The 115,343-nt window shown below is 31.1% G+C and carries 102 protein-coding genes and 2 tRNA genes (2 of these 104 cut by a window edge); 63 read left to right on the top strand and 41 right to left on the bottom strand.

Going from position 1 to position 115,343, the window contains the following annotated elements; genetic code table 11:
• The 5 genes from HN587_02375 to HN587_02355 all read left to right on the top strand — a co-directional run.
• Positions 1-753, top strand: the 3' portion of a protein-coding gene (locus HN587_02375; protein ID MBT7902679.1) for a hypothetical protein. It extends 36 nt beyond the left edge of the window; only the last 753 of its 789 coding nucleotides appear in the window; its start codon lies beyond the left edge, outside the window; the stop codon is at positions 751-753.
• A 163-nt stretch (positions 754-916) separates the two neighbouring features.
• Positions 917-5,965, top strand: coding sequence for a hypothetical protein (locus HN587_02370; protein ID MBT7902678.1), 5,049 nt, complete (start codon positions 917-919; stop codon positions 5,963-5,965).
• 94 nt (positions 5,966-6,059) lie between these two features.
• On the top strand, positions 6,060-6,281 hold the full coding sequence (locus HN587_02365) for a hypothetical protein (GenBank protein MBT7902677.1): 222 nt from the start codon (positions 6,060-6,062) through the stop codon (positions 6,279-6,281).
• 20 nt (positions 6,282-6,301) lie between these two features.
• Positions 6,302-6,592 (top strand): DUF357 domain-containing protein, encoded by a 291-nt coding sequence (locus HN587_02360; protein ID MBT7902676.1) that lies wholly within the window; start codon positions 6,302-6,304, stop codon positions 6,590-6,592.
• 146 nt (positions 6,593-6,738) lie between these two features.
• Complete coding sequence (locus HN587_02355; protein MBT7902675.1) at positions 6,739-7,773, top strand: hypothetical protein; 1,035 nt, start codon at positions 6,739-6,741, stop codon at positions 7,771-7,773.
• A gap of 8 nt (positions 7,774-7,781) precedes the next feature.
• Here HN587_02355 and HN587_02350 read toward each other — a convergent pair whose 3' ends face one another.
• Positions 7,782-8,744, bottom strand: a complete 963-nt coding sequence (locus tag HN587_02350) for an Lrp/AsnC family transcriptional regulator (GenBank protein MBT7902674.1) — start codon at positions 8,742-8,744, stop codon at positions 7,782-7,784.
• Positions 8,745-8,861: 117 nt separating this feature from the next.
• On the opposite strand from HN587_02350, the gene HN587_02345 reads away from it, so the two are divergent.
• On the top strand, positions 8,862-9,224 hold the full coding sequence (locus HN587_02345; protein MBT7902673.1) for a hypothetical protein: 363 nt from the start codon (positions 8,862-8,864) through the stop codon (positions 9,222-9,224).
• Positions 9,225-9,269: 45 nt separating this feature from the next.
• On the opposite strand, the gene HN587_02340 is transcribed toward HN587_02345, so the two are convergent.
• Positions 9,270-10,601, bottom strand: a complete 1,332-nt coding sequence (locus tag HN587_02340) for a hypothetical protein (protein ID MBT7902672.1) — start codon at positions 10,599-10,601, stop codon at positions 9,270-9,272.
• Positions 10,602-10,899: 298 nt separating this feature from the next.
• Here HN587_02340 and HN587_02335 point away from each other — a divergent pair, with 298 nt between their 5' ends.
• Positions 10,900-11,295 (top strand): membrane protein insertion efficiency factor YidD, encoded by a 396-nt coding sequence (locus HN587_02335; protein ID MBT7902671.1) that lies wholly within the window; start codon positions 10,900-10,902, stop codon positions 11,293-11,295.
• On the opposite strand, the gene HN587_02330 is transcribed toward HN587_02335, so the two are convergent.
• On the bottom strand, positions 11,273-11,524 hold the full coding sequence (locus HN587_02330) for a DUF1653 domain-containing protein (GenBank protein ID MBT7902670.1): 252 nt from the start codon (positions 11,522-11,524) through the stop codon (positions 11,273-11,275). The two genes, HN587_02335 and HN587_02330, sit on opposite strands and share 23 nt — an antisense overlap.
• Positions 11,525-11,643: 119 nt before the next feature.
• Between HN587_02330 and HN587_02325 the strand changes: the two genes are divergently transcribed.
• The 7 genes from HN587_02325 (at position 11,644) to HN587_02295 (ending at position 18,281) form a co-directional block, all read left to right on the top strand.
• Positions 11,644-12,135, top strand: a complete 492-nt coding sequence (locus HN587_02325; GenBank protein ID MBT7902669.1) for a hypothetical protein — start codon at positions 11,644-11,646, stop codon at positions 12,133-12,135.
• A 68-nt stretch (positions 12,136-12,203) separates the two neighbouring features.
• Positions 12,204-13,001: an ABC transporter ATP-binding protein gene (locus HN587_02320; GenBank protein MBT7902668.1), complete on the top strand. Its 798-nt coding sequence runs from the start codon at positions 12,204-12,206 to the stop codon at positions 12,999-13,001.
• Positions 13,002-13,078: 77 nt separating this feature from the next.
• Positions 13,079-14,905 carry an ABC transporter permease gene (locus tag HN587_02315; protein MBT7902667.1) on the top strand — a complete coding sequence of 609 codons (1,827 nt, stop codon included), beginning with the start codon at positions 13,079-13,081 and terminating at the stop codon, positions 14,903-14,905.
• A 122-nt stretch (positions 14,906-15,027) separates the two neighbouring features.
• A complete protein-coding gene (locus HN587_02310; protein MBT7902666.1) occupies positions 15,028-15,261 on the top strand; it encodes a hypothetical protein in 234 nt (77 codons plus the stop codon).
• 72 nt (positions 15,262-15,333) lie between these two features.
• Positions 15,334-16,584 (top strand): hypothetical protein, encoded by a 1,251-nt coding sequence (locus HN587_02305; GenBank protein MBT7902665.1) that lies wholly within the window; start codon positions 15,334-15,336, stop codon positions 16,582-16,584.
• A 67-nt stretch (positions 16,585-16,651) separates the two neighbouring features.
• Positions 16,652-17,182, top strand: a complete 531-nt coding sequence (locus HN587_02300) for a hypothetical protein (protein ID MBT7902664.1) — start codon at positions 16,652-16,654, stop codon at positions 17,180-17,182.
• Between the two features lie 100 nt (positions 17,183-17,282).
• The gene (locus HN587_02295) at positions 17,283-18,281 is read left to right on the top strand and encodes a vitamin K epoxide reductase family protein (GenBank protein ID MBT7902663.1); all 999 of its coding nucleotides are present in this window, start codon (positions 17,283-17,285) and stop codon (positions 18,279-18,281) included.
• Between the two features lie 146 nt (positions 18,282-18,427).
• On the opposite strand, the gene HN587_02290 is transcribed toward HN587_02295, so the two are convergent.
• Positions 18,428-18,574 carry a hypothetical protein gene (locus HN587_02290; protein MBT7902662.1) on the bottom strand — a complete coding sequence of 49 codons (147 nt, stop codon included), beginning with the start codon at positions 18,572-18,574 and terminating at the stop codon, positions 18,428-18,430.
• A gap of 138 nt (positions 18,575-18,712) precedes the next feature.
• Here HN587_02290 and HN587_02285 point away from each other — a divergent pair, with 138 nt between their 5' ends.
• From HN587_02285 to pyk, 6 genes are all read left to right on the top strand, one after another.
• The gene (locus HN587_02285) at positions 18,713-18,946 is read left to right on the top strand and encodes a glutaredoxin family protein (protein ID MBT7902661.1); all 234 of its coding nucleotides are present in this window, start codon (positions 18,713-18,715) and stop codon (positions 18,944-18,946) included.
• 42 nt (positions 18,947-18,988) lie between these two features.
• Complete coding sequence (locus HN587_02280; protein MBT7902660.1) at positions 18,989-19,183, top strand: ferredoxin; 195 nt, start codon at positions 18,989-18,991, stop codon at positions 19,181-19,183.
• A gap of 167 nt (positions 19,184-19,350) precedes the next feature.
• Positions 19,351-20,070 (top strand): hypothetical protein, encoded by a 720-nt coding sequence (locus HN587_02275; GenBank protein MBT7902659.1) that lies wholly within the window; start codon positions 19,351-19,353, stop codon positions 20,068-20,070.
• A 2-nt stretch (positions 20,071-20,072) separates the two neighbouring features.
• The gene (locus HN587_02270) at positions 20,073-21,011 is read left to right on the top strand and encodes an electron transfer flavoprotein subunit alpha/FixB family protein (protein ID MBT7902658.1); all 939 of its coding nucleotides are present in this window, start codon (positions 20,073-20,075) and stop codon (positions 21,009-21,011) included.
• 96 nt (positions 21,012-21,107) lie between these two features.
• Positions 21,108-21,635: a hypothetical protein gene (locus tag HN587_02265; protein MBT7902657.1), complete on the top strand. Its 528-nt coding sequence runs from the start codon at positions 21,108-21,110 to the stop codon at positions 21,633-21,635.
• A 62-nt stretch (positions 21,636-21,697) separates the two neighbouring features.
• Positions 21,698-23,113 (top strand): pyruvate kinase, encoded by a 1,416-nt coding sequence (gene pyk / locus HN587_02260; protein MBT7902656.1) that lies wholly within the window; start codon positions 21,698-21,700, stop codon positions 23,111-23,113.
• A 23-nt stretch (positions 23,114-23,136) separates the two neighbouring features.
• Here pyk and HN587_02255 read toward each other — a convergent pair whose 3' ends face one another.
• On the bottom strand, positions 23,137-24,297 hold the full coding sequence (locus tag HN587_02255; protein MBT7902655.1) for a hypothetical protein: 1,161 nt from the start codon (positions 24,295-24,297) through the stop codon (positions 23,137-23,139).
• A gap of 168 nt (positions 24,298-24,465) precedes the next feature.
• Here HN587_02255 and HN587_02250 point away from each other — a divergent pair, with 168 nt between their 5' ends.
• Both HN587_02250 and HN587_02245 read left to right on the top strand, forming a co-directional pair.
• A complete protein-coding gene (locus tag HN587_02250) occupies positions 24,466-24,909 on the top strand; it encodes a hypothetical protein (GenBank protein ID MBT7902654.1) in 444 nt (147 codons plus the stop codon).
• A gap of 149 nt (positions 24,910-25,058) precedes the next feature.
• Complete coding sequence (locus HN587_02245) at positions 25,059-26,888, top strand: hypothetical protein (GenBank protein MBT7902653.1); 1,830 nt, start codon at positions 25,059-25,061, stop codon at positions 26,886-26,888.
• Positions 26,889-26,925: 37 nt separating this feature from the next.
• Here HN587_02245 and HN587_02240 read toward each other — a convergent pair whose 3' ends face one another.
• Both HN587_02240 and HN587_02235 read right to left on the bottom strand, forming a co-directional pair.
• Positions 26,926-29,274: a hypothetical protein gene (locus HN587_02240; protein MBT7902652.1), complete on the bottom strand. Its 2,349-nt coding sequence runs from the start codon at positions 29,272-29,274 to the stop codon at positions 26,926-26,928.
• Positions 29,275-29,317: 43 nt separating this feature from the next.
• Positions 29,318-30,940, bottom strand: a complete 1,623-nt coding sequence (locus HN587_02235) for a hypothetical protein (protein ID MBT7902651.1) — start codon at positions 30,938-30,940, stop codon at positions 29,318-29,320.
• Between the two features lie 288 nt (positions 30,941-31,228).
• Here HN587_02235 and HN587_02230 point away from each other — a divergent pair, with 288 nt between their 5' ends.
• From HN587_02230 to sucD, 8 genes are all read left to right on the top strand, one after another.
• Positions 31,229-32,053 (top strand): hypothetical protein, encoded by an 825-nt coding sequence (locus tag HN587_02230; protein ID MBT7902650.1) that lies wholly within the window; start codon positions 31,229-31,231, stop codon positions 32,051-32,053.
• A 51-nt stretch (positions 32,054-32,104) separates the two neighbouring features.
• On the top strand, positions 32,105-32,845 hold the full coding sequence (locus HN587_02225) for a hypothetical protein (protein ID MBT7902649.1): 741 nt from the start codon (positions 32,105-32,107) through the stop codon (positions 32,843-32,845).
• Positions 32,846-32,905: 60 nt separating this feature from the next.
• On the top strand, positions 32,906-33,139 hold the full coding sequence (locus HN587_02220) for a hypothetical protein (GenBank protein MBT7902648.1): 234 nt from the start codon (positions 32,906-32,908) through the stop codon (positions 33,137-33,139).
• Positions 33,140-33,199: 60 nt separating this feature from the next.
• Positions 33,200-33,844 carry a hypothetical protein gene (locus tag HN587_02215; GenBank protein ID MBT7902647.1) on the top strand — a complete coding sequence of 215 codons (645 nt, stop codon included), beginning with the start codon at positions 33,200-33,202 and terminating at the stop codon, positions 33,842-33,844.
• Positions 33,845-33,926: 82 nt separating this feature from the next.
• Complete coding sequence (locus tag HN587_02210) at positions 33,927-34,562, top strand: hypothetical protein (GenBank protein ID MBT7902646.1); 636 nt, start codon at positions 33,927-33,929, stop codon at positions 34,560-34,562.
• A gap of 143 nt (positions 34,563-34,705) precedes the next feature.
• Positions 34,706-35,812 carry a hypothetical protein gene (locus HN587_02205; GenBank protein MBT7902645.1) on the top strand — a complete coding sequence of 369 codons (1,107 nt, stop codon included), beginning with the start codon at positions 34,706-34,708 and terminating at the stop codon, positions 35,810-35,812.
• Positions 35,809-36,159, top strand: coding sequence for a hypothetical protein (locus tag HN587_02200; protein MBT7902644.1), 351 nt, complete (start codon positions 35,809-35,811; stop codon positions 36,157-36,159). The genes HN587_02205 and HN587_02200 overlap by 4 nt, the downstream gene beginning before the upstream one ends.
• A 68-nt stretch (positions 36,160-36,227) precedes the next feature.
• Complete coding sequence (gene sucD / locus HN587_02195; GenBank protein MBT7902643.1) at positions 36,228-37,100, top strand: succinate--CoA ligase subunit alpha; 873 nt, start codon at positions 36,228-36,230, stop codon at positions 37,098-37,100.
• Positions 37,101-37,263: 163 nt separating this feature from the next.
• Here sucD and HN587_02190 read toward each other — a convergent pair whose 3' ends face one another.
• The gene (locus HN587_02190) at positions 37,264-41,631 is read right to left on the bottom strand and encodes a hypothetical protein (protein MBT7902642.1); all 4,368 of its coding nucleotides are present in this window, start codon (positions 41,629-41,631) and stop codon (positions 37,264-37,266) included.
• A 136-nt stretch (positions 41,632-41,767) separates the two neighbouring features.
• Between HN587_02190 and HN587_02185 the strand changes: the two genes are divergently transcribed.
• Positions 41,768-42,586, top strand: a complete 819-nt coding sequence (locus HN587_02185) for a hypothetical protein (protein ID MBT7902641.1) — start codon at positions 41,768-41,770, stop codon at positions 42,584-42,586.
• Between the two features lie 16 nt (positions 42,587-42,602).
• On the opposite strand, the gene HN587_02180 is transcribed toward HN587_02185, so the two are convergent.
• Entirely contained in the window at positions 42,603-43,385 is a 783-nt protein-coding gene (locus tag HN587_02180; GenBank protein MBT7902640.1) for a hypothetical protein, read from the bottom strand.
• 221 nt (positions 43,386-43,606) lie between these two features.
• Here HN587_02180 and HN587_02175 point away from each other — a divergent pair, with 221 nt between their 5' ends.
• From HN587_02175 to HN587_02165, 3 genes are all read left to right on the top strand, one after another.
• Positions 43,607-44,890, top strand: a complete 1,284-nt coding sequence (locus HN587_02175) for a glycosyltransferase family 2 protein (protein ID MBT7902639.1) — start codon at positions 43,607-43,609, stop codon at positions 44,888-44,890.
• Positions 44,891-44,945: 55 nt separating this feature from the next.
• Positions 44,946-45,857, top strand: coding sequence for a hypothetical protein (locus HN587_02170; GenBank protein ID MBT7902638.1), 912 nt, complete (start codon positions 44,946-44,948; stop codon positions 45,855-45,857).
• Between the two features lie 172 nt (positions 45,858-46,029).
• Positions 46,030-46,461, top strand: a complete 432-nt coding sequence (locus tag HN587_02165) for a CBS domain-containing protein (GenBank protein ID MBT7902637.1) — start codon at positions 46,030-46,032, stop codon at positions 46,459-46,461.
• Between the two features lie 11 nt (positions 46,462-46,472).
• Here the strand turns inward: HN587_02165 and HN587_02160 are convergent, their stop codons facing one another.
• On the bottom strand, positions 46,473-47,387 hold the full coding sequence (locus HN587_02160) for a phosphate uptake regulator PhoU (protein ID MBT7902636.1): 915 nt from the start codon (positions 47,385-47,387) through the stop codon (positions 46,473-46,475).
• Between the two features lie 143 nt (positions 47,388-47,530).
• Here HN587_02160 and surE point away from each other — a divergent pair, with 143 nt between their 5' ends.
• A complete protein-coding gene (gene surE, locus HN587_02155) occupies positions 47,531-48,298 on the top strand; it encodes a 5'/3'-nucleotidase SurE (GenBank protein MBT7902635.1) in 768 nt (255 codons plus the stop codon).
• Between the two features lie 65 nt (positions 48,299-48,363).
• On the opposite strand, the gene HN587_02150 is transcribed toward surE, so the two are convergent.
• Both HN587_02150 and HN587_02145 read right to left on the bottom strand, forming a co-directional pair.
• Positions 48,364-50,256 carry an amino acid permease gene (locus HN587_02150; GenBank protein ID MBT7902634.1) on the bottom strand — a complete coding sequence of 631 codons (1,893 nt, stop codon included), beginning with the start codon at positions 50,254-50,256 and terminating at the stop codon, positions 48,364-48,366.
• Positions 50,257-50,396: 140 nt separating this feature from the next.
• Entirely contained in the window at positions 50,397-51,524 is a 1,128-nt protein-coding gene (locus HN587_02145; GenBank protein MBT7902633.1) for a mechanosensitive ion channel, read from the bottom strand.
• A 184-nt stretch (positions 51,525-51,708) separates the two neighbouring features.
• On the opposite strand from HN587_02145, the gene HN587_02140 reads away from it, so the two are divergent.
• The 3 genes from HN587_02140 (at position 51,709) to HN587_02130 (ending at position 53,533) form a co-directional block, all read left to right on the top strand.
• Positions 51,709-52,686 carry an LD-carboxypeptidase gene (locus HN587_02140; GenBank protein MBT7902632.1) on the top strand — a complete coding sequence of 326 codons (978 nt, stop codon included), beginning with the start codon at positions 51,709-51,711 and terminating at the stop codon, positions 52,684-52,686.
• A 128-nt stretch (positions 52,687-52,814) separates the two neighbouring features.
• On the top strand, positions 52,815-53,333 hold the full coding sequence (locus HN587_02135; GenBank protein MBT7902631.1) for a pentapeptide repeat-containing protein: 519 nt from the start codon (positions 52,815-52,817) through the stop codon (positions 53,331-53,333).
• 38 nt (positions 53,334-53,371) lie between these two features.
• A complete protein-coding gene (locus tag HN587_02130) occupies positions 53,372-53,533 on the top strand; it encodes a hypothetical protein (protein MBT7902630.1) in 162 nt (53 codons plus the stop codon).
• A gap of 8 nt (positions 53,534-53,541) precedes the next feature.
• Here HN587_02130 and HN587_02125 read toward each other — a convergent pair whose 3' ends face one another.
• Genes HN587_02125 through HN587_02110 form a run of 4 tightly spaced genes read right to left on the bottom strand, consistent with a single transcriptional unit; the run spans position 53,542 to position 56,081 of the window.
• On the bottom strand, positions 53,542-53,910 hold the full coding sequence (locus HN587_02125; protein ID MBT7902629.1) for a hypothetical protein: 369 nt from the start codon (positions 53,908-53,910) through the stop codon (positions 53,542-53,544).
• A 19-nt stretch (positions 53,911-53,929) separates the two neighbouring features.
• The gene (locus HN587_02120) at positions 53,930-54,691 is read right to left on the bottom strand and encodes a class I SAM-dependent methyltransferase (protein ID MBT7902628.1); all 762 of its coding nucleotides are present in this window, start codon (positions 54,689-54,691) and stop codon (positions 53,930-53,932) included.
• Positions 54,688-55,467, bottom strand: coding sequence for a Patatin (locus HN587_02115; GenBank protein MBT7902627.1), 780 nt, complete (start codon positions 55,465-55,467; stop codon positions 54,688-54,690). Before HN587_02115 ends, HN587_02120 begins: the two co-directional genes overlap by 4 nt.
• 41 nt (positions 55,468-55,508) lie before the next feature.
• Complete coding sequence (locus HN587_02110; protein MBT7902626.1) at positions 55,509-56,081, bottom strand: YfcE family phosphodiesterase; 573 nt, start codon at positions 56,079-56,081, stop codon at positions 55,509-55,511.
• 103 nt (positions 56,082-56,184) lie between these two features.
• On the opposite strand from HN587_02110, the gene HN587_02105 reads away from it, so the two are divergent.
• A complete protein-coding gene (locus tag HN587_02105) occupies positions 56,185-56,739 on the top strand; it encodes a hypothetical protein (protein ID MBT7902625.1) in 555 nt (184 codons plus the stop codon).
• 81 nt (positions 56,740-56,820) lie between these two features.
• Complete coding sequence (locus HN587_02100) at positions 56,821-57,738, top strand: thioredoxin domain-containing protein (protein MBT7902624.1); 918 nt, start codon at positions 56,821-56,823, stop codon at positions 57,736-57,738.
• A 358-nt stretch (positions 57,739-58,096) separates the two neighbouring features.
• Here HN587_02100 and HN587_02095 read toward each other — a convergent pair whose 3' ends face one another.
• Both HN587_02095 and HN587_02090 read right to left on the bottom strand, forming a co-directional pair.
• On the bottom strand, positions 58,097-60,580 hold the full coding sequence (locus HN587_02095) for a hypothetical protein (protein ID MBT7902623.1): 2,484 nt from the start codon (positions 60,578-60,580) through the stop codon (positions 58,097-58,099).
• 172 nt (positions 60,581-60,752) lie between these two features.
• Entirely contained in the window at positions 60,753-61,529 is a 777-nt protein-coding gene (locus HN587_02090; GenBank protein MBT7902622.1) for a ZIP family metal transporter, read from the bottom strand.
• 133 nt (positions 61,530-61,662) lie between these two features.
• On the opposite strand from HN587_02090, the gene HN587_02085 reads away from it, so the two are divergent.
• The 3 genes from HN587_02085 (at position 61,663) to HN587_02075 (ending at position 63,889) form a co-directional block, all read left to right on the top strand.
• On the top strand, positions 61,663-62,076 hold the full coding sequence (locus HN587_02085) for a YjbQ family protein (GenBank protein MBT7902621.1): 414 nt from the start codon (positions 61,663-61,665) through the stop codon (positions 62,074-62,076).
• Between the two features lie 182 nt (positions 62,077-62,258).
• Entirely contained in the window at positions 62,259-63,218 is a 960-nt protein-coding gene (locus HN587_02080) for an FAD-dependent oxidoreductase (protein ID MBT7902620.1), read from the top strand.
• Complete coding sequence (locus tag HN587_02075; protein MBT7902619.1) at positions 63,215-63,889, top strand: TIGR01906 family membrane protein; 675 nt, start codon at positions 63,215-63,217, stop codon at positions 63,887-63,889. Before HN587_02080 ends, HN587_02075 begins: the two co-directional genes overlap by 4 nt.
• On the opposite strand, the gene HN587_02070 is transcribed toward HN587_02075, so the two are convergent.
• The gene (locus tag HN587_02070; protein ID MBT7902618.1) at positions 63,845-64,366 is read right to left on the bottom strand and encodes a DUF4202 family protein; all 522 of its coding nucleotides are present in this window, start codon (positions 64,364-64,366) and stop codon (positions 63,845-63,847) included. The genes HN587_02075 and HN587_02070 overlap by 45 nt on opposite strands.
• 118 nt (positions 64,367-64,484) lie before the next feature.
• On the bottom strand, positions 64,485-65,006 hold the full coding sequence (locus HN587_02065) for a class IV adenylate cyclase (GenBank protein ID MBT7902617.1): 522 nt from the start codon (positions 65,004-65,006) through the stop codon (positions 64,485-64,487).
• Between the two features lie 205 nt (positions 65,007-65,211).
• On the opposite strand from HN587_02065, the gene HN587_02060 reads away from it, so the two are divergent.
• The 14 genes from HN587_02060 (at position 65,212) to HN587_01995 (ending at position 81,285) form a co-directional block, all read left to right on the top strand.
• Positions 65,212-65,466 carry a 2Fe-2S iron-sulfur cluster binding domain-containing protein gene (locus HN587_02060; protein ID MBT7902616.1) on the top strand — a complete coding sequence of 85 codons (255 nt, stop codon included), beginning with the start codon at positions 65,212-65,214 and terminating at the stop codon, positions 65,464-65,466.
• A gap of 67 nt (positions 65,467-65,533) precedes the next feature.
• Positions 65,534-65,998, top strand: coding sequence for a thioredoxin-dependent thiol peroxidase (bcp, locus tag HN587_02055; GenBank protein ID MBT7902615.1), 465 nt, complete (start codon positions 65,534-65,536; stop codon positions 65,996-65,998).
• A gap of 269 nt (positions 65,999-66,267) precedes the next feature.
• The gene (locus tag HN587_02050; GenBank protein ID MBT7902614.1) at positions 66,268-67,419 is read left to right on the top strand and encodes a hypothetical protein; all 1,152 of its coding nucleotides are present in this window, start codon (positions 66,268-66,270) and stop codon (positions 67,417-67,419) included.
• A 159-nt stretch (positions 67,420-67,578) separates the two neighbouring features.
• Positions 67,579-68,901 (top strand): hypothetical protein, encoded by a 1,323-nt coding sequence (locus HN587_02045; GenBank protein MBT7902613.1) that lies wholly within the window; start codon positions 67,579-67,581, stop codon positions 68,899-68,901.
• A gap of 10 nt (positions 68,902-68,911) precedes the next feature.
• The gene (locus HN587_02040) at positions 68,912-70,402 is read left to right on the top strand and encodes a hypothetical protein (GenBank protein MBT7902612.1); all 1,491 of its coding nucleotides are present in this window, start codon (positions 68,912-68,914) and stop codon (positions 70,400-70,402) included.
• Positions 70,403-70,418: 16 nt separating this feature from the next.
• Entirely contained in the window at positions 70,419-71,339 is a 921-nt protein-coding gene (locus HN587_02035) for a hypothetical protein (protein ID MBT7902611.1), read from the top strand.
• 92 nt (positions 71,340-71,431) lie between these two features.
• A complete protein-coding gene (locus HN587_02030; GenBank protein ID MBT7902610.1) occupies positions 71,432-72,010 on the top strand; it encodes a hypothetical protein in 579 nt (192 codons plus the stop codon).
• A gap of 44 nt (positions 72,011-72,054) precedes the next feature.
• Positions 72,055-73,485: a hypothetical protein gene (locus HN587_02025; protein MBT7902609.1), complete on the top strand. Its 1,431-nt coding sequence runs from the start codon at positions 72,055-72,057 to the stop codon at positions 73,483-73,485.
• Positions 73,486-73,515: 30 nt separating this feature from the next.
• The gene (locus HN587_02020; protein MBT7902608.1) at positions 73,516-74,976 is read left to right on the top strand and encodes a hypothetical protein; all 1,461 of its coding nucleotides are present in this window, start codon (positions 73,516-73,518) and stop codon (positions 74,974-74,976) included.
• A 127-nt stretch (positions 74,977-75,103) separates the two neighbouring features.
• Complete coding sequence (locus tag HN587_02015; protein MBT7902607.1) at positions 75,104-75,997, top strand: hypothetical protein; 894 nt, start codon at positions 75,104-75,106, stop codon at positions 75,995-75,997.
• Positions 75,998-76,013: 16 nt separating this feature from the next.
• Entirely contained in the window at positions 76,014-76,919 is a 906-nt protein-coding gene (locus HN587_02010; GenBank protein MBT7902606.1) for a hypothetical protein, read from the top strand.
• Between the two features lie 21 nt (positions 76,920-76,940).
• Complete coding sequence (locus tag HN587_02005; GenBank protein ID MBT7902605.1) at positions 76,941-78,251, top strand: hypothetical protein; 1,311 nt, start codon at positions 76,941-76,943, stop codon at positions 78,249-78,251.
• Between the two features lie 66 nt (positions 78,252-78,317).
• Entirely contained in the window at positions 78,318-80,033 is a 1,716-nt protein-coding gene (locus HN587_02000) for a hypothetical protein (GenBank protein MBT7902604.1), read from the top strand.
• A gap of 130 nt (positions 80,034-80,163) precedes the next feature.
• Positions 80,164-81,285 carry a hypothetical protein gene (locus HN587_01995; GenBank protein ID MBT7902603.1) on the top strand — a complete coding sequence of 374 codons (1,122 nt, stop codon included), beginning with the start codon at positions 80,164-80,166 and terminating at the stop codon, positions 81,283-81,285.
• 83 nt (positions 81,286-81,368) lie between these two features.
• On the opposite strand, the gene HN587_01990 is transcribed toward HN587_01995, so the two are convergent.
• From HN587_01990 to HN587_01915, 16 genes are all read right to left on the bottom strand, one after another.
• Positions 81,369-82,301: a hypothetical protein gene (locus tag HN587_01990; protein MBT7902602.1), complete on the bottom strand. Its 933-nt coding sequence runs from the start codon at positions 82,299-82,301 to the stop codon at positions 81,369-81,371.
• Positions 82,288-83,517, bottom strand: coding sequence for a hypothetical protein (locus HN587_01985; protein ID MBT7902601.1), 1,230 nt, complete (start codon positions 83,515-83,517; stop codon positions 82,288-82,290). The genes HN587_01990 and HN587_01985 overlap by 14 nt, the downstream gene beginning before the upstream one ends.
• Before the next feature lie 39 nt (positions 83,518-83,556).
• Positions 83,557-84,621: a hypothetical protein gene (locus tag HN587_01980; GenBank protein ID MBT7902600.1), complete on the bottom strand. Its 1,065-nt coding sequence runs from the start codon at positions 84,619-84,621 to the stop codon at positions 83,557-83,559.
• Positions 84,611-86,143 carry a hypothetical protein gene (locus HN587_01975; GenBank protein MBT7902599.1) on the bottom strand — a complete coding sequence of 511 codons (1,533 nt, stop codon included), beginning with the start codon at positions 86,141-86,143 and terminating at the stop codon, positions 84,611-84,613. Before HN587_01975 ends, HN587_01980 begins: the two co-directional genes overlap by 11 nt.
• A 107-nt stretch (positions 86,144-86,250) precedes the next feature.
• Positions 86,251-87,741, bottom strand: a complete 1,491-nt coding sequence (locus tag HN587_01970; GenBank protein MBT7902598.1) for a hypothetical protein — start codon at positions 87,739-87,741, stop codon at positions 86,251-86,253.
• Complete coding sequence (locus HN587_01965; GenBank protein MBT7902597.1) at positions 87,710-89,182, bottom strand: hypothetical protein; 1,473 nt, start codon at positions 89,180-89,182, stop codon at positions 87,710-87,712. The genes HN587_01970 and HN587_01965 overlap by 32 nt, the downstream gene beginning before the upstream one ends.
• Before the next feature lie 76 nt (positions 89,183-89,258).
• The gene (locus HN587_01960) at positions 89,259-90,089 is read right to left on the bottom strand and encodes a hypothetical protein (protein MBT7902596.1); all 831 of its coding nucleotides are present in this window, start codon (positions 90,087-90,089) and stop codon (positions 89,259-89,261) included.
• A gap of 245 nt (positions 90,090-90,334) precedes the next feature.
• A complete protein-coding gene (locus tag HN587_01955) occupies positions 90,335-90,757 on the bottom strand; it encodes a NusA-like transcription termination signal-binding factor (protein ID MBT7902595.1) in 423 nt (140 codons plus the stop codon).
• Between the two features lie 15 nt (positions 90,758-90,772).
• Complete coding sequence (locus tag HN587_01950; GenBank protein MBT7902594.1) at positions 90,773-91,039, bottom strand: hypothetical protein; 267 nt, start codon at positions 91,037-91,039, stop codon at positions 90,773-90,775.
• 90 nt (positions 91,040-91,129) lie between these two features.
• The gene (locus HN587_01945) at positions 91,130-92,257 is read right to left on the bottom strand and encodes a DNA-directed RNA polymerase subunit A'' (protein MBT7902593.1); all 1,128 of its coding nucleotides are present in this window, start codon (positions 92,255-92,257) and stop codon (positions 91,130-91,132) included.
• A gap of 73 nt (positions 92,258-92,330) precedes the next feature.
• Entirely contained in the window at positions 92,331-94,931 is a 2,601-nt protein-coding gene (locus HN587_01940) for a DNA-directed RNA polymerase subunit A' (GenBank protein MBT7902592.1), read from the bottom strand.
• 102 nt (positions 94,932-95,033) lie between these two features.
• Positions 95,034-96,842, bottom strand: coding sequence for a DNA-directed RNA polymerase subunit B (gene rpoB / locus HN587_01935; protein MBT7902591.1), 1,809 nt, complete (start codon positions 96,840-96,842; stop codon positions 95,034-95,036).
• Positions 96,843-96,932: 90 nt separating this feature from the next.
• On the bottom strand, positions 96,933-98,432 hold the full coding sequence (locus HN587_01930) for a DNA-directed RNA polymerase subunit B'' (protein ID MBT7902590.1): 1,500 nt from the start codon (positions 98,430-98,432) through the stop codon (positions 96,933-96,935).
• A gap of 212 nt (positions 98,433-98,644) precedes the next feature.
• A complete protein-coding gene (locus HN587_01925; GenBank protein MBT7902589.1) occupies positions 98,645-98,881 on the bottom strand; it encodes a DNA-directed RNA polymerase subunit H in 237 nt (78 codons plus the stop codon).
• Positions 98,882-99,001: 120 nt separating this feature from the next.
• Positions 99,002-99,200 (bottom strand) — tRNA-Lys (locus tag HN587_01920).
• Between the two features lie 7 nt (positions 99,201-99,207).
• Positions 99,208-99,321, bottom strand: a tRNA-Asp gene (locus HN587_01915).
• 456 nt (positions 99,322-99,777) lie between these two features.
• On the opposite strand from HN587_01915, the gene HN587_01910 reads away from it, so the two are divergent.
• Entirely contained in the window at positions 99,778-101,340 is a 1,563-nt protein-coding gene (locus tag HN587_01910) for a radical SAM protein (GenBank protein ID MBT7902588.1), read from the top strand.
• Between the two features lie 178 nt (positions 101,341-101,518).
• Positions 101,519-103,561, top strand: a complete 2,043-nt coding sequence (locus HN587_01905; protein ID MBT7902587.1) for a DEAD/DEAH box helicase — start codon at positions 101,519-101,521, stop codon at positions 103,559-103,561.
• 76 nt (positions 103,562-103,637) lie between these two features.
• Here HN587_01905 and HN587_01900 read toward each other — a convergent pair whose 3' ends face one another.
• Genes HN587_01900 through HN587_01890 form a run of 3 tightly spaced genes read right to left on the bottom strand, consistent with a single transcriptional unit; the run spans position 103,638 to position 110,645 of the window.
• Positions 103,638-107,063, bottom strand: coding sequence for a C1 family peptidase (locus tag HN587_01900; protein MBT7902586.1), 3,426 nt, complete (start codon positions 107,061-107,063; stop codon positions 103,638-103,640).
• A gap of 30 nt (positions 107,064-107,093) precedes the next feature.
• A complete protein-coding gene (locus HN587_01895; protein ID MBT7902585.1) occupies positions 107,094-107,699 on the bottom strand; it encodes a hypothetical protein in 606 nt (201 codons plus the stop codon).
• 48 nt (positions 107,700-107,747) lie between these two features.
• Positions 107,748-110,645 carry a DUF4215 domain-containing protein gene (locus HN587_01890; GenBank protein ID MBT7902584.1) on the bottom strand — a complete coding sequence of 966 codons (2,898 nt, stop codon included), beginning with the start codon at positions 110,643-110,645 and terminating at the stop codon, positions 107,748-107,750.
• Positions 110,646-110,796: 151 nt separating this feature from the next.
• Here HN587_01890 and HN587_01885 point away from each other — a divergent pair, with 151 nt between their 5' ends.
• The 4 genes from HN587_01885 to HN587_01870 all read left to right on the top strand — a co-directional run bounded on the left by HN587_01885 (position 110,797) and on the right by HN587_01870 (position 113,640).
• On the top strand, positions 110,797-111,273 hold the full coding sequence (locus HN587_01885) for a hypothetical protein (GenBank protein ID MBT7902583.1): 477 nt from the start codon (positions 110,797-110,799) through the stop codon (positions 111,271-111,273).
• A gap of 8 nt (positions 111,274-111,281) precedes the next feature.
• Entirely contained in the window at positions 111,282-112,508 is a 1,227-nt protein-coding gene (locus HN587_01880; GenBank protein ID MBT7902582.1) for an MFS transporter, read from the top strand.
• A 74-nt stretch (positions 112,509-112,582) separates the two neighbouring features.
• Positions 112,583-112,843 carry a hypothetical protein gene (locus HN587_01875; GenBank protein ID MBT7902581.1) on the top strand — a complete coding sequence of 87 codons (261 nt, stop codon included), beginning with the start codon at positions 112,583-112,585 and terminating at the stop codon, positions 112,841-112,843.
• Positions 112,844-112,890: 47 nt separating this feature from the next.
• Positions 112,891-113,640 (top strand): slipin family protein, encoded by a 750-nt coding sequence (locus tag HN587_01870; protein MBT7902580.1) that lies wholly within the window; start codon positions 112,891-112,893, stop codon positions 113,638-113,640.
• 28 nt (positions 113,641-113,668) lie between these two features.
• On the opposite strand, the gene HN587_01865 is transcribed toward HN587_01870, so the two are convergent.
• The gene (locus tag HN587_01865; protein MBT7902579.1) at positions 113,669-114,652 is read right to left on the bottom strand and encodes a hypothetical protein; all 984 of its coding nucleotides are present in this window, start codon (positions 114,650-114,652) and stop codon (positions 113,669-113,671) included.
• A protein-coding gene (locus HN587_01860; GenBank protein ID MBT7902578.1) for a DEAD/DEAH box helicase family protein crosses the window boundary here: on the bottom strand, positions 114,642-115,343 show its 3' end. Its footprint extends 1,074 nt past the window's final position; 702 of the gene's 1,776 nt are visible here — the last part of the coding sequence; its start codon lies off the right edge, out of view — the gene reads right to left on this strand; it ends in the stop codon at positions 114,642-114,644. The genes HN587_01865 and HN587_01860 overlap by 11 nt, the downstream gene beginning before the upstream one ends.

The following is a 115,343-nucleotide window of genomic DNA, read 5'->3' as shown; positions in this document are numbered from 1 at the left end:
TTGATTATTTTTTCAATAAGTTTTATTAGTGCAGTATCTGCAGAAGGACCTCCTTTAGTTCCGTTTGTTTTGTGGGGTGAATTAGTTTCAGATTCACAGGAAATTTCAGATTATTCTGTGGCTATTAAAACTAGTGACGGTGATTTTTTAGGTGAAGTAGATATAACTGAAACAAAAATGTATTCCCTTTCTGTTCCTTGGTGTTCTGAATTGATTTCATCTGGCTGCGTTTCAGATGGAACTAAATTAGATTTTTATGTGAATGGAGAAAAAAAAGTTAGCACTTATACTGTATCTGCTTCAGGTGCAGAAAAATTTGATATTATAGTTGGCGTGGATGAACAAATATTGATGGAATATGATGAAACTCCCTCTCCCCAAAGTTCATTAAGTGCTAATTCAAATATGGATTCAGAATTACAAACAAACTCGTTAGAATCTGCTGAAATTTCATCTATTAGTTCAGAAAAAACAATCAACTCTTCTCAAAAAAGTGAAAAAGAGTCAAAAGATAAATCTGAAGAAAGTTTTGTTAAACTTGTTTCAAACTCTGAGATGTCTAATTCAAATTTAGTTGTTGAAGAAACGAGCGAGCCAGATAAATTAGATAATCTTAATGGATTTGATAATGGCGACGACGAAAAATCTGAGAGCGGATTTAATTGGCTTGTTGTTTTAGTTATTGTTTTAGTTGTTGCAGTAATTGGCGTAGTTTTATATTTTGTGCTCAAAAAAACTAATCTTTTTAAGTAAAGTTTATAAACAAAATTGTTTTATTTATGATTTATGAGTACGTTGTCGGGTGAGAATTATATAATTTTTATTAGATAACTTAATTTATATTAATTAAATTTTTAATATTTTTAAAAATTAATTTAAAATTTATTGTCAAAGTTCAAAAAAAAGGGGTGTTTTAATGATTAAGAAGTTTTTGTTTGCAACAGTTTTGTTAATGCTATGTATTTTATTTTCTGGAATTGCAATGGCTGCACCAGAGTCGCCTCCTGGAGGTATTAATGGTGTTATTGGAATTGATGGGTTTGGAACTATTGAGGGTGCAGATGTTTCTATTTCAACTCCATTTGTTAATAAAAGCACCACTACAAATGGTGTGGGAGTATATGGTTTTGTTTTCGATGGTGCGGAATATGCTGAAAACACAACATATGCTATCTTAGCAAACTTTTCAAGTGCAAATGCATCTTATGAGGTTAACTCTTCGTTATTTCCTGATTTTACAGGAGATATTAATTTTAATTTAACTGATTCTACTGCACCAACCCCTGCAGTAATTTCATCCGTCGAGGAAATTCTAAATAGTTCTATGGCTACGAGTGAAGTTAATATTACTTTTACTGCTGCGGAAGATAATATTTGGGATAATTTATCTTATTTTGTAATGAGAGGTAATGACTCTGGTGTTGATTGTGATACTGGAGTTCTCGTAGATATATTTAATTCTACTGAATCAACAATTTCAATTATTGATGATAATACTTCTTTAGTTCCTAATGGTTCTACTTTTTATTATGTCGTTTGCGCAGATGATCCTTCTGGTAATGAAGGGGCTGAATCTAATGTGGAAAACATTACTCTTACTGACAGAGTTCCTGCGCAAGTAGAAAATTTAACTATTGATTTTTTAGAAAATGGTTTTAATGTTACGTGGAACACATTAACTAATAATAGTGATGGTTCTGCAATTCAAGATTTAGCTTGTTATATTTTGTACAACAAAATTGACTTAGGTAGTTGGACAGTTATGGATGATTGTTTGACTGAAACATACTATACACACATAGGTCTTAACAATAGTCAACAACTTTTTTATATTGTTGGCGCAAGTGATGATGATGATAATTACGGTGCAAATTCAACTGAAGTTAATGAAACTTTTACGACTGCACCGACGATCACTTTTGAAATATTAGGTACTAATTATAGTAATTATATTGTCAATGGAACTTTTATTAATGTTTCATTTGCATCTGTAGGCCCTAATATTGATACGATTTATTTTAATGTAACTAACTCTACAGGGGATAAAATTGCTAATGAAACTTTAGCTATTGATTCATCTGAAGGATTTTTATTAGTTAATACCTCTGACTGGGAAGACGATAAAAATTATACTATTACTGCATGGGTGAATGATAGTCTTAATAGAGAAAATGAGGAATCTACAAATTTTGAAATTGATATTACCGCCCCAGTAATAGAAATAGCATTAGTTTATGATGTTACTGATGGTGACATGTTTTATCAAACTGGTCAAGATGTAACTATTGAAGTAACATTTACTGATGATATTCCAGTTCATATCTCATCTAACTTTAGTGAGATCGATGCTGGCGCTAATTATACAAATTTAAGTGTGGCTAGTAGTCCATTTACAATTTCACACACTCTAGTTAATAGTTCCGAACTTTCAATTGGATCAATTATTGTTGGTGCTAGAGATAGTTTGAATAATTTCCATCAAGATAATTCTGTTGATGTTACTCAAATTGTTGTTTTTAATCTTGGAGTTCCTGCGGGTTTAATTGGAGATTCAACAAACTTCTCTGAAGTGTTTAACATGAGTGAAGTTGATGTTGTTTTTGAAACTGCTGATGGAATTATTAATTTTACTGAGAGTTTAGACATTTCAGATTATACTAACGGTTCAATGTTAATGGAACTTCCAGATCATCTTAATATTAATTTAACTTCAACTCCGCCAATTATCGAATTTGATTCTGCGTGGTTTATGAATTTGTCTAATGTGACGGAGTCTCCTATTACTTTGACTTGGAAAGGTCTTAATAGTTCATTTAGTTATAACCCAATTATTTTTAATGATGGTGTAGCTTGTGACGCTTGTAATAATTTTGATTTTTCAACTGGAGATTTTACTTTTACCGCAGTTGGTTTTTCTAATTATACTGCTGAAAGTGATGCTGTAGCACCGAGTTATACAATTAATTCATCTGGTGGAAGTACTGTAATGACTGAGAATCAGTGGTTTTATGCTAACTGGTCTGACTTAAGTATGACTTATGGTAATAATCTTGATGTTGTTCTTTACAAATGGAATAGTACTGACTGGGTTGAGTCAAGTGCAACTGTTGCAAATGAATCTCAAACTTATTCAAATATGACTTATACAATTCTTCAGAGCGAAGAAGGAGATAGTTTGAAGTTTAAAATGCAAGCATTTGATGGTGCGGGTAATAATGCATCCACTGCAAATTTTACTTTTACAGTTACTGATTCAATACCTCTTGTTACTTCATTGAGTCCTGCACATAGCAGTTTTACTAATAATAATGCTTCTTTAATTTCTTTTGAAGTTGCAGATATTGGTAAGGGAGTAAATAATTTAACAATTGAAGTTAATTTGTCTGGAACGATTTATAATGTTACAACGTCTCCTGCAGTTCTTTGTTCAGGAACAAGTGCATCATACGCTTGTAATTTAACACCTAATGAAGTTAGTGACGGATTGCAAACGATTTATGTTAATGTAGACGATCTTGCAGCAAATTCAGCAACAGAAAAGAATAATAATTTTACAGTTGATGCTACTGCTCCGGTATTAGCATTTATTGGTCCTGTTGATAGTTCAGAAGTTAATTCTAATACAATTACTCTTAACTTAACTGATAATGGAGAGGTTAATATTTCAACCGTTGTTGTTTTGTTAGATGGAACAGCGTCAACAATATTTAATACCAGTGAACATTGTGTGGGCAGTGCTAATTATACTTGTGAATATAATGAAACTGCGTTAGCTCAAGGATCAAATAACATTACGGTTTCTGGTAGTGATAGTGCAACAAATGTTGGAACTCCCGTTTCAACCATATTTACTTATGATAATGTTGCGCCAGTAATTGTTGTAAATGGTCCTCTTGCAGGTAATCACACGACTCCAGTTTTATTAAATTGGAATGTAACTGATGTAACTTTGGATGTTGATACTATAGGGTATTATATTGATGATGGATCTTTTGTTGCATTAACTGGTTTTGTTAACTTAACTAATGTTACAATGACTCCTGGAAATCATACATTAATTTTTAGTGCAAATGATACTTTGAATAATGTTATTAATGCGTCAGGAATTGAATTGTTTTTGTTAACTCCAATTAATATTTCAGATACTCTTGATAATATTCAAGGTAATGTTAGTTCAGTTATTTTGAATAATGTTACTTTATCTGATGATTCAGGAAACACAGATTATTCTAGTGAAGAAACATTTTATGTAAATCAAACATTAGAATTAGAAATGAATGTTAATGTTAGTAATATTGATTCAGTGGTAGAATTTGATTTCCATGGTGATGATGTTGATTGGAATAGTTCAAGTAATTTTTCAATTAATGTTAATGCAACTTCGGGAGAAGCAGATGCAATTGTGGTTAATGCGGGTGCATCAGTAGACTCGTTATTATTATTTATTAACATGAGTCATTTTATTGCAGATGATATGTATTCTAATGGGGTAACTATTTTCTTTGATGAAGCATTAAATAATCGTGATGTATTATATATTGAAGATGATGCAGGAACTAGTGTTTATGTATTAGATGAGTGTAGTGAAGGATCAGCGCCGAGTGTTATTAATTTAACTACTATGTGTTATCTTAATACATCTACAAACATTACTTTGTATGTTCCTCACTTATCTGGTGGTGCGCTAGCAAATGATACTTTTGCACCTAATGTGACTTTATCAAGTCCTGCAAATAATAGTGAGCAAGATAATAGTTTCTTTGACTTTAATTTTACAGTAATTGAAGCAAATCCTGCAGATGAGTTTTGTACTTATCAAGTATTTAATGGATCTGAAAATGTTACTGATGAAATAATTGAGTCTAGTGATTTAACTTGGGTTGGTACTGCAGGAACTTATGCAGGAACACTTTCAAATCTTGCTGACGACAATTATAATTTGACATTAACTTGTGTTGACTTAAACGACAACTCAACAACAATTGTGCATAATTTTAGTGTTGCTGATACTACAAAACCTACTGTTTCATTAGCTAGTGTTTCAAATTCTGGAACAACTACTGTAACTACAACTTTGGCAGTTACAACTGATGAAGCTGCAGTTTGTAAATTTGGTTCGACTGAAGATAATACAACTAATGTATCTACTGCATATGTTAATTTATCTGATTCAATGACTGGAGCTACTACTGCGCACACTGCAACTAAAACATACACTGTTGATACAACTGGTTTTTATTATATCAGATGTAATGATACTGCGGGAAATGTTATGACTTCGTCAACTAATGTTTCATTTGATGCGGATGTTACTGCGGCAAATTCTGGTGGATCTAGTGGTGGAAGTAGTTCATCATATACTCATATCAAAACTTTAGATAGTAATGGTTTAATTGTTACTATGAATAAAGCAGATATGGTTAAATTTGATGTTGGTACTGTAACTCACAAGTTTAAAATTATTAGTGTTGATACAACTGCAAGGACTGTGATGGTTCAAATTCAGTCAGACCCTATTGTTGCTGAATTAGTTGAAGGTGTACCTCAAGACTTTGATTTAGATTCTGATGGTGTTTTGGATGTAAGAGTACTCGTTTATGAGATTGTAAATTTCAACCGTGCTAAGGTGATTTTTTCAGAAGCACCACTGCCAGTTGTTAAACCAACAATTGAATTATTACCTCCAAAGAAAGCAGAGAATAAGAATGTTCAAACTCCTGTTGTTGAAGTACCTGAATCAGTTAGTTCTGATGAAGTCACAAAACCTTTAGCAGAAGTAGAACCAACAAAAAGCGATGAAGCAAGTTCGACCAACACTGAAGTGTCCGATGAACCTGCTCCTGCAGAAATTGAATATTCTAATGGGAGTTTTTTAAGTAAGTATGGTCTTTGGATTTTGATTATTGTTGTTTTAGCTTTAATTGTTGGAGCATTTTATGTGTCAAAGCCTAAAAAACTTGTATAAATTTTTTATTTTTTTTATCTTCTTTATTTTTTAATTTGGTATTATTTGTTTTCTCATAGTAACTTTTATAAAATCTAACTAGTTTTATTTATTTATGGCAACAGTTAAGTATGTGGGTTCAAATAGAAAGCGAGGTAGTAAAGCTTGGATTGCATTTGTATTTGGAGTAGTTTTATTTGCTATTGGTGCATTTTTAGTTCATGATTTAATTCTTAAATTTCTTAAATTTGCTGTTGGATTATTATTGATTTTTATTTCATTGCCTTTGTTATTCGGTTCAGTTGGGTTTATGAAATTTAAAAAACACTTTAGGTGATTGTATTGGATAAAAATATTATTAGAGATAAGATTACGCCTGAAATTTTAGATCATTATTTTGCTATAACTGGTGAAGCGTTAGCAATGGTTAAACAAAAAGGATTTGATTTGAATCGTGAGTCTGATGCTAAAGATTTTTTGGATATGGCGACTCGTTATGTTTCTGATGCTAATCATTTTCGAAAAAATGGTGATTTGATAAATGCATTTGGTGCAGTTTATTATGCTCATGCTTGGCTTGATGCTGGCGCTAGAATTGGTTTATTCAAGGTTAAAGATAGTCGTTTATTTACTGTGGATGATGAGTAAGTTTCAAATAAATAATTATTCTAATATTTTTTATTTCTGATTGGAATTTATTAAGATTTGGTCATCATTTTTTACCACAATGCTTTTAAATGAATATATCTTGGTTAATTCTATATTATTATGAATTATGATATGGGTGAAAATATATGTCAACAGCACTTCGATTAAAAAATAAAAAAAATATTGTTCTTGTTTTCGATTTTGATTATACTTTGAGTGAGGAAACTCAACAAACTCCTATTTTTCGTAAGTATTGGGATAACATTTGCGCTAAATATTCTCAACCTGATTTCGTAAAAATTGTTAAAGCTAAATTTCCTGATTTTAATTTTGATTTCCATAAAGAAAAATATTTCAGGTTTAAAGATTGCGAAACTTTTGGAGAAGGAGTTGGTTGGTTACAACGACTTATTTGGGATTGGAATGAGGGAGTTTTTGGAGATTTAACAATCGATAAGTTAAAAGAATCTGGTAAAGATATTAAACTTAGTCCTGGATTGCCTGATTTTTTCCCTAGATTTAAAGAAAACTGGGCTAAAAAAGGAGTTAATATTTCTTTTTATATTGTTAGTGTAGGGTTAAAAGAATTAGTGCAAGGTTCAAAGATTGGTAAGTATATGGATGGAATTTTTGCATCAAATATTGCAATTAACACTTTTCCTGGATCTGATAAAACTAAGTATGGTATTTCTTCTGTTATGACTCCGTATAGTAAAACTGAAGCTAGTTATATTATTAGAAAAGGTAGTCGTAAAAAACGTGATAAACCAATGATTCCAAAAGATTATTTCGTTTATAATTACAAACAAATTATTTGTGTTGGTGATGGTATGAGTGATATTCCGTTTTTTTCTCATTACAAAAAGCGTGGTGCAAAAGCAGTTGCAGTTTATGAAGCGGGCAGTAAAGATTCATTTCAAAATGCGGTAGATCGTGTTGGATTCATAACTAATTGTGTTGTTCCAAGAGATTTTTCTAAGGGTAAAACTACAGAAAAATTGTTCCATAAACTGGTTCAAGAGATTTTAGATAATGATTGTGTTTTGGATGCTTATGATCTTCACCAATATGCTCGTGGAGAAATTACTGATCAGAAAAAAATGGATTATGTTGCAGAGCATATTAAGAATTGTCCGATTTGTTCTGATAAAACAAAACTAATAACCTTCCCTCCAAAGTGATTGATTTATTAATTAAATATGCAGTTGGGTAGTTTGTGACTTGATGCTTCATCGAGGACCAGGAAAGTGTCGATAATTTCAACATCCGAATAAAAATCCGTTCTTAGTTTATTGATAAATTCTCGTAACTCTGATGAAGTTTTCACAATGACGCCTATATCAAAATCATATATTCCTGATTTGTTGTATTGGTAGAAAAAAATAATCTTTCTAGAATGCCTAAAATACTCTTTTAATTTTTTTTCAATATTTTTTTGATGATCTTTAATTTTTATTTGTATTCCTTGCCATTCATAACCTAATATTTTGTGATTAACAGAAATTGAATTATTAATTATTATTTGCTCATTTACTAATCGTTTATATCTTTGTTTAGCTCCGTTAGGGGTGAGAGTTGTTTTTTTGGCAAGTTCTACATAACTTATGCGAGGATTTTTATTTAATTCTTTAAGGATAATTTTATCTATTTTGTCAGTTTCATTTTTCTTTTTATCAAGTTCTGTTAAAAAAATATTTTTTTCATCTATTATTTTTTCAAAATAAAATTCTGAATCAATTTTTTCTAAAACTAAATATTCTCCAATAAGCTCTTTATGTCTAGAAAGAATATTTTTAATTGTTTGATTTAATTTTTCATTTGAATTATGATATACATCAAAAGTTAGACTCCATTTTCCAGTTAAAATTCCTATCCAACTAATGCAGTTTTGTTTTTTTAAAAATTGAATTAATTCTTTTTCAGTTTCTGTTGTGATTTTTTTGTATTGTACGAATACGACTGATTGAGTCCAACCTAACTTAGTATAATTTATTCCTGCAACAAATTCTTTAATTATTTGAGTTTCAGTTAGTTTTTTAATTCTGTAACTCACATTTTCGCGGGATAATCTTATTTTTTTGCCAAGTTTAGAATTACTTATTCTAGAATCATTTAACAAATTTTGCAGTATTTTGGTGTCAAATTTATCCATTTTATCCATTTATGAACTATTTTATTTAAATATTTCGTTTTCGTAAAAAAATTAACTCTAATATTTTTTATAATTGAACTGGGGTTTTAGCGTTATTAACTATTGGAGGTAGTTAAAATGCCACCTAGTGGATTTAATCAAAATGCAATTAATGGGTTATTAGAGTTTGTTAGGGCTAATTATGCTAGTCTTCAGTCAAAATACGAGTCTGATGATAGAGACATATCTGAAAAAGATTTTTTAGATGAGCAAGCGTCATTTTTAGAAAGCAGGGTTGCTGAGCAGGTAAGTTTGAAAAATGTCAATCTTGATACTCAGGGTGTGATGGGTATAGTTACATTTGTTGCAGAATGTTACAAAGATTTAGCGGGAGAAGTAACTGCAGGTGTTGACAAATATGGACGACCTGTTATTGATGGTGCTGCAATAAAAAAAGAACTTACACAAATTAGTAATTATCTGACACAGTTTAGAATTTAATTTTTTTTATTTTTTTTTTAACCTGATTTAGAATCTGAATGTAATTTAATTATTAAGTTCTTCTTTTTTTTCTTCACTTATTGTTTCAGTATTTTTTTGTATTGTAACTTTAATATGAATTGCTTTTTTAATTTTTATTTGGAGATTTCTTTTAGCTTCATCTAGTTCTAATTTTTCTAAGCTTTTATTAAATCGACTTATCTTGTCATTTAATAATTTTATTTGTTCGTCAGTATGGTCTATTTTATATTTTAAATCTGCAATTTCTTGTATTGCTCGATTACTTTTCATTTGTAAATCAATTCGTTTGATTGAAGTTCTCAAGTCTTTATATTTAAATCTGAAGTCGTCAAGGAAATCTGAATTTATTTTTTTGATTTTATCTATTGTTTTATTAGAATCTTTTATTTCTAAATTGCCTGTTTCTATTGCAGTTTGCATTTTTTCAAGAGCATCAACTATTTGGTTACTTTCATCATTAATTGCTGCTTCTGTGCAGTTTTCTAAATATTTTGTGATTAATTTATCATGAGTAATTGATATCCGACTATACTTTCTAAATATTTTTTCTAGTTGGAAGAATAAGTGAAATAATTCATTTTCAATTTGTTTTTTTTCTTTTTTGAATTTTTCTTTTTCACTTTCAAGAGTATTGTAAGTTCCGTAGTCTTCTCTTGTTTTTAGTTTTTCTATGTCTGTTTCTAGTTTTTGTTTCATGCCTAAGCTGGAATCAAGTTTTTTCTTAGTATAAGTTATTTCTTCATTTAATTCTTGTTCTCTTTTGAGTTTAATATTAAATTCTTCAATGTCTTTTTTTATTTCTTCAACAAATTCAACTCCTTTCTCTTCAGTTAGTAGTTTTTGCTTCATTTCATTAACTGAGTTATTTGCGCCTTTGATTGACTTATTTATTTCAGCTACTTGATTTGAGAAGAATTCGTTTAGAATTGCAGTACTTTTGCCTGTGCTTTTGATTAGTCTTTCAAGTAATAGTGAATATCTTTCGCAGAAGATTAGTGTTGATTTAAATGTTGGATTGTCTGGAATATTTATGTTTTCCATAAAAATGTTATGTTGGGATATGAATCCATCTCGATTTCCATCCATTATTTGTACTGCTCTTTCAGGAATGTTTGGATTTTGTAATTCTTTTTCTCGTAAGACATCTAAATTATCTTGTAACAATTCAATTTGATCTCCTATTTTTGAGAATCCGTCTGCGATTTCATTTTTTAAATGTTCAAATTTGCTGTCTATTTTATGTTCGAACCAGTTTTCTAAATCTGCAGGTGCTAGAAATTCTTCTTCTGCAAGTTCAGTTGGAAGGTTTTCAGTGGTTCCGCCTAATTTTGTTAATATTTTTTTTAGCCAGCTCATACTATATTTTGTGAATTGAGCTCATATAAAAGCTTTGTCCCTTTTAGTTTAAAAATGGTTTTAAATGTGGTTTAGCTCGGTTGTTGTTTTATTATATTTCTTATGAATTAGATTTATAATTAGTTTTAGCATTTTTATGCGTATGACTAGAAATACTGATTGAAATTGTGATAAAGACTTAGAAGAAACAATTTTTGAAATTAGTGGGTTTTGGCCTCGTATTAAAATAACTGTAAATGAACCTGATGTTAATTCATCAAACGTAACAGTTGAATCTTCTGATATTTCTTGTTGTTGTATGGTTGGTTGTTTTCCTTTAATTTTAGGTTATGTTTTTAGTCCTTTTGGGGTTTCGTCAAAAAAAATTAAGTCTGGAAGACACAATCAAAACTATGTTCAAAAAAAAGAAATTGTTGAGATTGATAAAACTCCCAAAGCCCAAATTAGTTTTGTTAGTTCGTTATTAATTGATAAAATTGAGAATTATCAGCGAGAAATTTCGCCAAGGTTACACGATCAGATGGGTTCTAATGACGTTTGCAGATTTGATTTTTCTTGTTCAGATTATGCAAAGCATGCGATTGCTTTTTACGGTCCTATTATTGGCGGGTTAAAAGCAGCATATAGATTAATAAAATGTAATCCTGTTAAAAAAAGGGAATTAGAATTTGTTAGTCCGATCTTAAATACTTAAATCTGGGAACCGTCTTTCCTTGATATTCTACCATTTGGAAAAAATTATTCTTGGGTCGCAACCATATGTGTTCAGGTCCAAATTCGGAGTCCTCATATCTTGCTTGATATACTACTAATTCTTCTAGTGTTTCTGAATGTGTTCCAATTCCTAAAACTCGATATTCTTTTACGTTTTTGAAATGTTGATAAATCCCAAGTTTTATTGTGGGTTGTGTTTGTTCACTCATCATTTTTCGTAGTTTGTTAGTTTATAAAAATTTATCTTATTTTTTTTAATCAAATTTTAATCAAATTATTATTTTCTCAACCAAATATTTAAATACTCCTTCTTGTTATTTTGTAAGATATGCATTATGTTAAATCTAATCTATGTCATGTTCTGGATCTTTCTTGTATTGGTTGTTGTGGTAGTAAGTTTAGTTCTAAATCAACTGTTGCTAAAGGTATTCAATCAAATACGTTAGAGTTCAAACGAGTTGTTAATGATCCTCTAGATTTAGAATCACTTAAGTCTTTTCGTGATAGGCATCCTAAAAAGAAATTGCATGAGAGTGGTATTTGTCGTAATCTAGTTTATAATCCTAATAGTGATCGTATTTTTTGTCCGATTCATCCTGAGCAGTGTGGTGTGGATCACAGGCATGGAGATCTTAGAACTGGTCATTGCGATATTTTGCACGTATGTAAAGCAGCATTTATGTTTGAGTTGTGGCATGATGAAAAAAAGAAAGAATTTATTAAGTTTTTACGTAAGAAAAGAAGTAAGGGATTAAGTTGGTATGAATTTTCACAAAAAATGGATGATGATTCATTACTTTACGAATTCGAAGGAATTTAATTTATGGGTTTTACTGTTTTCAATATTTACTGTTTTCAATATTAAAAATAAACTATTTAAATCCTCCAATGAAATTAAAAAAAGAGACTAAGTCTGAAAATATAAGTTCAGATGTGAAAGAAAAAAAGAAAAGTGTTGCAGGTAGTTTAATCTCGCTTGATTCTGTTTCAAAAAGTTTTGATACGACTGTTGTTTTGAACAATTTATCGCTGGAAATTAAATCTGGTGAAATCATTGGATTAATTGGTCGTAGTGGGTGTGGTAAAAGTACTTTTTTAAAAATTTTAATTGGTTTTTATGGTGCAAACTCAGGTACTATTTCCTATAATGGGGAAAATATCACTGGAAAACTTAAAGTGTTAAGAAGTTTAGTTGGATATACGACTCAGGAGAATAGTTTTTACAACAAATTAACAATTTATGAAAATATGAAATATTATGCTAGATTGTATGGGTTCCGTCCAGAGGATAAAAAACTTAAAAATCATATTCATGATATTTTAGAAAGCGTGGGACTTCTCACTCAAAAAAATAAACTTGCAGGAAAAATTTCAGGAGGGATGAAAAGGCGTCTTGATTTTGCAATTTCACTCGTTCATGATCCTGATATTTTAATTCTTGACGAACCAACAACTGGTCTTGATCCTGTTTTAGTAAAAAACTTTTGGAATATTGTAAAAAATATTAATAAGAGGGGCAAAACAGTTATTGTTATTACTCATTTATTTGGTGAGATTAAAGATCATTGTGATCGTTTTGCTATTATGAATAAGGGTGCATTCAATTTAGTGATGGCGGTTAAAGATTTCAAGAAAAAATTTCCGCATCAATCTTTTGGAGATGTTTTTGAGAAATATACAGAATAAGCAATAAATTATGAAAAACTAATACTTTGATAAAAAAAGTTAATATAAAAATAATCAAAAAAAGCATTAAAAATAAAATGAGACTAATTCAAACTATAATTTCCGAAATTGGAAAAAATTTCAAGATTATCTTTCGTAGTTGGACATCTCTTTTTTTATTAATTATTGGTCCTTTATTATTGATCCTTCTTCTTGGTTGGGCGTATAGTGGGACGACGTTACATGATGTCAGATTTGGTGTTGTTTCAAATGAATTTAACGAATTAGGTTTTATACTAAATGATTTTTATCAATTTGGGCAAGTTTATCATTATGCCTCTGAAGATCATTGTGAATATGATTTAAGATTAGAGCGAGTACACGTTTGTCTTATTTTTAGTGAGAATTTTGTAGGATATTCTGATTCTGGACAGCCAATTCCATCAGGGAGTGTTGTGTTTAAATTGGATAATTCTAGAAAAAAATCTTCAGGATTAATTTTAAGTGCACTTGAAACTGGTTTTGGTATTGCCGCTGATGAAGTGAGTGTAAAAAGCACAGAAGCATTATTATCTAATGTTCAACAAATGATTGTTTTTATTGGAGAGAAAAGGCAAGATATTGACAAAGTTGAAAATGAAGCATTAGATATTAGGAGCGCACTTGTTGAGCGCAAACAAACTTTAGTTAATTTTCGTACTGATTTTTTACCTAAATATGATCAGTTAAAGTTATTGCAACAAAAAATAAATTCAGAGTCCCAATTTGAAAATAATATTAATTCAGGTGTGACTTCTATTGATGATGCAAGATCATTTGTATCTAATGTGAATGGTTTGATTGATTCTACTGTATCTGATTTGTATTTGTTATCTTCTCAAATTAATAGTCAAACTTATTATGTTTTCTCAGGATATGATTCTTTAGGCAGTCCAATTTATACTCCTAACTATATCGATGCCACGCCCATAAATTCTATTATTTATCAATTAAATTCGCTTAAGCCAGAATTATCATCTCTCAATCAAGAGTTATATTCTTTAAGATCTCAATTGTTGATGACTAAAACTGATTATTATGCTCTTCAAAATCAGTTTAATACTATTATGGCTGATGTTGAATTTGTCAAAACTCTTTTGGATTTAGAAATTGATAATACTCAAAAATATATAGGGAAAATTGATGTAGGTCTTCAAAATTTAAGAAAGATCTCGTCTAAACTCGATAAAGATTTAACTTCTTTTTCAGGCATTAGTCCTGATGCTGCGCAGAGTTTAGTAAATCCAATTACTTATTCATTTGAAGAAACTCTGGATGCAAAAAACATTGCAATTATTTTTTCTACTCTTCTTGTTGGAGTTATTATTTTTATCTCGATGTTATTTTCAAATATTGTTACATTATCCGAAATTAATTCTAGAGCTTTTTTTAGGAGTTTAATTACTCCTGTTAGGCCATTTTTATTTACCTTTGGTTTAATTTTTACAAATGTTGTGATTGTTTTATTTCAAGTGAGTGTTTTATTGTTAGTGGCGCAGTTTAGTTTTGGCGTTAATGTGTTTGGTAATTTAGGCACGGTTTTTATTATAGCATTTTCGTTAATTGTAGTATTTGTTTTTTTTGGTATGACTATTGCATATTTATTTCCAAATCAACAAACTTCAATTTTGATTACTACTCTTTTAGCTTTAGCTTATTTTTTATTTAGTAATGCTATTGCGCCACTTGAGATTATGCCTTTGGCAGCATCTTCTTTGGCAGCGCTAAATCCTATGGTTATTGGAGAAAGCATGTTTCGTAAAGTTTTTTTGTTTGGATTCGGATATGATTATTTAGGTGCTCAATTATTTCAGATGTTATTATATATTATTTTGGGATTTATTGTTTTATCAATAACTATTAGAGTTTATAAACGTAGAATTTAAACTGTATGATTCTTCTATATTAGTTTTTAAGCGCGCAAAACATTTAAATATGAACTTTTATTCTGTGTTCAAGAATTGTGTTGCTTTTTAAAAAGGGCAACAAATCTAAAAAGGTGATATCGATGACAAAATTAAATATGAATTATATTTTGATCGCATTATTAATTATTCTAGCTATAGTTTCTATTTTTGATGCAGTGAGTATTTCTGGACTAAATTCTAAAGTTAATTCAGTTCTAAATCCTGTGCCTCCAAATATTGGGGCAACTGAACCTATTGTAACTGCTCAAAACTCAGCTCAAGTTCCTGCGCAACCTGTAGCTCAACCTGTGGCTCAACCAGTAGGAAATCAATAAATATAATTAATACAAAAAAACTTAAACTATATATTAACAAAAAAATAGTAATCAAAAATTAAAGGTGATTTTATGTCTGAAAAAAAGTCAAATACTAAACATAAGAAATCAGTCCCTAAGTCTGCACATAAGGGTGCAAAGTCTGATCATAGTTCTCATAAAGCAAAACATAGTGCTCATGCACACAATCATAAAGCTCATTCACATAAATCTAGTAAATCGTCTAAAAACTTGATTAATGTTGTTAGAGGACTTATGGTATTATTATTAGTTCTTGCTTTGTATAATTCATTTTCAATTTTTCAATTAAGCAAATCTATTGGGCCAGTTTTGGAAATGTCTAAAACTGTAAGTGCGCCTGCAAAAATTTCTCTAACGGTAATTAATCCTGTTGGGTGTGATTCTTGTTTTGATATTGGATCAACTGTTGCAGTAACTAAATCTAAAATTGAAGTGGTAGAAGAAACTCAACTTAATTTTGGATCTGCTAAAGCTACTGAATTAATTAGCCAATATGGTATTGAGAAACTTCCAACAATTATTGCGACTGGAGAAGTAGAAAAAGCTAAGTTATTTCAGTTTAAAAAATCAGGTGATGCGCTTATTTTTAATAAGCATAAAATGCCTTACGCAGATGCGCTAACTGGAAACTCTGTTGGCGATGTAACAGTTACTTATATTACTGCAGATTCTTGCACTGATTGTTATGATTGGACTCCAGTTATTACAAGTTTAGAAAGTAATGGCGTTTTTGTTTCAAACGTAGTTAAAGTAGATCACTCATCTGTTGAAGGGATGGAATTAGTTAATTCATATGATATTTTAAAAGTTCCAACTTTAATATTTTCATCAGACCTAGGAGTTTATCCTGACATGGTTAGCATGTGGGATTCTATTGGGACTGTTGAATCTGATGGTAATTATGTTTTACGTGAAGTAACTCCTCCTTATTTTGATTTAACTAAAAATTCTGTTGCAGGTTTTGTGGGAGTTACTTTTTTGAATGATAGTTCCTGTTCTACTTGTTATGATGTGATGGTTCATGAAACAATTCTTGGTCAAATGGGACTTGTTTTTGATGATTCATCAGTTGTAGATATTAGTTCCGCTGAGGGAAAAGAGTTGGTGGCAAAATATTCAATCGTTAGTGTTCCGACAGTTTTATTGGACTCTGGTGCTAGTGCTTATTCGGGACTTTCCGATGTTTGGAGTAGTGTTGGAACGGTTGAATCTGATGGAACTTATATTTTCCGTAAGATCGAAGCTATGAATGGAGTGTATAAAGATTTATCAACTGGAGAATTAGTTGGTCCAACAAACTAATTAATTTTTTAAAATGAAATCTATTCTTCATAAAAATTTTTTCAATTCTTTCTTTTTATTATTTTGTTTGAGTGGTTTATTATTAATCACAATTTCATTAAGTGGTTGTTTTCCAAATAATTCAGATCTTGATTCAAGTGTTGCTTTTCCAGATATTGATTTAGTGAATCCAATAAAAAATCAAGATTTTAATAAGTCTCAAAACGCAAAAAATGAGGGTGAGTTTGAAGGGTTATCAAACCAAATTGAGTCGTATAAAAAAACAATAACTAAAGAAAAAACTAAATCCTCTTCATCTCAAACTGCGTCACCATTAAACTCTGCAGGATTTAACATGCTATTTATTGTTGGATTTAATAATTCGTTTCAACCAAATTATGTTGAAGTACCGTTTGGATCTAGTGTTATTATTACTTTTTCAGCTATGGACAAAGGGTATGGTTTTGTTTTACCTGATTTCGGAATTAATGAATTTGTTCGCAAAGAAGAATTTACTAAATTTGAATTTATTGCAGATAAGAAGGGATTATTTGAGTTTATTAATAATGTTCCTTGCAATAATTGTGAATCTATGACTGGGTTTTTAAAAGTTAAATGATTAAATTGCTTAAATACTTGTGTCAAATGGTGCTAATAACTGCATTATATGTGCAAATTAGAAAAGCTTATAAATTATAATTTTTTTTATTTTATTAAACATGGCGACTAAAAAAAAAAGTGGGAAAAAAAGTAGTAAAACCCTTATTAAGAGTTCCAAATCAAATTCTAAATCATCAAAATCTAAGTCTAAATTAACTTCAAAATCAACAAAGTCTAAATCCATTTCTAAAAAATCAAGTTCTAAACCGGTAAAAAAAGGTTTAAATTCTAAAAGCAAGAAAACAAGTAGTAAATCTGCGACTAAGAAAAAACCAATTACATTCAAAAAAGCAGTTAAAGCAAGATCAGTTAAAAAGAATGTTAAAAAAACTGTTAAAGCTCCGGTTAAAAAAGCTGTTAAGGTTGCAGTTAAACAAAAACCTGTTAAAACAATTAAAAAACCAAGAATTGTTTCTAAAACATTTTCTAAAAAATCAATTTCTAAAGAATCTGTTAAGATTTTAGGTGGGTTTGAAAAGACTAAAAAGAAGGGTGTTGTAAATCAACCTGTAAATTTTCATGAATCAATTAAGCGTAGTCCTTATGAGCGACACATGAAAAAAGAAGTTAAGAGTAATTTGATGACTATATTATATTTATCTGTCCTGGGGTTGTTGGTTTCGATTTATTTATCGTATGGATATTTTAGTAAAGGTTTAATAGGATCATTTTCTGATTATATTGATTGTAGTTTTATTTACACGTCAACGTATGGTGATTTTTTAGGAATCCCTACTCCTATTTTAGCAGCTATTTTCTTTTTTGTAATTGCAGTATTTTCAAGAATGCTTGCAGGGTATTACAATTTAAGGCAATTGCATAATTCGCTTAAAAGAAAACATGTTTATTATGCAACTAGTTTAATTAGTGCAATTGGATTGCTATTTGTAATTTATTATGCTATTATTTCATTTGTGGTAATAAAACAAGTGTGTATTTGGTGTTTAGTTATTGATGCTTTAATTATCCTTATTTTCATATTTGCATTATTTAATATGATTCATTATTACAAAATTCGTGATGAAGAAACACATATTCATTTTGCATTAAACAAATAATGTCCGCTCATATCTAAAAATGAGTCATTGATTTTTTTCTTTTATTTTTCTTAAATATTATTAGAACTTTATGTTTGGAAATTATTCTGCTGTTGTTTAATGTAGTAAGTTAAATCATAATAAAAGATAGAAATAATAAAATAAATTTAAAACAAATCTTTTTGACTACAGTGTTTTTTAAATTCCCAAAAAAACCAACATTTATCTCCTCGTTTTTCAAACATGGAGCAGTCTGTACAGACATGCGATTTATGTTCTAATAAATGTAAATCATATTTATCTAGATATTCCATTTTATATAATCAAATTTGAGCTGGTATTTAAATATTTCTTTATATTCTAGTGTGGTAATATCTAATGGGTTTTTAACTTATTTCAGCAAATTTTATAAACTTAAACCTGTTTAATATCTTTATTAGGGGGTACAAAAAATGGTGGATGTTATTGTGTATACAGCTCCAGGTTGTAGTGCTTGTTCTTTATTGAAGAATTTTCTTAAAGAGAACAAGGTTGAATTTAAAGAAGTAAATCTTATGGCTGATCGTAAAAAAGCTCAAGAAATTGTTGCTCGTAGTGGTGCTATGAGTGTTCCTCAGGTAGAACTCGATGGTGAAATTATTGTTGGTTTTAACAAAGAGGCACTTAAAGCAAAACTTGGACTTTAATTATCAAATTTTTTTTATTAACTTAAAAAAGAGGTAACTAAAATGGCAAAGTACAAGATAGTTCATAACAGAGATATGTGCATAGGTTGTGGCATGTGTGCGAAAGTTTGTGATAACTGGGAAATGAAGGATGATGGAAAGTCTTCTGCAAAAAATACTGAGTTAGCTGAACTTGGAACAAATCAAGATGCAGTAGATCAATGTCCTGTTTCATGCATTTCTATTGAAGAGCAATAATTCTTCTAAAAATTAATTATTTTCTTTATTTTTTTGTTTCTTTAATGTTTATTTAATAAATTACAGTCTCAATAAATTTAAATACAACCTGATCTTTTTATTTTTATGATCTGTTTAAGCTTATTTAATCAAGATTAGTATTTAAAACGAGGTTTAAAAGAGTTAAGATGAATATTTTTGTATTTGCTTCATTGTTGCCGAATCATGCAGAGTTTGATCCTGATAAATTACAGAAGGTTAAGCTTAGTGCGTTTGATAGTGGCGTTCTCGAAACTGCAATTTTGCTTAAGCATCAGTTTGAAGGTAGTGTTACTTTAGCAGTTTTTGGTCCTAAGTATGTTGAGCCTGCGATTCGTAAGCTTATTTCAGGGGATATTGATAGTGCAGTGCATTTGCTTGTAGATGATGAAACATTTGAAACTGCGGATGCATTTAGTATTGCGACTGCATTTGGTAATTTTCTTAATGATAAAGAATTTGATTTAGTTTTGTTTGGTAAAAATGATGCTAATTTAATTAATGGGCTTCCTCAAATTACTGCTGAGATGATTAATCTTCCTTGTGTTACTAATTGTAGAAATATTAAAATTGAAGACGATGATGTTACTCTAAATCGTAAATCTGATGTTGGTGTTGAAAAGATTTTAACTTCACTTCCGTGTGTTGTTGAATTTGATCATGAACGAACTGATCTTCCTAAGTCTTCGTTATTGAAACTTTTAAAGGCACAATTTAAGCGTGTTGAAACTGAAGATGCTGCAACTGCTCATCCTAAAGTTGAGTTGGTAAAATTAGAAGATCATCCAGCTCGTAAACAAAAGTTTTTTACTCGTGATGAAATACCTCATTTAGTTAGTATTTTAAAAGATGAAGAAAAGGTTATCTAAAAATGAATGTTTTAGTTTTTGCACAATCTGAAAAAGGAAAAATTAAGAAGGGTTCTTTAGAATCGATTTCTGCTGGTCGAAATATTGCTAATGATATGAAGGGAAATTTAATTTTAGTACTTTTTGAAAAAATTAATAATGCTGAGGCTCTTGGAGGACTTGGTGCTGATAAAGTTTATTTAATTCATGCAGATTATAATGTTGAGCAATATTCAAATATTCTTGCAAATCTTGTTAGTAAAGAAAAAGCTCACACAGTAATTATTGGTTCAACTATTTTAGGTAATGATCTTGCGGCAAGAGTTGCAGCAAAAACTGGTGCAGGTTTATTATTTGATTGTCGTCATGTGACTGCTGAAAAGGGAGTTTTAGAAGTTAAAAAAAGTTTTGAGTCTCATCTTGCAACGTTACAATTCAAATCATTAATTCAAGTTATTACTCTTTTGCCAAATACTCAACCAGTAAAAATTTTTAAGAGGAGAAAGTGTGCTGTTGAAAATGTTGAGAGCATGGGTTCAGTTTTGAAAACTGTAGTAAAAGAAGTAAATCGAGAAGCTCAAAATAAATTAAAAAATGCAGAAATTGTTGTTTGTGGTGGTTACGGAGTTAAAGAAAAAGGTAATTTTAAGATGATTGAATTACTTGCAGAAAAACTTGGCGGTACCGTCGGTGCAACTCATACTGCAGTTGAAGCGGGTTTTGCAGATAAAGAAAAACAAGTGGGTAAAAGAGGTCGTCAAATTAATCCTTTGCTGTATATTGGTTGTGGAATTTCTGGTTCTAAAGATCATTTGAAAGGTATTCAAAATAGTAAAATTATTGTGGCATTTAATCATGTAAAAGATGCGCCTATTTGCAAACACGCGGATTATTGTATTGTTGATGATATGTGGCGTGCTCTTCCGTCGTTCATTAATGAAATTGATAGAGTAAAAAGATAAATTTCTTGTTTATTGTTATTATGATGGGTCTTTTTTTTATGTTTTAGTAGATCAGAAGAATAACTTTTATAAATCTGAATAAATAGCTATTGATATATGAAATTAATAACTTTATCTGCTGAACAAATTATGACTACTAATGATTTTCCAGTTCATAATGAACATATTCTAAAAATCTATTTTAAGATTGCAAAAACTAATCCTGAGTTATTACCTCCAACTCCAGTTATTCCAATATCGTTAGGACTTCCGTTATTAAGTGAAGATAATGAGTTTGCGATTAATCATAATGTGTCTCTAAAAAAGTTTTTCAAAGATAATCCTAAGGTAAAATATATTATGTGTGATGGGAGTCATAAAACAACTGCATTAACGTTAACTCATAATTTAATCAATGCGATGTTAATTGAAAATGATTCGGATATTAAACTGTTTAAACAAAAAGAAATTACTGGTGAAATTTTTAGTTTCGCGTGTTCTGAGAATTCAATTAAGGAAATGTTGGATGATCAAGCAAAACATTTTTCTGAAGCTGAATTTTTTCAAACAGTAAAATCCAAAACTGATAGGATGGTTGATGCAAAAATTATTCCTCAATACATGATTGATTTTTATTCTAAATAACTTCTACTAAAAAATAACACAAAATATTTATAAACAATCGCAGTCTTTATACTTATAAAGAGGTGTTTGTTATTCCTAAAACTAAAATTGTTTGCACGATTGGTCCGGGTACCGAGTCATTAAAACAAATTAAGAAGCTAGTGCAAGCAGGAATGAGTATTGCTCGAATTAATTTTTCTCATGGTAATTACGATCAATACGCAGGAATGATTAAACATATTAAATCTGCATCACGCAGTGTTGGAATTTTATTAGATACTAAAGGGCCTGAAGTTAGAACTGGTCTAATTCACGATAATGTTCATCTTAGTGTTGGTCAATTGTTTACTCTTACTACTCGAAAAATTGTTGGTAATTCGAGTGTTGTTCATGTAACGTACGCACCTCTTCCAAAACAAATGAAACGGGGAGATCCTATTTTGATTGATGATGGGCTAATTGAACTTCGTGTTGAAAAAGTGAAGGGCAAAGATGTTATTTGCAGAGTTATTAGTTCTGGTGATTTGGGTAATCAAAAAAGTGTGACTCTTCCAAAAAAGAAAATTAAACTTCAAAGTATTACAAAAAAAGATGAGCAGGATATTCGTTTTGGTCTTCGTCATGGAATTGATTTTATTGCGGCATCTTTTACTAGGAGTGGAAGGGATATTTTAGAAATTAAAAAAATTGCAAAATCTCATCCTCACGTAAAAGTTATTGCAAAAATTGAGTGTCAGGAAGCCGTAAATAATTTTTATGATATTTTGAGTGTTGCAGATGGAGTCATGGTTGCAAGAGGAGACTTAGGCGTTGAACTTCCGTTAGAAGATGTTCCACTTATTCAAAAATTTATTATTGAGCAATGTAATTTGGCGGGAAAGCCAGTTATTACTGCAACTCAAATGTTAGAAACTATGGTGTATAACAAGCGTCCAACAAGAGCTGAAACGAGCGATGTTGCAAATGCTATTCTCGACGGTACTGATGCAGTAATGCTGAGTGAAGAAACTGCAATTGGTAAATATCCTTTTCAAGCAGTTAAGTTTATGCGAAAGATTGCAGAAAAAATTGAGCCAAAAATTTTAGGAAAACATAAACATACTATCATAAAATCTGATGATGCAATTGCTAAGGCAGTTTTTGATATTGCAAAAGTAACTAAAATTAAAAAAGTTATTGTGTGTACTTATAGTGGGTTTAGTGCTGAACTTGTTTCTAAGTATCGTCCGGATGTAGATATTATTGCGGTAACTCCCGTTTCCGAAACTGTGAGGCAACTAAGTCTTGTTTGGGGTGCAGAACCTGTTCTTTTATCGCCTGCAATGGAGCATAGAATTCATTCTACTGGGGATTTAATTAAGTTTGCAGTTAAAGAGGCGTATAAAAATAAGTTTGTAAAAAAAGATGAAAAAGTTTTAATTACGGCAGCTCATCCATTAAATATTCGTAAACGAACTAATCTTTTAGAAATTCATGAAGTTAGAGAATTATTGAAATAATTTTGTGTTTTGTTAGAATTAATTTATTTTCCTTCTATGCATATATAAACTTCAGGTTGTGTCTTAAATGCGCTCCATAAAGCAGTGCTTAAATCATCTTCGTTTATTCCTTCAATATTTTGTGGTTGTAATAGTAAAGTGTATTTGGATTTTTGGGGTTCGCGTTCTTTTGTTTTAAGTTCATATTGGCATCCGTCACAACTGCACCCAACATAGCCTCGAGATAAATTCACGTCTGAGGGTAATTCAGTTATTGGAAGATTCTTTTTTTTCGCTTGGTATGATAATTGTCGTGGTCCTTTTGTTTTTTCGAGTTCCATTAATTCTTCTTTGGTTATTAATCTGTCTGGTAAAACTAAAGAACCATATTCTGTTGTGCTGTAAGTGTAATAATCACCTAAATCATCATAATCTGGAGTCATAATTACTATTGGTTTATTGGGGGAATATCCTTGCAAAATCATGGGTGCTATTAAATCAACTTGAAAATATCCTGAGCCAGTACTGTAATTATCTCGAAATAAATTTGCAGCTGCAGCTTCTTCTGGAGTAAAAAAGTGATCTGATGGTTTTCTTATGTGATATTCTATTTCAAATTCTCCTGTTGGTGTTTGAATTTGAAATTTTTGTATTTTGAGTTCTGGTTTTTTTTCAGTTTCAGATTTAAAATCAAGTGCTCCTTCAGTTTTTAATAATTCTAATTGTTGTTTCATTTGCTCAGGCATTAAGTCATCAATTTCTGTATAAACTGCACGTAAACCAACTGCGTTTCCACTAACTTGATTCATTAAATGGAACATAAGTATTGGTGTGATATCATCTCCGCCTCCGGGATATAACATCGAAACCGGAGTGTTTCCACTTGCATTAATTGAGTTAAGAATTTGATTGTAATCTAGTTGTGCGGCGCCGGGTGCTGATCTTACTTTTAAATTTGTGTCTGGCCAATTATTAAATTCTCTTTGAAAAATTTGTTCGAGTTTACTTTCTTGGCCGATATGAGTATCTAATTGTTTTAATTGATGTTTGTGTGTTAGTATTGCAATTCTTCTTGATAGCTCTTGGTCTGCTATTTGTTCTGAATTTGGATCTGTTCGCATGCCTGAGCAATTAATTCCGTTCGCGCCTGCAATTGCTACTAGGGTGCCATTCCTTATTAGTTTTAGAAAGTTTCGTCTATCCATGGATCTCAATTATTATTAGTTTTGAGTTTATTTATAAGTATTGCCATTAGTCACCACTATTTAGTAACTAAAAAACCGAAAAACTTATAAATAGTAGTTCAATTTTCTAATCAATAACTTATATTTTAAGCTAATAAAAATTAATTATTTTGCGAGGCATAGAAAAAAATGGCAGATGATAAAACACCAGATCAACCTTTAGAAGACAAAATTATTCCTTATAATGCAAGAGGAGTTGGAGCGTCATACGATGCAGCAGTAGTTGAACTTGATAAAGATAAAGCGGCATTTACTGAACGTTTCGGTGTTGACCTTGGAGATTATGTTGCGCGAGAAGTTGGAGTTTATCTTCATAAGGGTGCGACTGTGGGTAAAACAAATCTTAATGCGAGAGGGGATACTTACGATGCAGCAATTGCTAGTGCAGTTTCTGAATTTGGAATTGATCCTGCGGCATTTAATCAAACTGTTGAAGTTTGGGAACATTATCATATTAAAGGTGCTGAGGCTGAGCAAGTTGAAGAAAAACAAGCAGAGGCGGCAGCTAAATCTGATAAAACTCCTACTGCAGGTAGAGCTTCACCTGGTATGGGAACAGAATATATGTTATAATTTTTTTCTATTATTTTTTTTATTAATTTTTTTTATTAATGAATTTTTAAACTTTATTTAATAATAATTTAGTGTTGAGACTGAATCATAATTATTTTGTTTTAAAAATAAATCATAATTATTTTGTTGAGGAAAAACCCATTTGAAAAATGAGTAGACAAGAAACCCTAGATGAACTTCTAACAAAAACAGAAGCCTGGATTGCTGACAAAATGAAAACTGGTAGAAGGCACACTAAAAAAGTTGCAGCTCGTGGATTATATGATTGGCACAGGATTAAATATGGGTTTGAACAAAATTTTAAAGATGGTATTTTTTCTCCATTTCCTCATGAGATCGAAGGAAAAACTTCTTGTTTTCCGGGAGCTGTAATGTTATATTTTGCAGCAAAACATGCGAAACTAGATCCTAGGTTTTTTATTGCAAGAGATTTAGAAGTTGGGCCTGGAGATATTAGTGATGTTGGAATTAGTGGTGATTCAGATCATGCTTTTATTGACGTGGATGTAGGAAATAAAAGAAGAGTAATTATAGACCCTATGTATGCAACTTATGGTCCTGTAACTTATGATCTTGAAAAAAAACTTATCACCATTCAAGATAATGAACTCACTTTACATACTAAAAGAGTTGTTGGTAATTTAGAAGAAATTGATGAACCTGATCTTTTAAGAAGGTTGATGGTTTTAAGAACTCCAAAAGGATCTCTAAAAACATTGTCTGCACGTCAAAGAGTTTCTGATAAATCATTAGGTAAAAGAAGGTTTGGTTTAATGTATGAGTATGGATTTCAGGATAATTCGTTAACAGTTATGGCAAATTTGGAATTGCCAGTTATTGCAAATCATGGTATTGAAAAAAAGTTTTTTTTAACAAATGAGGGAAGCCCTTTTCGATATGATTTAACTTTTTTTACTTATGGTGAAACATCTGGGTGGTCATATAAACAAAAAGCTAAGTTTGGAACTTTTAAATCCCCAATTGCCCAACCAATTCTTGATTTAATTAGAGATGTTTTGTTTGATAAAGATAAAACTCAATCAAGACATAGAAAAATATTAACGTCTGATGCAATTGATCATTTAGCACAAAGAGGATTATCTTCGGAGGGTTTAGATTTATCTTTACTTCCAGCAGGTATTGATCCTGTGGCAGCACAAAAAGCAGTTGATGCATTTGGTGAGGTTGTTGAAGAACAATATTTAAACTTTATTTCGAGTCCAGAAGATTTTGAAGTTTTAAGAAGGAGTCTTATGGTGCGAGTTTTATATTCTCAACATAGAAAAAACGCAGTGGCAGATGGTAGTGATCATGGGGGATTTATTTCTTCTCAAGAGGAACGAGATAAAATTATGATTGATAAATTAGAAAAAGTTTATTCTGAACAGTCTTTACCTGATGTTGAAGTTTGGAAAAATTTTATTTTTTCTCGTGCAAGAATTCCTGGTTATTCTATTACTGCAGTACAATTTAAAAATAAATCTCAAAAAAGAAGATCTGCGGAGAACAAAGTTCTTGTGCTTCCTGTTTGGAGAAGACATTTGAAAAGAGAATATGATGAAATTCTTGATTTAGTTTGTTTTAATGGCTCGCTTGGTAAGGCTAGTGATTGCGAGTTAAGAGCACAACTGTCGCAATCTGACGGAAACATTAAGTCTGCATATAAACAAATGGTATTTCGTTATATGACTTACGCTTATCAGGGAAGAACTGCTTTGCATAATAATACTTTGTTAGCAAGAGCGGGAGAAAAAGTTAAACAATATTTCCAGCACCAAAGATTTGTTGAAAAATTAGATCAGTTAGAAATTGAAGGTGCGGAGGGATCACAAGAATATGTGCCTCTTGCAAGAAGACTTATTGAAAAAGCATTATATGATCCATCTAAAACCACTGTTGCATTTAATCTGTTTGAAAGACAACTTGCTAAAGATATTGCATCACATGAAGCGGATGAACTTGCCAAAACTGCTGTTTAAAATTTTTTAATTATTTTAATTCTTAATTTATTTTAAACTAGCTATAAATTTCATGTGGGTCTGAATGAAAATCTGAATCTTTTCCCCAATATCTTTTTCCTTGTCCCATGTGTATTCCGACGAGATCGGCGATATTTCCAATTACGTGTATTTCAGCATAGTCGTCAAGTTCTTCTAAAAATCTATCTGTAGTAGCACTATTCATTCTAGCATATGCGCTATTCTTAACTGCAATCACTACTAATTTATTTCCTGCCATAACAAGATTTTTACATTCCTCTGCGGCAGCATCTTGATTACTTAATAGTCCGTCAGTTGTTAAAATGGCAACAAATGGGTGTGTGCTTTCTTCATATAATTGTCTTATTTTGGCAGGATTAAGTGTTGTTCCTCCATTTTGAAAACGTAACAGTTCTTGCCAAATAACATTCATATTTTGATATGGTTGCCAGCCAGAAAAATATGTTCTTCCTGAAAAATTTAGGACTGCAAAGTTCATTTCGTATGCTAAATCATTAATTTCTGCATATTTTATTACTGATGCGCAGCCTCTTAATAATAAATCATAAGGGCCAGTTCCTGCAAGTAAATTCGCTTTCATTGTTCCTGAACTATCATTGATGAATGCGAGATCGGGAAATCCTCCTGCTTCAATAATTAATGGTTCTTTTATTACTTCAGGAAATGTTTTTTGTCTTAGTTGAATTTTTCGACCTTGGGGAGTTGAATGAATTGAAGTTCTGTGCCAAGCAATTCTTTTCACTTGAAAATTATCTGGTGTAACTGGTTCGGTTGTTAAGTATGCAATTGGAGTTACTGTTCCTTCTCTTTCTTCACGTAAAAATTCCATCACTATTTTTTCAGCTCTTTGCCCATACACTTCTTTCATAAAAGTTAATTGTGTTGCATAATTAATTGGATGTCCTTTTTCAATTCCAATCCCTGCCATTGTTTGAATTTCATTTTGATTTAGCATTTGAACAAGATCTGGCATTTCTTTTGGATCTTTTGTTCCATCTGCACCTGCGAGATCTGGAGTTTCATCATTTTCTCCAGGTCCACCAACTTCTCCTCTTCCGTCAGGATTTTTAGCTTTGGTTAAATCTGGTTTGGAATTTTTCCCTTTACCTTGCATGGCTTTTTTTAGTTTATCCATTAAATCTCTAGCTTTAGCCCTTAGATTTTTCCCTTTGCCTGCTTTTTCGGGTTTATTTTTGGGAGTTTCGGTTGGCGGATCTTGTCCGGTATCTCCTTGACCTGGTGCATCGTTGGGATTTTTACTTGGATCTTGATCTCTATCTCCTGGTTGTCCTTGACTTGGTTGACCTTCACCTTCTTGTGGTTTTCCTTGACTTGGTTGTCCTTCACCTTCTTGTGGTTGTCCTTGTCCTGGTGCATCTTCTTGTGGTTGTCCTTGTTGTGGTTTTTGTAATGGGTTTCCATCATAATCAAATGGGAATATTGATTGAGAAATTTGGCTTCCTTGATTGCCTGCTGATTCCTGCATTGCTTGTTCTTGTTCTTTAACAAACAATTTACCTAATTTTTTGGTGTATTCATAAGCTAGTGCATACCAATTTCCTGGTCGTCTATTTCCAAGATATGTTGCAATTTTTTTGTGATCTCGTCGAGTAAGTTTATAATCTAATGCTTTTTGTGCTAATTTTTTATCTCCAACTAATAATTCAACTACTTCTTGGATTGTTTGTCCGAGCTGATCGTATTCAGGGGGATAATATTGTTGTTGTAAATTTCTAACAATTTCAAACTGTCTGCATAAATGATTTTCAAGTTCTGCCATTGCAGTTGAGGTTTTAGTTATTGGTTGAAATCCTGCTTGTTCTTCAGGAGCAGACTCATACGCCATGTAAAATTCTAATAGTCTGCTAAGGCCCAATCCTTTCCTATAGTCGCTACCTCTTTTTGGTTGGGCTGATTTAACTACGTTATCAACTAAATCTTCAAAACTATTGATGAAATATTTTAGTGATAGAATAAATTGATTCCGAGTTTTTAGATCGCGAGATTGCATGGATCCCATTCGCAAGTCAGTTAATGCTTTGCTACATCCTGCAAGTACATCTTCAAACGGGTATGCATCAAATGGGCAAACACTCCAATGTCCTTCTTCATGTTCTAAAACAAATTGTGTAAAACTTTTTAGGGGTGTTGGAAAAACTCGCTCTAAATAAAATTTTGAAACAGTTTGTTCTAGATAGAGTTTTAGTTCGGGATCATATGCAAATGTAATGTCCCAAGTAGGTCCAATTTCTGCATGAAATTTATGTGGGATTCCGGGAGATTCGATAATATCTAAACCACTGTGAATTCTCCAAGTCGGAGAAGAAATAACTTCAGCAACTATTTGGTCTAATTCTGTTCGCATTTTTTATAGTTATAAGTTGTAGATAATAATTAAAAATATTTTTTTAAAACCTTAGAACGTTTCGAATCATTTCAGGTGAAGGTCGTGGATTGTTTTTCTCTGCGGTATCTTGAGTGTATGCTTCAAATGAACGTCCTAACCAAACATCTTGAGCACCTAATTCGTTTAAAGTTGCATGATCTGCATCTGACAGGGGTGCGCCACTTCCTAATTTTGCGGCTAGTTCTGGATTGCCTGCATGAAATCCTGTTGTTCGAGTATATGCTTCGTTTGCAAGTGCTTGGATTGCATACCATCTTCCGCCTTGATATTGTCTTTGCACCCAAGGTTGACTTAGTGGTAATTTGGATCTTGAAACAAATGGAAAAACAGTTTGAATGTCTGTTGGTTCAACTTGTAGATTTTCTAGTTGTGCGGCCATAAATCTTTTCACAACTTCAGTTGGACTTGTATTGGTATCAATTCCTGAAGCTTCAGCTATTTTTTTTAAAGTTCCATGAACTGAATAATTTTGCGCTGCAGCTCTCATGCTTGTAGCAGATTGTTGTCTTGTTATTTCTAAATGTTTTGCAACAACTTCTGCAGTTCGAAGTATTCTAATGAGGCTGTGTGCTTTTGCAATTTTCATAAGTTTTATTGAGTTTCCATCGCCTAAATTATAAACGTTAGGACACATTTGCTGAGGGTATGTTGCGAGATAATGGCATCCTTGAAGTGGAGTTCCGCCAGCATCGGTTTTAGGTGTTCCGTCGAGATTTTGTGGTTTAATTTTTGAACACATACTTTTTTGAAAATTAATTCCTTTTTTATCGTCACTTAATGAGTGTGGGCAGTACCCTGTTGATTGTAAAAATAATCTCATGTGTTCTGCTTCTGGAGAAATTGGTATGTCATCTATTGAGTGGAGTAAGTCAAGTATCGTTTCTAAATGTCCATCTCCATTAGTTATTATTAAATCTCCACTTCTTTCTTCTGCCATTCTTTTTTTATCGACCATTCTTGTTTGAAATACGTCGAATGGAATTTCAATTGGTTGTCGACGTTTCATTGCTCGATCGATTGGTGAAGTTCCATGAAAGTCATCATCTCCTTCATTGTATGCTAGAATATGCAATTGGTATCGTAACATTGCTTCTGCGCGTTGATATTCATGGCCTGCATGAACACGGTCTCCATTTTCCAGTGCAAAATCTTTTTCTAGAATGTGTAATAGTTTTGTTATGAGTTTTGCTGGTGCCCTATTTAGTTCGTCCCAAATAAGGCCTGGAAATTTCACAAATGGTTTTGCAAAAAATAATTCTGCTGAAGTTTGTCCATCTGTGATTGCACCATAATTTTGACCGCTATATGTTAGACTTCCAAAGTCAGAATCTATGTCTGTTTTATGCCATGCTTTTTCTTCTTCGCCCATCAAAGCAGTTAATAAAATTTTGGCATAGTCTGTTTTTCCGCGATCAGTATCTCCAGTTAAACATAGTGGTGATTCGGTTATTGCTGCAATTATTCCCCAATCAAATAGTGTTGCATTTGCGGTTTCACCGATGTCTGTTCTATTAACAACTATGTTTGTTCTAGAAACTGGCTGTGTGTGAAAATATCCTGCTCCAACTCGGTTTATTGTTTCAGAGAGCATAAGGACATCTGTTACTAATTTTTGAGCATCCATATTGTGTTGAACAAACTGCACTTATTTTATAAGTTTTATTACTCTGGAGAAGTCCTTTTAAATGAGCGTATATAACTTTTTTAGTTAGTTGTTTGTAATTAGTTCTTTTTGAGCACTCTTAGCGTTTGTGGTGCGCAGTTATCAAAATTTAATATCATTGATATCTTTAATATCAGTTAAGGCCAAATAGTAGCTTCAATCAAAATTAAATAAAGTACTCACTAGAAAGTGATACTCTTTTTAGGTTATTTTTTCAATTATTATTTAATTTTGTGTTGAGGTATTATTATGAAAAAAACTAATTTTTATGGGTTGGGTAAACAAGTTTTACTTGCTGGCTTGGCTGCATTAGTTATTGCTTTATCAGGTGGTGCAAATGCAAAAGAGTTGCAAAATATTTCTTCAAAAAAAGTAATAAAAGCTAATTATTGTTTGACTCAAATAGAAAATAATTCTGCAGTTAATGAGTGTCAACAAGTTATGAGGTCATATAATCTTGGGCCTGGTGCAGATATTCAAATTAAAAAACTTGATGATTTATTTTCTAAGTTAGGATATAATTCTAAAGATATGATTGAGGTTTATGATAAAATTGCATCAGTTAGTGAAGATAAAAAAACACTTCATGCTAAAGCGATAAATTTAATGTATAACTTGGCAAATTCTAAATTATCAAAACCTGAGTCAAAATCTAAAACAAAACTCAGTTCAAAATCTAATCTTGAAACAACTTGCAATGGTTCTGATATTTATTCTAGTAACAGAATTTCTAAAAAATTATGTTTTCAAAAAGTTTCATGTTCTGGAAAAAAAATTAAAGCTGATTTATTTATCAAAAACGGTTATTTGCATGTTACGGGTTTTTCATTGCCTTATTTGGTGGCGTCTGATGCTATGGCTGATGCAAAACTTGATGCAGAGTTTGGTATTTCTGAATTAACTGGTTCAAATTTAGTTTCGCATGTGTTAGTTGAACGTCAAGAACTTTGTAAAATCAAAAGTCAAACAGGAGATACTTTGTATGTAGTTCATGCGCAAGGTAAGGTGGATCTTAGTAAATTAAATTCATCTCAAGTTGGGGCAATAAAATCTAATTTGAATAAATACGAATGATTTTTTTATTTTTTTTTAGTAATTTTTTTTTAATTAATTTAAGGTGATAATATGAATGGTGGTAATAAAATAGATCAAACAAATATTCTTGGGGTGCTAGTTGAGTACTTAAAAATTCCAAAAAATTATTCGTTATTAGAACGTCATGTTAAAAAAGAGGGGGAAAAATTTGCAGAGTTTTTATTAGGAGAACCTGAGTTTAAAGATGTTTGTGCTGAGTCTGCAAAAAAAGTTATGGCATCAATTAACGAAGTACTTGATACTGGTGTTGATTTTGTGGATCATTTATTTGCTGAGTCTCAAGACTACGTAAGAATTAGTAGGTCATTTTTAGATTTATTTCCTTTAGGTGCTCAGAATAGTTTGTATAAATTTTGTTTAGATATTAAACGTCCTGAGATTTTTGAAAGTTATGTTGATTCATTTAATAAAAGTTGTGTGGGTCAATTGGCAAATCTTGCACGAGTTGTGGAAGCTGCAATAAAAATTGGTAGTTTTGATAACATTCCTGCAGAAATAGTTTTAGAGTCGCCAACATTATATGATTATGCATGTAAATTTCATGCTAAAACTAAATCAAGAGTTATTCTAATTAGGGATATGGATTTATTGCACTTAGATCGAGCAGAGTATTTTACGACTCATTTAAACGCGATGGTTGTGGCAGTTGATCAAGAACAGATTGATTACAGTTTGATTGTTCCAAATTTTTCAAATGATCGAAGAAAACAAGCTAAATTGGCATATTCTAACAAACGTTTGGATGAATTATATTCTGTTGATGAGCAATGATTATAAAAATATTTTTTTTAAATTTTAAAATTTTTTATTAATAAATTTAAGGTGATAATTATGTCAGAATTAGAAGATGCAAGAAAAAAGTTGGAATCATTAGTGATTGGAGATCCTGTGCTTATTTTGCAAGCATATGATGTAAAAAAAACTGCTGCAATAAGGCGAATAAGTAATTACTCAGATTTTATTTCACGTTGTTTTGCAGGTTATCAATTATCTTTTTTGTTAGATGCAGAAAAAGAATATGTTGGGCACAGAGGGGATGAATTATATTCTGTTGATGAGCAATGATTATAAAAATAATTTTTTCAAATTTTAAAATTTTTTATTAATAAATTTAAGGTGATAATTATGTCAGAATTAGAAGATGCAAGAAAGAATTTAGAATTTTTAGTAACGGAAGATAATGCACTTATTGTGCAAGCATATGATGTAAAAAAAACTGCTGCAATAAGGCAAATAGGTGATTATTCTGAGTTTGTTTCAGGAATTTTTATGAATTCTAATTTGACGGTTGATGCATTCAAAAATAAATATGAGTTTTTATTGGATTTTTGCGAAACTGCAGTTGAAGATATTACTGATCAAGTAGGTGCATTAAAATATTGGCCAGGGGCGGGAGATAATTTTAGTCTGGGAGAATTTTTAATGGAAATAAAACCTCCTCAAGTGTTAATTGATTATGTTGCTGCATTTACGAGTGTGGTTAGTTCTGCTTTAAGTGATTATGTTGCAGTTTTTAAGGCAACAAATGAAGTTGCATCAGAAAATGATGTTGAGCCAATTGATGTGTTTAGATCTAATCAACTTTATGCTAAGATGTGTGGTGTGATTAATAAAGATGATTTGGGTATTGAACAAATTAGTCAGTACTTAATTTCGACAGACAAAGCAAAAAGATTAGTTGAAGGAATAAATTTGATTCATGCTGCATCGCCAATAAGTGTTGGCTCAAGAGAAATTAAAGAAGTTTATTTTGATTTATTAAATAGTTAATTTATTTGAAATTAGTTTAACAATTGATAGTTTAATAATTAATGATTTGATATTTGACATTTGTTATGATTGGTAATTTAAAATGATAGAAGAAAGAATTAAAAGTTTTAGTGAGGCATATTATTTACATCCGTTAGATAAAATTCCATCAGAAGAATTAGAATCTGTTTTAACAAAGAGCGATTATTCAAAATTAGAGTTAGATAATGATCGTAAAATATTCACAAAAGAAACCGGGCTTGTGGTGAAAGTTTTAACAAATTTTAGTTTGGCAAGATCAACTCCTGGAAATTTAATTAAAGGGTATTCTTTTAAAGTACATTCAACGTCAACTCAAAAGAATTTTTTAAATTTTTGTGAGCGTGCAATGGAATGGAAAGAATTTCCTAAATATTCTGCAAAAATTATGGCTGGAGCAGGAGGAGTTATGTTTGGGAGTGTGCCTTTATTATCTGCATATTTGACGTCTTTAAGTGTAACTGGTGCTACGTTAGGTGCTGCAGGAATTATGGCTTTGGCAGGAGTTATGTTTGGTAGTTTACCGTTTAGTGCTAATCGTAGTGGTAAACGTTATTTGAACGGACAATTTAATTATCATTCAAATAGTGCTGCAGAAGGAAAACCGGCCATATATCGCGCATTAATATATGATTTGGTGCGGGCAAAAATCATTCAAGATCCAGATGTGATTATTACTTGGTCTAAAAATATTTTTTAATTATTATTGTAGTTAATCATTCAAATAACTGGCTAAATCAGATTTAATTGACATTTAACTCAGTTCCCCTCAGTTTTATTTTATTTTTTTTATTAAATTCTTTCCAAAAATTATATATAATATGATTTAATCTATTGGATTATATGAAGCTTGCAGAGTATGAGGGTAAAAAGCTTTTTGAAAAGCATGGAATTCCTGTACCTAGAGGAGTTGTTCTAACTGAGTTTGATATGCAAGAATTAGGACCCAAACTTAGATTTATTCGTTCTGAAAATATTATTATTAAATCTCAAATTCTTACGGGTGGAAGATTTAAAGCTGGAGCAGTTAAGTTCGCAACAAAAACAACTGCAAGGGAAGTTATTAACACATTATTAGGTAAATCATTTAAAGGTTGCAAAGTTAAAAAAGTTTTAGTTGAAAGAAAACTTAATATTTTAAAAGAACATTATCTTGCAATCACTATTGATCGTTCAAAAAAATGTTTTGTTCTTATTTTTAGTAAAGAGGGTGGTGTTGATATTGAAATACTTGCAAAAACTCAGCCTGAAAAAATTTGTAAAATTTATTTTGATGAGTTTGATCCTAATGCGTTAGAAAAAGCTTGTAAGTATGATGAGTGTAAAGAAATTCTTCATATCGCAAAACAATTATTCTTAGTTATTAAAGAAAATGATGCAACACTTGCAGAAATTAATCCGTTAGTTTATTCGGATGAAGGGTGGTTTGCTGCAGATTCTAAAGTTGTTATTGATGATAATTCTTTGTATCGGCAAGAAGAGTTTCAAAAACAATCTGAAAGTAGTTTGAGCGAAATTGAAAAGACTGCAAAAGAGTATAAAATTAATTATGTTGAATTAGATGGTGATATTGCAGTTATTGGTAATGGTGCAGGACTCGTTATGGCAACACTCGATGTTCTTAATCATTTTGATCTTAAACCTGCGAACTTTTTAGACATTGGTGGTGGTGCGGATGTACGAAAAGTTGGTTTGTGTTTGAATTTGGCATTAGAACATAAAAATTTAAAAGCATTATTCATAAACGTCTTTGGCGGAATAACTCATTGTGATGATGTTGCTAATGGTATTATTGATTATGTTAAAGCTAATAAAATTTCAATTCCTATTGTTACAAGAATGATTGGCACTAATGATGAGTTGGCTAAACAAATCTTGCATAAACATAATTTTGTTGTGGTGGATTCCATGGAAGAAGGAGTTAAAAAAATTAAAGAGTTGATATCATGAAATTTTTAGATTCTAAAACTGGGGAAGTCAAATCTAGAGTTTGGTTTTTTTGGGGCGCATTATACATTTTTTTATTAAGTATTTTTTTATTTGGTGGTGCAAATAAATTAACTTTTATTTCAAAAATAATTATTATTGTTTTAATTTCATTAATGTCTGCTAAATTTAGTTTTAGTAAAGACTTGCCGGTTATTGCAACTATCTTAACAATTTTCACTGCAATTTTTGTTGCGTTTGTTTTAGAAACTAGCGGTCAATTTTGGGGTTTTTTAGTATTGTATTTGGTTGCGTATTATTTATTGCGCGAAGCATTTAAGAGGGGACTGATTGATTTTTGGAGTGATTAATTTAACTCAATTAATTTAAATAATTAATTTAGGACAATCAATCAACTAACTGAATTTCAGGTATAAAAATGAATTTTAAAAATTTAAATTTGTCAAAAGACACAAAAATTATTGTTCAGGGAATAACTGGACATCATGGTAGTTTTCATACTGAGTTAATGAAAGAATATGGAACTCAAATTATTGCGGGAGTAACACCTGGTAAGGGTGGTCAAGTAATTCATGAAATTCCAGTTTATGATTCTGTGGGTGTTGCGCTATCATCAAATCCAAATCATAAAATAACTTGGTCAATTATTTTTGTTCCGGCAAAATTTGCAAAAGATGCGGCATTAGAAGCAATTACCGCAGGACTAAATGTTGTGGTGATAACAGAAAATATTCCTGTTTATGATTCTATAAAAATAATTAATCAAGCAAAGAAAAAAAATCTATTAGTAATTGGTCCTAATTGTCCGGGAATAATTAAACCTGGAGAAATTAAAATGGGTATTATGCCTAGTCACATTTTTAAAAAAGGATCTATTGGATTGGTTAGTAGGAGTGGAACGCTAACTTATGAAATTATTAATCAATTATCTAAACATGATTTAGGTCAAAGTTTAGTTATTGGGATGGGGGGAGATCCTGTTGTTGGTGCTGATTTTATTGATGCACTTAATTTTTTTGAAAAAGATCTGAGTACTAAACAAATTGTTTTGATTGGTGAGATTGGTGGAAATTTAGAAGAACTTGCAGCAGAGCATATTAAAAATAATATTTCAAAACCAGTAGTCGCATATGTTGTTGGAGTTTCAGCACCTCAAGGAAAAAAAATGGGTCATGCGGGAGCAATTATTTCTGGTAGTTCTGGAACTGCAAAATCAAAAATAGAATCACTTAAATCAGTTGGTGTTAAAGTGGCATCAATTCCAAGTGAAATTGTTAGTTTGCTAAAATAATTTTATTCATTAATTCTTTTAACCTGTTCATATTATTATGTTTGTGATTAGAAAACTTTATTTATATTGTGTGTGAATAAATAGATAATTATGTTTAAAAATATTTGTAAAAAAATTTAAAAATTTATTTATGTTTTTTTCCAAAATTTAATTAAAAAATTAATTAACATGAAGGAATATCATAAATTTGTTTTTCAAAGTAATTAAAGCACAAGTCAAATACTTCTTCGTATACTGGGCAGGTTTCTTCAGTTAAATAGATGTTATTATTCCATGCGTATTTTGAAGGCAGTAAAAAGTATGCGCTATTAAATTCACTTTTTAAATTACTACAAGTAAAGTCTTCCATTGAGTCAACAAAGTCTGTAGGTGTTTCATATCTAAATACGAAATCCTGTTCATATTTGTCTCCGCAATAATCTGTAGTTGCGCTAACTTCCCAATTTGAGTTTTCTTTATCAGAATCAAATGAATGAACAATTCCATTTTCTCCGTAGTATTCAAAACAAAGTTCTGCACCATCATTAATTGCGTTTCCAATTTGACTTTCTGCTAATACTTCACTTAACCATTCACTCATTTCTTCTTCATCAACATCGGATACAATTCCTAGTGTTGATTTAAAATCTATGATTTCTTCTGTTAAATTATCAATATCAGTTTCACCCATTTCAATTGCTTGTATTTTATTTTGAATTTGAGCAAAAATTTGTTGTAATTCAGATAATATTTCTTCTGTGTACTCTGTTGTTTCAAATGCATTTTGTGAAGTTTCTAAAATTTCTTCAACTTGATCCCAGTTTGAACTTATGATGGATGTGATTTCATCCATTTCATTTTCAAAGTATTGTTCTTGTTCTGGACTCATTTGACTTTTTGGAACACTATCAAATTCATCTTCTAAATTTTCCCATTTGTCTTCTAAATCTGAATCAAGGTAGTTCATTAAATTTTCAAGATAATCATTAATATTATCTTTTAATTCTTCAATTTCTTCTGCTAATTCTTGATTTGGTAAAACTGCAAGGTTTAATTCAGTCATTGTTTCTTGAATTTGATCTTCGATTGATTCAATAATATTTTCGAGTTGATTAAGATTTGATTCAATCATGTTCAACTGATTTTCTAAAGCAGATCCACTCATAGTTTCAACTGCAGTATCATATGAGTCTTCCATATTTTCAAGTCTTCCGCCAGTAAGTTCTCCTAATTCATCAATGTCATTAATTTTTTCTTCAAAGTAATTTTGTTCATCTTCAGTTAATTGATCTTTTACTGATTCGTAAGCTTGTGTTAATTCCATGTATTCGTCGTGTGCATCTTCTAATTCTTCAGCTAACCAATTAATAAATTCCGATGTATTTTCAGAGTTTGATTCTTCTACAACTTCAGTTACTTCATTTTCTAAAACATAGTCTTCTAAATCATCTTTAACATTTTCAATTTCGTTCATTAAATCTTCTATTTGTGATTTTATGTCTTCCATTTCTTCTTCAAAACTTTCTACGTCTGATGCTGAAAATGTTTCGCCAAGATCAGTTATTGCAGCTTCTGTTATGTCTTCTTCTAAGTCATCTAAATAGTCATCAATTTCTTCTCCGTCTTCACCGATGTTTTGAATTTGAGTGTTAAAGTATACTTTCGCATCATAACTCATATCTGATTCGTGTTCTGAAAATAAGTTTTCTAATTCAATGTATGAATCTTCAGCATTTTCGAGGTCATTAGTTAAAACTTCTAACCAGCCGTTTGCGATAGCAAGAACTTGATCTAGTGAATATTCTTCTTCTACTGATTCTTCTTCAACTACGTCGGGTGTACAAGGATAAACTAATTTGATATCATAGTCATCATAACTAGGGTCAGATGTACTTTCAAAATAATACTTAACTCCTTCAAAATTAAATGTGAAAATTGAAGCTAGTTTAGTTGATCGTTCGATTGTGCTACTTCCAACTTTAAACTGAGCCATTGGATTAGTATTTTCTAAATCATCTGAACCTTTGTAAGTAAACATATGTTGGTTTAGTTGGAAATTGTCATCTTCTGAAATTACTTGATTACAATTAATTTTATCACATGGATAGATTGCTTGTATATCATAATCATCTTCTGAAATATCTCCAACACTTTTGAATCCATAAGTTAATCCTTCATGTTTAATTGTAAATACTGAAACTAAATTAGCATTTCTTTCGATGGTGTCACCAGTTTCTAAATTTTTGATTTGAACTGTTTCTGATTCGACCATGTTAAGTGGAGTCAAGTCAAAGTCATTTGAACTTTTGTATTCGAATTGGGTATTTCCTAAAACAAATACGTCATCTTCTTCAATAATATCAACACAGGATGTTTGTTCAAAAACTTCTTCGACTGCTTCTAAATTGTTAATAATATCTGATAAATCATCAGTTGTTTCTTCAATGTCATCTTGAATTTTTTCAATACTTTCTTCAATGTTTTCTAATGAAATTTCCATTGCTTGAGAGTCATAATCATCAGATTCGACAATATTTTTTAAATTGTAAATCGCACTATCTAATGCTTCTCCCTTATTACCAATAATTGCTAATTCTTCGTTAAAGTATTCTGAATCTTCTTGATTAAGCATTGATTCATATTCATTAAATAATTCTTCTAAATCTTCATAATTATCTTCTGCTTTGTCTAATTCATTTTCTAATTCATTTAACCATTGAGTAAAATATTCTTGTTCTGTTTGAACTTCTTCTACTGTTTCTTCTACTGGTTCTTCTACTGCTTCTTCAACTACTTCTTCTACTGGTTCTTCTAATTCGTCTTCAACAACTTCTTCTTCTACAGGAGTTCCATTTTGAGTATTAACGTCAAATCCGTAAGAAAAATAGTTATTGTTTTCATTAGTTTCTGCGTATTTGTTATTAGGATCAATTTCAATCTCAACATAATAACTTCCAGCTTCTAATTGTCCAAAGTGAATTCCCCAATCTTGAGTTTCTGAAAAGAATGGTAGTGATTTTAACCATTGAATTTTTTCACCGTTTAAGTAAACATTAACGGGCACTGTTAAGTATTTAATTTGTTTTGGTGTTTGATGGGTTTTAAATCTTACTGCTGAATTTGAATTTTCATAAAGTAAGCCAGTTACATATCCGTTATCTATTGATAAATCTGCATTTAAAATAATTGAAATAGGGACTTCCTCTTCAACTTCTGTTTCTTCCTCAACTTCAACTTCTTCCTCTGTCTCAACAACAGGATTTTCTTCTAAATCTGAAATGAAATCTTGTAAATTTTCAAGTACATCGTCAATTTCTTCTTGTAAATCAACAATATCGACTTCAAGTGATTCCATTGATTCTTCAACTTCGCCTAAGTCATCAACAATATTTTCAGAAATTATTTCACTATCAGCTAAATTTTCTAATTCATCTTCTAAGTTAGATAATTGTACTGCTGTGTTTTCTCCGAAATTATCTATGATTTCAATTTTGTTATTGAAGTATTGTTTTGTACTAAGAGCCATATCTGATTCGTGATTGTCAAATAAATTTGTTAATTCGATATAATCATCTTCTGCATCTTCTAGTGCATTTTCGAGCATTTCAAGCCATGTATTTAATTGATCTACATATGCTTCTAGCTCTTCTTCATTCACGTTTTCTTCATTAAAATAATCAAATAATTCAGAATAAATATCTTCAATTTCGTCTTCAATTTCGACTATATCTCCAGATACTTTGTCAAGTTCTGAAATTAATCTTGATAAGTGAATGTTTAAATTATTCATGTTTGTTTCTGTTTCTATGAGGTTAGAATAAAAGTCTTCTAATTCATCAATTCTAGAATCAATTCCTTCGCCAGTTTCTGCGATTTCTTCAATTAAATTACTTACATATTGTGAATCTTCGTTTGATAATTCTGATTCGTGATCGTCAAATAAATCTGTTAATTTATCGTAGTTGTCTTCTGCAGCATCAATTTCATCATTTACATCTTCGAATTTATTTTCAACTTCAATTTGTAATGGTGAAATTTCTTCAGCAACTTCTTCAGTTACTTCTTCAGTTACTGCTTCTTCAATTTCTTCTTCAACAATTTCTTCTGCTTCTTCAGCATAAAATGTTAAGTATTGATAATTATTATCGTTTGTAGCTTCGCTAAAACTTAATGTTTCAACTGATAAAATAACATCATATTCTCCTTCAAAAGGAATTTTAATTGGCATTTGATGTTGTGTTATTTGATTAGGAGTTAAAGAGACAAATTTTTGTTGGTTTTTTGTGCTAACAATTTGATTGTTAACTATAACATCATAACTAACTTTAACGTATCCTTGTGCAATTCCATCTCCAATATTTTTCAAAGTATATTTCATTTGAATTATGCTTCCAGGAGTTGGATTTGAATCACTTAAGAAAACTGAGTCAAAAACCAGATCTGATAATTGTTGATTTGGTTGATTATCAGTTGCAATTGCTGTGCCGATTATGGACACACAGTATATTAATAGAACAAACATTAAAATGCTTTTTTTGAATATATTATTCATTTTTGAAGACCTCCAATTTAGATACTACTGATTAATAATAACGTAATAATTACTCCGAATAAGTGGTACTATTTAAATCTTTCGTATAGAATTGAATATGACAATGTTTTTAAACGGCAAAGTTATTGCTGAGATTATGGCTTGGGGAGTTAATAAGTGGCTTGAATTGGCATTTTTGGCTGCAGCTGCAGTTATTTGTTCTGGTTGTAGTTCTGCTGCTCAAAATACGGGTTCTACTGTTTTGGAAGAAAGATTGGTTGAAACTAAAAAAAAGCCAGTTAAATCTAGTTTGGCGTCCAAACATTTAAAAAATCCAGTTTTAACTGAGGTATTTGGGCTAGAATATGTAGTTCAAACAAAAGAGCAAGGTGTTGCAGATTTTATGGTATTTTTGCAAAATATTTTCAAAACAAAAGATATTTCGAATACTTATCTTGATCATGCTCTTTGGACTTACGAAGCTCCAGGTTTAGTTTCGTTTAACCTTGATTTTGCAGGACCTTATGTTTGCGATCAAGTTCTGAATGATTTTGGGTTGGAAGAAGAAATTGTTGGTACTGAATTATTTCCTGTTTATTTAGGTTCGTTTGATTCTATTAAAAATTACTCAATCACTAATCGTGCACGTCCTTGGATTTATGCGATAGATGACTTAGTTCAAGAGCAAGGAAAATCAACTATGTTCAAATTAAGTGAAGCCTATATATTAATGGGGAGAAATAATTCTCAAATTGGGAGGGTTGAAGCATTTCATGCATATCTTGCATTAGAAAATGCATTGGCAAAAATGCCTGATTTGGTCCATTCAAAAGTTCCAGCGCCATTTAAGTCTGAGTGGATGAAACTTCATGAATTAAAAATTGATCCTGCATTATATTCTACTTATTATGGCTTCTTTGAAAAAGTTCTTGATTCGGCAGATCCATCAGAACCTCAAATAATTCCTGGATGTTGAAATATTTGACTAAAGTTTAGTTAAACTGTTGTGTTAAATAATTTCCAAAAACTGTTTCATATATTTTTTTAATTTCTGCCATTTTTTTTAATTGTGGTGTTAAATTGTCTGTATCTAAATTACCTTTGATGATCACGCCTGCATTTATAATTTCCACATCTCGAGCATGCCATTTTCCGTCTTCATCTTGTTCAAATTCCACATCGCCTGATCCTTTACTTCTTAAATTTGCGCTAAAAAAATAAGTTGCTCCATCTTGGGTTCTGGTTACGCCTAAGTTTGTGTATTTTTTAAAACCAGTTTCTGTTTTTCTAAATTTAGTTGGATCTTGTTCGTATTCTCTTAATAGTGAGTTGCAAGCATCTTCTAAGTCTAAGGTGGGACAGTTTTGTTTTTTTAGTTTTTCATCAACTTCTCGAGATCTTTGATAAATTTCTTCGTTTGTTACTTTTTGAGAAATTCCGGGGTCTAAATGTTCATTTATTGGTCCGATTAAGTAATTTACATGAGGGGGGGTTAATCGTGCTTGTGAATTTGAGGGGTAAGTATGATTATAACCAATTGCTAATCTAGTGAGTCCAAATTCGTCTATTACTTCTGGTCTGATTTTTGGATTTCCTGCTAGGTCTTTTTCGATTACTTGTTGCCAACCAGGTGGCAAGTTTGCGTGGTACAGTCCTGCTTTTTCTTCTAATATTGTCATTCCTAAGTCTTCTAAGTCTTGTCTTGTGACTTTTTCGAATCTGCCGTTTGAATATTTTTGAATATTTTTTGGGATTATTGTTATTTTTTCTTCCATCTTTTTAGCCTCTTATTTTTGTATTTTTTTTTAATAATTAGTTAAAAAATGAGCATTTATTTAAATTTTAGTGTAAACTTACTACCTTCGAGTGACTACAAAAACGAAAGATTTATATATAAACTCGATTTTTCTTTAATAAAGTAATCAAAAGCTTTTTAAACTAAGATTTTTATAATAACTTTTAAGCCGTCTAGAGCTTAAAAAGAAGGTTCAAAACAATGTTAGGATTCGGAGACATACTATTATACGTTGCATCGTACTTTGGACTATTCACTTCTATCTTTTTTATATTTACATTAGTTGAAAATTGGAATAATCTTTCAGCTCCAAAATTACCGAAAAAATTACCTAAAGTTAGTATTATGGTTCCAGCATGTAATGAAGAATTCACACTTTCTAAAACTGTTAAGTCATTATTAGAACTTGATTGGCCAAAAACTAAATTGGAAATTTTAATTATTGATGATGGTAGTGTTGATAAAACATATGAGATCGCACAAGAATGGGCAAAAACAGATCCTAGAGTAAGAGCGTTCACAAAACCTAATGGTGGAAAAGGAACTGCTCTGAATTTCGCATTAGATTATGTGACTGGTGAAGTTGTTGGTTGTCTTGATGCAGATAGTTTTGTCGAGCCTGATTGTTTAAAAAAAATGATTGGATTTTTTAATAATCCTAAAGTGGGTGCAGTGACACCGTCTTTGAAATGTACTATTCCAAAAACACTTTGGCAACGTATTCAAGTTATTGAATTTTTACTTGGTGTTTATTTAAGAAAAGTTTTTTCATTTCTAGGTTCCATTCATGTAACTCCTGGACCATTTACTTTATTCAAAAAATCTTTCTTTGATAAGTATGGTGGATATGATGAGTCAACAGTTACAGAAGATATTGAGATTTCATTAAGATTACAAACTCATGATTATATTATTGAAAATGCAGTTGATGCAAATGTTTATGCAGTTGCAATGCCAACATTTTTAACTATGCGTAAACAACGTGTTAGGTGGTATCGTGGATTCTTAGATAACATGTTAAATTACAAACATTTGTTTAGTGCAAAATATGGTAACTTAGGATTATTTATTTTACCGAGTGCATTTTTTTCAGTAATTTTAGCAATGGTAGTTACTGGATATGCAATCTTTAATTTTACTGATATGTGGATTTCAAGATTTATAAATTTGTATAATGTTAATTTTGATATTTGGAAACTTAAGTGGTTTCAGACTGATCTTTTTTATATGAATCAATCAGCTATGTTGTGGATTGGTTTACTTTCCTTAGCAATAGGTATTGCAGTTATGATTATAGTTAAACAAATGAGTAGTGAGAAGCAAAATATTGCGGGTAATTATGTTTTATTTATTGCGTTATATCTTCCATTATTTTCTTACTGGTGGCTTGAATCGCTTTATTGTAAGGCAACTAAGGGCGATGTTGTTTGGAGAGGTAGGAAGAGAGAAGATATTGAGATTGAAAATACTGTTCTTAGAGGATAAGTCCTTTTCAAAAAACATTCATTAAAAGTTATTATAGTTAGGTGAAGTGAGTTAAATGAGTTTAAAACGAAGAAATTTACAAACATCGAAATTATTGGCAGTACTAGCAGTTACAACTCTGATTTTTGTTGGAGGTATTATTTTGGGTAATTATTTTGCAGGTCAAAAACTTACTGAGTTAGGTTACTTGGGTCAGGAATTAAGAACTGATACTTTAGCAATCGAAATTCAATATGATTTAGCAGAAGCAAATCCTTGCGGTAATATGCCAAACACTCCTCTAGCAGATCAACTTTACGAACTTGCAACTAAACTAGATTATATGGAAAATCGTCTTGGTGAAGATAATCAAGATGTTATCGATTTAAAAGAATATTACATGATGTTAGAATTAAGACATTGGATGTTTAATAAAAAAATCAATGAAGAGTGTGGCGAATCTAGATCTTTAATATTATATTTTTACTCTAATCAAAAAGATTGTCCTGAATGTAGTCAACAAGGGTTTATATTAACTTGGCTTCGACATAATTATCCTGAAAACGTGTTAGTTTACGCATTTGATTATGATATTGAAAACCCTGCACTTGATACTGTAAAAAATATGTATGGTGTGACTGGCTCTCCTGCATTAGTTATTAATTCAGACACATTTAATGGTTTTGTGTCTAAAGCAGAATTAGAACAAGTGGTAAAAGATCATATTATTGTGGCAAAAGATGCGCAGTTAAAAAAAGATGCAAAAAACCAAACGAGTATAACTCAAGATTTAATTAATCAATCAGTTCCTGATTATGATCCTGTTTACAATCCTGATTTAACTAATAATTCTGATAACAATTCAAATGAGTCTTTGGATGAATTAAATAAAGTTAAAGAGTTAGTGGCAGTTGCATTAGAAATTGATGGATTAGAAAATGAATCAAACTCTACTGCTGACAATAAATCAATTGCTAGCGTTGAATAAATCTGTGTCTTGAAGTCGTAAATGTTCTGCGTTTAAATCGTTCAAATCATAAACTAAAATTGTACTAAAATACTTCTTTATATCTTTTATATTATTCTATTAATTCTTTATACAAAACATTTATATTCTTAATAATATGTACTTATATCATAAAATTTCGTGGGTGATTTTTATGAAAACAGGTATTAAGGTATGTGATGCGATGAATCGGGTGCCTATTAGTTTGGAGTCATCGGCGTCTATTCGTGAATGTGCAAAACTTATGGCTGACAAAAGATTAAGTAGTATTGTAATAGTTGAAAAAAGAAAAAGCATTGGTCTTGTAACTGAAAAAAATATTGTACTTTATGCCGTAGCTCTTGATTTCGATTTAGACAAAACGCCAGTTAAAGATATAATTCGTTCTAATCTTATAGTGGTCGCACCTGAACGCGATATTTATGGCGCTCTTGAATTAATGCGAGATAATAACATTAATCATTTGCCTGTTGTTGATAATAAAAAAATGGTTGGATTCATTACTAGCAAAGATATTCTTAGACTTGCACCGCATTTGTTTGATTATTATTCTGAAATGATTCCTATAAAAAGAAGACTTTGGTAATTTTTTTATAATTATTTCAAAGTGTATGTTGCGCGTATTGCTCCTTTTAAAAATTGTATCATGCTTCCCATATAATATAAATACTTGATATCTTTATTTCGTGGAGAATATAATTGTAGAAGTTTATTTCTAGTTTTTTGTAGTTTTTCAAAAAATTCTTTTATTTCTTCATAACTAATTTGTTTGGTAAATATTATTTTATTAAATTCTTTTATTCTTTTATTTATTTCTTCTAATACTTTAATTGTAGAATCTTGCATTTTATTTTTTTGATCTAAATAAAAATTTATTATTCCTTTATTGGTGTCACCTATATTTTCTATTCTTTCGAGGAGAAAAAAGTAAAATTGAATTTTGCCATGATATTCTTGACTTTTTTTGTTAAGTTGTCTTTCGCAAAAAAATACTAGTTTGTTTAAGTCTTTATCTTTTGCAATTAATCTTTTTAAATAAGATCGATCATCTTCTTTCAAAGCTTTTATTGTTTCATCAGTTATGGTTGAAAGAGTATGCAAGCTTCGCTCTAATGTTTTTTCAAATTTTTCAATTCCTTCTTTGGTAACATCGCAAATTTTGCATTTTGTTTTTGTTTGTTCGAATATTTCAAATCCTATTAATTCTTTTTCAACAACGTTTCGGATAAGATCAAGTGTTTCAATTTTTTCAAATCGAATTAAGATTTCATTAAGTCCTAGTTTGTATTTTTCTGCTATGATTTTTTGAAGTATGAAATCAATATTTTTCGCATTGATGGTTGTAGTTTCATCTTTGAGTTCTTTTGAACTAATTAGTATTTTATTATCTATTATTTCGAGATTGATTTTTAGATTATTTTCTAGATCGTTATTTTTTATCCATTGAATTGGAAGAGTAGTTGTAAATGAGCGGTTTTTGTCATTACCTTGTTTTACTAATTTTCGTTCCATGTGTGGTGTGGTGCGTACAGTTTATTTAAATTTTTCTAATTAATATTGGAGAATATAATTAATATTGGATTATATTATTATCCTGTTAAGCTCAATTATATCTATTCAGGCAGTTGATTTGAAGTCTGAATGGAGAAGTAAAAATGTATGAACAAAAAAATAATGATGAAAAAAGACCGTTAATTTTGGTGACTAACGATGATGGTTACGATGCTCCAGGAATTTTAGCATTGGCAAAAGAAGCACAAAATTATGGTGATGTTGTGATAATTGCACCCAAACAATACCAATCTGCGATGGGCAGGGCAATTACTCTGCGAAAACCTATGACTGTTGATGAGACTTATTTAGGGGGAAATCAAGATCAAACATCTATTAGGGCATTTATTGTTGATGGAACTCCTGCAAGTTGCGTTATAATGGGTCTTGAAACAATTCTGAATAGAACTCCTGATTTAGTTGTGTCTGGAATTAATAATGGTGAGAATTTGGCTGCAACTGCAACTATGAGTGGAACTTTGGGTGCTGCAATTGAAGCTGCAACTTATGGTATTCCTGCAATTGCAGTTTCTCTTCAAAGGCCAGTTATGTATCCGAGGGATCAAGTTGATTTTACAACTGCTGCCAAAATTACGGGGGGGTTAATCGAAGAAAGTTTAAAAAATTCTGGTAAGTATGGTTTAGTAAACGTAAACATTCCTTTTGATGCCACAGAAACAACTGAAACTGTCGATACATTTCAAAGTAAACAGAAATTACATATTCCTAAAGTAACTCAAAAAGAAGGTGCTTATTTTATTGATTTGGGTAGGGATTACACAAAACTTGAACCTAATTCTGATGCAGATGTTGTTTTAAATCAAAAGAAAGTATCTGTCATGAATATGGATTATGTTTTTCAAATAAAATAATTTTTTCTTTTTTATTAATTTTTTTTTATTAGAATTATATTTGTAATGGGTGTTGAAATTAATTTTTATGCATTTCTTTTTTTCTTACCATAAATAAAAACATATTGCCAAGCAAATCCTTGTTTTCTTACAACTTGAATATCAAATCCGCAATCTTCAAATAATTTGAATACTTTTTGATCATCTCCAATCCAATCAATGTTGGGGATGATATCAAAGAATTTATCAAAATCTACAAAAACAATTTTTCCATCTTTTCTTAAACGACGATTAAGATGTTTAAGTACTGTTCGAACTTTTTGTGTGTATCCAAGTGCACCAACACTAATTACTGAATCAACTGGGGATGGTACGCTATGATGTACTTTATCATAATGTGGATCGTGAATTGTGATAACATGATCGTGTCCTGCACTATCAAATCTTTTTCTAGCAATTTTAAGATTTTTTTTAGAAATATCGACTGCAAATACTTTTCCTTTTTTTCCAACAAGATTTGCAAGAGTCATGGTGACGGTTCCAACTCCACAACCATATTCTAAAACTCTTTTTCCTTTTACGTCTCCAAGTAAAGTTAGTATTTCATTTTGTCTACGTTTAGGGAATGCCAAATTTTCGGTCCACAGTGCGAAGTATGCAAGTAGATCATTAACTATCATTATTGCGTGAGGATCATAATACATTTCAATTAAAAAATAAATTGGTATTCCTATCGCAACAAAAGACAGTCCTAATTTTAATATTCCAAAAGATCCGTGTTCTACAAATAGCCAAGTTCCAATAAGTCCTAAACTAAAAATGATTAAGGCGACTGAACCAGATTTTCCAAATGGCATTTTAAATGGTCGAGGAGTATCTGGTTGTTTGTATCTTAAAATAATTAAACTTAATGCGACTGCTGAGTAAAGTAGTAGTGCCATTGGTAATAATAGTACTAGTAATAATTGATATGATCCAAATCCTACAACGACAAGTATTGATGTGAGAATTGTCTGAAAAATGATTGCTTTGTATGGTGTGTTGTAAACTGGATGTATTGATTTAAATTGTGGGGGAAATAATTTATCTCGAGTTAATGCCATGATAAGTCGAGGTGCTGAAACAATCCAGCCTGCAACTGATCCAATTATTGATAAGTAAACAAGTATTGTAAATATGCTATTTCCGATTGAACCAAAATGTACTGATGCTAAGTCTGAAAGTGGAGTTGTTGATGCTCCAAATATTTTCCAATTTATTGCGCCAAGTGAAGATATTACAAATAATAAACAAATGATTGCGATAATTACTGTTCCGCCAATAAGTGCGCGAGGCATTACTTTTTCTGGATTTTTTGTTTCTTCCGCAAGGAACGTTGCAGTTTCCCATCCGAAGAATGTTTCTGCAATAAAGAAAATTGTTATGAATAATGTTGAGATTGGGAACACGAACATTGGATCAAAATTTCCTGGATTAAATTTTAACAAGTTTGGAACAATTAATGCAAGTAATGTTCCAATAGTTATTAATGCAAATGTAACTAACATAACAGCACTCGTTTTCATTCCTTTGTATGCAATAAAATTAAAAATAAATATGAACAATAAACAAATTGATAATTTAACTATTGTTGCAGGTATTGGTAATAAGTATTGTATTGCGCCAACTATTAGCATGGCAATGGTTATATTTCCTGCAAGAATTGTTACCCACCCAATTATGAATGAGGGAAATCTTCCAAATGCTTGTTTGCAAAATTCATAAACTCCTCCTGCTTTTGGAAACATGCTGCATAGTTCTGCAAATACCATTGAGAAATATATTGCAATAAATGATAATATTAACCAAGAAAATAGTGATGCAGGTCCTGCATTTTTTGCACCGAGGGCAGGTAAGAAAAATATTCCTGTACCCATTATTGAATTTATGGTTATTAGAAGTATTACTGGAAAACTAAGTACTTTCTTTAATTCTGCCATTATTATTAATACTATTTATAAATACATTATATAAATGATTGCGAGTATTTTCGAGTGGTACTCTAAATGTGTGGTTGATATTTTTTTAAGAATAAATAAAATAAATTTTAGTGCTTGTTTAAATTAAACATTTTTCAAATTTATTTTTTGGATTTGTCTTTAGAATTATTTTTAGTAATTATTTCCATGTGTGGATATGCTACTTCAATATTTTTTTCATTTTGTATTGCATCAAGAAATAAAATATTAATTTCTGTTCTGTTTTTTTTGATTTCATCATATGGGCAAGTAAATTGTGCGATTAATTGTATTGCGGAATCTAGCATTTCAATTCTTATGTTTGGAATAAATTCTTCTTCTATTTGTTTGAGTTCTTGAGTTAGTTGTTCTGTTTCTTTTTTCAAACGTTCAAGTTCTTGATTTTCTGTTTTTTCTTCTTTTTTAGCAGGTTTATTTGTTTTTATCCATTTGTTAATAAAACCATTAAGATCCTTTTTTTGTTTAGTTATTTTTTTAATATATTTTCGTTTATTTTTTGTTACTTGTTTTAATATTATTTCTTTCAATAATTTAATTGCTTTATGATAATCACTTTCATAGGTTATTGAGATAGATAATTCATTGACAATATAGTTACTTTCTTTGGTGTAGTTGGAAATATCTGAGGTTAAAGCTAATTCATTTGGGAATGAAATAATTTTTCCACTTACAACATCTGAATTTTCTAAAAGACCATCTAACATGGTATTCATTACTTGAATTTCTTTAACATCCCCAACAATCCCATTTATTTTAATTCTGTCACCTTCAGAATATATGTTTTTCATAATTATGGTTAGCCATCCAACAAAATTCAAAATGGGTTTTTGTAGTGCAAAAGTAAGTCCAAAGCCTATTAATCCTAATGATGCTAGGAGTGCTGTGATGTTGCCTATAAAAATTGAGAGAGTTATAATTACAAATACAGTCCATAAACTAAAATTAATAAGTTTTTGTAATCTAGTATATTTTTCTGCGCTATTCAGTTGTTTCATTATTTTCTTTAAGATTTTTCCAAGAATTATACTTTGAATTATCTTAAATAATATGAATAAAAGAATGATTGTTGCAATTTTTTTAATATATACTTGTGCGATTAGCATAATTGCAGAATAGTTTCCTATTAATATGGAAATACAGTAGTCTTTACAAGCTAACCAAGCATAGCACCCAAAAATAAGTCCTAATAGTATAATAACTAGTCCAGTTATCCAATAACTTGTTTTCATACCAAATTTCATATTTTTTTAAATATTTTTAAGTTAAATATAAACCTTTCTTTATGATTTAATCATAGAATTTGCGTTGTCACAACCTAAATAACTTTTTTTGAGTTGCTTTGACTATTTTAAAATATTTCAAAAAGTTTATATAATTTTAATAAGAACTGGTTGTGTCATGATGATTCCGAATATGGTAGTTCCAAATAAATTAAAACCAGGTGATGAAATTAGAATTATTGCGCCTGCAAGAAGTTTAGCTTTACTTTCAGATGATTTAATTTCATTGGCAAAGAAAAATTTTGAAAGACAAGGGTTTAAACTATCGTTCTCTAAAAATTGTAGGGAAAAAGATATGTTTATTTCCTCTTCAATTAAGAGCAGAGTGGATGATTTGCATGATGCATTTTCAGATAAAAATGTGAAAGCAATTTTTACTGTAATTGGGGGTTTTAATTCTAACCAAATATTAAAATATCTTGATTATGATTTAATTAAAAATAATCCAAAAATTCTTTGTGGTTACTCAGATATTACTGCAATATCAAATGCTATAACTGCAAAAACTGGATTAATAACTTATTCAGGTCTTCATTTTTCTACGTGGGGGATGAAAAAAGAATTTGAATATAATTTAGACTATTTCAAAAAATGTTTGATGGAAGAAGTTGAATTTGAGGTTAAAACATCAAAGACTTGGTCTGATGATCCTTGGTATATAGATCAAGAAACTAGAAACATTATTAAAAATAAAGATTTCATTATTTTAAATAAGGGTACTGCAAAAGGAACAATTTTTGGAGGAAATCTTTGCACGTTTAATTTGTTGCAAGGAACTGAATTTATGCCTGATCTTTCTGATTCAATATTATTTTTAGAAGATGATGAAGAATCAAAACCGCATGCTTTTGATCGAGATTTACAATCGTTAATTCACCAACCAAATTTTGATAAGGTTAAAGGAATTGTTATTGGACGGTTTCAAGAAGGAAGTGAAATGACTTTAGAAAAATTAAAATATATTATTGAGTCAAAAGAAGAATTAAAAAACATCCCGATTATTGCGAATGTAGATTTTGGTCATACTAATCCGTTAATTACTTTTCCTATTGGTGGAACTGCAACGTTAAACGTTGATGAGACCGTTGAATTAAAGATCATTAAACATTAAAACTCAATCCTGAGTGTGATATTAAGTTTAACTTAATTTTTTTCTTAATTTTATTGCAGTGTTATTTATCCAATTAATCTCTTTGAAGATTGATAAAAGTTATAAATCATGAAATATATATTGTTAATATGGAGTTTCAAGATAAAGAATTCGAATCAAAAACGTTTCAGACAAAAAATTTCACAGATAAATCTTTTAAAAATTCTAGTTTTGTTGATTGTGTATTCGAAGAGTGTAATTTATCTAATGTCAATTTAGAAAATACTAAAATTCAAAATTGTAGTTTTAAAAATTGTAAAATTTTAGGGTTGAACTTTTCTATTTGTGCAAAATTTTTATTTAGTTTTACATTCGAACATTGTTTGATATCAATGTCTGATTTTTCTGATTTAAATTTAAAAGATACTTTATTTTCCAGTTGCCAAATATTAGATTGTAATTTTATCAAAACCAATTTGACTAATGCCCAATTTGAAGAATCAAATCTTAAAGGAAGTCAATTTGAAGAATCAAATTTAAGTTTTGCATCATTTAAAACTGCTAAAAATTATAGTATAAATCCTAATAAAAATATGATTAAAAAAACAGTTTTCTCAATTCCTGAAGTAATTGGCTTGTTAGATAGTTTTGACATAGAACTAGATTAATAAAACATTTATATATTTGAATTTTTTAAAGTTTAGATATGGTGCTTGATTATTCAGTTCCGTTAATTGTGGTAGTAGGAATTTTAGTTTTATTTTTTTTCCCAGAACCAGAAACAAATTTCATCGCATATGTTGGAACTGCGTTATTTTTTACATTATTAACTGTTTTTTTAATATTTTGGCAAAAAAGAAAAAAATGATATTTTAATTAATTTTTACTTGATTTTTTCTGGTTATATCCTAGTATTAAGTAGGATATTCCAATAATCATGGGGATAAACATAGGTCCGGGTAGTCCTTCTTTTAGAATTATAAATCCAATGATTGTTGCAAGAGTTATTGGGATTACAATTAAGTATCCTCCTATTTTTTCCCATTTCCAGCCAAGGCCGAGCCCTATAAACATTAAAGGAAAAGTAAAAAGCCAAAGATTGTCAAAAAGACTGTTGTTGGGATTTGCGAAAGGAAGTGGGTTGCCATACCCAAAATAAAATGGTAAGCCAAGTAATAATGTTGCTGCAGCAATAATTCTTGTAGTCCATTTAATTATTGTTAAATATTTTTTTGGAATATTCATTTTATTGCTCTTGAAGTTATTATTTTTCACAAACAAAAAACACAGGGGGGTGGGTTCTTACATCTTTTTTAGAAATTTGTAAATCTCCATTATATTCGATTAATTTAAATCCTGCTTTTCGTATTTCAAAAATAACTTCTCTAATTGACGGTATGTGAATGTATTGTTTAGTCATATACGTTTTTTGTGAATCATTTGTTTCTCTTTCAAAAAATCGGTCTCCATAATCTAGTTCATCTAATTTGAATCCCCATAATGTTCCGAAATGAAATTTAAGCCATTGTTTGACCCAGAACCAACCATAGGTTCCAGTAACAACTCTTGGGTGTGCTGTAAAAATAAATTTACCTTTTGGTTTTAAAACTCTTTTAATTTCAAGAAGTGCTTTAAACCTATTCGCGTTTCCAGGTATTTGTGTCCAACCTTGATTTGAAAACAACGCATAATCAAAAGAATTATCTTTAAATTTCAAGGAGGTAGCATCTCCAACTTCATATTTTATTTTCAATTTTTTTTGTTTGGCAATTAATTTAGCATTTTTAATCATTTCAGGAACAAAATCAATTCCGAGTATGCCAAATCCTTCTTTAAACAAAGGAATTGTTGTTCTGCCTGTGCCGCAACCAATATCTAATAGTTTGGATTTTTTGTTAACAAAATATTTTTTAAAAAAATGTTTTTCAGAAATCCATAATCCTTCTTTTGCTTTTTTGATGTAGCATTCTTGCGCGTTTTTTCCTGCAAATTCTTCATAGACTAGTTTTGTTAGTTTTGTTTTCATTTTGTAATCATCCTTAAAATTTCTTTTTTATTTCGTTTAAACGAATTTTCGCCTTTCAAAATTATTTCTTTGAATTTTGTTTTTGGTTCAATTACGTGATATTTTCCAACATTTGGTTTGATTAAAATATATTTTTCCTTTTTTATTTTTTCTAAATTTAATTTGTTAATTTGATTTTGCATGAGTCTAACACTTGTTTCGAGTAGTTGCACCATATTAGTTTTTTCATTGTTAATTTTTTCTGGTGGGGAGACATCCACGAGTATTATTTTATTTATTGATTTGGGTAAGTGAGCAAATGGCAGGTTATTTATGATTCCTCCATCTGAATAAAATTTACTGCCAATTTTTACTGGTTGGAATAGTACTGGAAATGAAATGCTTGCGCGAATAGCTTTAATTAAACTACCTTCGCTAAACACTTTTTCAGTGCCTGTTGAAAAATCGGTTGCATTTATGGTTAGTGGAATTTTTAATTCACTAAATTTTGTAATTCCTATGAACTCTTCAATTTTTTTTTGTATTTTTTCAGCTTTTGAAAATCCTTTAATTGTTGGTGAGATATCCATAAGATCATATGTTCTTGTGTCTAGAATAAACTTTTCAATGTCTGTTGCACTTTTTCCTGCAGCATAAAATGTTCCGATAATACTTCCCATGCTACATCCAGATATTGCTGAAATTGGTATTTGTGCTTTTTCAAGTTGTTTAAGAAATCCTACGTGAGCAAGACCTCGAGCACCGCCTCCACCTAGAACTAAGCCTATTTTTTTCATAATTTTCAAATCCTCTTTTTAAAAATTTTTAATATAAAAAATTAATATTTGTGCGTATTATCAATTATTTGTTTGAAATATTTTTCTGCTTCATCAGTTTTTGTACTAATTGAGCCTTCTAAAATTATGATCTCTGCAGTATTGGTTTTTGTATCATATAGTGCGATACTTGCAGTTTTTGTTTTGTGCGCACTTAATTCTCCAGGATTTAAAACTAAACAGTCACCAATCATTTCTTGATGTTTTTCGTGGTTATGTCCATAAAATACTGCGTCAAATTCTTTTGACTTAGCCATGGGTTTTGCAAGCATTGGAAAATGTGTTAAAAAAATCTTACGATTATCAAATTTAACAATGTCATAATTTGTAAATCCAAATTTTAAATTACTTCCTTTTTGTAAACTTACTTCCATGAGGCCTGAAATATCTCCATCATTGTTTCCAAATATTGCAAATGTGGGGATGTTTAATTTAGAAATGTGTTTTGCAATTCCAGGATTAATTAAATCTCCAAGAAATATAATTTGTTCTGCACTCAATTCCTCAATCTTCTTGAGAGCTAGTACTAAATTGTGTATGTTTTCGTGTACATCGGATATTATTGCAATTTTCATATGGTGCTGAATCTATTTGGGATATAAATAATTATTCTTTTTTTTATCTAGTTTTAAAACCCGCAATTATTATAAACTATTTTATTTCAGTTTAACAATTATTATGCAACAAACGTTAAAACAAAAAATTGAAGCAATTGATATAGTTGATTGGACAGCACATGATGCTGCTAGAAAAAAATGTATTGATGATTTTTTAGCAAGTGATCCCTTGGCAAACTTGGTTAGGGAAGGAAAAGATACATATCATGCAGCGGCGCAATTTGTTTTAAATCAGTATGCGGGTTTTTTTTCAAGATTTTTTAGGCCAAATGATGATCCTAAGTTTGATGCAAACGTAGTAGCATTAATAAATTCAATAAATTCTATGGGCGTTCAAGAAGAAATAAATCCTAAAATTTATACAACTGAAGGGTATAATGAGCGGTTTATAGATCAAGCAGTTGATTGTGTTTGGATATTGGGTGGTATTGGAGGAGTGGCAGGATATTTTTTTCATAGTTTGGCTGCAGGGATAAGCACTATAGTTGGCACAAGTGTACTTGCAGGAGCTGCTAAAGCAAAAAGAGCTAATACTTTTTTAGATAATCTAAAAGAATTAGAAGATGCTGCCATGAGAGCTGATTCATATTTAACTTCTTTAACTGAATATCTTTAAAAAAACAACTAATTTTGATTCTAGTGCTTATTAAATCTACAAAAAAGTTTATAAATCAAGTCTAAATTTGATTACATTAAAATGATATGTTTTGTAGCTTTAATTGTTTTCGCATTGATGGCTTTGTTTTCTGTACGTTATAGGCCACTTGCAAAAGAGGCATTAGATTGTGTTATTCGTAAAACTACGTTTAGGAAGTGCAATACTAATCTTGATAAGCGTATCAAATACCAATTAACTGGGCGTTTAATTACAAAAAATAAAGCGTTAGCAAAATTTGTTTATGGTAATTTTATAATTTTATCATACATTTTCATAATTCTTTCAATCGTGAGTGTTGTATACACTGGAATTGGAGGTTATAATTACGTTGTTTATGGTAATTGTAACGGCCCTCAAGATGATAGTTTTTGTATATTTGATCCATTAGGTGAAAATAATAAAGTATCTGAGAATCCTTACGGTACTTGTGGGGGAACAACTGGTTCTATTGAAGACTTAAGTATTGAAAATATTGATTTGTCTCTTTTTCCATCTTATAATGCAGATATAAAAAATCAAGTTTTATTCATTGGTTGTTATGGTTGTGATTATACTCATGAAGTTTATCCGTCTATTCGTAAATTATTTGATGAGAATACTATTAATCTTATTTTCGCACATTATCCTGTGAAACATCATACTGATTTCTTAACTGGATATGCTAACTGTGTATTTGGTCAGTATCCGAATAAATTTATTCAGTTTAATGATGCTTTGTTTGAATTAGGATCAAAAAACTTAAATGAAAAAAACATTACGGAAATATTAACAACTCTTGGTATTGATGTTAATATGATTAAGTCTTGTGCTTCTTCTGAGTCTATGACAACTCTTAATCAGCAACAATTTGATGAACTTCAAAAAACTGGTATTTATGGAACTCCTACTGTTTTTGTTAACGGTAAACCTATTGTTGGTCCTAAACCTTATAGAGCATACAAGAAAATGTTAGATTAAAGATTAAATAAAATTTTTTTTATTCAAATCATATCAGGTATTTCGTTACCGCATTTCTTACAAATTTGGCCTTCGGTTTCATCGCAATATTCTGTAGATACTCCCCAATCTATCTTAGTGCCGCAGCTAGGGCATTTGGGATCTAAATAGTTCACTGTATTAAAAAAATCAATTCCTTGGGCCATTTTTCTTAGTATAGAATTTTTTAGATTAGATTTTCATTTAGTTTGTTTTTTCTAATCTTTTTATGGTATAATTTTAGATTTCAGCAATAAAGTTACTCTAGACATCAGAGTTTTTAAATCTTTCTTTAAATTTTTTAAATTTTAAGGTAATTTAGTTTAAAAAGTATATATAATTAGCTTCCAAAAAAACTGTCGAGTTTGCTTTGTTCTTTTTTTTCAGCTAGGTCTTCTTTAGAATACCCAAATACCACAAATATTTTATCAACTGAAGGCAATATTTGGTGATTTATGTAATAGTCAGGATCATAATCATTTCCATCAAGTTCATCAGGTAATTTTGCTCTTTCACGAATTAATCCTTTTCCTACTGTAATTACATATTGAATTATCATTCCGGGAATTACTTCATCACCCCGCGCTTGCATTCGTTTTGCTGCAGCAACATGTGGTCCAATTGAATCATAGCTTGCGATTGGTTTTGTTAATTGGGTTTTTATGATTACTTTATCAATTGGTAATTCTCGCTTTCTTAATTGTTGGATTATTTCTTTAACATAATCATATGCTTTTTTTGGATTATCTTCTTTTAATAAAATATCTATTACTTTTAGTTGGACTTCTTTTGCAATTGTTGACCAATTACGTCTTATTGCTTCAAACCCTTTTATCATGATTTTTCCAGTATCATCAAGTAGCGCATACTTTTTCTTTGCACCTTCATCACTTTCTTTTACTGATACAAATAATGCTGCAGGATAAAATCCTTCATATTCAAGTTCCATCATTCCTGGTAATTTATTATTTATATCTTCAACAAATTTCTTCGCATCGTCAGTTGTGTTTTCTTTTAAGTTTATGAAAATACTATCTGTATCAGAATAAATTATTTGAAATCCTTTTTCTTCTGCTTTGTCAATTACTAAGTGAATATAATTTCGTCCATATCCAGTTACTGATCTTGCGCAGTCTTTACTATACCACCTGGCAGCATAAAATCCTAAATATCCATAAAATGAATTTGCGAGTACTTTCAAACTTTCTTGTCTTGCATCAAGGAGTGCTTTTTTTTCTGGTTCTGCAGTTTTTAGTAATTCTTTTACTCTCATTCTTCGAGTTATCACTTCTTTTAATACTGATGAATAGAATCCTTCTTTCTTTTTACAAAACCATAAATTTTTGTTATCTATTGGAACATGTTTAACTTCATTTTCACAACACTCACAATTGATTGTTTCAGGAGAAATATTATGCGATACAATAATTGTAGGGTATAGACTTCTAAAATCAAATACGGTGACTCCATGATACAGTCCAGGTGTTGGTTCGAATACAAATGCACCTTTTACTTTTTCTCCTCGACGATTTGTTAGTTTATCATATCCTGGTCGATTTTCAATAATCATGTTAAAATCTTTTGTTCGTCGCATCAAAAACCATTCTACAAGTTGGGAGAATGACATTTTATTTACTGCAGCAATTGGTTGTCCGATTAATTTTACCATTTCAATTAAATTTGGTAATATTTTTTCTGTTAAATCATGGGTAAGTTTTGCATCTTGGAGATTGTACACGCAGTATGTTTCTAGTTCTTGTGCGCCTTCGTCCCAATATTTTGCAAGTAAATTTAAATCAACATCATCTTTTCTTTCTCCTAGCAATTCTTCTGCAACTAAATCTAATTTTAAAGAATCTGTTTTTAATTTTCGTGATATGATTCGTCTAATAAAACTGATTATATCTAAATGAACGATTCCTATTGTGGGAACACTTGTCTCTCCGCGACTATTTGTAGAAATAGGACTATAATCTAAGTTAAAGTCCATTTTTAGTTTATATTTTGCAGCTCTAGTCAAAATATATGGTAAATCAAAACCATCAGAATAATATCCAGTTAATAGATCTGGACTTTGTTCGTTTACAATTTCTTTAAATCTTGTTAATAATTCAGCTTCTCCATCTACAAATTCTATGTAGTCATGATTGGTTTTGAATCTTTTCCAAGTTAATACTTTTTTGTAATTTTTTCCATAAAATGCAATCATTACTATTGGAAATTTTTCTGGAACAATTACTTTTCCAAGTGGATTGTAACATTCTATGTCGAATGCTAATATTTTTTGTGGATCATATGTTTCTGATGAATTATTTTCAATATGGGTTGCATTAAATACTGGAACTCGATTTCGTTCATCAACAAAGTCTCCGTGCACTTCTGTTAATGTTAAGGGGATTATTTGTTTATCCATTAAGTATCTTCGAGTAAAATGAATATCATATTCGAACGTACGTTTTACGCCTTCATAGTCTTTCACTTCTTTACTTATGGCAGCAACAGCTTTGGGTATGTTAGTAAATACTTGTAAAAATTCTTGGTCTTTTCCTCTAAATTCGCGTTTTACTGTTTCAATTCTTTCAACTTTACCTTCATAGCCTCTTTTGTCTATTTCAGTTTCTTGTATTTTTTTTATTACTTCATTAACATTAGAATCGTCAGTTAGAGAAACATAAAAGTAAGGTTCAAATGTTTTGTCTTTTACACATATTTGTTTACCTTCTTTTGTTCGACCATATAAGTAGATGATGGGCTTGCCTGCAATTACTTTGTAATCTAGATCAATTGGATAAAATAATATTTTTTTTGATTTCAAGTCTGCCATTTTTAAAATATAGATAATAATTATTATGAAATATGATCTTATTTATTGCAAATTGGGCTGTTATTTATTGTGTGATATTGTATTAATAGTGATATTTCTATTTATAAACTATTAGTCATAAAAGGTTGTGTTATTTATATATTTGTTGCAACTAAAAATATAAGAAGGTCTTTTAAGCATGAGAATGTCCTGGTAATAGTACTGATATTAAAACAGTTATTCCAATTCCAATAAGTATTGCTAGTATGTGTAAGAATGTATCTTTCAAACAGCAATGCCTATGAAGTTGAGGAAGTAAGTTTGTTGCAGCGATATAAATAAAATTTCCTGCAGCAAATGGTATTATGAATTGGGTGAATCCAGGTATTTTTTCTACAAATATAATTCCAACAACTGCGCCAAATATTGCAGTTATTGCAGATAAAAAATTAAACATGATGACTTTTTTCTTTGATAATCCTGAATATAATAAAACTCCTATATCTGCTAGTTCTTGAGGAATTTCATGAAATATGATTGATATTGTTGCAGTAATTCCTAACGTAACATTTACTGCATATGCTCCTGCAATTACTAGTCCATCAATAAAGTTGTGTACTCCATCTCCAATTAAGTTTATGATTGATAAATTATATGCATGTCCATGTCCGCAGTGTCCATCTTCACATTTTTTGTTGTGATGCCAGTGTATGAATTTTTCTAAAATAAACATGATTAAAAATCCTGCAAGAATTGTTAGTGGAACAACTAAACCTAAGTCATGTCCGTGCTCCATTGCTTCGGGTAAGAATTCAATAAAAACTGTGCTGAGTAATACTCCAACAGAAATACTTAGTAAAAATAGTAGTGTTTTATTTGATATTTTCTTTTTAATTAAGAGTGGTACTGCTGCAATAATGCTAATTAATGATACTATGATAACACTAATTATGGTATAGATTGCATTCATATTTCTTAAAAAATCAATATGTCTTTAAAAAGTTTATCTTTCAAAATTTAATTTTGGACACTTATAATTTAAATATAATTTAAACGGGGGCAACCCTAAACTTTTTATACCTCTTAACCTCATCAATTCTAAAATGAAGTCGCACACAAAAAAATTAGTCATAAACACTCAAAAAAGAGTTGATTTTGTAAATATAACTCACGAAGTTGAACTCGCAGTAAAAGAATCAGGTGTTATGGATGGGTTGGTTTTAGTAAATCCTATGCACATAACTGCCTCAGTATACATTAATGATGCAGAGTCTGGTTTAATTCAAGATTACAAAGAATGGCTCGAAGAGTTAGTTCCAAAAAACAAAAATTATCATCATCACCAAACAGGAGAAGACAATGGTTGGGCTCATTTGATGCGAACTATTATGGGTCGTGAAGTTACAGTTGCAATCACGAATGGTAAACTTGATTTTGGTACTTGGGAACAAATCTATTATGCTGAGTTTGATGGTCAACGTGATAAGCGAATTATGATTAAAATATTGGGTGAATAAACTAATATTTGCTAACACTACTTCCAAAAAACCACAATATCGCACAGTTTTCAGAAAACAATATAAACTTCTTTTTTTATCTTCATTTTATTAATAAGTGATAAATTAATAATGATTTAAACTAATTAATGATAACTCAAAACTATTTTATAATAAATTAATAATAAATAAAGGTGATTTTTATGTCTGATGATTCAGTTGATTCAAAAAATAAAGTTTATGATCTTGTAATTATGGGTGCGGGTGCTGCAGGGTATACTTGTGCAATCTATGCTGCTAGGTACAAACTTGACTCAGTAGTTATTGGTAAAGAACCAGGTGGGATAGCAACAACTGCTCATGATATAGAAAATTGGCCAGGTAAAACTGGATCGGGAATTGAAATAATGGATGGATTTAAGGATCATGTTGAAAAATTTAAAGTCCCAATTATATTTGAAGAAATTCAAGAAGTGATGAAAGAAACAACTTCTGAGGGAGTAGAAGTTTACCGAGTTCAAACTGACAAAACATCTTATCTTGGTAAAACTATTTTGATTGCGCTAGGAACTAAGAGGAGAAAATTAGAAATTGAGGGAGAAGCAGATTATGAGGGAAAAGGAGTTTCTTATTGTGCAACTTGTGATGGTTTCTTTTTCAAAGATAAAGTGGTGGGTGTTGTAGGTGCGGGTGATGCTGCAGCAATGGCAACTCAAATGTTATCTGAAATTGCTAAAAAAGTTTATATTATTTACCGAAAGGATAATCTTACAACAGAACCTGCAAGAGCAGAAGATATACATAACGACTCTAAAGTTGAACTTGTTCCAAAGTCCAATGTGGTTAAGTTTTATGGTAGCCCTATGTTGCAGGGAGTAGAACTTGATTCTGGAAGAAAAATTGAAATGGATGGTTTATTTATTGAGATTGGAGGAATTCCTCTTTCAAATTTTGCAAAAGCTTTAGGTGTTACTGTTGATGAAAGATCTGATAGGATTGTTGTTGATTCAGAAATGAAAACTAATGTTCCGGGTGTTTTTTCAGCAGGAGACATATCAACAGGTAGTGGTGGTTTTAATCAAATTGTTATTGCGGCAGCCGAAGGTGCATTGGCAGCTCGTAGTGCATTCAAATTTATTCGCGCATCAAAATCCAAAAAATGAAATATTTTATTTTCTCTTTTTTAATTATTATTTTTCTAATTATTCTCTTTCCAATTATTTTAGTTTCAGATAGTTTGGAAAAAACAACGTTTGATGAGTCGTTTTATGTCGCGCAATTTAATGAATTAGGTGTTTATGATAATTTTCCTGATAACGACCAAGTCAGTATTAATTTAATTAACACTCAAGTTATAACTTATCTTAAAGGATCAAATCCTGCTCTTCCTAGATCGTTTTTTAATCAAAAAGAAATTGATCATATGTTGGATGTTAAAGTTTTATTCAACAAATTATTTGCATTAAAGTATGGGGGGGTTGCATTGTTTGTTATTTTATCTGCAATACTTTATTTTTTGAAACCTAACTTTTTCAAATCATTGAATGGTGTTTTTTTAGGTGGATCTATTTTAACTTTGATTTTAATTGCAGCAGGATTTTTTATGTTAGTAAATTTTGATTCTTCATTTACGAAGTTTCATAATGTTTTTTTTGAAGAAGGTTCTTGGACATTTGATGCGGATTCAGAAAATATTGTGAATCTTTATCCTTTTCAATTTTTCTTAAATATTTTTCAAAGAATTGTAATTATAATTTTTTTAAACTCAATTATTTTTATGATGTTGAGTTTATTTTTTATAAGATCTAACAATCTCGCCAAAAATAGAATCTAACTTGGTGTTGGGATATGTTAAATTTAGCAAATGTTTTTTGTGTTGATTATTCATTCGTCCAAACATATATTTTATTTTTTTGATGGTAGTTTCAGTTCCAAATTTTTCAAAATATTGTTCTAAATTATCTTCAAAAAATGAAATGCTATCTGAATCTCGTAAATCATTTGATTCTGGGTTTCCGCCAACTTCATGTAGTAATATTAATTTTGCAACACGTTTTACAAATATTTCATCAAATTTGTGTTTAACTAGAATGTCACTAATTACTTGGGCGCTTCTTTTTGCATGTTCGGCTTTATGTTTGTTATAATCTTTGACATCTTCTTTACTTTTTTTATAAAATCCTCTTTCTATGTCGTGCGCTAATGCTGCTATTTGAAGTGCAAAATCTGCATCAGGTCTAAGTTTAAGAATCCAATTTTTGGTACCCTGCGCATGTTTCCAGTCTGTTTTTGCGGGTGATTGTAATAAGATCTGTTTTACTTCTTATTCAACTTTTATTAAATCATTCATTTTGGATTGGTTTTATTTATTGAGTTTTTATTTATTATTTTTTTAATTCCTTATTTTTTTAATTCCTTATTTTTTTAATTTACTGTTTTTTTTTTAATAATAAATCACTATAAGAAACTGATATTAGATCGTCTTTTGCAACTTCAAACAAATCTAAGTATTGTTGGCATTGAGCTAGTAGTTTTTCTCGGCCTATGTTTCCTACTTTATCTATTGCTTCAACTTCAATAAAAGTTCCCAGGTCTTTAACTATGTCGAGATGGAATTTAACATTTTCTATGAAGTATATTTCTCGGGTTTTATCAATAACAACTAAAATTCCATTAGATTTGATTAAGAGTTCTTTTAGTGTTGAATTTGGATTTGATTTGTATAAAATTACGTTAGATTGTTTTGGACCTTCTTTGTCTTCGCGCTCATAAAATATTAAATAATTTTCTATGTTTCCTTCGCGAAGTTTTAATCGCCCAGATTCTACTTTAAAGTATGTGTCTATTTGGTGATCTTCTCCTTTAAATTCTGCATTCTTTTCTCGCAATATTTTTCGAATCTTTTCGTGATTGGTTGATTTTGCTTTGATTTCAATGTTTATGTGTCCCATGCAAATCAATAGTTTGAGCTTATTAATAAATGTTTTTTTAACTTGCAGTTGTTTACTTATTTTGTGTGTTTATTTGTGTGTTTATTTGTGTGCGCATTTACTTGTTTATTTTTTGTGAAGATTTCCAAGTCTTATAGTTTAATGCGGGAACATTTTTAAACTCAAAAATTGTATTTTATTAGTATTGAGTTATGAGGTGTTAAAAATGGCAAAGATTAAATTGAGCAACAAAACAATAGAGCTTAAAGATGGATCATTAATTGCTGATGCGTGCGGGGAAATGGGTCTGCCTCTATCTTGTCATTGTGGAGTTTGTGGTGTTTGCGTGGTTGAAGTTTTAGAAGGTCAAGAAAATTTAGAACCAGTAACTGATCAAGAGAAAGTTTTTGGTCTGACAAAAAATCATCGGTTTGCTTGCATGTGCAAAATTAAAAAAGGAGAAATAAAAATTAAATTTTAAATACAAATTGAACAAAAACTGTTAAAATGTGAATTTAAAAATAACTTAATTTTTGTGAGGTAAAAAAATGTTAAAATTAAACTCTAAAGCGCCTGCATTTTCATTAAAAGATAAAGATGCTAAAATTCATTCATTAAATAAAATGGATTCAGATTATGTTGTGATTTTTTTTTATCCTAAAGATAACACTCCTGGATGTACGTTAGAATCAATTGGTTTTTCAAATTTGCTTGCAAAATTTAAAAAATTAAATGCGACTATTGTGGGTATTTCAGGAGGGGACGCAAAATCAAAACTCAAGTTTTGTGAAAAACATAAATTAAAATTGATTATGCTCTCAGATCCTGAATTTAAAATATCTGCTAAATATGGGGTTTATGGTGAAAAAAGTTTTATGGGTAAAAAGTATATGGGTATTACTAGAACAACATTTATTTTAAATAAATCAAAAAAAATTATTCAAGTGTATCCTAAAGTGAAGCCATTTAGTCATCCTGAAGCGGTTTTAGAATATATGAAATCAGTTAGTTAATTTTAATAAATAAGCTGAGTGCAGTTAATAACTCAGTTAGTTAATTTTAAGAAAGTACTTAGTTTATTTGGATAAGTTATTAAAAAGTTATATTCTAATCTATACTTTTTTTTATCCGTTCTATTGTTTTTATATGAATTAAATTTATAAATATGCTTTACATACCTAACTTTCGAAGGGTGTGGCGGGTTTCTTGTTGAGACTTGGAATCAATTTAATGTATGCTACTAATGTAAGCTACTGGTGCAATCAATGTTTGAGTGATAATAATGGTACTTCCAACAGCAACAAAAGAATTAATATATTCTCATGGTGGTAAGGCAGGAGTTTTAATTGCTATGAGGAGAGTTCTAAAAGATATGCCTATTCCTTTATTTGTTTCTTTACGCAGTGGCGATTCAGCAGAAGATATTGGTGTAATACCTGGTAAATTAAATGTTGCCAGGGGGAGTCATCCTGATGATTATGTTGATTTTGGAAATGGGGTTATGATTGATGTTCTTCCAACAATTGGTAATGGTGATGGACTTCCAATACGTGATTTAGATACGTTTGTGGAGGTGGCAGAACGAATTCGTCAAGTTGGAGGAGATTCTGATTTAAAAGACTTTTGTAGAATTCATAAACAAGGAAATCTTGATGATAGAATAACTATTATGTTTCAAAAAAAAATTGATTGGAACTATTTGGGAAGTTGTATTAGACATCCACATTATCCTGAAACTGTAGTTATGAATTATTTGGATGCTCGTACGGGATTTATTGATCCTGTGTTATTTAGTGGTAAAAAACCTGTAATATCTAGTTGGGCTAAACATGGATGGGAGCCAGAAGTTATTGAGTGGTTTGAAAAAGCAGAAAAATCGGGTGTTTTAGATTCTGAGTACGCGCATCAAATGGAGTTTGTGGTTGATAAGGGTGGTAATGTTCATGTTCTGCAATTTAGAACTTTCAAAAAATTTGAATCGCCAAGAGATTATAAAATTGAACCTAAATCTGATGTTCATGTGAGATTTAAACAGAATTTAACTTTGCCCTTGATGCATATTTTTGGCATGACTAAGCCTGAAGGAATTGAACTTACTTATGGTTGGGCGCTTAAAGGTGAAGTTGAGGAGAGTTTGTTAAAGGACCGGTTTGCTGAGCAAAATGGAGATTTTTGTGTTAAACTTATTGATAATAATGGTGGCATTGGTTTGAGAACGTTTCCTTATACTAATAATTTTTCTGGATTGCGAGCTTTAATTATTCCGCGTGAAGTTCCCCAATATTTGGGACATAAACATTATCGCCTTATGCATTTAGCAGATGTGAGCATTATTGGTGATATGCATGAAATTCTGCCATTTCAACAAGGTGATAAAGTGCGGGTAGTTTGTACTGGTTCTGAGGCACTTGTAGAAAAAGTTGATTATAAGTAAATTCTAAGTAAGTCATAAGTAAATTATGAGTAAATCGTGAGTAAATGCTCCTTGTAGGTGTTTAACATTTCTTAATTCATTTATAAATAACCTCGCCCAAAAACAAAACTCTTATATATTAAATAAAAGTTTTTGTTATTTCTATTAGGTGGTGAAATATTGGGAAAGGGCATAATATCTAATCTGTGGGATAGAACCAAAGTTTGGTTAGTACAAAAACAGTTAGGGCTAGATTTTCCTGAAGTTAAGTGTTCTGAAGTACAAATTACTCGTATTGTTAAAAATCCAGTTAATCCGCATCATGATAAATCAGGAGTTGCTTTTTTGATGGATGATTCTGATGGTCCTTATATTTGGTTGGAGGGGACTGCTAAAGTTTCGACGCCTTTGTTCGATACGGAAATTCCAATTGAAGCTGCAGTTAATTACTATTTGGGTATGATTCCATTTATGAGGGATATTGAAAAAAGAAAAGATCCTGCTATTTCAGATAAAGAATTAGCGAGTTTAAATTTTCGTAGTAGGGCGTTGTTAAAAAGTGATCCGGTATATTCTTGTGCGAGAAATATTGAGCTTTTAATTGGTGATGAATTAGAACATGTAACGTCTGATTTTAGTGTTACAAGAAAATTATATTATCAAGTAATGCGTGAGGTTCAAAATCAGTTAGATTTAGTTTATCAACATCTAGTTATGGGTGTTCCTAATTTATTTGCAGATAAAGTTAGGCCATTAGGTTTTTCTGTTGATTTGGGTATTGATTTTTATGGAACTTTTAGTAAATTAACAACTCTGGCAAAAGAAGGATTTATTCCTATGGAGTATGCGTATCTTATTAATCCAACTGGGTTTGCAGGGTTTACAGATGATAAAACTTATGCTGTTTCAAAGTCTCAACTAGAACTTGTAAAAAAAGCAAAACGAGAAGTAGATCTTGATCGTTGTGTGTGGGTTGGTTTGGGTTGTGGTACTACGCACACTCCAAGTGGTGGATGGGTTAAAACTCAGTCTGGAGTTTATGTTCAAAAACCAGTTGATCAAAGATCCATCGATCCAACCCCTGCAGGTTCAGTTAAAATCGTAAGTGGTGATGAACCTGTTGGTGAATCAAAACCTGTTGGTACAATTATTGAATCTGGTGCAGAGTTACGATCTGAAGAACTACCGACTCAATCAGCACTTCCTTTAATTCAACAAACTACTGATTTAATGGATGGTAAAAACGCAGGATTAGGTGTAATAAGTTCAGATGAACAACCAATATCTGTTGATGAGTTAGTGCAAAACATGGAGGGACCAGTGAATCCAAATCCAATTAGGGTAACAATTATTCGTCCGGAAGAAATTATTCCGGGGGAAACTTACTTACCAAAAGGAGTTGAAGAACCAACTGGCGTTGAAGAAGCATTAAATGTTAAAGAACCAAAATTGGGCGCTGCGAAAGAATCAGAAGATCCAATTGAATCGGATGTAAAATTATAGGGTGATTATTATGGCTGGAAATAGAGCCGCAAGGCAAACTCAAATTGAAAATTGGAAGCAAGAATTAATTGACAATAATACTTTGACGGTTATTGGCGGTGATACTCTTGCTCAGTATGTTTTAGTGGGGGCTGCAGGATTAGGTGTGGGGGAATTATTTGTTGTTGACAATTCTCGTGTTGACAAAAAAGTTAAAGGACAATTTCTGCACTTAGATGCAAAAGAAGGAAGAAGTGGAGCTAGAGCATTAGAAGAAATAGTTAGTGCAATAAATACTGATATTGATGTATTTGGAGTTCACACTCAATTAGTTCATGAACAATCAGGAGCATATTTGCCAAAGCGAGGAGTTTTATTAGATGCAACTAATGATCCTCGTTCAAAAAAAGTAGCTTTAGAATATGCAGTGGAACATGGAATGAAATTAATATTAACTTCAACTAATCATGCTCGTGGAGAAATTTTAGTTTTTAATCCAGAAACTGATGATCCTCTCGATCCAAAATATTTGCAATTGGATTTTAAAGGACAAAATCAAGGAGCAATTACTAGTGGGGTAATGGGTGGAATTGCTTGTGAAATTTATAGAAAACTTTGTTTTCAACTTGACGAAAAAGATGTTGTTCCTGCGAGAGTGGATTACGCATTCATTAAAGATGAAAAACTTGCAGACTTAGATGATGCTTCAAGAATTAAAGCATTAAAAAGTAAAAAAGTTTTGGAAGCAGGTCTTGGTGCATTGGGTGTTTACATCACATTAGGTCTTGCTTTAGAAAATGTAGGTGCAATTCACGGTGTTGATTATGATGATGTAGAAGAAACTAATCTTAATAGGCAATGGTTTTATTACGATTCCGTCGGAGATTTTAAGGGAGATGGTTTTCTTAAAGTTGTAGGTAAAATTAATCCTGAAGTTGTTTTAAAATATATTTTTGGTAAAATTGGTCATGAACTTTCGCCTGAAGATAGAAAGGCAGGCATGACTTTAGTTGATCCAGAATATATTGCAAAAAGAGCATACGACGTAATTGCAGGGGGAGTTGATTCCGAGCGTGTTCGTAGTGTGTTAAATGAATTTGCGATTGTAACATCAATTCCGTATGTTGACGGTGGTACTTCATTCAAAAATGGTCAAGCAGTAGCATACGTGCCGCAAAAAACACAGTGTTTAGAATGTGCAATAAAAATTGATGAAAAGGCTGATGAGCATGATCAGCGTGCAGGTTGTTTGCTTGCACATGAATCTAGTGTTGTAATGAGTAACATGGTTATTGGTAGTATGGTGGCAGGTAAGATTTTGAAAATACTTGCGCCTGAATTTTATGGTGATGTTGAAGGGGGTCTTGAAATTTATGATGCGAGATCTGAAACAGTTATGTATGCTTTGGCTAGCGACGTTGCTTGTAATTGCCATGAAACTCGTGAGTTAAGATATGAACCTGACGCAAGTAAAAAAGGCGGTCAAAAATGGTATCAGAAAAAAATTAAATTATTTAGTTAAGTGAGGGTGATTTAAAATGACTAAAAAAAATGATGGAACTAAAAAACTAAAAGACGGTGTTGGTGCTGGAACTGTTGATCCAGCAGATGTTTTAGCTAGTGTTAAAACGCAAGCTGCGGATGCACCAATTCCTAAAGTGGATCCTGAACAAGGAGTTGATTTATTAGATATGATGAGAGGAGATGCCGATACTCGTATTGAAGAATTGGAACCTACAATTTATATGGGTGCAACTAAAGAGGGTGGGCAATCATATGATGGGCGAGTAAAAGGACTTGCAGGAATTATAGTGACAAATCAAGGTACTGGTTCGTTAAGAACTGAGGATCCAGGTGAATTATCTAGTATTAATCCTATGTATTTGATGGTGCTTGATAGTTTTTTGATGACTCTGAGAAATGAAGTTATTATTCCTAGAGTTGAACAAAGTAAAGACGTCGAGGATTTACGTGCTTGTATGTTTGTTGATATTTTTCTGTCTGAAACTGGTAATGAATCTTACCGTGCACATTTAGAAGACATGGTTTCGAATAGGGATATTCCTATTGGGGATATTAAACATTATGTGTTAAGAACTGCAAAAGAAAGAGAAATCAAAGAAGACGAACAAGATGAAATTTTATATGTTACTCTTGTAGGAAAAACATACGGTAAAATGAATGATGACATCTCTGCATTGTATCATCGTATGGTCGGTGGCGAAGATGTTTTCCCTGACATTCAAAGATTAGAACATGTATTGGATGGTTGTGAAACTTTATTGAAGTATAGACTTCCTGCTGAAAAATACAAAGAGCTTCATAAAACTATGGCGCAGTATAAAATTGCATTGCACCAAATTGAACTTGGAAAAAGACCAGATCTTCCTGAAATGGTAAATCCATACAAGAAAGATAAAGCAAGTGCAAAAGCAGGTGCGAGTGATAAGAAAAGATAGTTTTAATTTTTTTTTTTTTATTTTTTTAAATTTAGTTTTTTTTGTTAATGAAATTAAAATTTAAGAATTAAATTTAATCAACGGTGGAGAAAATGATTTGGGGAAAAGTAACAAACAGGGAATTAATTCATGTTCGTCCTGAAAAAAAAGCTAAATATGCTAGATTTGGCGATGTAGATTCTATTATTTATGCTGGTTGTGCATGTCCACTAAAAATTGCAGTGAAAACTCCTGGAGGTTATGAGGGATGTATTGTTAGATGGAATTTAGTTCGTGATGATTCTTATCAAAAATTAAAAACAGAGGATGAAAAATCTTCTCATATACAAGATTTTGTTAAAGAATTACAGGGCCAATATGAATTTGAACAATGTGTGAATTATACTGTTGAAGCAACAGGCGAACAAGTTTCAACAGTGTTAGTTTTGTATCATGAACTTAACCAAAATAGGCAAAATGGTGTTGACTTATATGGTGAACTGGTTGAACTAGTTGAAAAATCAATCGATTATGAAGCTAAAAAATATCATAAACCTCGTCGTGTAGAAAAAAAAAGAGCTAAATTTAAAACCAAATTTGATAAAATAAAACAAAGTGCGAATATTGATTTAGAATTAATTGTGACAAGTATTGCTCGCAGAGCGGAATTTAGGCAAGATTCGTTTTTGTAAATTATGAACTTGGTATTATGTTAGATAATTAAATGGTGTAAAAAATGTCAGAAGATAATTTGGATCGTTTTTTTATGGCAATTCCAGTTAAAGAATCACAAGATTGCGATCAGAAAAAAAATGTTGATGAGACAGAAGTTAAATTAGCGAAAGCTCCTAAAAAAGTTAAATTGGCAGGTAACGAATTTAATTTTCCTCCTTCATTATTTTACACTCTTTCAAAGAGGGGGTGTTTAGTTGTTGATAAAAAAAAAACTTACGTGCCAGTGGTTGATGCAAAACCTGGAACTGATTGTTTATTTGTGGGGAATAGAACTTATGGATTAAAACAAGAAGAAACTGTTCCGGGGCTTTTGAAGTTACACCGAGTTTTAGATCAAGATCAAATTAAATCTTGGTGTGATTCGTATGTTGAAAGTTTAGTTGCGCGTACTGATGTTGTTAAAGATTTAACTGAAAAAATTCAAGACAATCTTGTGTTGGATTTTGTTGTCAATCAAGTTTTCAAACATTACACTGGAGTTGCAGATGAACATATTGGTGAGTTAGTTGGTGCAAAAGGTGAAGTCCAAATTGGTGAACTTGAAACTTGTGAAGATTCAGAAATTATTGATGAAATTATTGATCAATTAATTAGGGGTGTTAAGTCTGAAGTTGGATTTACGCAGCAAGATCGTTTTGATGAATTATTAGGGGTTAAACAAAGAAAACCAGGCATTAAAGCAGAAACCGAAGAATTAAGTGATACATTAAGTGATTTGCTAGGTTTTGAAAAGGCTATTTTTTTGAATGGGCAGGTATATACTATATTACAAGATAAAAAATATTCAAATCCTGGGTTAGTGATTGGAGGGATTAGGTATACTTTTGTTCATCATTGTTCGATTGAAGAATTTGAAGGGCGCTACCAAGATAGACTTTCTGAGATTCTAAAAATTGAAGCAATAAAATCAGGTGTTGACAAATTCAAAAAGCTCAAAGGGCTACACAAGAGAAAGTTAGCTAAAGAAATTTTTGAAAATGGCGAATATAAATTACCTAGTGGAGTTGGGGTAAAAAAGTATGCAGATCAATGGTACTTAACTTATGATATTCCTCAATTTGTAGTTCGTGATGAAATGCGAAATAAATATTTCCTTTTTCAACCATCAAAAGTTGGTGTTCGAATATATTCGAGCAAGGGCAGAATTCAAATTAAACGTCCTTGTCATATTAATGCGTCTGAAACGAGAGATCAGTTTGATCATGGATGGTGTATGGGGCAATATAATTTTGATAAAACATTTAGGACTGATCTTGAAAAAGCAATTACGTTTTTAGAAGATGCAAAAAGGATTTTAATGACTGGTTTTGGTCATAAAGACACTCCGTGGGATCATTTTCACATTCCAAGAAATTGCGATTATAAAGAAATAACAAAACAAGAAATGGATGGGTTGGGATTATATCCAACAAATTTAATGGCGAAAAAATGATTGAATTTAAAATTTTAATTGGTGATTATAATGCATGATGATTTAGACAGATTTTTTGGAGGTACAAAAACAGAACCTGTAGATGATGCTCTGCCAAAAAGAAAATCTAAAGCTCCTATTCGAAGATTAAGAAAAAAAGGTGCTAAAGGTGCACTTGATTACGAAATTCCCAGATCTTTATTTTATGAAATTGGTAGTGAGGGATGTTTAGTAGTTATTGGTCAACAAAGTTATGTTCCTGCAGTTCCAAAGTCAAAACTTAACGCAGTTTCAGATAGATTATCTTTTGCAGGTAGACAATATGAGTTAATTGAATCTGAATCTCTTGAAGGTATGATTGATCTTTACAGAGTTATTAACAGCGAAGTTATTAGTTCATGGGGTGAAGGATTTGTTGATGAGTTATTAGCTAAAGAATTCAATGTAGAAGATGTTAGTGATAGAATAAAACAAAATCAAGTTCTGGATTTTGTAGTTAATCAAATCTTTTCACATTATTTAGGAATGGTAGGGATTGCAGATGACGAACGTTTCGCAGAACTAGTTGGAGATTCAGGTAGAATTGAAACTGTTGCAGATTTGGGGGATAATTTAGATATTATTGAAGATTATATTGGTGAGTTGACAAAGCAACTTGCAGGTACTGATCATGCAGGGGGAATTGAACATGCAGTTGAATCATTTTATACTAGAGAAAAAGATGTAGTTGTAAAAGCACCATCAAAAAATGTCAAACTAATTCAAGAGTTAGTTGGATCAAAAAATTTTATGATTTTTAATGGGGGAGTTTATGTTCTTCACCAAGAACCTGGAACTGATTTTGTTGAGTTAGCAGTTGGTGGTAGAAAATATGGTGTTGAACTTGTAAGTGATGTTGAAACATTTGAATCTGAATTGATTAAACAATTAAAAACTGGGTGGCAAGTTAGTGCAATTCAAGGAAGTGTTGAAAAGTTTGCTCAGCTTAAAGGTGTAAAACGAAGAAAGTTGTTTCAAGATGTGCTTACTGCTGTTGAATCTGGAGGTTCTTATGAAATTCCGCATGGTGTTGGAATTCAAGTTGTGAGTGGAGAGCATTATTTAACAATGGCAGTTCCCGAGCATGTTTTGTATCATAGAACTACTAAGAAATATTTCAAGTTTGATGCATGTCATGTTGGTGTTCGAGTTAGTAAGACTCATCGTGGAGTTCATCTTGATCATCCAGTAATTATTGAAAAGTATGAACATAAGTTTGTTCAAGGTAAAGGTCGAATGCAACGTATTTGTTTAGATCAAAGTGATCGTTTTATTGATAACAGTACTAGCAAGGCATTAGCAATTAGTTATTTAGAAACTGCGAGAAATGTTTTACTGACAGGACTAGGAAAAGCATTGGAGGGATCTCATTGGCATTATTTGCCAAAAACGTTTAGACATCGTGAGATTTCAAAATCTGAAATGGAGCGACAGGGGTTAGAACCAACTAATCTTATGACTAATTATGATTAAACATTTTTTAATCAAATTTAATTAAAATTTTTATCAAAAAAAAATCAAAAAATAATCAAATAAAAATAACAAACTACTCAAAAAAGAATCAATGAAGAAATAAAAAAGAAAAATAAAGTGATGAAAAATGTCAGATTTAGAAGAATTAATTGAAGGGGAAGTAAGGCAGGTGCCTAGAAAAAAGTTTTCAGAGACGCTAGTAGGTTCGGCCATAATTAAATGGGGAACTGCGATTGGTCTTGGTTGGATGCCGAGAGATATATTGGTGGATAGTCAAGATATTAATCGTAATGAAGCATATCAACTTAACACTATTCATGGTATAACTGAATTAGTTGCAGGTATTGGGTTGTGTGGTGCGGCAATTATTCCTGGTCTTTGGTATTTAGCAATTCCAGGGGGATTAATGGTTGTAGAATCAGGAATTAGAAAAGCAATCTCTTCAGATTTGGGTGAAGGGTATACACGACCAGTTGGTAGTTTTGTTGTTGGTCTTCCATCAGCAGCAATTATGTTAACAGTAGGTTTTCCTGTGGTGGGAATTTCACGTGCTTATAATTCAGTTAAAAATTATTTTGCGCAAAAAAAAGAGACTGCAATTAATCGTGCACGTCAAACTTATTCTGATGTTGCATCAATTGTTTTAGCAGAAGATAAAATATCTGATTTAAAAAAATATTTCAAATCTAGTAATTTAAAACAAAGCTTAGATGATGGGATTAAAAAATTAGCAGATATTTATTTGGAAAAAATTATTGGAGGGGGAGTAAAAACAGTTTTTTATTTGAATGAATTAAAAACTTGTGCACCTGACCAATTAAAAAAAATTTATTCATTAGCTTTAGCGGGATTAAAATATGAAAAAAGAACAAAAGCAAAACATTACAAAAAATTAAATTTAATATATGAAAAAATTCGTAAAGAGTTTGGTGAAATAAAAGATGGTGTTGGTGTAAAAATAGAAAACCGATTTAATCAGTTGGTGAGGCGAGCAACAACAAGGCGTGACACCTATCTTTAAGTTACGGGCGAGAAATATGGTTGATTTAGAACAAATGATTCAAAATGAAATTCAAGGCAGGGACGTGCCAATAAAAGAATTAGGAAAAGTTCAAGCTACTGTTAAGGATATAACTAATAGACTTGGGCGTAGTTGGAATCGATTTGAAAAAACTGTTTTTTTTCGTTATGGTATTGCAGGTCAAATGCCTTGGGATTATCAAAAAAAATATCATGAAAAACATTTTGGCGGAGATTTTGAACGAGAAGTGGACAGAACTTTTAGAATAGCTCCTTACGTTGAAATAGGTTTTGCAATACCTTTATTTGTGGGCAGTATGTTTGCAGGACCATTATTGGAATTGATTGGTAAAATGGCGTATTGGGGGATGTATATGGAAGGATTTGCGGGGAGGAGAGCTTTACAATTAAAAATTTCTCGAAGAAAACCTGAAGTTAAAGCATTAGGTAGTGCGATTGTCTCAGCTCCATATCATGCATATCAATACATAAAAAAAGGATTTCAAAAAGCAAATGAGTTTATCGATTCAAAAGTTGACTCAGTAATTCATAGCCCTCACTACAAATCTTTGAATTATTATTGTGCTCAATTAAAAAAAGGAAAAGACGCAATCATGAAAGGGGATTTTATTTTATCGAATTACTTGAGCAAAATTGTGAGTGAAGATTCATCAAAAATAATTTTTTATCTTAATGAAATTAGAAAAGATACGCCTAATAAATTAAACAAATTATATTCATTAACTATTGCTTCATTAAAAACTCAAAAAAATAAAATTATGAAAAATAAAAGAGCTACAGCAGCACATTCGCGTCTTAAAAATTATTTTAATGATTTACTTGAAGGGTCGACAAATAATTTAGCGCATTCATATCAAGTTTTTATAAATCAAGTTTCAAGAAGGAGAGATACATTTTTGTAAATATCTGTATAGGTGATAAAAATGAGTTTAGTAGAACATTTAGAATTAGAATGGGAATATCATAAATTAAAAAGTGATTTCACATATCCGCGAAAACAAGAAAAAGATCTTGAAAAAACTGTTCAGGTTATCGAGGGTTTTCGAACTATTGGTAGTGCTTGGAGGGCAATTAGTTTATCCAAAGGTTTAGTTAAACGTGTTGCTGATGATTATTTGTGGAATGGTTATCAAGATCCAACTACAATTATGCGAGCGCTAGATTCTGTGCGTGATGTATTTATTTTTGAGGGTAAATATAAATCATTGGCTAAACTTTGCGAACTTGCGGTAGAAAAAATAGAAAGTAAAGCTAAAAATCACACATATTCAAGTCAAAAACGAGCATTAACTGAAGCAGAGTCCAAAACTTGTAGGAGTTTATTGTTGGAATCATTTCAGTTTTATACTTTGGCTGGAAAAGAAAAAAAGGCAAGTAAGATTAAAAAAAGATTAGAATCTGAATTTGGAATTTCTCATGAAGAAATATTTGTGCCTTCTTCAGATGTGGTTTTTGAGTCTAAATCCTTTGGAGAAATTGGATCTATGTATTCGCGTCCATCTCTTTTGGATATTAATATTTCAAAATCGGAAGGAATTCATCCATTTAAGTATTTGGGAGTGAGATTGATGCTCGGATTAAAAAAGATTTTTAGTTCGAGAGCGAATGAAGATTTGTATTTGGAAGCAGCAGATAAATTTTATGCTATTAATGCAACAGGTACTGCTAAGCATTACGCAAAAAAAACAGTTAACACTGCAAGAAAAAATTTGGGTGATGTGATGTCTCTAAGAGTATTAGAAAATAAACTATCTTATTATTTTAGGGAAGTAGGTAATATTTTCTTTGCAGAGGGAGATTACACGACGATGGCTAAATTGTGTGAGCAATGCGCAGTTGATGTTGGAGTAGTTGTGAGAGGAGAATTTTCTGTTAGTTCAGAATTTTTCTTAGCTAATGCTGCGCAGTTTTATAGTTGTGCAAATAATGATTATCAAGCAGAAAAAATTAATGATAAAATTGCAATTTTAAATTATTTTTATCCTAAACAAAATGATATTCGAAAAAAAGCAGCAGGTGACGAAAGATTAGCCGAATTAATGGGAGTTGCAAAACCATCAACAACAACTCAAGGCGGTAATGTGAGATCATTCGCGCCTCAATATGTTGCGCCTAAACAAATTGAACTTCCAAAAGAAGTTTTTGTGGGTGATATGATTGGAAAAATTGCAGGTGCAAAAAAACAGTATGCGAGTCAAGAACCAAATGATGATTCGCCTGTAGCACAAATTTAATTCAATTTAATTCAATTTATTTTAATTTATTTTAATTTTTTTCAAATTATTTCAAAGGTGTTGAGAATGAGTCTATTAGAAGTTATGGTTTTAAAATGGGATTTTCGTTCTAAAAAATCTCGTCATGGTGGTAATTTTAGTTCAAGTATGGGTGCAATTGATACCGCGCTTGAATCAGCTTATGCTCTCCAAGCAGCAGGATCTCCAAGTTCGGCATTAAAAATTAGTAGTGATTTATTAAGTGATGTTATTAAAGATCATGATAATCGGCGCTTAAGATCATTCGAATCAATTAATTATGTTTTAAAAATGATTCAGCCGTTATTTATTTTAGAAAAAAAATATTTTGAATTAGCAAAATTATTTCATTCAGTGCAGGGTAAGATTTCAAATGATCGAAGAGATGGAATTTTTACCATGGGTGAGATGGATCAAAGAAGAACTGAGCGAAATAATCTTTTATTAAGTGCATTTAAGTTTTATTCATTGTCGGGATTATCTTTTGATGAAACTCAATTAAGACATTCCTTGACGAGAGTTGCAGGATTTGATGAAAAAGATTTAGTGTTAACTCCAGTTAAAACTATGGATGTTTTAAACACTGATTTTAGTGGTGATTTAATTGGAGCGATTTTTGAGTCCAAACCGTTAATTGAAAAGTATTGGTCAATTAATGCATATGAGGATATTAAACACAATATTGATAGACGAAAAAGAAGATTGGGGATTACTACTGATTGCGATATTCGTGTTGCAGGATTTTATGCAGAAGCTGCAGTAAAATTATACGAGCATCAATTTTCAAGACAAGCATTTGAAAAGGCAAGTCAAGCATTAGATATTTTGTGGAAGTGTTTGGCAAATCCTATATCGAGTTCATCACCTCATAAATTACCTGTTGAAGAATTGGTTGCGACTGTTTTGCCAGTTATCGAAAATATGTATGTTCATTCAGGAAATGCAGATAAAATTGCGAAAGCATACGAACGTGCAGCAATATCTTGCGGCCTTGTATCTGAAACTGGACTTACTCGTTCCGCGGAATATTTGTTAGTTAAATCTGCGAGGATTTTATTTTATGATAGTTCAAATATTGCGGGTGCTAAGGATGCAGAACGATTATGTTTAGCAGTTCATGCACTTAAAAATTATTATCAAGATTTTTCAGATCCAAATAGTGGAGTTGATCAAGTTAAATCTGTAACTCAAATTTCAACAAAGTCAATTCCTATAAAGTCAGGTCCTAAAACTCCGAGTCATAAAACTATTGTTCGCACTCCATCACTTGTTGCAGCCCGTAACAACCAACCAGCCGCGTCAAATTATGCGGCTCGGCTGGATGGTCTTTTATCTGGTGAAGAAGATTTAGATCATTCAAATACTCAAACTTCAGGTGGTGACACTCAAGAAAAATCAGAACCATTAGTATTAGTTGTAAAACCAAAATATGATCAAGCTAGTCCTGATGATTGCGCTAAATCTGAATCAGAACCTGATGCGACTTATGTTCATCCACCCAGACACATGTCTCATGATATGGAAGAAATGTTAGCCAATATGCATCGTGCAGAACAAGCAGGATTTGGACGTCCATTAGGGACCTCTACTTATTCTTCACCAAGGTCTGCTGGAGTTGATAGGCGAAAAAAATCCAAATCTCCTGCAAGATCAAAACCTAAAACTAGTTATTCTGCAGAATCGGTTGATAAATTAGCTGCAAAAACAATAACTGTTAGGGATATGATTCGTAAAATCTCAGGCGCAAGAAAATGTTATGAATAATTGTTATGCGTAATCGTTATGGGTGGTGGATGAAATAATTGTTGTGGATAAGAGTAATTATTCTGCTTAAATATCTGTGGTTAAAACTGGATAATAAGTTTTATAAAACCTAGTGGTTTAGCTAAAAATTATGGTTTGGGGGTTTTCTTTAGACTTAGGAAGCAGAATTGAAGCAATTGTTGATGAGCATCATGATAGATATGTTGCACTAAAAAGAGCTACTGAAGAAAAAGATTATAAAACTAGAATTGACTGGTTTACGGTTGGGGCTTCCAAAAAACAAAGAAGATATGCCGAGTGGGAAAACGCCACTGATGAAAGTTTAGATTCAGGTTCACTTCCGAAATGGAATTTTTATAAAACTTATATTGTTTCAAATGCATTAAAGCTTGCTCGTAAACATGCTAAACCAAATTCGCTTGAGTTTGTACAATATTTTGAAGGTTATAGTTCATTTTATTTAGACATTATTGAGACTATGTGTGAGCCCATTGTTTGTCAAGGTGCTAATAGAAAGCATATGATTGCACGAGTGTTAGGTTCTTATTTTTCTACGTGGCATGAGAAACCCAGGCAAGTTGTTCTTGGTTTAGCGAAAGCTCAAACAGAAAGAATTAATCTTCATGCAGGTGATGGAGATTATCCCTATAAAAGTTATCAGGTTGAAGAATTTTTTAAAGCTTTTGAAAATCCTACTCTCAAACCTTATTGTGGTGATTTTGCAGAGTTACTTGGAAATATTAATAATGGTCATACTGGTGGAGAATTTATGATTGGAATTCCTTCTTTAGTTAAAGAATTATCAAAAAGTCCAGAAATTATTCCTGCTTATTTATATTTAGCAGATATTCAAAGATTTCCTGGAAGATCTGATTATTTTAATTTTATGTATTCTGATTCAATTAGTTGGTTAAAACAATTAAGTGGGTTGGATAAAACTTTTCCTTATGCGGTTAGGTTATTTGGAGAAGTAATAAAATCTGAATCTGGTGGGGGAAGGTATGATTCAGAATTATTTACCAAAAGTTTATTTTCTCTTAACGAATTATTATCTGATTCAGATTTAATTGAAGTAATTGAAGTTGCAATAATAAAAGCAACTACTGATGATGATCCAATTGAGTATTTAGATTCTTTGGTTAAATCTTTAACAGCTTGCTATGCCAAACAGCTTGCAGAATCTCCACGTGCTGAGTTAGAATCAAGTCCTGCAAGTAATATGTTGTTAGCAACAGGAACTAGTTTTCGTTAGAATTAATATAAAATTAAAATCACCATTATTTTTATTTATTTCTTAGTTGGTGTGTTGTTTTTAGTATTTATTATCTGTTTTATTCATCTGCGTGACAATCTAAGAACTATATCTTGGTTCCAATTAATTATTGCTTGTAAGAGTGCTTGTTCCATTGAAATATTTGAATCTCTTAATAACTCTAAATTTTGTTCTCTTAATTTTTCAGTTCCATTTCTTTCATGATATGTTTTAAATGCGAGTAATTGTCGTAATTCGGTGCTTGTTTTAGAAGCAGTTATTCTTGTTTCATATTCTTCAAATTCTGCTTGTGCAGTTGCATCTTTTTGAGAATCTTTTTGAGCAAATAATAATAAATAACACGCTGCAGCATGCGCGGGATTTGCATCTTGATCTAGATCTTTGAATAATGGGTGGGAAAATAAGTGTGTAACTTCTGCGGTTTTTTGATCTTCTGTTAAACAAACATCTTCAAGTGTGCTAATTGGTTCTCCACTTAAAATTGGGGAAAGTAACATTTCATCCATCATTGCTCTATAAATTGCAAGTCCTGAAACTAGTAGTGTTTTTGCGTAGGATGAACCTCTATAAATTGTTCCTGTTCGATGTCGTTTTTTATTTTGCCATAATGTGGCAAATCCAAAATCTTCATCAGATTCTCCTTCTAATTCATCAGTTATTTTTGGTTTTTTCTTTTTTTCTTTTTTTTCTTTTAGCTTTTTTTTAAATCGGTACTCCCATCTTGATTTTCTTGAAGCAGGTTCTTTAAGGTGAAGTTCATGAACTCCTTTTTTTGTTAATCTATATAGTTCATCAATAATTGCAACTTTGTGAATTCCTGATTCTGATGGTGCTGAGTAAAGAACTGATCTTGTTTGGTTCCCGGGTAAATTTTCAACTAAATAAAATGCGAGTAATTTATTTCGTATGCTTTTGTCAGGAAGTGAGTTATAACTAACATATGGGACTTGTTTTTCAAATACTGCAGTTACGTGAGATAGTTTATCGATTAACATATGTTAAAACCTCGCAGCATTTAATGACTTCTTCAGGATTTGCTCCTGCTTTTTTGATAACTTGATTTATATCTTGTAGGCTTGCACCTTTTTTTGCTTCACGAATCATTACTTGTCGTAGTGTTTCATATTTTCTCATAAGCCCTGTTTGGTGAAGGACAGTTCGAACACAATCTTTAACAATTTCTCTAAGTTTTATATTTTCATCAGCATTAGGTTCATATATTCCTGGTTGTTTTTCTAGTCGTTCTAATTCAACGTATACTATTCGTGTACTTGCTTGCACATATGCGCCTTTTGAATCTGAACCAATAACTAAATAGTGATGTCCTTTTTCAAGTTCTGAAGGTGTTGTTTGAATTTGTGGTTGGGATCTGTGAATTGGTGGTCTTCTGTGCCCCCCTCTTTTTCTTCCAACTCCTGCTTTTTCTTCATATGCTTCGGTTAAGTCTTCATAATCAGAATCAAATTCATCATTAAATTCTCCTTGAAATGAGTCTGGGTCTGGACGAGGTGTTTTGAATGTGTGTCCTTTAAATTTTACTTTATCTCCAATTCTTATTTTTGTTCCTTCAGATTGTTTTGGAGTTACGGGTGCTAAATATTGAAGTTTTAGTTTTGCAGAGTCTACGTTATGAGGTAAGGTAACTTGACAAGTATATTCTTGAAGATCATCGTCAAGATGAGCCCATCTTTTTTTCTTTGTTGCTAAAACTCCTAAGTTGCCAAATACTTTTCTTAAATCAGAATCCTTATTATCAAAATCAAAACTACTTGAAGATATTGTAAGCTCAGGGTGTGATAATAATAAAACTAAATCTCCTTGTTCTGCAGGGGTATTTAAATCAACTTTTGTTCGTGGTAGAGGCATTGTTAAAACTGCAAGAGCATAATCTAAAAATTTATCTTCAGGAATTGCATCATCAACTTTGACAGGTTTTCCTGCTACGAAATCTTTTTCACTCTCTCGAGTTATTCTGTCCCAGTCCCAAAAAGAGATTCTAGATATGCGTTCATGTTTATTTGAAACATTAATTGAAAAATTAGGTAAATCAAATAATCGTTCTGTTTGTGTTATTAATTCTTCCCACAAATAATAAGAAAATACACTTGGAAACATTTCTTCAGTATAATGACCTAAGTCGATGTCTGTTTTTCTATGTTCTGCTTGCATTTCTGCTTGCATTACTAATGTTTCAATTCTTGGGTGTGTCATTTTTTTAATTTTTTTTAATTTTTTAATTTTTTTTTAACTCTAATCTTTTGTTGGGGGTGAAATTACTATTTCAGGAGGCGCAGTCATCAAGCCTAATTGGTAATTCATAACGGTTGTATAAAATGCTCTTCGTAAATTTTTAGGTCCATTCATGATTTCAACAGTTTCTCGTCTTAATTCTGGATCTACTATTTGGCTTGCAATATAATTTGCTCCAATCATGAGCAGTAAATCAAATGTTTTTTTTGTTGTTTGCAAACGATCTTCTAAACCAGTTATTTGAGCATAAAGTAAGTTAGCAGCCATAGTTGTGGAAAGATTTACATCTTGTTTACCATATCCTGGTTTTTGATAATCTTCGGATTTTACAGTTATTCTATTTGGTGGAAATTTTGTTGGAATTCCTATTTTTCCTTCGGTAGGAATTGTAAAATTATATCTATTTGCTTCAATTATTTTTTTTGAATATATTTGCATTGCAATCATGTGTGCAATTTCTGGAAGACTTAAGTCAACTATGGAATCAAATCTTTGATCTTCATAATTTGGTTGTTCGCCATTTCGGGTTTCTCTATGTTCTCCTGGAATTAATTCATAACTATGTTTGAAATTAACTAAGTAGGCATTTCTTATTCTCATAAGTGCCATTCGAGTTACGCAATCAACATCATTTTCTGCGGCAGTTAATACTGCGAGATATCTGCGTCTTCCTTCTGAGTGAACGATGTTTTCAAACCATCTTTCTTTTTTTCCAACCCATTTTTTTTCAATTCCAATTTGATCAATTCCAACACCTACATATTCCATGAGTTGGATTGCTGCCATGCTTAATGGTTTTTTAAAATTATGACCTCTTAGTATGTTTAATTGTGCATAGCCATCAGTTCTTATTTTAAGTTCATCTTTAACAAGTCGAGTTCTGGTTAAAATTGCAGCTATTTTTTTTATTGGATCAAATGGTTCTGGTTCTAATTCTACTTGGAACAATTCTCTTTTCTCTGTTCCTCCTCGAAGTTCTGCAAGTATGTCTAGTAATTCTGCTTCATCGGAGTCTTCTAAATCTGCAGGTGCTTGCATTTCGGGTTCAATAGATTCATCTGTCATAGTGAGTTATTTCTCCATTATGTCCTTGTTGGCAAGTTCCTTCTTTTTCATTTGCAAACAATCTTGATTTTTGATGTCGATCATGAAATATCATTCCATTAAATGGTGTGCCATATTTTCCTGGATATAGTGCACTTGCAATTTGTAATGCACCTAATGCTCCAACACTTTGATTCATCCAAGTATTTTGAGGTGTAATTTCCCGTCCACAACTTTGTCTTTGTTTTGCTCGATCAGATTCACCTTTTTCATTAATTCCTATATTGCAATCTAAACAAATTGTGTGATTGGGAACATAAAGATCTGCATTAAATCCATCAAATCTTCCTGATAAACTTGCAACAACGACATCATCTTTTAATCCTTGTTGACTTACGAGCATTCTTGCTGCAAAGTTATCAAATCCGTCGACATAAACATCATATGGTTCTTCAGGATCCCATCCTTCTTCTTTTAATTTTTTCATGATGGCTTTTGTTTTTGTAGCTCCACCGGATATTGCTGAAAGTCTTTTTGCAAGAGAATGGGTTTTTCTTTTTCCTTCCATTCCATAAAATAATATTGTTCGATGAATATTTGTTGATTCGATAATATCTGAATCTAGATTTGCAATTCTTCCAAATCCCATTTTAACAAGGGAATATCCAGTCATATTTCCAATTGATCCTGCGCCGTATAATAGTGCTGCTTTTTCTAAAAAATCTTCACATTCTAAAACAAATAATTCATCTCCTGAATATAGTGGGTGAAATATTTCGGAATTATGTCCAAATTTGTAATGTAGTGGGGTTTGTAATAATTCTTCACTTTTGTCGGGGATGTCTGTAAGAATTGCTCTTACTGCTTCTTCTGCAACAAGTCCTCCCATGACCATGCTGATTAATTCTCTTGTTACTTGTGCATTTGGGCTGAGTTGAAGTCCGTTTGAAGTTTCAATTCCAAACATTTCTAGTGTTTGTTGTTCTAGTAAACTCATTTCAGGCATTAATGCTTGTTCAATAGAAGCACCATCGAGTTCGGGATGCCAAAGTGCTGCTTTGGAATATCCTGGTACTACTGCAGAACTAATGAGCGTAGAATTTGTTTCTCGTGCGTATTTAAGTGCAATTTTTTTTGATTGTAAACTTGTAGTGCAATCAATTACCACTGATGATGCAAAAAGTAACATATCCGTTCCATTAAATCCTAAATTTGCATTTAAACTTGCAATTTTATTTGCGGGTATGTTATCTCCATTAAATTTTCTAAATGCTTTTGCGTATGCATGAGCTAGATTTCCCTGGGCTAAATCAATTCCAATAAAATTTTCTTTTAATCCTTCAAAATCTTCAGGAGGAGGTTCAATTTGAGCTGTGCTAATCATTCTTAATGGGATGCCTGAAGCTGCAAAAGGAAATGCATACCACATTCCAACTGGACTATCCATGACAACTGTAACTACTGAGTTTTCTAATTTCTTAAATCCCTCAGGTCCAACTCCTCTAAGGAATCTGTCCAATCTCGCTTCTTGATTATTTGCCATTTTTTTTATTTTATATTTTTTGAATTTGATTTTTTTGAATTTTTGTTTTATTTTTTTTTTTGTTTTCTATTTTTGTTTTCTATTTTTATTATTTTGTTTTATATTTGTTATTTTGCTAAAACTTGACCTACATACTGTTCTAATGATAAATTAAATTCGCAAGTTCCTTTTTGTGATTTTATCATAAAGTCTGTGTCATGAGTTGTTAAATCGCATTCAAGTTTCATGATCATATATTCTTGATCTTCTCCTCGTAAATATGGTCTGGGAATTTCTCCTTGTAAATTTATTGGATCTTCAAATAATGATCCTATCTTTTTTACTGCATCTCTTAAATTTTTTACATCTTTGTCCATTACAGTCTGAAGAATCATAAATAAGTAAGTAGAATATTTTACATCTTGAAGTTTATAATTTGCAAGGTATGCTCCTGCTGCATGATAAAATCCAATAGTTATATCTTCTTCATCAAGAGAATCATCTTTTTGAACTCCAACTATTGGGATATTGCTTGGCCAGTTTGTTAAATCTGGATTCTCAACTCCGACTAATGCTTTTTTTCCAGGTACAATGATTCTTGGTTTGCTTCCAGAAACTGCGATTCTTCTTTTGGTTGACCAGTATACTTTTTGATTTATTTCATGTTCCAGAGTATTTTCATCCCAGTATCTTCCTTGTGCAGATAAATCAGTAATAACTTCAACAGGAACTTCGAATGGTTTTTCGTATTCGTTATTTATGGAACCTCGAGCTAGCAATTGAATTTCTCCAAAAGTTTGATCTCCCAGTTCATTATAAATTAAACTTGTTGCGGTTGCAACATATAATCCTTGTTCTGCGCATATTACTCCTCTAAAGTCTAAATGTCGTCGTAATAATTCTCGAAAGCCACCTATTCGTGCTAAGTTAGTTTCATTAAAAACTCCTTCTTCTCGAAGTCCCATAATAAAATCTGCTTCCGCATGTAAATCTCCTAAATCATATCTTAATGTTAGATAATCTGCGGATTCTGGATAAAGAACTAATTCAAATCCTTCAATTTTCGGAGTTATGGGTCCAAGTTCTTCAAACATATCTTTGTATTTGCTTAGGTCCATGTTGGTGGTTCCTAACCAGTGTATAAAATTTGAAAGATTAATAACATCTTTTTCTGATCGTCTAGGAATTCCACTTGTAAATGGGTGTCTGTGAACAATTCCAACAACCATTAGTTCGTGAGGAGTTCCTTCTCGTTCTTCTTCTCGATTTATTCTTACTAATTCGTCAAGTGATTTTGCTGCATCATTTGGTTTGAAATTTACATCAACACCTGTAACAAATTGTCCTTGTTGTAGTAATGTATCAACTATTAATTGTGGTCGCATTCTTTCAGCTAAACTATAACCATACCATTCATATTTGCCTGCGCTTAGTGAATCGAGAACAGTTCCAATTGCAATATTTTTTTTATGTGCGCTTGTAGTAATTCCAACTTGATTAAATGGGAGTAAATGATCTAGGGGAGTTTCTTCTTGGAGTGCTGCTAAAAGGACTGCCGCTTCTCTTTCTTCAAACTCGCGAGTCATTTTAATAATCATCTCCATCAGTCTGTCTTGCAATTTGTTCTTCTCGAGCAGAGTCTTCAGCACCTATTTTGTGAATATTTCTAAGCATGTATCCTTGTTTTACTGCTTCATCTTTTGTCAAAACTGTGCCTTTTTCAAGTCCACGTGATCTATGCATTCTATCTAAATGATAATCTACAAATTCTTGACGGTGACTATCTAAGAAATTTCCTTCTGAATAATCTAAGAATGCAACAAATCCTTCTGCAGTCATTGGAAAACTTGGATATCCTCCAATATGGCAAATTGTAGTTAAGTGTCCATATACTCTTTGCATTTGAGGATCTACTAGGGATATGTGCATAGAAAATGGTGCGTCACTTTTTATTGGTCCTCGATAAATTACTCCATTATCATAACTGCCTGGAGGAAGATATTGTATTTCTCCATTAACAACTCTAAGTCCAATACATAAGTCTCCTGCAAATCCATCGGGATCATGTTCTTTTACAACAAACATGTTTTCATCAGAAGTTGTTTGTCTTGCAAATTTTGGTATTCGTCTTCCAATGTAATATATATTTCCATTTCTAAAAAATACTAAATTTTGATAACTGAATTGTTCTAAATCCATTATTGGCATGTAGTCTACATCTTTGAGAATATTATCTTGAGCAGAATCCATTTTTGATTTTAATTCAGAAGTTGCGTCAGCTTTTACTAAATGTGTTATGTATGTTTGGTATACGTCATTTAGGTGAGAAACTTTACCTCCTTGAGTGTGTAGTCCTAATGATTTTCCGTTAATTTTTGCAACAAGTTCTGAATCAGTTGCAGTTTCTTCAGTAAGTACGAATGCATGATTATCAATTATTAAACAAGGAGTATCTCTTAGCACCATTGAAAGAACTGATGTTGTTCCGTCATATTCTCGCTGAGATGTTTCATCCCAATCAGAAACAAACGGAGCTTTTCGTAGGTGTGCACTTTTAAGTTGTTTTTCTAATTGATCTACTATATGTGTTTTTAATTCAAGATCTTTTGTTGTGGTTTCTCCTTGTTCGCCAAGAATTTCTTTAATAATTTGCTCTCCGGTTTTTACTTCAACGTCTTCGTCTAAAATACTTGCGAGTCGATCTTCTGCTGAAGCATTAACTAATAGGGGAAATATTTCATCAACAACAAATTTTAGAAGTGTGTATTTATTCATAAACGAAACTAGAGTGTCATCACTTCGTTCTAAGTTATCTGTTATGAATCTATTTTTTGTTTCATTTATTTCTGCGCGATTAGAAAGTCGGTCGGATAATTCTAAGTCTGATACTAATACTCCAGAACTTAATGGATAATAAACTTGAGAATTCCCACAGTTTTGAACTATGTGATCTCCTGTTGGTTCTTCTGTTGTATGATCACCTATAAAATAGGCTTGATCATCAAAAAATACTACTGATGATTTCTTCGCTTGAATATAATCTAAAAAGGTTTGTATCATTTAGTTTCTGCAACCCACCTCTTTTGCAGCGTCTAAATTTTTCTTTATTTTTTTGTTATTTTTTCTGTTATTGCGTTTAAATTAAATCATCTAAGGTTTCATGTCCTGGACTTCCTCGTCGACTCATAGTAGCTCGTGCTCTATGAATTGTGTGAGAAGTTCTTGATGGTTGACTATACGCAGGGGCTTTTTTAGGTGTAGGTTTTGCACTTGCAGGTTTGCTTGGCGCAGAACTAACAACTCTTCTTGTTGGATTCGCAACTTGAGGTGTTGCAACTTTTTCTTCAACAGTTCCTGAAGTTGGAGTTGAATCGCTTTCAGTCATGGTAGCTTTCGCTCGATATTTACCTTCATCCATACGCATATAATCGCTTAATTTTTTGGTAGTCTTTGAAGTTATTGCTTCTCCATTAAGTGTCCATACTAATTCTTCTGAAGCATCATCGCCTTGTGCTCTTTCATATGTTGTTTGCAATCCTTTTGCAATTCGTCTATCTGTTGAAGTGGTAAACAAGTTTTTTTGTCCAGCCCTTTCTACTAAGTGTACTAGTGCGTCATATGCATTCATTTCTAGAATTTCTGGTTTACACACGGCAATTGCGCAACTGTCAAGTCTTGAACTTGGGCCTAAGTGTAAAACATAGTGATGTTTAGGTTCTGCTCTTCGAAGTGGACTTTGAGCAGGTCTTTGAGTTTGAGTTGATTGTATTCTATCTGGATGCGCATAATTTGCAAAGTCAGAACTTCCGCGTCCATCGCGAAGTCCTCTTATTCCAATTTCAGCTCCTTCTTCAAGTCCGTTTGGACAATTACTAACAAAAATTGTTCTACCGTTATCATCGCGAACTCTAGCATCTCCTCTGCCGCCAAATCCTAATACTTTGTAAATTTGATCTTCTCTACCCATTTAAAAACGCCCCCAAAATCTCTTATTAATTAATATATATTTATTGAAAATTATATTTTTATTAATTAGTTCTGCCCTTATTATTTATAAGTTTTTTTATCTTGGAGTGGCAACGTTTTAGCGAGGACAAATCTACTTAGAATTGTTTACATATTTAGTTAAAACAGTGTACTAGAATTAATTAAATTAAGTAAAATCATTTAAAAATTTACGATCGCTTATACCAACTTAACTACTTTAAGTTTTTACTCTACTTTTATTTCTTTGACTTCGTAGAATCGACGAATATTTTTTTCTAAATTTCGCAAGTTTTTAGCATTTCTGCCAATTAGTAGTCCTTTGGTTTGCATGTTGTCTTCAGTAATCACTATTGTGCCTTCTTCTTCCTTTATGTTGTTTATTCGTAAAGGTTGGATCATGTTTTTGATAAATCCAATTAAGCTATCTTCAAATTCAACAATCTTAATTTTTTTACCAAATGCTTTTCCAAGTTTAGGTACGTTTTCACTGCCTTTTCCTAGTGCTTTCCAAAGTTGTCCTTTATCCACTATAAAAACTAGTCTATCTTGTATTTCATCAAAGAAACAATCTTTACACTTCGCTCTAGTTATTTTCTCGAACAAAGTAAACTGTTGTATAGTTTGTTGGTCGTAAGTTATTTTTGTCATAGAACATCAAAATATTTATTTTTTTACTCCTAACACTTTTATGTTATGAGGTCGTTTACAAACATCTCCTAACTCTTCGTTAGATATTTCTAAATCGATTATTTCAACACCAGCAATTTTTGCATAGTGTTTGATATCTTCGCTAGTAATATCATCGCAGTTTGAGCATAAGAATACTTTGTCTATTGTTCCTTGTCTTAATCCTTTTACAGTTGTGTCTTGTCCAAAGATTAATTTTTCCTCTTTCAGTAATTTTTTAATTTCTGCTATTACGTCAGCCATTTATAACACCTGTAACCTTATTTTTTACTTATCATTTAAATGTTTTTAGTTTTTATGATTGTTCTTATTTTTGAAATAAATCTTAGACTTCTATACTTTTTTTCGAAGTCCAGGCATTCCAGTTCCAATAGGTATTTCTTGATTAAGCATTACATTTTCAACAATACTTGTTAATTCATCTTCTTCTCCTGCAAGTGCTGCGTTGATTATGTGTTTGATTGGAGTTTCAAATGATGCTCTTGCAAGTACTGAACTTTTATCTCTAATAATACCATATCTTGTAATTCCTTGTAATATTCCGTTTGAACACATAAGATCTGAAATTAAGATAATATGTCTTTCATCAATATTTAGACCTTGGCTTCCAATTACTTTTAGTACTTCACGAATAATTGTTTCTCTTGCAGCTTCAATTCCTAAATATGCTGTTACTTCTTGAATATCATTTGAGATTGTTCTTGTTTCATCTACAAATTCTAAATTGTTTATTTCTTTTAGATTTGATCCAGCAGTAATAATCATAAATTCATCTTGTTTTCGTACAGGTAATACTTGAGTAATTCCCTTAACTCCTGCAACATGTAATTCTTTTGCTTTTTCTTTTACTTTGTAAACATCATTAAGACCTGCATCTTTTCCACTAACTTTAATTGAAACAACATTATCTTTTACTTTTATGCTGTGGTCTTTTAGTGGTTTTTCAAGTGATTTTTGAATATTTGCAGGTGTAGTTCCAAATTCTTTTAATTTGTCTTCATTTAAAATTACATCAACAACCATATCAACAATATTTATTGAAAATTCTTTTGTTAAGTCTTTTAATTTTGTTTCTTTAATTTGTGATGCAATGAGTCTAATATCTTTTCCTTTACTATATGGACTTCGTAAAAAAACTTCCATCATTGGTGTTGAAATTGTTTTTCTTGCATCTAAAATTTCAATTATCCTTGGAAGACCGACGGTTACGTTCATTTCCGCAACCCCTGCCAAGTGGAATGTGTTCAAGGTCATTTGTGTACCCTGCTCTCCAATTGATTCTGATGCTACAAGCCCTACACTTTCACCTGGTTCTACCTGAGTGTCAATATATTCTTGTTCTACTGCTGCAAGGATTTTTTTTAGAAGTGGTTTAGTTATCTTTTCGGGTAACTCTTCTTTTACTTGCTCCAGTATTTTTTGAGGAAGTTTTTTTTCATATTCTTTGAATAGTGCATCCATTTTAGTACCTTTTTGATTTTTTATATTTTCTTATTATAATTGTTAATTATGAGTAAAAGATTTAACATTAAGTTTATGCTTTTTTTGCATGTATAACTTCAGAGATTACTCCTTTAATGTCTAGTTTTCCACCAACTGATTTACAAACATCAATTCCATCTTCTCCATATTTGAATTGGATGATTTTATGACTTGCATTTCTTACAGTATTATCATAGTCTACTTTTATATCTTGCATCGCGTTTGCAAGTCTTCTATATAGGTATCCTGATTTTGGTGTACGAAGAGCTGTATCCATCAGACTGTCTCGTCCAGTCATTCCCATGAAGAAAAACTCGTGTGGTTTTAATCCTTGTTTGAATCCGCGTCTAATAAATCCTCTAGCGGAAGGTGTTAAGTCTCCTCGTTTAAAACAACTTAGGGTTCTTCCCTTGTAGCCTTTAATAATTCGACCTCCTCTCATAGCTTGCTGACCTACACATGCCGCCATTTGAGCTAAGTTTAGAGGTTTTCCTCTTGCACCACTTCGTGACATCATTATTGTTCCTGTTTCTTTGGTGCTGTATTCGTCTACAATTTTTCCTGTTTCATTCCTTGCTTTATTTAGTCGCTCAAGAATTTTTAATTCTAAAGTTTCTTGCATGGATTTTCCAGGGAAAGTTTCGAGTTCTTCTTTATTGAATGATTCAATTAGTTTATCTACATCAGTATATGAATCAGTTAGGATTTCTTCTATTTTTTCTTGAGCAATTTTTGGTAAGTCTGTATCTGCAATAGAAGTTGTAAACCCGGTGTATTTTAAAGTGAAAATTCCAAGTTTTTGGATTCTTGCAATTAGTCCTGCAGTGTAAGCATCACCATACTTTTTGTGTATGTGTCTTAACAATAATCCTTTTGCTTCTCCAAGACTTAGTCTGTCCATGTATCCTTTTTTGAGTTGTCCATCAACAATTTCAATTTCATCTTTACTCATAGTTTTTCCATAATAAGTTAATCCTTCAGGAAGTAACATGCTGAATAATTCATTTCCTGTAATGATCTCTTTTTTTGGTAATCTTGAGTAATCTTCAATTCCTACTTTCATTAAAATGTCAACTGCTTTTTTTCTTGGAATTGCTTTAACTAGTTTTGTTAGAACATAATTTCCTGATACTGCATCTTGAATACATCCAATTACGCTCAGTCCAAATCCTGGTGAGATTAATTGTGTTTGTACTTGCATCAGAGTTTGTGCTTCTGCTCGTGCTTCTTCAGTTTGTGGGATGTGTAAGTTCATCTCATCTCCGTCGAAGTCCGCATTGTATGGATTACAAACAGTTGGATTTAACCTAAATGTTCTTCCAGGTAAAACTCTTACTCGATGACACATCATACTCATTCGATGCAAACTTGGTTGTCGGTTAAAAATTGCAATATCGCCATCCATTAAGTGTCGCTCTACCATGTATCCTGGTTGAATTTCTTCTAAAATTGCTTCTTTCATGTCATCTGTAATTTTCTTTTTCTTTCCATCAGGTCTTACTACGTAGTTTGCTCCTGGATACTTTTTTGCTCCATTTTCAATGAATTTTTTTAAGTATGCAGAGTTCCATTCAGTCATTCTTTCAGGAACTGTTAATTTAGTTGCAACAATCATAGGAACTCCTACTTCATTTAGTTCGATCATTGGATCTGGACTAATTACAGTACGCGCACTAAAGTTAGTTCTCTTTCCTGCAAGATTGTGTCTAATTCTTCCTTCTTTACTTTTGATTCGCTCAGCAATTGTTTTTAGTGGTTGTCCACTTCGATGTCTTGCTGGTGGTAACTGTGGTACTTCATTGTTGAAGAATGTTGTAACGTGATATTGGAGTAAGTCCCATAAATCTTCAATAATAATTTCTGGTGCTCCTGCATTAATATTTTCAAAAAGACGTTGATTGATTCTTACAATATCTCCCATTTTGTGTGTGATATCATCTTCACTTCGCTCTCCTGATTCAAGAGTAATACTAGGTCTCATAGTTACAGGCGGAATTGGCAGTACTGTTAAAATAAGCCATTCAGGTCTCATTTGTTTTGCATTAAATCCTAAAAAATTAACATCGTCTTCACTTAATTTTTCAAGTCTTGTTCGAATTTCAATAGGTGAAATTCTTTTATCTGCCTCAAGGAATGTTGATGGTTTTTCAAGAGTGATTTTTTGTTGTCTTGATTTACAGTGAGGACATTTATTGATTGTTTTTAGTGATTTAACATTTTCTGTGATAAATTTTCTTCTTGATTCTAAACTTTCGAATGCATCAAAGTTTTCAATTTTTTCTAAAATCTTTTCTCTTTGGTTGTTTGGAATTAGTAATTTACCACATTCTTTACAACTGCATTTGATGATTGTTAAAATTAAACCTACATAATTAATGTGAATTACTGGTCTTGCCATTTCAATATATCCAAAGTGTCCTGGACATTCTTTTAATTTTGCACCGCAAGTTCTACATCTAAGTCCTGGATCAATTACTCCTAATCGTGTATCCATAAGACCTCCGTCTACTGGATATCCTTCTTTATCGTAAAGCTCAGGTGTAACAACTTTAGCCGAAGCCATTTGCTTAATTAGTTTTGGACTCATTATTCCGAAAACTATGCTTTTTACTTTTTTGTGCGGGTGCTGTGGTAAGCCTGTTTCATCAATCATTTTGAGTAACCTTCTTGAATTTTATTTTTTTTGGATTTCATTAAATATTAATTGAAATTTAATAAAAATTTTTAAAAATAATAATTTTAAACCTAAACAATTCTAATATTTATTGTCAAGGATTAGTTTTGGGTAGATTCCTAAACTTTTGAATTCGTCGAGTAATAGTTTAAATGCATATGATAATTCAATTGCATTAATTTCTACATTTTCTCCACAAATTGGACAGTAGCATTTGTTTTTGTATACATTATATACTGCAAGCATTCCACATTCTTCGCATACTGGTAGTATTGTTTTGTCTGCATCAAATCTCTCTTTTAACAATAAACTTGCTCCATGCGCAACAAATGTATCCTTCTCCATCTCTCCTAGTCGAAGACCACCTTCTTTTGCTCGTCCTTCAGTTGGTTGACGAGTTAATAACTGTACAGGTCCTCGTGCTCGTGAGTGAAGTTTGTTTGCAACCATGTGTCTTAATCTTAAGTAGTACATGTTTCCAATGAATATTTTTGCTTGGATTTGTTCGCCGTTTTCTCCATCATATAATGTTTCAGTTCCGTCTTCTTTAAATCCTAATGATAATAATTCAGACCGTAAGTCTTCTTCTTTTTCTGCAACAAATGTAGTTCCATCGACGTATCTTCCGTTTAATGCTCCTGCTTTTGCGCCAACAAGTTCTATTAAATGTGAAATTGTCATCCTTGATGGAATTCCTTTTGGACTGAATATTAAATCAGGAACAATTCCAGATGCACTAAATGGCATATCTGTTGAAGGTAAAAGTATCCCTACAATTCCTTTCTGTCCATGTCTTGAAGTAAATTTATCTCCAATTTCTGGAAGTCTTTGTTCTCGCAGTCTTGATTGGATTAGTTTATTTCCTTCTCCATTTTCAGTAATTAGAACAAAATCTACAACTCCAATTTCTCCATGTTGAAGTGCAACACTACTTTCTCGTCTTTTATCAAGTGCTAGATTATATTCATCCATTGAACTTAAGAATCTTGGAGGGGAAGTTTTTCCAATAATTACATCTCCTTCTCCAACTGAAGCTTCAGGATAAATAATTCCATCATCTTCTAAGTATCGGTAATCATGCTCAGATCTAAATCCTTTGATATCTTTATCAGGTAAACAAATTTCATCTGTTAATCCGCCTGCATATCTTAGTTCTTCTGCAATGCATGGTCTAAAATATGTTGATCGTCCAAATCCACGTTCAACACTTCCTTTGTTAATAATTACTGCGTCTTCCATGTTATATCCTTTATAACTCATTACTGCAACTACAATATTCTGTCCTTGAGGATGTTTATCATATGCAGAAAGATCATACATTAATGTATCAACCATTGGTTTTTGTGGTGTTTGTAGAATGTTTACATCCATGTCTACTCTTACAGGAAAATTTGCAGCGTATAATCCGAGGCCTTGTTTTTGATTTTTTCCTCCGATAAGTACCCTTGGTCCTGGTGAGTAATTACTGTATGGTACAAGTGCGGTTGCAATTCCCATAATGCTTATTGGATGTATTTCCAAATGAGTGTGATCGGGTGTTAAGTCTTCTTCAAAGAAAGCAACTAAAGAATTTTCTTCTTCCATAGCGTCGAGGTATTCGATTACGCCTTGTTTGTTTAAATCTTCCCAGTTTATTTCTCCTTTTTTTAATTGTTGAGCGTGTTTGTCTGTAAATGCACTTTTTCCTTCTTTAACTACAATTAAAGGTCGTCTAATTCTTCCTTTTGTTCCTTCAACAAAAACAGTTTTTAGATCAGGGATGTAGTTTACATTTATTCCATCGTGAAGATTTCCTTTTCGTCTTTCTTCTATAATTCTGCCAACGAATTTTTCAGGTTCTTCAATTTCTCCAACAAATTTGTTGTTTACGAATACTTCTGCCATTTTGATTATACCTCGGGATTACAATAATTTTTTAACAATTATATTTTCATCAATTTTATGTTCAGTAAATTAGTAAGTTAAATCAGTCAAACTAATTTATGACATAGTTTTCAAGCCCATTCCTTTTAACGCTTTAATCATTTCTTCTTCAGGAACTGCTAGTGATACTTTGGATAATAATGCTAGATTTTTTCTAAGACCAATGTTTGTACCTTCCGGAGTCTCCATAGCACATAATCTTCCGCAGTGTGTTGCGTGTAATTCTCTTGCTGCGAAATTTTCTTGTGATGCGGATAATGGTGATACAACTCTTTGTAAGTGAGATGTTGCATCAAGGAAATTGTGTCTTTGAATTCTCTGACTAATTCCTTTTCTTCCACCAACCCATGAACCGGTTGCCATTGAACTATAGATTCTTTGTGTTAATAGTTTGTCTCTAATTATTACTTTAATTGAAGGGAATTTTCCTCGTTTTACGATTCGTTGAAAATTATACAACAAATCATTAACTAAAACTTTTAAATTTACAGTAAATAAATCTGCAAGTAAATCTCCTGCAAGTTTTAGTCTTTTGTTTGAATAATGATCTTTATCATCTAGTCCGATGTCACCTTCAGTTGTTAAAATAAATTTTTTCAACAATTTACAAATATTGTAGGATTTTGGTATTCTATCTCTTGCAGTAACTCCTATGTGTGATAGTAAGTATTTGTCAAGAATTTCTCTCATTCTTTCTATTCTAATATCTTTTGCTTGAGTAATACCTGTTTTCTTTGCAATATAATCAAGTGCATCATCTTCTGTTTTTATGTCGACGAATTCGTATAAATTTACTAATAAGCTGTCAAAGTTTTTATCTTTACTTACGAATGTCATTATGTCTTCATCTTTTGTAAGTCCTAATGCTTTTATAATTACAATTAAAGGAATTCTTTTAACTCGAGTAAATGTTAAGTAGAAAATTCCGTCTTTAAGTTTTTCAATTGTGTGTGGAATTTTAAATGAAGGTCCTTCTGAAAATATTTTTCCAACATATGCACTAACTCCGATTTTTTGTTTTTCAATCATTAATCGATTTGATGCTAAGTCTTCAACTCCGATGATTACTTTTTCAGTTCCATTTACTATGAAGTATCCTCCATGGTCGTCTGGATCTTCGCCTTTGTCTATGAGTTCTTCAGGACTAGCTTTGCTTAAATGGCAATATTTTGATTTAAGCATGATTGGTAATTGTCCAATTTGTGTTACAAAACTTTCTCTTTGTACTCCATTGATGTGTGCGCTTACTTCCATATATATTGGTGCGCTGTAACTAATTTTTCTTAGTCTACATTCTACAGGATATACTTTTCGTTTACTTCCATCAGCTTCAGTAATTTCTGGTTTAGTTACCCAAATTTTATCGAATTTAATTTTAAATTCCTCTACATTGTGGGGGATTATTGTAGGTTCGATAATTTTGTTAGCATCTACAATTTTTTGTAGTTCTTGATCAATAAAATTGTTGAATGATGCTACATTTGAGTCTGTGAGGCTGTGTTCCTCAAAGTACTTTTTTAGAAGAATTGTTTTTTTATCGTCTTTCTTTTGAGCCATTTTTTTTAAGCCTGTTTATTTTTTTTATTTTGAGTTATTTTATGATTTTAATCAAGTATGATTGATCATAAATATTCGTTTTTGAGCTTGATATGTGGGTGTTGTGTGTGATTTGTTGAGTGAGTTAATTTAATATGGAGATTGGTTAAAATAACCCATAATAAATTTAATTTTAAAATAAATAATAACTAACATCTCCGATAGCTAACTATCTAATCAATGATGCTTCTATAATATACAGTATTTCCTGCAGTGATGCTGCTTCTTTCAATTTTTACAACATCTCCAGTCTCTAGATCCATGTTTCTTATTGCTGGATCTTTTGAAGTTATAGAAGGTAGTTCTTTAACAGTAATGTTGTACTTTGCAAGAAGTTCTTTTTTTTCTTTTTCCGATAACTTCTTGTGTTTAGGAATTAAAACGTGTTTAGGTGCTTCCTTTTTGGCCATATTTGGATCCCCCGAAAAATTTTATGGTTTTTTTTAAAATATTTGCAAATGTAAAATTTATAATAAAATGAAATAAATAATTTTTAGCGATAAAAAATAAAATATTTATGCGGAAAAAATTGGTAGGCCGGACGGGACTTTCATCAAAATTTTTACAAAATTTTTGTAAAAACCTATTTTGAACCCGCGACCACTCGATTTCGATCATATCATCGCCTTTCAGCGATTTTATGTTAAAAGTCGAGTGCTCTATTGCCCGAAAGACAAGGAATTCAACTGTAAAGTTGTTTTGTCTCGCTCCAGGCTGAGCTACCGGCCTGTATAAACGCCCTGGCCGGGATTTTCATGTTGTTAACCCCGAAATATTGGTGTTAAACTTTTTGAACCCGAGTCGAAGCCTCGACAGGGCTTCATGATAGGCCGAGCTACACTACCAGGGCTTTTTTCCCGCATTGCAGGACATAAATCTTTCTACTATCTAAATTTGTCTCTTTATGATCTCTGTTTGCTGTAGAAAGGTTTATTCATAGTATTGGCTAAATTTTTTACCCCTTTTTAAACGTTTGTTTTTTTAGCATTACTTTTTTAAATAATATAAAAATAATCTTATAAATATGCACTTTTTTTGATTAAATTGGGCATTAATTTGATTTTTTTGCATATTTTTTCATTATTTTAGGTAATTTTCATGTTTTTTTTTGTTAATTATCGGGTAATTTTTGGTATTTACAGCATATTTTTGTTAAATTAGGATATAATTTGGATTAATTTCGACAAATATATCAATAATTCAATAAATACTGTAAATTAATATATCTTAATAAACTGCTATTAATAAATCACGTTTAATAAACCAATCTTAATAAAAATGACATAATAACTATTTGGTGAATATCATGAAATTATTGTTAATATATCCTCCATTTGGAACCCCTGGAATCGTACCATATTCTATATCTTATTTGAAGAGTTTTGTTACTGATAATATTGATACTGCCAAAAATGAGGTTAAATGCATTGATTTAAACGCTAAATTTCACAGATTTAAATTTATTAAATATTATTTTAAGATTAAAACTGTGCAAAATGATGGGGATTATTCCACTGTTCTTTCGGATTTTTATAAAGATTCAACAAAAGTCTATTCTGATAATAATAAGTTAATTAGAACAAATCTTTCACTTTCTAAGGTGGATTTGGGGGCTGAAATTGGTGTTGCTGATGAGCGTGATGATGGTGATAATGGAAAAAATTGCGAAGTTGAGGCAAACTCTAAATCTCCTGAGTTTTTTGAGCAACTATTGGATCTTATATTAAAAGAAAAACCCGATTTAGTTGCATTCAGCATTGTTTATAGTAGTCAATGTTTTTACGCAACAGCACTAATCAACAAATTGAATCAATTAAATATTCCTTGTATTGTGGGAGGACCATCAGTTAATCAAAATCTTAAAAAAATAGCTCCGTATCTTTCAAATGAAGTTGAATTATTAAAACTAGTAAAAAAAATTAATCTTGCTGAATTGAACTTGACTAAAATTGGTCTTGATGAACAAGGGGTTGATGCTGATCGTGGTGGTGGAGATACTGCTGCGAATGATAGTTGTGATTGTAACAATTTAAATTGTGAAACTGTTTCAGATTATTCAGATTATGATTCTAAAGATTATTTGTCAAAACATTTAATTATTCCACTAAAAACTTGCAGCACTTGTTATTACAGGCAATGTGCTTTTTGTACTCATTACAAGGATGAATGTTATTTTGAATTCAAGTTAGATAGAATAAAAAAAACAATTGAGAAATCTAAACAAAAATATTTCTTTTTTATTGATGATATGATTTCACCGTCAAGGTTAATAGAATTAGCAGAGATGTTAACTCCGTTGAATGTTTTTTGGTCTTGTCAATTAAAACCAACAAAAGAACTTATTCCGATTCTGCCAAAATTATATGAATCTGGTTTGCGGTGTGTTTGTTGGGGTATTGAATCTGGAAATCAAAGAATTCTTAACTTGATGAAAAAAGGAATTACAACTGAAATTGCAGAGCAAGTATTGTTGGAAAGTAAAAAAGTTAAAATCAAAAATGTTGTTTTTATTATGTTCGGGTTTCCAACTGAAACTGAGTCTGAGTTTAAAGATACAATTTCGTTTTTAGAAAAAAATTCAAATAATATTGATCTAATTTCAACAAGTTTATTTGGACTTCAACAAGGAAGTAAAGTTTATAATGATCCAAAAGAATTTAGTATTGGAAAAATAATTGAAACTCCAAGAACTTTGCTTGACGATAAAATATCTTTTGAAATAAATCCTGAAGTTGTTAAAAATTCTGATTGTATGACCTCGCAGCGTGCAAAAGAAATGAAAGATAATTATCGTAAATCAATTAATAATTTAAATAAACTTCCAAAAATTTTTAATTTTTTTAAAGAACAAATTATGTTTTTTGATTAAATGTTTTTAAAAATAATTCTGCTCAAAACTTTATTTCGTTGTAATAGTTCTTATTATTTTTTTAATTAATTTTACCTATTCTTTGCATATTTTGCACTCGTTTGGGTTATATAGTTTACACATCTTTCGCAAATCTTTTGCATAACCTTTATAACCTTGCACTTCTATTATTGAGAGTATGGAGTTTCATGGTTTTACATTAGATAAGTTTCAAGAAGATGCGGCAGAGTCTGTTAAAAAAAATCTGTCTGTAGTAGTTTCTGCTCCGACTGGATCTGGAAAAACATTAATTGCTGACTATATTATCGACCGAGAACTTAAAGGGACAAAAAGAGTTATTTATACTGCGCCAATAAAAGCATTATCTAATCAAAAATTTAAAGATTTTACTCAACAATATGGTGAAGATAAAATTGGTTTGATTACTGGCGATATTGTTATTAATCCTCAAGCTCAAATTTTGATTATGACTGCCGAAGTTTATCGTAATATGGCAATAATTAATGATCCTGTACTTCAAAATGTTTCTTATTGTATTATGGATGAAATTCATTATATTAATGATGAAGAAAGGGGCTATGTTTGGGAAGAATCAATTATTTTCTCATCAACACAAGTTAGGTTTCTTTTTCTTTCAGCAACAATTCCTAATGCGCAAGAATTTGCAGATTGGGTTGGAAAAATTAAAGAGCATCAAGTTGCAGTTATCATGCATGATATTCGGTCAGTTCCATTAAAAATTCGTTTTTTTGATGTGGATTTAGGAATTACTACTCTTGATAAAATTAAAGAAAAAGCAGAGGAAGATAAATATCCTGATTATAATTCTATTCATAAAAGACAGCACTCAAGATCGCCAAATTTTATGCACAGGCGAAGAATTCCTCCTCCCAAGTATCAAGATTTAATATTGGATCTTAAACCGTTAGGGTTGTTTCCTTGTATTTATTTTGTTTTTTCTCGTGCTAAAACTCAAGAATATGCATTTGAGATTTGCAAAAAAAATGATTTTTTGAATAGGTCTGAAAAAAAGGAAATGCTCTCGCTTATTAGTGATTTTTTTAATAAATTGAATAAAGATCTGCATTCATTAAGATCAACTAAAGAGTTAAGAAATTCTCTTTCAAATGGGGTTGCATTTCATCATGCAGGACTCCTTCCAGAAATTAAACATATTGTAGAATCATTATTTACTAAAGGATTAATTAAAGTTTTATTTGCAACAGAAACGTTTGCTGTTGGAATTAATATGCCTGCAAAATGTATTTGCATGGATTCGTTAAGAAAATATACTGGAACTGGGTTTAGATTTTTAACTTCAAAAGAATTTTTCCAAATATCTGGAAGGGCAGGACGACGTGGAATTGATAAAGAAGGATTATCTGTTTCTATGGTTTATAGGCCCAATGCTGATTTTAGAAAAATTGATTCATTCACAAAAAAAGATTTGCTCCCAATTAAATCTCAATTTAAACTTTCAATTAACACTGTGTTGAATATGATTGATCTTCACTCAAATGATGAAATTAATAAAATTCTTAGAATGAATTTTTTTACGTTTCAAGAACTTAAAGGCAAAGATGCAAGGTCTGTTAATATTTCTATTAAAGCAAGATATAATAGCATTGTTAAAAAACTTATGAATATGGGTTATGTTGAGATTGCTCACAATCTTTCAGATGATGAAATGATTCAGTTGGAAGGTTCTAAAAAATCTAAACTTAAACTCGCAAAACCTACTATGCGATTGACAAAACTTGGTAAGTTCGCATCTTATATTTTTGCAAATGAAATTGAAATTTCTCAAATTTTTGAAGCAGAGTTTCCAATAACGTTTACTCCTTATACTGCAATTCTTATAATTGCTGCATTGCTTTTTGAGGAGAAAAGGGACACTAAATTTTACAAAACATTTCGCACAAAAGAATTGGTAAAAATTGAATCTGCATTTTATAATCATCCTTTTTTTAAGAAAGAAAAATGGCATAAAAATTTAGAAAATCTAACTGCGTTAATTTATCCTTGTTTTTTGGGAAAACGGTTTGTTGAATTACTTCAGTATTCTAATCTTCCTGAAGGTGATATTATACGAATTTTCATGCAAGTTCTTGATCGTCTTGAACAAATTGAGAGAGCATCAGAAAATTCTGAGTTAAAGAATGTCATTTATGATTCTAAAAGTTTAATTAAGAATTGTTTGGATGGAATTCATGTTTTCTAAATAATCTGTGTCAAGCTATTTTTGAATTTATACTTATTAAAAATTGGGTCATAGAATTAATATGTTGGTTATTTTGCTATGCAGCTCTTTGAGTATTACTATTTGCAGCAATTGAGGGCATTGTTGGAATTACTTCTGGATGTTTTATTGCTTGATCAAGTGCCTGGACTTTTTTAATTTGTTCAATGGTTGAACTTTCAAATCGTTTGTGCATTTTAAATAAACTATTTCCTTTAGTAATCGTATTTAGTAATTCTTTTTCTGCTTCTTGATAGTGTACGTGTGCACTTCTATCGACGAGCGCATGGCCATGACCATTAAAATAATTTGTTAATATATTCCATAACCATTTATACAATGAACCATCTTTATGAATTTTATCGCCAAATTGTTTTTCATAAAATTTTAACACTTCTTGTAAATTAACTAAATTTTTCAAATGTTTTTTTGTGAGTGTATTCAAACAAAGTTCTGCGCTAAAGTATGCTAGCCATATTTCTTTTTGAGAAGTTACATCTGAAATGTTTTTAATTTGACTAAGTTTTGCTATTACATCATTGAAAAAATAATCATATGCTTTTTCTTGATCCCGTTCGTCAATCATTTCAGATCCGTGTTCGGAGTCCCATAGTGCTTCATAAAATTCATGTGTATTTGGATCTTGCATTTCATCTAATTTGTCTGCAGAAATTCCTTTTTTCCATGCAACAAGTTTAGCAAATTCAATAACTGTGTTTAAGAAGTCAGTCTGATTTTGTTGTAATGAGTGACAATTGGAAACATTAATTCTAAATTCTTTACTTTTATCAAAAATTGATTTTTGGTTGGTACTTGGTTCTTCTGATCCATACAAAAATACATTGATCATTTTATTCCAGTTTGTAGCAGTTATTTGGTCCCAGGCAATATCTTGCATTGATTTTGAAATTGATGCATCCACTTCTGCAATTCTTTGAGGTGTTGGGCCTTCTTCTCGGATACGTGCAAATCTTTGCAACAGTTTTAGGTAATCGCCGGAAGTTTCGCTATCTCCTTCAGTTTTTGCTTTTTTGAAATGAACGGGAATTATAATATTTTTTTCATGATTGTATTTATGGTAGAAATGTATTGGTCTTCCTGAGTATTTGAGTGATTTTTTTAGTAAGTCAGATCGAGGATTCGTTCCATTTGAAATTCCTTCTCCACCTCGTCCGAGTAATGAATGTTCAAAGTCTGCTACGTGATAAAATGTTTTATCATCACCTTTTTCAGTCGGATCATTAATTTTTGCGTAAACTACAAGTCCATTAGTGTCATGTTCAAAATCAACCCATTTCATATTTGGATCTTTTCTTAAACGTGTTAATGGTTCGAGGTCTAAAAGTTCCATGTTTGGAATATTAAGTTCAAATTTTCCATCAACAAGTTCAGTTTTAACTTCGCCAAATCTCTTAATTTTTCCTTTGATTTGACCTATAACTCCGAGGGTAACTGGACCTTGATAAACTTCAATATTTTTATCCGCATAAATTTGTTCTCCAGTTTTAGTTTTATATTTATCTCCATTTTGAGGAGTGTCAAGTACTAGTCGTCCAGTAAGTTTAACATCCATTTTGTTCCAACTAAAAAATGGAACTATTACATGTTTTTCAAAAGTGTGATCTTTATTAAATACAATTGGTCTTCCTGAGAAATTAATTTCGGGATGTAGGGTATCACTTCGAGGATTTTCTCGTTGTTTAATTCCCATTACTGCTTCTCCTCCACGTCCAAGAGGTGTTGTGGCAATATTTGCTATGTGGAAATATTTTTGATCTTCTACAGGATCATATGCGTATATGACTATTCCTGCAGGTTGATTACTTAAATCAACTCCTTCTATTGGCAATTTTGTTATTGGTTCGAGATCTTCAGGTTTTAAATTAAATTCAATTTCAAATCGTCCTTTTTCGTTAAATGCTCTATGACTTATTTCTTGTCTTGCAAGAACTTGTAATTGTCCTTTTATTTGCGCAATTACTCCTACATCATATCTTCTATGTTTTGGAAAATCTGCATGTCGACTATTATACATTCTTTTTCCTGAGTATTGAGAAAGTTTTGGACGTCTGTCAGGTCCTTCTAGTACAACTCTTCCACTAACCTTACATTTGATCTCTTTGTCTGGTTCTGGGGGAACTGGTTTTGGTTCTGGCTCAGGTTCTGGAGTGGGTTTTGGTTCAGGTTCTGGAGTGGGTTTTGGTTCAGGTTCTGGTGGAACTGGTTGAGGTTCTGGAGTGGGTTTTGGTTCAGGAATAGGTTTTGGTTTGGGCTTAGGAGTGGGTTTAGGCGGGACGGGTTTTGGATCTGGTTTAGGTATTGGTTTTGGAGGATCATCTTTCTCAGTAATTTCATGTCGGTCCCATTTCCAAAATGTCTTATCAGAATTTAAGCATGCACCAAGTCCAATTACTTTTCCTTTTATGAGATCTTTTAATGCAGCGTCTTCAAAACTTACATTGCCATTAACTTCTACTTCGCCGGAATCAAGAGATTCGCCTATGCCTCTGTTAGTGAGTTCTGTTGGACTCCAATTATTAGTAACTGCTAAATTATATTCTGAATCATCCTTAAACAACCACCATCGTTTTGTATACTTTCGTTTACTTGGTGGAACTGGTGCAGGTTTTGGTGGAATTGGTATTGGTTGTGGCGGACTCGGTCCTGGAATTGGTTTATATGTTTTTTTAGGATTAAAAATCAAAGGACCTCCTGCATGTTTACTAAAATATTTTTTAAAATATTTTTCTAAAGTTGTTTTAGTAATCCAAACATATCCATTATTACCCCAAGTATGATCCCAACTATTTCTTATTTTAAAAGCTTCATATTTTTGTCCTGGGTTGTTTATTGGATCTGGCACGTATTCCGAATCATAACCTACAACAACTATCGCATGTCCATGCCCGCCCAATCCTACTGGGTTGTGATTTAATATTTTTGTATTGTAATTACAATTTAAGAATTGAGAATCAACACCTATGCCGATCCATAAGGGATTTCCTTTTTTTAATTCTGAAGGCCAACGGTTAATATTTCTTGAGCCGTATTTAATTGATTTAATATATTTTTTATAAGTTTTTGTCGCTTCTTGAAGGATATTAGTGGTTTGAGAATTTGGTCTAACTGCAAATTTGCCTGTTAAGTGGTGTGCGTAAGGGGTTGGTTGTGGACGGTCTATTAAGTCTGAGTCTCTTTTAGGATAATACCATAAGTTTTCATCACAACTTCCCTCATTTTCTAGTGTGGTTTTAATCTCACTTGCAAAAGCTCCATGAGGGACGCATTTTATGTAAGGTGAGTGTAATCCGCAGGGAGTCATATAGTTTGCATGCCAATAAACAAAAAGAGGAGATATTCTTGAGCTATTGATTCCTTCACTTCTGTTAATCACATATTCAATTATTGCTGTTGCTGCAAAAGATGCGCAACTACCTAAATTTCCTTGACTTCTAATTCCTGAAAATCCTTTAGATAAATCCATTTTGTATTTATTTTTTTATTGTTTAAATTTTTATTTTTTTTCAGGAGGGAGTTCTCTTTCTCCTTTTTTTTTCTTTAGTCGTTTTAATAATTCTGATTCTTCAGGCATTCCACCTGGAACTGTTTTTGGATCTGTTTTTGGATCATCTGTTTTTGGAGGTGCCATAGCTTTTTTTGACCATTCATCTTCAACTGCAATTATTATTCCTTCAACAGATTGTACTTCTTCTAAAAATGGTCCTTTAATTTCTTCATGTGCATCAAAACCATTGTTACTCATAGGATCGTATAAATCATAATCTTTTTCTTCTACTCGTGCAGTTACTACATAACACCACCAACCAATTGGAACATTTTTTATCATGAACTCTCCTTGTTGGTTTTTTACAGGTGCGGGTTTGAATGCTTTGTAATGTTTACTTACCATATCATATAGGTCTGGAAATTCTTCTTTCATTGCATTCATATCTGATTCTAATAGTGGATTAAATAGGCGTCCGTCAGGGTGTTCTTCATCTTTAACATGAATTTTTAGATATACCTCTGCAGGATGTATTGGAGTTGTATATCTTTTGTCTAGATATCCCATTACGCGTCCTTTAAGCAGTGCGGTTTTGTCTCGGTTTAATAATCCCATTTTATTCATCTATTTTTGTATTATTATTATTATCAATGCAAATTTTACTCAAGGTTCTATTACTTCTCCTTTGAGTTTTTTATTTTTTTTATCAATATGTAAAATCTTTGGATACCACTCTTTTTTTGGTGGTGGTGGAATTGGTTTTTTCTTTTGAGCAAAAACAGGAACTATTACATTTTCCTCAATCTTATGTGTTGCGTTAAACTCGATTGGTATTCCGGAAAATCCAAGTCCTTTGTGTAATTTGTCACTTCGAGGATTATCTCGATCGTTTGTTCCTTCTCCGCCTCGACCAAATAATGAATCTGAAAAATCAACTATGTGGTAAAATTTATGAATTTTATTTTCCTTAGTGTCATGTACTTCTGCAAATACAACCAATCCTTTAGAAAAATTATTAAAATAAAAATCTTTAAGTTTAGGTTCTGCAGTTTGTAGCACTACTGTTTTTTCTATTTGTGCCCAGTCAACATAAAATGTTAAATCAAACTTACCTTCTCGTTCTAAAACACTTCTTGCAGGATCAATATCTTTTGTGAGTATTGAAAATACTGCTCCGTTTCTTTGAGCAAGAACTCCTATTTTGAATTTTTTTGCAGGTGAACTAAATCCTGTGTGATCATATAACTTTTTACCTTTCTCATCTTTTAATAATTCAGGTAATCCTTCTTTATCAATAACTACTCTTCCTTTTATAGTATATTTTTCTTTTTTGACTCTATCCATATTTTTGATGAGTCTATCTATTAGTGAGTTTTGTTTTGATCCTTTTTTGATATTTTCGGTTAAGTCTTCAAATAATTTTTTTCCATTTGTTATTTCAGAGTGTAATTTTCCACTTAGTTTTTTGATATACAAATATTTATACTCTCGCTCATGTGTTGAAGTGGGCATTTTTTGATGCCACCAATTCATTGTTTTTCCACGAATATCTTTTCCTTCTGAATCATATGTTTTAACTAATAATTCTCCTGGTTTTACAAATCCGCCAATTGCTCGATTTAACCATGAATGATTATGATTTGCAATAGCGTGTTCAGGATCACCATGTATTCCTTTATTGGTGTTATTTCGATTTTCATGAGGCATAATTCTTCGTCTACCATTATGTCTTAAGAATACAGGTGTGCTGCAGTATTTCCATAGTTTTCTTATTGTTCCATCAAATTCGCGATCAATTGATTTTTCTCCAAATTCTCTATTTTTCTTGCCAACTAGAGCAGGTATTGCTGAAATAAATAGTCCCATCTCTCCGGTTTCTCTATGGATTTTTTTAAGAATTAATTGAGTTTCTTCTAAGACTCGCATAATTATTGGTTTTAATTCTGCAATAACTTCTTTTTTACGTTCAAGATCAAGTCCGCAATGTTCCCATTTTCCTTCCTCGATCTCTTTAAGAATTTCAAGTAATCTATTTTCTTTTGCTTCAAGAGCTAGTAACATGTGAACTATATCTAAGTATAGTGCTAAAATTTGTTCGTAATCTTTTGTTGATGTTGCTAAGTTTTTGTAATCATCTGAGTCTGAGTCATATAAGAATGCTAAATCATTTAATCCTTTTTTGAATTCAGCTAATGATTCGGCGGATAATTTATCTATGTTTTGATTGATTTCTTTTATTTTTAATGCAATTCCTTCTTTGAGTTTAATTGTATTTGTTAAAAATTCTCTTAATTCCTGGCAGTCTTGCGGGCCATCATGAACTAATGAATTTCGATTCATAAATTTGATTCTTCTTCTAAAAAATGGAACTGGTAAAAATAATAAAAGTAAAAATGGTAACCAACAAAGCAGTATTTTGTAAAATAAACTATCACAAGGAGATGCAATTTCGAGTCCAAAGAATCTTAGTATGCTAAAGAATGGACAAGTACAGCCAGAACCAAAAACACATGTGGTTGTACAACCATCAAATTCATCTAAGTTTCCATCATCGCAGTCTTCTCCTGCTTCTCGTATTCCATTTCCACATTCAGCTAAAATTGGAGTATTATTTTTAGCGCAGCATAAATATCCTTCTTCTTTTGTATTTTCGCAGTATTTATTATATAGTGCTTGGGCCGGATTTGGGAAAATATCTTTTTTATCACATTCAGATGCTGGAAGGCACATTGCAGTAGTAGGACAAGATTCGAGTGTGCATTTAGCACTACAACCATCTCCTCCAACTTTATTGCCATCATCACATTCTTCGCCTGTTTCAATTATTCCATTTCCACATTCAACTTTAGGTTTTTCTTTTTGGCATTTAGAATTACATCCATCGCCATCAATTAAGTTTCCATCATCACATTCTTCTCCAGGATCTAGTTTTTCATTACCGCAAGGATTATATCCGGCACACCCTGTAATATATAATGTGTTAGGTGTTGATTTACTAAATGAGTTCCATCCTGTTGCAGGATCAAATAACTCATGATCTGATAATATGAATCGTCTATTAAGAATTAATTTTGCATCTGCAATTTTTAGACTTTTTCGTCTTTTTTTAGAATAAAAATCAATTTCTGCAGGGGACATTGGAGCCCAATAATCTGTTTCTCCTCTTTCTTTCCATCCCCAATAAGTTGTGTCTGAATAATGAACATTAGTTCCAGGTGCGATCTTTTCTATATATTTAGCAATTGCTTTTGATCTTCTTCCTGATAATAATTTATTGTACCATTTGGATCCTTCAATACTTGCGGAGGAATAAAGATAAATTTCTTTTCCTGCGTATTTGAGAAATTCATCAATTTGGATGAGTGTTGCAGGGGTAATATCTGTTCCTGCAGTATTAACTAACATATATTTCATACTAGTAACTTCAGAATCTGTTGGTTTATCATAAAAATATAGTCCGTGAAATTCACAAGTTCCTTCTGCAAAAACTCCTGCTGAAAGTAATATAATTATAGAAAGTAGCATGACTGCTAATACTAATCCGCGCCTCTTTTCAGTCATATTATCATAACCAATCTAATTTCATTTATAAATTTTATGAAATATTTAGTAAATTAATTAGTAAATTAATGATTGAATTGATTATCAAATTAATTAATTTAAATTAATAAAAAAGTTTAATTTATATACTTTAAAAATCTCGTGTTAAATTATGAAAGAACTTATTGAGTTATTACATAAAACAAATCGAGTTGATTATTTGCTTGACACTTGTTTTCTGGTGTATATGTTTAAGACTAATAAAATAAAAAAGTTAGTTAATTTCTGTACTCACAATGTTGTTGGAATGTCTGAGTTTAATCTAAAAGAACTTCTGCATTTTCATCATAAGCTGGGCGGAACTTTTAATCATCAGTTTAGAAATTTTCTTAAGCAAGAATTAATTCATGTAACTCCAAGTACGGTTTCTCCTGGAGAAAGACAAAACGAAAAAACTTTTGTAACAAATTTTGATCCTCATATCTTGCAGTGTGTTCCCGATCCTAGTGATGCGGTTTTATTTGTTCAAGCACTTCAAATGAGTGCAAATATTATTACTAGAGATAAACATCATATATTTACAGCAGTTGCAGAAAACTATTCTCAAAAATACAATATTAAAATTTTAAATGATTTGCCTTTGGGTTAAAACGCAAAATGAGTTCAGTTAAAGTGTCCCAACTAAATTCTCAAATAAATTCTCGCCTCACTGCAAATATTTGGAAGTTTTATTTATTTAATTTTATTGATATGTTTGCTTTGTTCTTGCCTTTTATTGTTTATTATTTTCAGGAATTAGGTTTGTCATTAGGAAAAATTGCAATTTTACAAAGTTTTATGGCAGTAACCTTGTTTATTATGGAAATTCCTTCTGGGTATATTGCTGATAAGTTTGGTAGGAAGAATTCATTAATTATTTCAGTAATTTTTCAAGTAATCTCAATTGCGCTTCTTTATTTTGCAACTGGTTTTTCTATGTTAATAGTTTCTCACATTTTTTTAGGTATTTGTATTTCGTTTGCATCTGGTGCGGATTCAGCATTTTTGTATGATACTTTACTTTTGTTAAAGAGGGAAAAAGAGTACAAAAAGATTGACGGTAAGGCAAAGTTTTTTGGTGAGATTGCAGTTATTTTTTCAAGTGTGATTGGATCAATTATTGTTATGTTTGGAATAAAAATTACGATTCTGTTAACGTTAGTTGGGCATATATTTTTGGTTTTTTTAACATTTTCTTTTACTGAGCCTCCACGAACAAAATTAGCAAAAATTGGCTCTTTAACAATTAAAAAAGAATTTTCACAATTATTATCAATTGTAAAAAAATCTTTACACAACAAAAAGTTATTAGGCTTATTTGTTTATTCGTTTATTGTTCTGGGTGTTTCTAACACAATTTTTTTAATGTATCAACCATACTTTAGAGAAACTGCGCTTCCATTGAATTCTTTTGGCATAATTTTTGCAATATTTTCAATTTTTACTGCACTTGCATCACTAAAAGCACATTATCTTGAAGAAAAGCTCGGGGTGTTCAAATCTTTGTTAATCATGCCATTATTTCTTGTAGCTGCACTAATTTTTTCAAGTATTTTTTTTGTTTGGTGGGGGTTTATATTTTTCGCATTGCGAGAATTAGTGAGGGGGTTTATTTTTCCAGTTCTTGGTGATTATACAAATAAAATTACGCAATCCAAAGAACGGGCCACAGTTTTGTCAGTTGGAAGTATGTTTTCAAGATGCGGGCTTATATTTGTTTCAATATCGTTTGGTTTTTTTAGTGATGCATTCGGACTAAAGCCAGTCTATATAGTAACTGGAGTGATTTTGTTAGTATTTACATTATTGATCTCATTTGTTATGAAAAATAATAATTCAAAATAATCAAAAGAACAACAACATTTAAATAAGTTAAAACAATTATTTATTTTATTTAAATTAGTTTTAGGGTGATATTTATGGCAAAAAAAGTTAGTAAAAAATCTTCAAAAACATTAAAAAAATCTTCAAAAGCTAAGCTTTCTTCAAAAGTTAGAGGTTCTTCAAATGATAAAACTTGCAATATGTCTGGTAAATATTCTTCAGGTATGTTAATTCCTGCAGGATTGCTTATTGGAATTGGTGTTGGATTTTTGACAAATCAAGTTGCAGCAGGAACTCTTATTGGTCTTGGAATTGGTTTTGCAGTTTCTTATTTTATGGCAAATAAAAAAAAATAATTGATGAATTTATCAATAAAATAATTAATTAACGTGGGGTGTTATGTATGAGTGTTTTACTTACTGTTGGAATAGTTCTTGGAGCATATTTGTTATTAAGTCTAAGAGTTGTTAAAGAATATGAACGCGGAGTTAGATTTTTCTTAGGAAAATATATGGGATTAATTACGCCTGGATTAAGTTTGGTATTGCCAATTTTGATGACTTGGGAACGAGTTGATATGCGAACAAAAGCAATTGATGTTCCTGATCAAGATGCAATTTCTAAAGATAATGTTTCGCTTAAAGTAAATGCAGTTCTTTATTATAAAGTTGCTGAAGCAAACAAATCGATTTTAGAAGTTGAACATTATAATTATGCTGTGTCTCAATTAGCACAAACCACAATGAGAGATGTTGTAGGAGAAGTTAGTTTAGATGACTTATTAGGTCAAAGAGATAAAATTTCTAAAAAGATTCAAATAATTGTTGATAAAGCAACAGATCCTTGGGGTATAAAAGTTGAAGGTGTTGAATTAAAACATGTTGAACTTCCAGAAGATATGAAAAGAGTTTTAGGTAAAGAAGCTGAAGCTGAAAGAGAAAAAAGAGCTGTTATTATTAAAGCAGAAGGTGAGGTAGTAGCCTCTGAGAATATGGCTAAAGCTGCAATGACTCTATCAAAAGCACCAGGAGCACTTCATTTAAGAACGCTGCAAAGCATAAATGATATGTCCAGTGATAAAAGTAATACTATTGTTTTCGCAACACCTCTTGAAGTGTTAAAAGCTTTTGAAGGATTTGCCAAAAAGAAGTAAGATATTATGTTTGTATCAGAGTTTTTTTTTATTTTTTTTCTTCTTTGTTCTTTTTTTCAAACTTTTTTAGAAAACTAAAATAATAAAATTCTTCTTTATCTGCGAATTTGATTAGAAAATAGTTAAATTCAACTTTGGCCAGGGCAATTATGTTGGATTCAACATTAAGTTTTTTTGTTTTTAATTCTTCCATTTGTTTATCAAATAATTTTTTAATATTATTTCGTTTTGTTTTATTTTTTTTAATTAGTAGTTCGTGTTTTTTCTTTAATGATTTTTTTTGATGTGAATATTTGTTTTTAAGTGAAAATGAAGCTGCGCTAAGTGAGTTCTCGTGTAGGTCATTAATTTTATTTAACAGTTTGTCTTCTTGTTTTTTTAATTCGGCGTATTGGTTTTCGGCATGTTTAAATTGAATTTCTAATAATTCTTCCATATCTTTTTTGTGTTCTTTTTCAGCTTTTTCTAATTTTGGAGTTGAAAAATTAGTAATTTGAGCTAATGCTTGTTTTATTTTTTTAATTTCAAATGATTTTTTAATTAATGTGAAATTTGCATTAACAAATTGTTCTGCCAAAATTTTTTGGTTATTAAAGATTAAAAGTGGTATTGATAATATTTTTCTATGTTTAACTGTATTTACTATGAGTTCAAATAAAATATATTGTCCATGTCCTGTACATTCCTCTATTTTATACGAAACGTTTTGTTTGTTAAGTTCAAATAATTTTTCGTTTAATTCAAGTATATCATTTTTTTTGTGAGTAATTTTTAAATTGGATATTGTTAATGAACCATATTTACTTACTGCACTATCGAGTATTGAATTTCCGGGTTGGATTAGTTGAATTGTTTTTGTTACAGCGCGAGGATTGAATGTAAATTTGTTTAATTCAAAATGTTTTTGTTTTGTTTTTCGTTTAACGGTGTAAATCTCTTTATTTAGAGCGTAATCTATTTTATTTTCATCCAGATACAGTTTAAAAAATTGTTCTATTAGTTCAGGATCCACTGTGTTTTTCTCCTTTGAATATTTTTTGATCGAATTTTTTAATATTATTGGCAGTTTCTTTTGCAGTTGAAAGTTCTTCTGATAATTTTTCATTTTCATTAAAATAAGAATTAAAAATTGATTGTTCGATACTTCCTTTTTGTTTTAGTTGTGATAATATTAAGTCCATTTCTCCGACTGCAACTGTAAATAAACTAATTTTTTCATATAATTTATTTAGGATGTATGATTCAATAGTATTTTTTATTGCTAAGTTGTGTATTGTTACGTCATGTTTTTGGCCTATTCTGTGTACTCTTCCTATTCTTTGTTCTATTCTCATAGGATTCCAAGGTAAATCAAAATTAATTAAGATTTGTGCAAATTGTAAGTTTCGTCCTTCGCTACCAGAATCAGTACAAATTAAAATTTGTTTTTTTTCTTTAAATTCTGATATTGCATCTTCTTTTTCTTGTGCAGTCATTGTGCCATTAAATTTAACAGTACTGTAATTATTTTTTTGTAATTCAAATTCTAACATATTTTGAGTGTGTATGAATGTCGTAAATATTATGACTTTTTTTTGTTCTTTTTTGAGTAATTTTAACAAATGATCTTTTTTCCTATCGTCAGTTATATTTTTTCCTTGTTTAAGTAATAATTCAATTAATCGAATTTTTTTTGGATCATCTATTGTTTTTTGATATCTTTC

The sequence above is a fragment of the Candidatus Woesearchaeota archaeon genome, assembly GCA_018675335.1.
Lineage (GTDB): Archaea > Nanobdellota > Nanobdellia > Woesearchaeales > UBA11576 > JABJCP01.
The sequence above is the reverse complement of the archived record's forward strand: the minus strand, read 5'-3'. Positions and strand labels throughout refer to the sequence as shown.

Excerpts from the sequence above, each read along its gene's own strand:
- HN587_02165 (MBT7902637.1), top strand. The coding sequence starts at position 46,030 with ATGAAAACAGGTATTAAGGTATGTGATGCGATGAATCGGGTGCCTATT.
- HN587_01955 (MBT7902595.1), bottom strand. The coding sequence starts at position 90,757 with ATGACAAAAATAACTTACGACCAACAAACTATACAACAGTTTACTTTG.
- HN587_02005 (MBT7902605.1), top strand. The coding sequence starts at position 76,941 with ATGAGTTTAGTAGAACATTTAGAATTAGAATGGGAATATCATAAATTA.
- HN587_01900 (MBT7902586.1), bottom strand. The coding sequence starts at position 107,063 with ATGGATTTATCTAAAGGATTTTCAGGAATTAGAAGTCAAGGAAATTTA.
- HN587_01880 (MBT7902582.1), top strand. The coding sequence starts at position 111,282 with ATGAGTTCAGTTAAAGTGTCCCAACTAAATTCTCAAATAAATTCTCGC.
- HN587_02350 (MBT7902674.1), bottom strand. The coding sequence starts at position 8,744 with ATGGATAAATTTGACACCAAAATACTGCAAAATTTGTTAAATGATTCT.
- HN587_02115 (MBT7902627.1), bottom strand. The coding sequence starts at position 55,467 with ATGAAAAAAATAGGCTTAGTTCTAGGTGGAGGCGGTGCTCGAGGTCTT.
- HN587_01945 (MBT7902593.1), bottom strand. The coding sequence starts at position 92,257 with ATGGATGCACTATTCAAAGAATATGAAAAAAAACTTCCTCAAAAAATA.
- HN587_02085 (MBT7902621.1), top strand. The coding sequence starts at position 61,663 with ATGAAGTCGCACACAAAAAAATTAGTCATAAACACTCAAAAAAGAGTT.
- HN587_02120 (MBT7902628.1), bottom strand. The coding sequence starts at position 54,691 with ATGAAAACAAAACTAACAAAACTAGTCTATGAAGAATTTGCAGGAAAA.
- HN587_01940 (MBT7902592.1), bottom strand. The coding sequence starts at position 94,931 with ATGATTGATGAAACAGGCTTACCACAGCACCCGCACAAAAAAGTAAAA.
- HN587_02295 (MBT7902663.1), top strand. The coding sequence starts at position 17,283 with ATGGCGACTAAAAAAAAAAGTGGGAAAAAAAGTAGTAAAACCCTTATT.
- HN587_02335 (MBT7902671.1), top strand. The coding sequence starts at position 10,900 with ATGGTTGGTTGTTTTCCTTTAATTTTAGGTTATGTTTTTAGTCCTTTT.
- HN587_02215 (MBT7902647.1), top strand. The coding sequence starts at position 33,200 with ATGTCAGAATTAGAAGATGCAAGAAAGAATTTAGAATTTTTAGTAACG.
- HN587_02315 (MBT7902667.1), top strand. The coding sequence starts at position 13,079 with ATGAGACTAATTCAAACTATAATTTCCGAAATTGGAAAAAATTTCAAG.
- HN587_02160 (MBT7902636.1), bottom strand. The coding sequence starts at position 47,387 with ATGGAACGAAAATTAGTAAAACAAGGTAATGACAAAAACCGCTCATTT.
- HN587_01895 (MBT7902585.1), bottom strand. The coding sequence starts at position 107,699 with ATGGGATTATTAAACCGAGACAAAACCGCACTGCTTAAAGGACGCGTA.
- HN587_02000 (MBT7902604.1), top strand. The coding sequence starts at position 78,318 with ATGAGTCTATTAGAAGTTATGGTTTTAAAATGGGATTTTCGTTCTAAA.
- HN587_02240 (MBT7902652.1), bottom strand. The coding sequence starts at position 29,274 with ATGCGAACAGAATTAGACCAAATAGTTGCTGAAGTTATTTCTTCTCCG.
- HN587_01965 (MBT7902597.1), bottom strand. The coding sequence starts at position 89,182 with ATGATACAAACCTTTTTAGATTATATTCAAGCGAAGAAATCATCAGTA.
- HN587_02150 (MBT7902634.1), bottom strand. The coding sequence starts at position 50,256 with ATGGCAGAATTAAAGAAAGTACTTAGTTTTCCAGTAATACTTCTAATA.
- HN587_02235 (MBT7902651.1), bottom strand. The coding sequence starts at position 30,940 with ATGGATGCTCAAAAATTAGTAACAGATGTCCTTATGCTCTCTGAAACA.
- HN587_02110 (MBT7902626.1), bottom strand. The coding sequence starts at position 56,081 with ATGAAAATTGCAATAATATCCGATGTACACGAAAACATACACAATTTA.
- HN587_02170 (MBT7902638.1), top strand. The coding sequence starts at position 44,946 with ATGAGTTTAAAACGAAGAAATTTACAAACATCGAAATTATTGGCAGTA.
- HN587_02220 (MBT7902648.1), top strand. The coding sequence starts at position 32,906 with ATGTCAGAATTAGAAGATGCAAGAAAAAAGTTGGAATCATTAGTGATT.
- HN587_02125 (MBT7902629.1), bottom strand. The coding sequence starts at position 53,910 with ATGAATATTCCAAAAAAATATTTAACAATAATTAAATGGACTACAAGA.
- HN587_02145 (MBT7902633.1), bottom strand. The coding sequence starts at position 51,524 with ATGAAAACAAGTTATTGGATAACTGGACTAGTTATTATACTATTAGGA.
- HN587_01985 (MBT7902601.1), bottom strand. The coding sequence starts at position 83,517 with ATGACACACCCAAGAATTGAAACATTAGTAATGCAAGCAGAAATGCAA.
- HN587_02090 (MBT7902622.1), bottom strand. The coding sequence starts at position 61,529 with ATGAATGCAATCTATACCATAATTAGTGTTATCATAGTATCATTAATT.
- HN587_02355 (MBT7902675.1), top strand. The coding sequence starts at position 6,739 with ATGTCAACAGCACTTCGATTAAAAAATAAAAAAAATATTGTTCTTGTT.
- HN587_02130 (MBT7902630.1), top strand. The coding sequence starts at position 53,372 with ATGGTGCTTGATTATTCAGTTCCGTTAATTGTGGTAGTAGGAATTTTA.
- HN587_02365 (MBT7902677.1), top strand. The coding sequence starts at position 6,060 with ATGGCAACAGTTAAGTATGTGGGTTCAAATAGAAAGCGAGGTAGTAAA.
- HN587_02030 (MBT7902610.1), top strand. The coding sequence starts at position 71,432 with ATGATTTGGGGAAAAGTAACAAACAGGGAATTAATTCATGTTCGTCCT.
- HN587_02265 (MBT7902657.1), top strand. The coding sequence starts at position 21,108 with ATGAAATTAATAACTTTATCTGCTGAACAAATTATGACTACTAATGAT.
- HN587_02180 (MBT7902640.1), bottom strand. The coding sequence starts at position 43,385 with ATGGAAGAAAAAATAACAATAATCCCAAAAAATATTCAAAAATATTCA.
- HN587_01980 (MBT7902600.1), bottom strand. The coding sequence starts at position 84,621 with ATGACAGATGAATCTATTGAACCCGAAATGCAAGCACCTGCAGATTTA.
- HN587_01925 (MBT7902589.1), bottom strand. The coding sequence starts at position 98,881 with ATGGCCAAAAAGGAAGCACCTAAACACGTTTTAATTCCTAAACACAAG.
- HN587_02050 (MBT7902614.1), top strand. The coding sequence starts at position 66,268 with ATGGTACTTCCAACAGCAACAAAAGAATTAATATATTCTCATGGTGGT.
- HN587_02290 (MBT7902662.1), bottom strand. The coding sequence starts at position 18,574 with ATGGAATATCTAGATAAATATGATTTACATTTATTAGAACATAAATCG.
- HN587_02270 (MBT7902658.1), top strand. The coding sequence starts at position 20,073 with ATGAATGTTTTAGTTTTTGCACAATCTGAAAAAGGAAAAATTAAGAAG.
- HN587_02140 (MBT7902632.1), top strand. The coding sequence starts at position 51,709 with ATGGTAGTTCCAAATAAATTAAAACCAGGTGATGAAATTAGAATTATT.
- HN587_02255 (MBT7902655.1), bottom strand. The coding sequence starts at position 24,297 with ATGGATAGACGAAACTTTCTAAAACTAATAAGGAATGGCACCCTAGTA.
- HN587_01870 (MBT7902580.1), top strand. The coding sequence starts at position 112,891 with ATGAGTGTTTTACTTACTGTTGGAATAGTTCTTGGAGCATATTTGTTA.
- HN587_01995 (MBT7902603.1), top strand. The coding sequence starts at position 80,164 with ATGGTTTGGGGGTTTTCTTTAGACTTAGGAAGCAGAATTGAAGCAATT.
- HN587_02095 (MBT7902623.1), bottom strand. The coding sequence starts at position 60,580 with ATGGCAGACTTGAAATCAAAAAAAATATTATTTTATCCAATTGATCTA.
- HN587_02015 (MBT7902607.1), top strand. The coding sequence starts at position 75,104 with ATGTCAGATTTAGAAGAATTAATTGAAGGGGAAGTAAGGCAGGTGCCT.
- HN587_02275 (MBT7902659.1), top strand. The coding sequence starts at position 19,351 with ATGAATATTTTTGTATTTGCTTCATTGTTGCCGAATCATGCAGAGTTT.
- HN587_02330 (MBT7902670.1), bottom strand. The coding sequence starts at position 11,524 with ATGAGTGAACAAACACAACCCACAATAAAACTTGGGATTTATCAACAT.
- HN587_02310 (MBT7902666.1), top strand. The coding sequence starts at position 15,028 with ATGACAAAATTAAATATGAATTATATTTTGATCGCATTATTAATTATT.
- HN587_02280 (MBT7902660.1), top strand. The coding sequence starts at position 18,989 with ATGGCAAAGTACAAGATAGTTCATAACAGAGATATGTGCATAGGTTGT.
- HN587_02035 (MBT7902611.1), top strand. The coding sequence starts at position 70,419 with ATGACTAAAAAAAATGATGGAACTAAAAAACTAAAAGACGGTGTTGGT.
- HN587_02200 (MBT7902644.1), top strand. The coding sequence starts at position 35,809 with ATGAAATTTTTAGATTCTAAAACTGGGGAAGTCAAATCTAGAGTTTGG.
- HN587_02190 (MBT7902642.1), bottom strand. The coding sequence starts at position 41,631 with ATGAATAATATATTCAAAAAAAGCATTTTAATGTTTGTTCTATTAATA.
- HN587_02250 (MBT7902654.1), top strand. The coding sequence starts at position 24,466 with ATGGCAGATGATAAAACACCAGATCAACCTTTAGAAGACAAAATTATT.
- HN587_02325 (MBT7902669.1), top strand. The coding sequence starts at position 11,644 with ATGCATTATGTTAAATCTAATCTATGTCATGTTCTGGATCTTTCTTGT.
- HN587_01875 (MBT7902581.1), top strand. The coding sequence starts at position 112,583 with ATGGCAAAAAAAGTTAGTAAAAAATCTTCAAAAACATTAAAAAAATCT.
- HN587_02345 (MBT7902673.1), top strand. The coding sequence starts at position 8,862 with ATGCCACCTAGTGGATTTAATCAAAATGCAATTAATGGGTTATTAGAG.
- HN587_01960 (MBT7902596.1), bottom strand. The coding sequence starts at position 90,089 with ATGGGTAGAGAAGATCAAATTTACAAAGTATTAGGATTTGGCGGCAGA.
- HN587_02185 (MBT7902641.1), top strand. The coding sequence starts at position 41,768 with ATGGCTTGGGGAGTTAATAAGTGGCTTGAATTGGCATTTTTGGCTGCA.
- HN587_02285 (MBT7902661.1), top strand. The coding sequence starts at position 18,713 with ATGGTGGATGTTATTGTGTATACAGCTCCAGGTTGTAGTGCTTGTTCT.
- HN587_02245 (MBT7902653.1), top strand. The coding sequence starts at position 25,059 with ATGAGTAGACAAGAAACCCTAGATGAACTTCTAACAAAAACAGAAGCC.
- HN587_02320 (MBT7902668.1), top strand. The coding sequence starts at position 12,204 with ATGAAATTAAAAAAAGAGACTAAGTCTGAAAATATAAGTTCAGATGTG.
- HN587_02205 (MBT7902645.1), top strand. The coding sequence starts at position 34,706 with ATGAAGCTTGCAGAGTATGAGGGTAAAAAGCTTTTTGAAAAGCATGGA.
- HN587_02305 (MBT7902665.1), top strand. The coding sequence starts at position 15,334 with ATGTCTGAAAAAAAGTCAAATACTAAACATAAGAAATCAGTCCCTAAG.
- HN587_02105 (MBT7902625.1), top strand. The coding sequence starts at position 56,185 with ATGCAACAAACGTTAAAACAAAAAATTGAAGCAATTGATATAGTTGAT.
- HN587_02080 (MBT7902620.1), top strand. The coding sequence starts at position 62,259 with ATGTCTGATGATTCAGTTGATTCAAAAAATAAAGTTTATGATCTTGTA.
- HN587_01930 (MBT7902590.1), bottom strand. The coding sequence starts at position 98,432 with ATGGCTCAAAAGAAAGACGATAAAAAAACAATTCTTCTAAAAAAGTAC.
- HN587_02020 (MBT7902608.1), top strand. The coding sequence starts at position 73,516 with ATGCATGATGATTTAGACAGATTTTTTGGAGGTACAAAAACAGAACCT.
- HN587_02010 (MBT7902606.1), top strand. The coding sequence starts at position 76,014 with ATGGTTGATTTAGAACAAATGATTCAAAATGAAATTCAAGGCAGGGAC.
- HN587_02065 (MBT7902617.1), bottom strand. The coding sequence starts at position 65,006 with ATGGGACACATAAACATTGAAATCAAAGCAAAATCAACCAATCACGAA.
- HN587_02075 (MBT7902619.1), top strand. The coding sequence starts at position 63,215 with ATGAAATATTTTATTTTCTCTTTTTTAATTATTATTTTTCTAATTATT.
- HN587_01910 (MBT7902588.1), top strand. The coding sequence starts at position 99,778 with ATGAAATTATTGTTAATATATCCTCCATTTGGAACCCCTGGAATCGTA.
- HN587_01990 (MBT7902602.1), bottom strand. The coding sequence starts at position 82,301 with ATGTTAATCGATAAACTATCTCACGTAACTGCAGTATTTGAAAAACAA.
- HN587_02210 (MBT7902646.1), top strand. The coding sequence starts at position 33,927 with ATGATAGAAGAAAGAATTAAAAGTTTTAGTGAGGCATATTATTTACAT.
- HN587_01885 (MBT7902583.1), top strand. The coding sequence starts at position 110,797 with ATGAAAGAACTTATTGAGTTATTACATAAAACAAATCGAGTTGATTAT.
- HN587_02340 (MBT7902672.1), bottom strand. The coding sequence starts at position 10,601 with ATGAGCTGGCTAAAAAAAATATTAACAAAATTAGGCGGAACCACTGAA.
- HN587_01950 (MBT7902594.1), bottom strand. The coding sequence starts at position 91,039 with ATGGCTGACGTAATAGCAGAAATTAAAAAATTACTGAAAGAGGAAAAA.
- HN587_02370 (MBT7902678.1), top strand. The coding sequence starts at position 917 with ATGATTAAGAAGTTTTTGTTTGCAACAGTTTTGTTAATGCTATGTATT.
- HN587_02060 (MBT7902616.1), top strand. The coding sequence starts at position 65,212 with ATGGCAAAGATTAAATTGAGCAACAAAACAATAGAGCTTAAAGATGGA.
- HN587_02175 (MBT7902639.1), top strand. The coding sequence starts at position 43,607 with ATGTTAGGATTCGGAGACATACTATTATACGTTGCATCGTACTTTGGA.
- HN587_02225 (MBT7902649.1), top strand. The coding sequence starts at position 32,105 with ATGAATGGTGGTAATAAAATAGATCAAACAAATATTCTTGGGGTGCTA.
- sucD (MBT7902643.1), top strand. The coding sequence starts at position 36,228 with ATGAATTTTAAAAATTTAAATTTGTCAAAAGACACAAAAATTATTGTT.
- HN587_02230 (MBT7902650.1), top strand. The coding sequence starts at position 31,229 with ATGAAAAAAACTAATTTTTATGGGTTGGGTAAACAAGTTTTACTTGCT.
- HN587_01975 (MBT7902599.1), bottom strand. The coding sequence starts at position 86,143 with ATGGCAAATAATCAAGAAGCGAGATTGGACAGATTCCTTAGAGGAGTT.
- HN587_02040 (MBT7902612.1), top strand. The coding sequence starts at position 68,912 with ATGGCTGGAAATAGAGCCGCAAGGCAAACTCAAATTGAAAATTGGAAG.
- surE (MBT7902635.1), top strand. The coding sequence starts at position 47,531 with ATGTATGAACAAAAAAATAATGATGAAAAAAGACCGTTAATTTTGGTG.
- HN587_02100 (MBT7902624.1), top strand. The coding sequence starts at position 56,821 with ATGATATGTTTTGTAGCTTTAATTGTTTTCGCATTGATGGCTTTGTTT.
- HN587_02135 (MBT7902631.1), top strand. The coding sequence starts at position 52,815 with ATGGAGTTTCAAGATAAAGAATTCGAATCAAAAACGTTTCAGACAAAA.
- HN587_01890 (MBT7902584.1), bottom strand. The coding sequence starts at position 110,645 with ATGACTGAAAAGAGGCGCGGATTAGTATTAGCAGTCATGCTACTTTCT.
- HN587_01905 (MBT7902587.1), top strand. The coding sequence starts at position 101,519 with ATGGAGTTTCATGGTTTTACATTAGATAAGTTTCAAGAAGATGCGGCA.
- HN587_02025 (MBT7902609.1), top strand. The coding sequence starts at position 72,055 with ATGTCAGAAGATAATTTGGATCGTTTTTTTATGGCAATTCCAGTTAAA.
- bcp (MBT7902615.1), top strand. The coding sequence starts at position 65,534 with ATGTTAAAATTAAACTCTAAAGCGCCTGCATTTTCATTAAAAGATAAA.